This window comes from Nonomuraea sp. IBHARD001 (assembly GCF_056106265.1).
Genome location: NZ_JBWBBW010000002.1, coordinates 8,588,831 through 8,704,173 on the forward strand (window position 1 = coordinate 8,588,831; position 115,343 = coordinate 8,704,173).

Annotated in this window: 84 protein-coding genes (2 of these 84 running past the window's edge); 40 read left to right on the forward strand and 44 right to left on the reverse strand. The window is 71.2% G+C overall.

Annotated features, from left to right (window positions below; translation table 11 throughout):
- Window positions 1-428, forward strand: partial view of a glycosyltransferase gene (locus ACTWNK_RS40580; RefSeq protein WP_474310264.1) — the end only. The gene continues 952 nt to the left of window position 1, outside the view; only the last 428 of its 1,380 coding nucleotides appear in the window; the start codon falls outside the window, past its left edge; it ends in the stop codon at window positions 426-428.
- Between the two features lie 289 nt (window positions 429-717).
- On the opposite strand, the gene wecB is transcribed toward ACTWNK_RS40580, so the two are convergent.
- The gene (gene wecB / locus ACTWNK_RS40585) at window positions 718-1,866 is read right to left on the reverse strand and encodes a non-hydrolyzing UDP-N-acetylglucosamine 2-epimerase (protein ID WP_474310266.1); all 1,149 of its coding nucleotides are present in this window, start codon (window positions 1,864-1,866) and stop codon (window positions 718-720) included.
- A gap of 46 nt (window positions 1,867-1,912) precedes the next feature.
- Entirely contained in the window at window positions 1,913-2,548 is a 636-nt protein-coding gene (locus tag ACTWNK_RS40590; protein ID WP_474310267.1) for a LuxR C-terminal-related transcriptional regulator, read from the reverse strand.
- 290 nt (window positions 2,549-2,838) lie between these two features.
- On the opposite strand from ACTWNK_RS40590, the gene ACTWNK_RS40595 reads away from it, so the two are divergent.
- The 4 genes from ACTWNK_RS40595 to ACTWNK_RS40610 all read left to right on the forward strand — a co-directional run bounded on the left by ACTWNK_RS40595 (window position 2,839) and on the right by ACTWNK_RS40610 (window position 6,440).
- Complete coding sequence (locus ACTWNK_RS40595) at window positions 2,839-3,579, forward strand: choice-of-anchor P family protein (RefSeq protein WP_474310269.1); 741 nt, start codon at window positions 2,839-2,841, stop codon at window positions 3,577-3,579.
- A 99-nt stretch (window positions 3,580-3,678) separates the two neighbouring features.
- Window positions 3,679-5,121 carry an argininosuccinate synthase gene (gene argG, locus ACTWNK_RS40600; protein ID WP_474310271.1) on the forward strand — a complete coding sequence of 481 codons (1,443 nt, stop codon included), beginning with the start codon at window positions 3,679-3,681 and terminating at the stop codon, window positions 5,119-5,121.
- Between the two features lie 103 nt (window positions 5,122-5,224).
- A complete protein-coding gene (locus ACTWNK_RS40605; RefSeq protein WP_474310273.1) occupies window positions 5,225-5,845 on the forward strand; it encodes an RNA polymerase sigma factor in 621 nt (206 codons plus the stop codon).
- Between the two features lie 40 nt (window positions 5,846-5,885).
- Window positions 5,886-6,440 (forward strand): hypothetical protein, encoded by a 555-nt coding sequence (locus tag ACTWNK_RS40610; protein ID WP_474310276.1) that lies wholly within the window; start codon window positions 5,886-5,888, stop codon window positions 6,438-6,440.
- Window positions 6,441-6,447: 7 nt separating this feature from the next.
- On the opposite strand, the gene ACTWNK_RS40615 is transcribed toward ACTWNK_RS40610, so the two are convergent.
- From ACTWNK_RS40615 to ACTWNK_RS40635, 5 genes are all read right to left on the reverse strand, one after another.
- Entirely contained in the window at window positions 6,448-7,623 is a 1,176-nt protein-coding gene (locus ACTWNK_RS40615) for an ABC transporter permease (RefSeq protein WP_474310278.1), read from the reverse strand.
- A 4-nt stretch (window positions 7,624-7,627) separates the two neighbouring features.
- On the reverse strand, window positions 7,628-8,302 hold the full coding sequence (locus ACTWNK_RS40620) for an ABC transporter ATP-binding protein (RefSeq protein WP_474310279.1): 675 nt from the start codon (window positions 8,300-8,302) through the stop codon (window positions 7,628-7,630).
- Window positions 8,295-9,959, reverse strand: coding sequence for an efflux RND transporter periplasmic adaptor subunit (locus ACTWNK_RS40625; protein ID WP_474310280.1), 1,665 nt, complete (start codon window positions 9,957-9,959; stop codon window positions 8,295-8,297). Before ACTWNK_RS40625 ends, ACTWNK_RS40620 begins: the two co-directional genes overlap by 8 nt.
- Entirely contained in the window at window positions 9,956-10,753 is a 798-nt protein-coding gene (locus tag ACTWNK_RS40630; RefSeq protein ID WP_474310281.1) for a hypothetical protein, read from the reverse strand. Before ACTWNK_RS40630 ends, ACTWNK_RS40625 begins: the two co-directional genes overlap by 4 nt.
- Before the next feature lie 137 nt (window positions 10,754-10,890).
- Window positions 10,891-23,898: a hemopexin repeat-containing protein gene (locus ACTWNK_RS40635; RefSeq protein ID WP_474310283.1), complete on the reverse strand. Its 13,008-nt coding sequence runs from the start codon at window positions 23,896-23,898 to the stop codon at window positions 10,891-10,893.
- Window positions 23,899-24,089: 191 nt separating this feature from the next.
- Here ACTWNK_RS40635 and ACTWNK_RS40640 point away from each other — a divergent pair, with 191 nt between their 5' ends.
- The 3 genes from ACTWNK_RS40640 (at window position 24,090) to ACTWNK_RS40650 (ending at window position 27,515) form a co-directional block, all read left to right on the forward strand.
- Window positions 24,090-25,304 carry a hypothetical protein gene (locus ACTWNK_RS40640; RefSeq protein WP_474310284.1) on the forward strand — a complete coding sequence of 405 codons (1,215 nt, stop codon included), beginning with the start codon at window positions 24,090-24,092 and terminating at the stop codon, window positions 25,302-25,304.
- The gene (locus ACTWNK_RS40645) at window positions 25,304-26,797 is read left to right on the forward strand and encodes a hypothetical protein (protein ID WP_474310286.1); all 1,494 of its coding nucleotides are present in this window, start codon (window positions 25,304-25,306) and stop codon (window positions 26,795-26,797) included. Before ACTWNK_RS40640 ends, ACTWNK_RS40645 begins: the two co-directional genes overlap by 1 nt.
- Window positions 26,798-26,948: 151 nt before the next feature.
- Entirely contained in the window at window positions 26,949-27,515 is a 567-nt protein-coding gene (locus ACTWNK_RS40650) for a YbhB/YbcL family Raf kinase inhibitor-like protein (RefSeq protein WP_474310287.1), read from the forward strand.
- A 49-nt stretch (window positions 27,516-27,564) separates the two neighbouring features.
- Here the strand turns inward: ACTWNK_RS40650 and ACTWNK_RS40655 are convergent, their stop codons facing one another.
- Window positions 27,565-29,169: an amidase gene (locus ACTWNK_RS40655; RefSeq protein ID WP_474310288.1), complete on the reverse strand. Its 1,605-nt coding sequence runs from the start codon at window positions 29,167-29,169 to the stop codon at window positions 27,565-27,567.
- A gap of 133 nt (window positions 29,170-29,302) precedes the next feature.
- Between ACTWNK_RS40655 and ACTWNK_RS40660 the strand changes: the two genes are divergently transcribed.
- From ACTWNK_RS40660 to ACTWNK_RS40670, 3 genes are all read left to right on the forward strand, one after another.
- Window positions 29,303-29,812 carry an RNA polymerase sigma factor gene (locus ACTWNK_RS40660; protein WP_474310289.1) on the forward strand — a complete coding sequence of 170 codons (510 nt, stop codon included), beginning with the start codon at window positions 29,303-29,305 and terminating at the stop codon, window positions 29,810-29,812.
- Window positions 29,813-29,847: 35 nt separating this feature from the next.
- Window positions 29,848-30,897, forward strand: coding sequence for a hypothetical protein (locus ACTWNK_RS40665; protein ID WP_474310290.1), 1,050 nt, complete (start codon window positions 29,848-29,850; stop codon window positions 30,895-30,897).
- Window positions 30,898-31,046: 149 nt separating this feature from the next.
- A complete protein-coding gene (locus ACTWNK_RS40670; RefSeq protein WP_474310291.1) occupies window positions 31,047-33,266 on the forward strand; it encodes a tetratricopeptide repeat protein in 2,220 nt (739 codons plus the stop codon).
- 7 nt (window positions 33,267-33,273) lie between these two features.
- Here the strand turns inward: ACTWNK_RS40670 and ACTWNK_RS40675 are convergent, their stop codons facing one another.
- From ACTWNK_RS40675 to ACTWNK_RS40695, 5 genes are read right to left on the reverse strand one after another with little or no spacing between them, the layout of a single operon-like run.
- The gene (locus ACTWNK_RS40675) at window positions 33,274-34,173 is read right to left on the reverse strand and encodes a dimethylarginine dimethylaminohydrolase family protein (protein WP_474310292.1); all 900 of its coding nucleotides are present in this window, start codon (window positions 34,171-34,173) and stop codon (window positions 33,274-33,276) included.
- Window positions 34,166-35,056: a DUF1028 domain-containing protein gene (locus ACTWNK_RS40680; protein WP_474310293.1), complete on the reverse strand. Its 891-nt coding sequence runs from the start codon at window positions 35,054-35,056 to the stop codon at window positions 34,166-34,168. Before ACTWNK_RS40680 ends, ACTWNK_RS40675 begins: the two co-directional genes overlap by 8 nt.
- Window positions 35,053-37,107, reverse strand: a complete 2,055-nt coding sequence (locus tag ACTWNK_RS40685) for a hydantoinase/carbamoylase family amidase (RefSeq protein ID WP_474310295.1) — start codon at window positions 37,105-37,107, stop codon at window positions 35,053-35,055. The genes ACTWNK_RS40680 and ACTWNK_RS40685 overlap by 4 nt, the downstream gene beginning before the upstream one ends.
- Window position 37,108: 1 nt before the next feature.
- The gene (locus ACTWNK_RS40690; protein WP_474310297.1) at window positions 37,109-37,564 is read right to left on the reverse strand and encodes a YybH family protein; all 456 of its coding nucleotides are present in this window, start codon (window positions 37,562-37,564) and stop codon (window positions 37,109-37,111) included.
- 16 nt (window positions 37,565-37,580) lie between these two features.
- Entirely contained in the window at window positions 37,581-38,525 is a 945-nt protein-coding gene (locus ACTWNK_RS40695) for an LLM class flavin-dependent oxidoreductase (RefSeq protein ID WP_474310298.1), read from the reverse strand.
- Between the two features lie 101 nt (window positions 38,526-38,626).
- Between ACTWNK_RS40695 and ACTWNK_RS40700 the strand changes: the two genes are divergently transcribed.
- Window positions 38,627-39,253: a TetR/AcrR family transcriptional regulator gene (locus ACTWNK_RS40700; protein WP_474310299.1), complete on the forward strand. Its 627-nt coding sequence runs from the start codon at window positions 38,627-38,629 to the stop codon at window positions 39,251-39,253.
- Window positions 39,254-39,296: 43 nt separating this feature from the next.
- On the forward strand, window positions 39,297-40,550 hold the full coding sequence (locus tag ACTWNK_RS40705; protein WP_474310300.1) for an MFS transporter: 1,254 nt from the start codon (window positions 39,297-39,299) through the stop codon (window positions 40,548-40,550).
- A 13-nt stretch (window positions 40,551-40,563) separates the two neighbouring features.
- Here the strand turns inward: ACTWNK_RS40705 and ACTWNK_RS40710 are convergent, their stop codons facing one another.
- From ACTWNK_RS40710 to ACTWNK_RS40720, 3 genes are all read right to left on the reverse strand, one after another.
- Window positions 40,564-41,736, reverse strand: coding sequence for a 4-hydroxybenzoate 3-monooxygenase (locus ACTWNK_RS40710; protein WP_474310301.1), 1,173 nt, complete (start codon window positions 41,734-41,736; stop codon window positions 40,564-40,566).
- A gap of 61 nt (window positions 41,737-41,797) precedes the next feature.
- Window positions 41,798-43,390, reverse strand: a complete 1,593-nt coding sequence (locus tag ACTWNK_RS40715) for an outer membrane protein assembly factor BamB family protein (protein WP_474310302.1) — start codon at window positions 43,388-43,390, stop codon at window positions 41,798-41,800.
- Entirely contained in the window at window positions 43,387-44,994 is a 1,608-nt protein-coding gene (locus ACTWNK_RS40720) for a carboxylesterase/lipase family protein (protein ID WP_474310304.1), read from the reverse strand. The genes ACTWNK_RS40715 and ACTWNK_RS40720 overlap by 4 nt, the downstream gene beginning before the upstream one ends.
- Window positions 44,995-45,168: 174 nt before the next feature.
- Here ACTWNK_RS40720 and ACTWNK_RS40725 point away from each other — a divergent pair, with 174 nt between their 5' ends.
- From ACTWNK_RS40725 to ACTWNK_RS40745, 5 genes are all read left to right on the forward strand, one after another.
- Window positions 45,169-46,419, forward strand: coding sequence for an endonuclease Q family protein (locus ACTWNK_RS40725; RefSeq protein ID WP_474310306.1), 1,251 nt, complete (start codon window positions 45,169-45,171; stop codon window positions 46,417-46,419).
- Between the two features lie 114 nt (window positions 46,420-46,533).
- The gene (locus ACTWNK_RS40730; RefSeq protein ID WP_474310307.1) at window positions 46,534-47,706 is read left to right on the forward strand and encodes an alpha/beta hydrolase family protein; all 1,173 of its coding nucleotides are present in this window, start codon (window positions 46,534-46,536) and stop codon (window positions 47,704-47,706) included.
- An 82-nt stretch (window positions 47,707-47,788) separates the two neighbouring features.
- On the forward strand, window positions 47,789-48,979 hold the full coding sequence (locus tag ACTWNK_RS40735) for a sensor histidine kinase (RefSeq protein WP_474310308.1): 1,191 nt from the start codon (window positions 47,789-47,791) through the stop codon (window positions 48,977-48,979).
- Window positions 48,976-49,662 (forward strand): response regulator, encoded by a 687-nt coding sequence (locus ACTWNK_RS40740; RefSeq protein WP_474310310.1) that lies wholly within the window; start codon window positions 48,976-48,978, stop codon window positions 49,660-49,662. Before ACTWNK_RS40735 ends, ACTWNK_RS40740 begins: the two co-directional genes overlap by 4 nt.
- Window positions 49,663-49,760: 98 nt before the next feature.
- The gene (locus tag ACTWNK_RS40745; protein ID WP_474310311.1) at window positions 49,761-51,194 is read left to right on the forward strand and encodes a hypothetical protein; all 1,434 of its coding nucleotides are present in this window, start codon (window positions 49,761-49,763) and stop codon (window positions 51,192-51,194) included.
- Here ACTWNK_RS40745 and ACTWNK_RS40750 read toward each other — a convergent pair.
- Window positions 51,172-54,456, reverse strand: coding sequence for a tetratricopeptide repeat protein (locus ACTWNK_RS40750; RefSeq protein WP_474310312.1), 3,285 nt, complete (start codon window positions 54,454-54,456; stop codon window positions 51,172-51,174). The genes ACTWNK_RS40745 and ACTWNK_RS40750 overlap by 23 nt on opposite strands.
- Window positions 54,457-54,598: 142 nt before the next feature.
- Here ACTWNK_RS40750 and ACTWNK_RS40755 point away from each other — a divergent pair, with 142 nt between their 5' ends.
- Genes ACTWNK_RS40755 through ACTWNK_RS40775 form a run of 5 tightly spaced genes read left to right on the forward strand, consistent with a single transcriptional unit; the run spans window position 54,599 to window position 58,074 of the window.
- Window positions 54,599-55,102 (forward strand): MauE/DoxX family redox-associated membrane protein, encoded by a 504-nt coding sequence (locus ACTWNK_RS40755; protein WP_474310313.1) that lies wholly within the window; start codon window positions 54,599-54,601, stop codon window positions 55,100-55,102.
- Window positions 55,099-55,614 carry a thioredoxin domain-containing protein gene (locus ACTWNK_RS40760; RefSeq protein ID WP_474310315.1) on the forward strand — a complete coding sequence of 172 codons (516 nt, stop codon included), beginning with the start codon at window positions 55,099-55,101 and terminating at the stop codon, window positions 55,612-55,614. The genes ACTWNK_RS40755 and ACTWNK_RS40760 overlap by 4 nt, the downstream gene beginning before the upstream one ends.
- Complete coding sequence (locus tag ACTWNK_RS40765; protein WP_474310317.1) at window positions 55,611-57,446, forward strand: ABC transporter ATP-binding protein; 1,836 nt, start codon at window positions 55,611-55,613, stop codon at window positions 57,444-57,446. The genes ACTWNK_RS40760 and ACTWNK_RS40765 overlap by 4 nt, the downstream gene beginning before the upstream one ends.
- Window positions 57,443-57,889 (forward strand): S26 family signal peptidase, encoded by a 447-nt coding sequence (locus tag ACTWNK_RS40770; RefSeq protein ID WP_474310318.1) that lies wholly within the window; start codon window positions 57,443-57,445, stop codon window positions 57,887-57,889. The genes ACTWNK_RS40765 and ACTWNK_RS40770 overlap by 4 nt, the downstream gene beginning before the upstream one ends.
- An 11-nt stretch (window positions 57,890-57,900) precedes the next feature.
- The gene (locus ACTWNK_RS40775; RefSeq protein ID WP_474310319.1) at window positions 57,901-58,074 is read left to right on the forward strand and encodes a hypothetical protein; all 174 of its coding nucleotides are present in this window, start codon (window positions 57,901-57,903) and stop codon (window positions 58,072-58,074) included.
- Window positions 58,075-58,099: 25 nt separating this feature from the next.
- On the opposite strand, the gene ACTWNK_RS40780 is transcribed toward ACTWNK_RS40775, so the two are convergent.
- On the reverse strand, window positions 58,100-59,434 hold the full coding sequence (locus ACTWNK_RS40780) for an oxygenase MpaB family protein (RefSeq protein ID WP_474310321.1): 1,335 nt from the start codon (window positions 59,432-59,434) through the stop codon (window positions 58,100-58,102).
- Between the two features lie 198 nt (window positions 59,435-59,632).
- The gene (locus ACTWNK_RS40785) at window positions 59,633-60,757 is read right to left on the reverse strand and encodes a S1 family peptidase (protein ID WP_474310323.1); all 1,125 of its coding nucleotides are present in this window, start codon (window positions 60,755-60,757) and stop codon (window positions 59,633-59,635) included.
- A 582-nt stretch (window positions 60,758-61,339) separates the two neighbouring features.
- On the opposite strand from ACTWNK_RS40785, the gene ACTWNK_RS40790 reads away from it, so the two are divergent.
- The 6 genes from ACTWNK_RS40790 to ACTWNK_RS40815 all read left to right on the forward strand — a co-directional run bounded on the left by ACTWNK_RS40790 (window position 61,340) and on the right by ACTWNK_RS40815 (window position 70,588).
- The gene (locus ACTWNK_RS40790; RefSeq protein ID WP_474310324.1) at window positions 61,340-62,407 is read left to right on the forward strand and encodes a sensor histidine kinase; all 1,068 of its coding nucleotides are present in this window, start codon (window positions 61,340-61,342) and stop codon (window positions 62,405-62,407) included.
- Window positions 62,408-62,528: 121 nt separating this feature from the next.
- Window positions 62,529-65,063 (forward strand): class III lanthionine synthetase LanKC, encoded by a 2,535-nt coding sequence (gene lanKC, locus ACTWNK_RS40795; protein WP_474310326.1) that lies wholly within the window; start codon window positions 62,529-62,531, stop codon window positions 65,061-65,063.
- A 4-nt stretch (window positions 65,064-65,067) separates the two neighbouring features.
- Window positions 65,068-65,199 (forward strand): SapB/AmfS family lanthipeptide, encoded by a 132-nt coding sequence (locus ACTWNK_RS40800; RefSeq protein ID WP_474310327.1) that lies wholly within the window; start codon window positions 65,068-65,070, stop codon window positions 65,197-65,199.
- A 66-nt stretch (window positions 65,200-65,265) separates the two neighbouring features.
- Entirely contained in the window at window positions 65,266-66,915 is a 1,650-nt protein-coding gene (locus tag ACTWNK_RS40805) for an ATP-binding cassette domain-containing protein (protein ID WP_474310328.1), read from the forward strand.
- Window positions 66,912-68,597 carry an ATP-binding cassette domain-containing protein gene (locus tag ACTWNK_RS40810; protein WP_474310329.1) on the forward strand — a complete coding sequence of 562 codons (1,686 nt, stop codon included), beginning with the start codon at window positions 66,912-66,914 and terminating at the stop codon, window positions 68,595-68,597. The genes ACTWNK_RS40805 and ACTWNK_RS40810 overlap by 4 nt, the downstream gene beginning before the upstream one ends.
- A complete protein-coding gene (locus ACTWNK_RS40815; RefSeq protein ID WP_474310331.1) occupies window positions 68,594-70,588 on the forward strand; it encodes a prolyl oligopeptidase family serine peptidase in 1,995 nt (664 codons plus the stop codon). The genes ACTWNK_RS40810 and ACTWNK_RS40815 overlap by 4 nt, the downstream gene beginning before the upstream one ends.
- 4 nt (window positions 70,589-70,592) lie before the next feature.
- Here ACTWNK_RS40815 and ACTWNK_RS40820 read toward each other — a convergent pair whose 3' ends face one another.
- On the reverse strand, window positions 70,593-71,198 hold the full coding sequence (locus ACTWNK_RS40820) for a response regulator transcription factor (protein ID WP_474310333.1): 606 nt from the start codon (window positions 71,196-71,198) through the stop codon (window positions 70,593-70,595).
- A gap of 354 nt (window positions 71,199-71,552) precedes the next feature.
- Between ACTWNK_RS40820 and ACTWNK_RS40825 the strand changes: the two genes are divergently transcribed.
- Complete coding sequence (locus ACTWNK_RS40825) at window positions 71,553-72,116, forward strand: TetR/AcrR family transcriptional regulator (RefSeq protein ID WP_474310335.1); 564 nt, start codon at window positions 71,553-71,555, stop codon at window positions 72,114-72,116.
- Complete coding sequence (locus ACTWNK_RS40830; protein ID WP_474310336.1) at window positions 72,113-73,129, forward strand: hypothetical protein; 1,017 nt, start codon at window positions 72,113-72,115, stop codon at window positions 73,127-73,129. The genes ACTWNK_RS40825 and ACTWNK_RS40830 overlap by 4 nt, the downstream gene beginning before the upstream one ends.
- Before the next feature lie 7 nt (window positions 73,130-73,136).
- Here ACTWNK_RS40830 and ACTWNK_RS40835 read toward each other — a convergent pair whose 3' ends face one another.
- Entirely contained in the window at window positions 73,137-73,538 is a 402-nt protein-coding gene (locus ACTWNK_RS40835) for a DUF4345 domain-containing protein (RefSeq protein ID WP_474311132.1), read from the reverse strand.
- On the reverse strand, window positions 73,535-74,356 hold the full coding sequence (locus tag ACTWNK_RS40840; protein ID WP_474310337.1) for an NAD(P)H-binding protein: 822 nt from the start codon (window positions 74,354-74,356) through the stop codon (window positions 73,535-73,537). Before ACTWNK_RS40840 ends, ACTWNK_RS40835 begins: the two co-directional genes overlap by 4 nt.
- Window positions 74,357-74,468: 112 nt before the next feature.
- On the opposite strand from ACTWNK_RS40840, the gene ACTWNK_RS40845 reads away from it, so the two are divergent.
- The gene (locus tag ACTWNK_RS40845) at window positions 74,469-75,470 is read left to right on the forward strand and encodes an AraC family transcriptional regulator (RefSeq protein WP_474310339.1); all 1,002 of its coding nucleotides are present in this window, start codon (window positions 74,469-74,471) and stop codon (window positions 75,468-75,470) included.
- Here the strand turns inward: ACTWNK_RS40845 and ACTWNK_RS40850 are convergent.
- The 9 genes from ACTWNK_RS40850 to ACTWNK_RS40890 all read right to left on the reverse strand — a co-directional run bounded on the left by ACTWNK_RS40850 (window position 75,460) and on the right by ACTWNK_RS40890 (window position 85,881).
- Window positions 75,460-75,954, reverse strand: coding sequence for a beta-class carbonic anhydrase (locus ACTWNK_RS40850; RefSeq protein WP_474310340.1), 495 nt, complete (start codon window positions 75,952-75,954; stop codon window positions 75,460-75,462). The genes ACTWNK_RS40845 and ACTWNK_RS40850 overlap by 11 nt on opposite strands.
- 82 nt (window positions 75,955-76,036) lie before the next feature.
- Window positions 76,037-77,977, reverse strand: a complete 1,941-nt coding sequence (locus tag ACTWNK_RS40855) for a S9 family peptidase (RefSeq protein ID WP_474310341.1) — start codon at window positions 77,975-77,977, stop codon at window positions 76,037-76,039.
- A gap of 4 nt (window positions 77,978-77,981) precedes the next feature.
- Window positions 77,982-79,001: an ABC transporter ATP-binding protein gene (locus ACTWNK_RS40860; RefSeq protein WP_474310342.1), complete on the reverse strand. Its 1,020-nt coding sequence runs from the start codon at window positions 78,999-79,001 to the stop codon at window positions 77,982-77,984.
- Window positions 78,998-79,729: an ABC transporter ATP-binding protein gene (locus ACTWNK_RS40865; protein WP_474310343.1), complete on the reverse strand. Its 732-nt coding sequence runs from the start codon at window positions 79,727-79,729 to the stop codon at window positions 78,998-79,000. Before ACTWNK_RS40865 ends, ACTWNK_RS40860 begins: the two co-directional genes overlap by 4 nt.
- Window positions 79,726-80,604, reverse strand: coding sequence for an ABC transporter permease (locus tag ACTWNK_RS40870; protein WP_474310345.1), 879 nt, complete (start codon window positions 80,602-80,604; stop codon window positions 79,726-79,728). The genes ACTWNK_RS40865 and ACTWNK_RS40870 overlap by 4 nt, the downstream gene beginning before the upstream one ends.
- Window positions 80,601-81,569, reverse strand: a complete 969-nt coding sequence (locus ACTWNK_RS40875) for an ABC transporter permease (protein WP_474310346.1) — start codon at window positions 81,567-81,569, stop codon at window positions 80,601-80,603. The genes ACTWNK_RS40870 and ACTWNK_RS40875 overlap by 4 nt, the downstream gene beginning before the upstream one ends.
- A 2-nt stretch (window positions 81,570-81,571) precedes the next feature.
- Window positions 81,572-83,215 (reverse strand): ABC transporter substrate-binding protein, encoded by a 1,644-nt coding sequence (locus ACTWNK_RS40880; RefSeq protein ID WP_474310347.1) that lies wholly within the window; start codon window positions 83,213-83,215, stop codon window positions 81,572-81,574.
- A gap of 25 nt (window positions 83,216-83,240) precedes the next feature.
- The gene (locus ACTWNK_RS40885; protein ID WP_474310349.1) at window positions 83,241-84,821 is read right to left on the reverse strand and encodes a hydantoinase/oxoprolinase N-terminal domain-containing protein; all 1,581 of its coding nucleotides are present in this window, start codon (window positions 84,819-84,821) and stop codon (window positions 83,241-83,243) included.
- Complete coding sequence (locus tag ACTWNK_RS40890) at window positions 84,808-85,881, reverse strand: DUF917 domain-containing protein (RefSeq protein WP_474310351.1); 1,074 nt, start codon at window positions 85,879-85,881, stop codon at window positions 84,808-84,810. The genes ACTWNK_RS40885 and ACTWNK_RS40890 overlap by 14 nt, the downstream gene beginning before the upstream one ends.
- 75 nt (window positions 85,882-85,956) lie before the next feature.
- Here ACTWNK_RS40890 and ACTWNK_RS40895 point away from each other — a divergent pair, with 75 nt between their 5' ends.
- Entirely contained in the window at window positions 85,957-87,456 is a 1,500-nt protein-coding gene (locus ACTWNK_RS40895; RefSeq protein ID WP_474310352.1) for a PucR family transcriptional regulator, read from the forward strand.
- Between the two features lie 10 nt (window positions 87,457-87,466).
- Here the strand turns inward: ACTWNK_RS40895 and ACTWNK_RS40900 are convergent, their stop codons facing one another.
- The 3 genes from ACTWNK_RS40900 to ACTWNK_RS40910 all read right to left on the reverse strand — a co-directional run bounded on the left by ACTWNK_RS40900 (window position 87,467) and on the right by ACTWNK_RS40910 (window position 90,766).
- A complete protein-coding gene (locus tag ACTWNK_RS40900) occupies window positions 87,467-88,957 on the reverse strand; it encodes an amidohydrolase (RefSeq protein ID WP_474310354.1) in 1,491 nt (496 codons plus the stop codon).
- On the reverse strand, window positions 88,954-89,574 hold the full coding sequence (locus ACTWNK_RS40905; protein ID WP_474310355.1) for an FMN-binding negative transcriptional regulator: 621 nt from the start codon (window positions 89,572-89,574) through the stop codon (window positions 88,954-88,956). Before ACTWNK_RS40905 ends, ACTWNK_RS40900 begins: the two co-directional genes overlap by 4 nt.
- A 115-nt stretch (window positions 89,575-89,689) precedes the next feature.
- The gene (locus ACTWNK_RS40910) at window positions 89,690-90,766 is read right to left on the reverse strand and encodes an alpha/beta hydrolase family protein (RefSeq protein WP_474310356.1); all 1,077 of its coding nucleotides are present in this window, start codon (window positions 90,764-90,766) and stop codon (window positions 89,690-89,692) included.
- A gap of 241 nt (window positions 90,767-91,007) precedes the next feature.
- Here ACTWNK_RS40910 and ACTWNK_RS40915 point away from each other — a divergent pair, with 241 nt between their 5' ends.
- The 3 genes from ACTWNK_RS40915 (at window position 91,008) to ACTWNK_RS40925 (ending at window position 95,945) form a co-directional block, all read left to right on the forward strand.
- The gene (locus ACTWNK_RS40915; protein WP_474310359.1) at window positions 91,008-92,363 is read left to right on the forward strand and encodes a serine hydrolase domain-containing protein; all 1,356 of its coding nucleotides are present in this window, start codon (window positions 91,008-91,010) and stop codon (window positions 92,361-92,363) included.
- 89 nt (window positions 92,364-92,452) lie between these two features.
- A complete protein-coding gene (locus ACTWNK_RS40920) occupies window positions 92,453-93,532 on the forward strand; it encodes a helix-turn-helix transcriptional regulator (protein WP_474310361.1) in 1,080 nt (359 codons plus the stop codon).
- 172 nt (window positions 93,533-93,704) lie between these two features.
- Entirely contained in the window at window positions 93,705-95,945 is a 2,241-nt protein-coding gene (locus tag ACTWNK_RS40925) for a glycosyl hydrolase family 18 protein (protein WP_474310362.1), read from the forward strand.
- 208 nt (window positions 95,946-96,153) lie between these two features.
- Here ACTWNK_RS40925 and ACTWNK_RS40930 read toward each other — a convergent pair whose 3' ends face one another.
- The 6 genes from ACTWNK_RS40930 to ACTWNK_RS40955 are packed head-to-tail and all read right to left on the reverse strand — an operon-like array spanning window position 96,154 to window position 106,476.
- The gene (locus ACTWNK_RS40930) at window positions 96,154-97,173 is read right to left on the reverse strand and encodes a methyltransferase (protein ID WP_474310364.1); all 1,020 of its coding nucleotides are present in this window, start codon (window positions 97,171-97,173) and stop codon (window positions 96,154-96,156) included.
- A 24-nt stretch (window positions 97,174-97,197) separates the two neighbouring features.
- Window positions 97,198-98,586, reverse strand: a complete 1,389-nt coding sequence (locus tag ACTWNK_RS40935) for an MFS transporter (RefSeq protein WP_474310366.1) — start codon at window positions 98,584-98,586, stop codon at window positions 97,198-97,200.
- Window positions 98,583-100,721, reverse strand: coding sequence for a DUF6875 domain-containing protein (locus tag ACTWNK_RS40940; RefSeq protein ID WP_474310367.1), 2,139 nt, complete (start codon window positions 100,719-100,721; stop codon window positions 98,583-98,585). The genes ACTWNK_RS40935 and ACTWNK_RS40940 overlap by 4 nt, the downstream gene beginning before the upstream one ends.
- A gap of 4 nt (window positions 100,722-100,725) precedes the next feature.
- Complete coding sequence (locus ACTWNK_RS40945; protein ID WP_474310369.1) at window positions 100,726-102,045, reverse strand: FAD-dependent oxidoreductase; 1,320 nt, start codon at window positions 102,043-102,045, stop codon at window positions 100,726-100,728.
- Entirely contained in the window at window positions 102,042-102,167 is a 126-nt protein-coding gene (locus ACTWNK_RS40950; protein WP_474310370.1) for a hypothetical protein, read from the reverse strand. Before ACTWNK_RS40950 ends, ACTWNK_RS40945 begins: the two co-directional genes overlap by 4 nt.
- Window positions 102,160-106,476 (reverse strand): non-ribosomal peptide synthetase, encoded by a 4,317-nt coding sequence (locus ACTWNK_RS40955; protein ID WP_474310371.1) that lies wholly within the window; start codon window positions 106,474-106,476, stop codon window positions 102,160-102,162. The genes ACTWNK_RS40950 and ACTWNK_RS40955 overlap by 8 nt, the downstream gene beginning before the upstream one ends.
- Before the next feature lie 169 nt (window positions 106,477-106,645).
- On the opposite strand from ACTWNK_RS40955, the gene ACTWNK_RS40960 reads away from it, so the two are divergent.
- The 4 genes from ACTWNK_RS40960 to ACTWNK_RS40975 all read left to right on the forward strand — a co-directional run bounded on the left by ACTWNK_RS40960 (window position 106,646) and on the right by ACTWNK_RS40975 (window position 111,674).
- On the forward strand, window positions 106,646-108,169 hold the full coding sequence (locus tag ACTWNK_RS40960; protein WP_474310372.1) for a glycoside hydrolase family 3 protein: 1,524 nt from the start codon (window positions 106,646-106,648) through the stop codon (window positions 108,167-108,169).
- A gap of 253 nt (window positions 108,170-108,422) precedes the next feature.
- Window positions 108,423-110,063 (forward strand): condensation domain-containing protein, encoded by a 1,641-nt coding sequence (locus ACTWNK_RS40965; protein WP_474310373.1) that lies wholly within the window; start codon window positions 108,423-108,425, stop codon window positions 110,061-110,063.
- A 123-nt stretch (window positions 110,064-110,186) separates the two neighbouring features.
- The gene (locus tag ACTWNK_RS40970; protein ID WP_474310374.1) at window positions 110,187-110,444 is read left to right on the forward strand and encodes a hypothetical protein; all 258 of its coding nucleotides are present in this window, start codon (window positions 110,187-110,189) and stop codon (window positions 110,442-110,444) included.
- Between the two features lie 693 nt (window positions 110,445-111,137).
- Window positions 111,138-111,674, forward strand: coding sequence for an NUDIX hydrolase family protein (locus ACTWNK_RS40975; protein WP_474310375.1), 537 nt, complete (start codon window positions 111,138-111,140; stop codon window positions 111,672-111,674).
- Window positions 111,675-111,817: 143 nt separating this feature from the next.
- Here the strand turns inward: ACTWNK_RS40975 and ACTWNK_RS40980 are convergent, their stop codons facing one another.
- From ACTWNK_RS40980 to ACTWNK_RS40995, 4 genes are all read right to left on the reverse strand, one after another.
- Window positions 111,818-112,120, reverse strand: coding sequence for a hypothetical protein (locus tag ACTWNK_RS40980; RefSeq protein WP_474310376.1), 303 nt, complete (start codon window positions 112,118-112,120; stop codon window positions 111,818-111,820).
- A gap of 5 nt (window positions 112,121-112,125) precedes the next feature.
- On the reverse strand, window positions 112,126-112,614 hold the full coding sequence (locus ACTWNK_RS40985) for a hypothetical protein (RefSeq protein WP_474310377.1): 489 nt from the start codon (window positions 112,612-112,614) through the stop codon (window positions 112,126-112,128).
- Between the two features lie 77 nt (window positions 112,615-112,691).
- The gene (locus ACTWNK_RS40990; protein WP_474310378.1) at window positions 112,692-114,587 is read right to left on the reverse strand and encodes a hypothetical protein; all 1,896 of its coding nucleotides are present in this window, start codon (window positions 114,585-114,587) and stop codon (window positions 112,692-112,694) included.
- Between the two features lie 450 nt (window positions 114,588-115,037).
- On the reverse strand, window positions 115,038-115,343 hold the 3' end of the coding sequence (locus ACTWNK_RS40995; protein ID WP_474310380.1) for an LLM class F420-dependent oxidoreductase. 573 nt of this gene lie beyond the right edge of the window; the window shows 306 of its 879 coding nt (coding positions 574-879); its start codon lies beyond the right edge, outside the window — the gene reads right to left on this strand; its stop codon occupies window positions 115,038-115,040.

A 115,343-nucleotide genomic window follows, 5' to 3' on the forward strand; every position in this document is an offset into this window, starting at 1 on the left:
CCAAGCACTTCAGCGGGCTCGGCGCGCTGGAGGTGCTCTACTACCTGTCGCAGCCGTGGCTGCAGCTCATGGGCACGCTCATCTATCCGATCCCGCTGATCTACCTCGTGGTACGCGTCGTGGGCGATCCGTCGGGCATGGCGGGCTGGCTGGCGGGCGGCGGGTGGATCCTGTTCGCCACCTACGCCTCGTTCGGCATCGCGCCGTTCCTGGTGTGGGGGCCGTTGTACTGGTGGAAGTGCGAGCCGGAGACCGGCCTGGCGCGCAGCCTGGGGTACGGCCTCGCCTACTCGGTCTACATCTACAACTTCTATCTGACCTCGTGGCGTGCCGCCTTCCGCATCGTGCGCGGGCGCAGCGGGTGGGCCAAGACCCGGCGCAACAGCGAGATCCACCTGCCGGGACGCCCGGTGGCCAGGGAGTCCTGAGAAGCGCGAAAGTAATTCACCATTACTGAAGGGACCCGGGCCGAGTGCCCGGGTCCCTTCTTTGTCAGGAGCGTCGGAGTATTACGCCAACTTTCTGAGCCGCACCGTGCGGACTATGAGCATCCCGCCGATGATCAATGCCGCGGCCATCGCCACCAGCAGCATGACCGGCAATCCGGTGAGCGGGAGTTTGGAACTGCCTCCGTACATCAGCACCTCATCCAGTTGAACGTCATTTCCCGAGCGTCACACGCACGGGCCGATATCGGGGTGGCGCGACACCCTCACTTCACCCCGGCGGGTGAAAGTCACGCGGTCTGGCGTTGACGCCGAGCAGCCAGCCACAGGCCCGCGCGGTGCGCTCGGCCGCCCTGCCGTCGCCGAACACGCACGGCCGCGGCCGTCTGACCCTCGGGCCTCGGGCGTGGTCGAGGATGACGGAGGCGCTCTTGAAGATCAGCTCCTCGTCGGTACCGACCAGGTGGACGTGCGGGCTGTCGAGCGCCTCCGGCCGTTCGGTCGACTCGCGCATGACGAGCATCGGCAGGCCGAGGCTGGCCGCCTCCTCCTGGACGCCGCCCGAGTCGGTGATCACCAGCGTGGCCCGCATCAGCGCGTGCACGAACCGCGGGTAGGCCATCGGCGGTGCGCACTCGATGTTCTCCAGGCCCCGCGTGTGCTGCTCGAAGATCGCGCGCACGGCCGGGTTCATGTGCGTGGCCACCATGATGTCCACGCCGGGCCAGGCCTTGGCCAGCCGGGTCACGACGCGGGCGATGCGGTGCATGGGCTCGCCCCACGACTCGCGGCGGTGCGCGGTGACGACCACCAGGGGCCTGCCCCCGCTCCGTACGGCCCTGCCCTTGGCCGCTCTGCCCTTGGCGGCCATGCGCATCAGCGCGTCGACGACCGTGTTGCCGGTGAGTACCACCTTGCCCGGTGCGATCCGCTCGCCGAGAAGGTTGTCCCTGGCCTCCCGTGTGGGGGCCAGATGCAGGTCGGCGAGCGGTGCGATCAGGCGCCTGTTGGCCTCTTCGGGAAACGGATCGGCCCGGTAGCTGCGCAGGCCCGCCTCCAGGTGGGCCACCGGGATGTGCGCCAGGTGCCCGGCCATCGCGCCCGCCAGGGCCGAGGTGGTGTCGCCCTGGACGAGCACCAGGTCGGGCCCGAGGCGCTGCAACTGCTCCCCCATGCCGGTCAGCAGCGATCCGGCCAGTGCGGACAACGCCTGCGGGCGCTCCTGCCCGCCGCCGGGCACCCTGTGGTGCACGGCCGCCTCGAACAGCGCCAGCACCTCGTCGACGACCGTCCCGTGCTGGCCGGTGCCGAGCACCGTGACGTGCGCCCACGAGGTGGCGCGCAACGCCTCGACCACCACGCCGAGCTTGATCGCCTCGGGTCTGGTGCCCACCACCACAGCCACATGCTGTCGGGTCATCGTCACTTGCCCCCTTCTCCTGTTGTCGTCGCCCGGGTCCGGCCGCTCAGCGCGAACGGCGTGTCTGGGCCACACCCGCCTGGCTGCGGCCGAGCGCCACCGCGATGGCGTGCGCGCGGTCGCGGGCGCCGGTCTTACGCAAGATCGCTTTGACGTGGCTCTTGACGGTGTCGTTGGAGATGCACAGCCTGGCCGCGATCGAGCGGTTGTCCAGGCCGAGCAGGACCTCCTTGAGCACCTCGGACTCGCGGGGGCTGAGGCCGAAGCGCACTCCCGCGCTCTGGAAGCCGCTGTCGTTCCAGACCGCGGCCGAGACCCTCTCGTCGATCACCATCTGCCCCGCCAGCACGCCCTGCAGGTAGAACAGCAGGTCCTCGGGCGGCGAGATCTTGAGCAGGTACCCCGCGGCCCCGGCCCTGATGGCCGAAGCGGCGAGAATCTCGTTGTTGGTGGCGCTCAGCACCACGGGAACGGTCTCGGGGCTGAACAGCTTCACCCAGCCGCACAGCTCTAACCCGCTCTCGCCCGCGATGCTGGACTCGCACAGGAGCACGTCAGGACGCTGCTGGAGCACGGCGTTGCGCGCCTCGACCACCGATGTCGCCGAGGCGGCGACCTTGAAGTAGCCGTTCGTCTCGAAGATGGCTCGCAGGGCGATATGAGTAAGTTTGGATTCATCCACGATGACGACACGGCATTCCCTTGTTGTCACCTTTGCGCTGGAAAGCAAATGAATCTCCTTTCCGCCTATCCTGCCAAATCCGGCATTAGGCTCCGATCGCGTACGGCCCGCTCAACAATGTAGTCCTGTCAAATCCGCCGCTTCGAAATGACACTCACCCCCTGGAGTGATTAAGCAACTGTTAGTCACTCCAGGGGGTGAGTAACGCTTAAATATGCAGCGTTGTCAATCCCCTCCAGACATAACCTCGGCGATCGTCCGACATAACGTCTAAGCACGCTGGAGAATGGATGAGAATTCTGCCCAAGAGGGCGCTCACGCTGGCAGTGGTGAGCAGCGCCTGCCTGCTCATGATCACCGGGCGGGCCGCGGCCAGCACCGATGTGCGCGCCTTCGGCATTCAGGCCACGCTGGTGGGCGCGACGGTCGGTCCCACACCGGTCGCCACGCTCGCCGACCGCAACGCCACCGTGGCCAGCGTCTCGGGAGGCGGCGGCGCCAACACCGTGGGCGCGGGCGCCGTCACCGCGACCGTCACGCAGGACACCGCGGCCGGCACCGAGACCGCACGCGCCTCCGTGGCCGACCTCAACGCCGCCCTGCTCAGCATCGGCATCACCGCCGACAGTGTGGTGGCCACCTGCAGCGCCACCTCGGGCTCGGCGACCACCGGCTCGGCCACACTCGGCAACGCCCGCGCGGGCACCGTCACGCTGGCCGCCAACCCGGCGCCCAACACCACGGTCCGCATCCCGCCGTCACCGCTGCCGGCCGTGATCGAGATCATCCTGAACGAGCAGATCGTCTCGGCGGGCAAGCTCACCGTCAACGCCATCCACGTCAAGGCGCTCAGCGGCGTCGGCGACCTCATCGTCAGCTCCGCCCAGTGCGGCCCGGCCACGCTGGAGGAGCCGAACCCGATCCCGCTCGCCTCGGGAGCCGGGCTCTACCTCGGCCTCGGTCTCGCGGCCGTAGCCACCACCGGCCTGGTCACCGTCAGGGTGCGCAGGCGCGGCTCGGCGCTGAGCTGAACCGCCCATGGCCCGGCGGCACTCACCGCCGGGCCATCTCCTTGTCCAATTACTGAGAAGAGATGGCATGAACATGCGCTCTTGTGCAAATCTATACGCATGTCCAAGGTACTCACCTCCCTGCCTGTAGGTCAGCTCGTCGGAATCGCCTTCTCCGGAGGGCTCGACACCTCCGTGGCCGTCGCGTGGATGCGCGAGAAGGGGGCGGTGCCCTGCACCTACACCGCCGACATCGGGCAGTACGACGAGCCCGACATCGCCTCGGTGCCCGGACGGGCGTCGGCCTACGGCGCCGAGGTCGCCCGGCTGGTCGACTGCAAGGCGGCGCTCGTGGAGGAGGGCCTGGCCGCACTGGCCTGCGGCGCCTTCCACATCCGCTCGGGAGGCCGGGCCTACTTCAACACCACCCCGCTCGGCCGGGCCGTGACCGGCACCCTCCTGGTGCGCGCGATGCTCGACGACGGCGTGCAGATCTGGGGCGACGGCTCCACCTTCAAGGGCAACGACATCGAGCGGTTCTACCGCTACGGCCTGCTGGCCAACCCCTCCCTGCGCATCTACAAGCCGTGGCTCGACGCCGATTTCGTCAGCGAGCTCGGCGGGCGCAAGGAGATGTCGGAGTGGCTGCTCGCCCGCGACCTGCCCTACCGCGACAGCACCGAGAAGGCCTACTCCACCGACGCCAACATCTGGGGCGCCACCCACGAGGCCAAGGCCCTTGAGCACCTCGACGTCGGCATCGAGCTGGTCGAGCCGATCATGGGCGTGCGCTTCTGGGACCCGATCGTGGAGATCTCCCCCGAGGACGTCACGATCGGCTTCGAGCAGGGCAGGCCGGTCACCATCAACGGCAAGACCTTCTCCTCCGCCGTCGACCTGGTCCTCGAGGCCAACCACATCGGCGGCAGGCACGGCCTGGGCATGTCCGACCAGATCGAGAACCGCATCATCGAGGCCAAGAGCCGCGGCATCTACGAGGCGCCCGGCATGGCCCTGCTGCACGCCGCCTACGAGCGGCTGGTCAACGCCATCCACAACGAGGACACGGTCGCCAGCTACCACAACGAGGGCCGCCGCCTCGGCCGGTTGATGTACGAAGGCCGCTGGCTCGACCCGCAGGCGCTCATGCTGCGGGAGTCGCTGCAGCGCTGGGTCGGCACGGCCGTCACCGGCGAGGTGACGCTCAGGCTGCGGCGCGGCGAGGACTACTCCATCCTGGAGACGACCGGCCCGGCCTTCAGCTACCACCCGGACAAGCTGTCCATGGAGCGCACCGAGGACTCCGCGTTCGGCCCGGTCGACCGCATCGGCCAGCTGACCATGCGCAACCTCGACATCGCCGACTCCCGCGCCAAGCTGGAGCAGTACGTCGGCGTCGGCATGCTCGGCAGCCCGCAGCCGATGATCGGCGCGGCCCAGGCGGCGGCGACCGGCCTGATCGGCGCCATGCCCGAAGGCGGCGCCGAGGCCATCGCCTCCCGGGGCAAGCCGGACGACGACGAGCTGCTCGACCTGGCCGCCATGGAGTTCGGCACCGACTGACCTTCCTGACGCCGAGGCCTCCGTCCCCCCATCGGGCCGGAGGCCTTCGCATGCGCGGGCACGGACCCGGAACCCGGCCCCACGCCCCGGACAGGAGAAGGGTGTGGACACGACCCTGCGGACCCGGATACGGGACGGCGACGCCGACGCGTTCGCCCAGCTGTTCGACGCGTGCGCCCGAGCGGTCTGCAACCACGCCTTCCGCCTGACCGGCGACTGGGCGAACGCCGAAGACGTGATGTCGCTGACCTTCCTCGAAGCGTGGCGGCTGCGCGGACGCCTGGACCCGGAGGGCGGCTCGCTCAGACCCTGGCTGCTGGCCATCGCCACCCAGGTGGCACGCAACACGCGCAGGGCGGCCAGACGCTACGACAACGCCCTGGCCAGGATGCCGAAGGCCGAAGGCGTGCCGGACTTCGCCGACGAGGTGGCCGCCCGCCTCGACGACGCCGAACGGCTGGCCGCCCTGCGCACGGCCTACGGCTCGCTGCGCAGGCAGGAGCAGGACGTGTTCGCACTGTGCGTGCTGTCCGGCCTCGGCTACGCGGAGGCGGCCGAGGCCCTGGGCGTGCCCGTCGGCACCGTACGGTCCCGGTTGTCCAGGGCGCGAAGGAAGCTGGCGGCGGCGGAACCGGAGCGGACCGGCGGACAGGAAAGAGGTGACCGCGACCACGCGGCCCGGCCCGCGAAGGAGGACACCCGTGTACATCCCCGACGAACGTGATCTCCCGGCGGACCGGCATCGGCAACTCAGGGAGTTCGTGATGACCGAGATCCAACGCCCACCGAAGCGACGCCTGACCCGCACCGCCATCCTCGCGCCCGCACTGGGCCTGGCCGTGGCGGCGGCCGTGGCCCTGCCGATCCTGCTCGGCCCGGGCACACCCGCCTACGCCGTGGCCCGCAACCCCGACGGCACGATCGACATCACCTTCCACGACGCGAGGAACGCCGAAGGCCTGGAGCGCGACCTGCGCGCCATGGGCTACGCCATCGAGGTCGACTACGTCCCGTACGGCAAGCAGTGCAGCCCGAAGCCCCGCAGCGACGCCTGGGTGCCCAAGGAGCAGGCCCGCCTGTCCGTCTTCCCCGCCACGCCCGACATGACGGAGCCGTCCTTCAGGATCGACCCCTCGGTCATCGCACCCGGCCAGACGGGTGTGCTGATGTTCAGCATCGGCGCCTACAGGGGCGCGCCGAAGCAGGGCGACGGCCTGGAGCTGGTCGTGGGCGGCATCTGGGCCAGGGTCTCCGCCGGGCCTGTCGCCCCCTGCACGCTGGTCGACTCCGACGGCGCACCGCTGAGCGAGGACTACTGACCCACCCCTACCGGAGCGCGTCGACCGGCTCCATCCTGGCCGCGCGCAACGCCGGGTACAGTCCCGCGAGCAACCCCACCAGCGCCCCCGCGACCGGCGCGAGAACGGCCAGCCGTACGTCGAGCACGGGTGTCCACTGTTTGGCCGCGCAGACCCCGACGATCACCACGATGCCCGTGGAGGCGCCGATGACGCCGCCGGTCAGCCCGGTGAGCGTGGACTCCAGCAGGAACTGACCGGCGACGTGCCTGCGGGCGGCGCCCAGCGCACGGCGCAGGCCGATCTCGGCGACCCGCTCCATCACGGTCACCAGGGTGACGTTGGCGATCCCGACCGCCCCGACGACGAGCGAGACCAGCCCGAGTATCAGGAACAACGCGTTGACGTCGCCCTCGACGGCGTCACGCGCCCTGGTCGGACCGGCGGGCGAAAGCACCTGCAGCAGTCCCTCGTTGCCGGGGCTCAGCGCGGTCGGCGCCTGGCGTGCGACCAGGTCGGCCGCGCCGAGCCCGGTGCCGACCAGGACCCTGCTCACGGTGCTGAGCCCGTAGCGCCTGCCGACGCTCGGCGGCAGCAGGACGGCGCTGGCCAGGCTCTTCTCCCGCTGGAGGTCGCCGAGGACGCCGATCACGGTGTAGGCCTGTCCTTCGACGAACACGGCGGGCGCCCGCGCCACCCCGGTGACGCCCAGCATCTTGGCCGCGTGCCCGCCGAGCACGACGACCCGGTCGCCTCTGGTGATGTGACCGGCGTCGAAGTAGCGGCCCTCGACCATCCGGCCCCGTACGGCCGCGGGCAGGCCGGGACTGGTGGCGACCACGGTCAGGCTCTGGTCGGTGACCCTCGTGGGATCCACGACGTCGTTGGCGCGGACACTGAGGTTGGTGCTCTGCTCGGACTCCGCCAGCGCCGCCACCGCGACGACCCCGCGCAGCCTGCTCACGCGTTCCAGATCGCCCCAGCGCACCAGCGGTGAGGGGTGGTCGGGTACCTCGACGGTGACGGAGGTGGCGGTCAGCTCGTCGAAACGGCCGACGATCTGGTTCCCGGCCGTCGCGGCGACGCCCAGGGTGACCACGAGCGTCGTGATGCCGAGCACGGTGCCCAGCGTGGTCAGGGCCGAGCGGGCGGGTCTGGCCAGCAGCCCGGCCATCGCCTCGGTCAGCAGGTCGCGCGGATGCACCGCTTCACTCCTCAGCCAGGATGCCGTCGGTGATGCGCACCCGGCGTTCGGCCCGGTCGCTCACCTCGTTCTCGTGGGTGATGACCACGATGGTCATGCCCTGGGCGCGCAGCTCGTCCAGCAGGTCGAGCACGGCGTCGGTGTTCCTGCTGTCCAGGTTGCCCGTCGGTTCGTCGCACAGCAGCAGCGAGGGCTCGCCCATCAGCGCCCTGGCGATCGCCGCCCGCTGCCGCTCGCCGCCCGACAGCCGGCCCGGCGCGTAGTCCACGCGGTGGGCCAGCCGTACGCGTTCGAGTGCGGCCAGCGCGCGGTCGCGTCTGTGGGCGCGTGGCGCCGAGCCGTAGACCTCGGCCAGCATGACGTTCTCCAGCACGGTGCGATGCGGCAGCAGGTGGAAGGACTGGAAGACGAAGCCGATACGGCTGCCGCGCACGGCGGTCCTCGCGCCGTCCTTCAGCGTGGTGGTCTCGACGCCGTCGATCCGGTAGCTGCCTTCGCTCGGCCGGTCCAGCAGGCCGAGCATGTTCAGCAGGGTGGACTTGCCCGAGCCCGAAGGCCCGACGACGGCGACGTACCCCGACCGCTCCACCCGCAGGTCGACGGCGTCGAGCGCGACGAAGGGCGGGTCGCCGGGGAAGCGCTTGGTCAGGCCTTCGAGCACGATGACGGGCTCATCCACCGTTGACCACCACCCTGTCGCCCGGCTTCAGCGCGCCGCTCACCTCGACGGCTCCGTCCGCGGCCAGACCGGTGCGCACCTCGACCTCCTTGATCGTGTCGGGCGCGGTCTCCACCTGCACCCTGGCCCGGCCGTCGGCCGCCGTGACGATCGCGGCCGAGGGCACGACGAGCACGTCGCCACCGGTCGCGCCGATCGTCACCCGGACGGTGACGGGCGCTCCGGCCAGCTTCCTCAGGCCCTTCATCGACGACGGTGTGATCACGATCGGCACCGCGCCCTTGGCGTCTCGCCCGCCGAGCGCAGTGACCGTGCCCGGTACGGTCTGCCCCGCCTCGGTCTCGATGCTCGCCTCGAACCCGGCCTTCAACCGCCCCGCCTCCTCGGCGTCGACCGATCCCGAGACCACGAACGCCGAGCCGGTCACGGTGGCGACCGCCCTGTCGACCGGCTGCCCCGCCTTGACGCTCACCTTGTGCAGCCGCACCGGCAGCTTGGGCAGGAAGACGATCTCCCCCGGCGGGATGCTGGTGCCGTACGTCCGGGAGAACTCGGCCAGCAGCGCACGCGCGGCGGCCAGGTCGCTCTCGGCGCCCGCGACCTTCAGCCGGGTGGGCGACAGCTGTCTGGCCTGCCTGAGCGCCTGCTCCGCGGTGGCGACGGCCTCCTCGGCGACCCTGACCGCCTTCTTCAGCTCCTCCAGCCGTTTGACCCGCGCGGCCTCGGTCTCGCCGAGCACCCGGTCGAGTGCGTCGTGCGCGGCCTCCAGGTCGGCCCGGGCGTTGGCGATCCTGAGTTCGAGCAGCCGGGTGTCGACCGCCGACGGCGTGGGCGTGGGCGACGGGCCCGGGGTTGGCGTGGCCCTGGCCTGGGCGAGCTCCTGCTCGGCGGCGAGCAGCCGCTCCTCGGCCGCGCGGATCGCGGCGCGCGCGGCCTCGACCTCGGCCTCGCCGCCGCCGGTGCGGCCCTTGGCCAGGGCCTGGCGGGCCTGCTTCAGGTCCGCCTTGGCCCCGGCCAGTCTGAGCTTGAGCGGCAGGACGTCCATGCCCTGCTCCAGTGTCCTGCGTTCGGCGGCGAGCGTCTCGCGTGCCGTCTGCACGGCTCGGCGCAGGTCGTCGTACTGGCGGCGGGCCTCGATGCCGGGCCGCTGCGCCTCGTAGTCCCGCTTGGCGTAGAAGCGCGTCACCGCCTCGATCGTCGCCTTGTCGAACACCCGGGTGACGGGGGCGCGCAACGCCTTCTGCAGCTGCCCGACGTCCTCGCCCTTGGCGCCGGGCAGCAGGGTGCGATGCATGGGCACCTTGCCGGGGAAGACGAACACCGGCCGCCCGTTCACCTCCATCAGCACCGCACCGGACGCGAGCGTCCCCTTCTTCGGCGCCCGCGTGGCCCGCTGGACCGCCTCATCGCCGCCCACCACCCCGGCCAGCGTCACCGGGTACGGCGAGCCGTACTCCAGCGAACCGCTGACCACGACGGTGCTGACCAGTTCACGCCGCTCGACCGCGACCGTGACATGCGACGGCCTGGGCGGCTTGCGCGCGGCGGCCTCGTCGGCGGGCGAGCGCAGCTGCGTGCTGACCCCCCACCCGGCCCCCGCCACCACCAGGACCGCGGCCAGCACGAGCAGCAGCCTGCGCCGGGGAGAGCCGATCACTGTTCGCTGTACCCGAACTTCACCCTGGCCTCGTTGTTCAGCCGGGTGCTCAGCGGCAGGAAGGCGGCGTAGAAGTCCTTGCCGCACTCCAGGTCGGCCAGCGCCGAGGTGACCTCCTTGGCCAGGTACGGCCTGGCGACCGCGGCCGTGATCTTGCCGTTCTTGAGGAGCTTCTCCGCCTTGCCGCCCCAGATCGTCATGCCCCGGTAGCTCAGCCCCAGCGGTGTGGCCGACTGCACCTGCTCGCCCTTGGACTTCAGGCACTCGGCGAAAGGCCCGGCGAGCGCGACGAGGTCGCTGTGACCGTCGAGCTCCTTGTCGATGCCCTCGATGGCCTTGCTCATCTGGTCCTGGTAGTCCTCGACCGAGGTGACCTTCAGCCCGTTGACCTTGCGCAGGGCGTCGACCCGGCAGGTGTTCATCGTCTTGGTGTAGGCCAGCCGCTCGGCCTCGGGCAGAGCGTCGATCGTGGCCCGGTTGGGGTCTGGCGCCTGCGCCTGGCGCGGGGAGGGGTAGACGAACTCGGAGAAGACGCCGAAGCCGTACTTGGCCCTGGCCTCCTTCATCGCCGCGTAGTCGCCGGTGCCGCCCGGCGCCTTCTTCCTCGGGGCGGGGACCGAGGCGACGTAGGTGAAGCCCTTCTGTTTCATACAGGTGGCGATGACGCTTTCGCGCTCCCTGGTCTTGTCCATGGAGGCGCCCGTCCCCGCGGTGCTGCCAGGCGGCGCCGGTTCGGCACCGCATCCGGTCAGCACCGCCAGGCCGAGCAGGCCGAAACACACCAGCATTCGCATCCAGAACTCCTCAGTCAGTGGTGATGCGCCGCTTTCGCGGCGCCGTGGCCACTCTGGAGCTCTCGCTCAGCCGTCCTGCGTTGGCCGCATGTCGGCCCGCGCTCAGCCGTGTATCGGCTGGGCATCGGCCGCCGTGCTCACAACGCCCGGTACACCAGGACCAGCCCGACACCGTCGAGCTCCGCCGGATCGCCTTCGGCCACGAGCCGCAGCGGGCCCACCCTGAGGCCGGGCGTGCGCAGCAGCACCCCCTCCTCCAGGGCCGCACGCCGCTCGCCGTCGACCAGGAGCCTGCCCTCCCCTGCGTAGGTGGCCAGCAGGGCGACGATCTGACGCCCCTGGAGCCCGGGCAGCGTCCCCTCGGTGATCGGCAACACCAGCTCGGCGCCCTCGCCCGCGACGAAGCTCTCCCACTCCACCGGGAACTCGGCCGCGACATCGACGAACCTGGCCGCCTGGTACGGCTTGAGCATGCCCTCGACCGCGTTGGCGAAGACCGCGCCGCCCTGCTCGGCGACGTACTTGACCACGACCGTCACATCGACGACATCGCCCGCGGGCGGCTCGGCGCACTCCAGCCGCCAGGTGGAGACCGCGCCCGTGCCCTCGAACGGCAGGTAGCGGTCGTCGTCGTAACGCAGCTCGAACAGGCCGCTGTTGTCGCGGAACGGCTCCAGGTCCGACAGGGCGATCTGCTGCCCCGAGCGCCAGTCGGCGCGTACCGAGTCGGGCATGTCGCCCTTGCCGTCCAGCAGGAACCTGACCGCCTTCAGATCGGCGGCGAGTACCGTCCTGTGGCCGAGCTGGGTGAGTGTGGCGTTGACGGCGACGGGCTCGCTCCCACCCTCGAACGTCACCGAAACGGTCTTGATCCGCCGCCGGTAGTGCCCGGGGAAGTCCCGGTCGAACAGCGCCTGGGTCAGGGCGAACTCACACCGCCCCTCCGCCTTGAACCTGACCATGGCCAGCGGGTCGAGTCCCAGCAGCGACACCCGCTTGACGATCTCCAGCCCTCGCGAGTCCCCGTCGCTCCACGCCTTGGACAGGCGTTCCAGGTCGACGGCCAGGCTCTCGCCCGCCAGCACACCGGCACGCCTGCCCTCCCAGGAGCCGGGCTGGACGAAGGAGGAGGAGACGCCGCGTTCGTACTGGTAGGCGCGTTCGGCGGCCTTCGCCGTGTCGTGGGCCAGCGTGTAGGTCTGGAAGTACATGGCCGCGAGCCTGGCCGACATCCACTGGTACAGCTCGGCGTTGCTGAACTTGCCGGTGAGGAAGGTCGTCACGGCCTCGGCGTGCGCGATCTCCCGTTCGGCGGTCGCGAGCTCCTGCCTGGCGGCCGCGAGCTGGTGGCCGCTCGCCACGACCTGGTGGCCGATCTGCACGACGTCGGCCTTGGCCAGGGCCAGCTGGTAGCGCCAGTCGTCCTCCTGGCGTGCCTGGTCGGCGCGCACGCCGAAAAGCTCGCCCGTCACGCTGAAGCCCTCGCCCAGCGACTCGGCGATCTCGGCGCCCTTGTCGAGCACGGTGCCGACCTGCTTGCCGCCGTACTCCGAGCCGGTGATGAACGGGCCGACATACGCCTGCGGCACGGCGTAGGCGATGGCCGAGCCGATCTTCAGCCCGCTGGAGGTGAAGTGCGCGACGGCGGCGGCCGTCATCGAGCCGATCTGGGCCAGCTGCAACGGCGTGAGCCCGGCGTCGATGAGGTCCTGGTAGTAGGCGGCACGCGCCCGCGCGGCCTCCAGTGCGGCCTGCGCCTCCCGCAGTCCCGCGCCCGCGACCTCGACCTGCGTGCGCCGCACCTCGCCGACCAGCGCCTGGATCTCGCCGTCCTGCCTGGCCCGCAGCAGGGCCAGCTCCTCGCCGTCGCGCCGCTCCAGCACGCTGAGCAGGTCGCCGCCGAACTGCCGCAGCCTGTCCACGAGCTCCTGCGCCCTGCGGCAGACGACGGCGAACCGCTGGTGCGGCACCACGCCACCGGCCGTCGCGACCGCCTGGCCGGGCGTGAGCCCCGAGGCGACCCCGCGTACCAGCGCCATCACATCGGCGGGCGGCTCGAACAGCGGCAGCGGCCTGCTGACGCCCATGATGTCGAGCGAGGCCCTGATCTTGCGCAGCCTGTCCTCGACCCGAGTCCAGTAGTCGCCGAGCACGTCGTTGCCCGGGATGTAGAAGTACGCGTGCGCGACGCCGCCGTGCACGGCGCCCATGCCGTCGAGCATGCGCCCGCCCGCCGTGATCTTCGCCGCCTCCGGGTTCTCGGCCTCGCGCAGTTCGCCGTAGGACAGGGCAGGCGGCAGTGTCCGGTCGCCGACGCTGTCGGGACGCCGTCCCAGCAGGTCGTAGGCCAGGACGTAGAGCATCCTGGCCTCGTCGAGGCTCTCCATCGTGTACTGCCTGAACAGCAGGTCGCCCCAGTCGAGCAGGTTGTCGACATAGGCCATCACGACCGCGCGCCGGTAGGCGGTCGGCCGCAGCCCGGCGATGGCGTGCGGGTCGAAGGGGTCGTCCAGGTAGGCCCTGAGCAGGGCGCCGTGATCACCCATCAGGTCGTACTGGCGGCGCAGCCTGGCGATCATCCCGACCTTCTCCCGCAGCGGGCCGCCCGCTTCGAGGCCGGCGAGCTCGTCGTCGATCGCCCGCAGCCCGCCGGAGGCCAGCTCCTGCAGCAGGCCGAGCTCCTGCGGTGTGGCCTGGCGTGCCTGCTCGAACACCTCGGCGACGGCCTCGACCCGGACCAGGATCGGTTCGAGCGCCTCCCGCACGCTCGCCGAGCCGAGCACGTCGAGATCGGCCGCACAGGCGGCGACCAGCGCCCTGACGTCGATGGCGAGGAAGGGCAGGAACCGCCAGTACCTGTCGCCTTCGGTCGGGTCGAAGACGTACTCGTACCAGCGTTTGGCGTCCTCGAAGCGCTGGGCGGTGTTGAGCGCCTGGGCGATCAGCAGGGGCGCGTGGAAGAAGATCTCCCAGTAGTAGCGGCCGTTGGCGCTCTGGAAGTCCAGGTGCGAGCTGACCGGGATGCCGGTGACCTCGGGCCTGACCCGGATCGTGGCCGGTCCCGACCCGACAGGGCTGAACATGGGCAGCTCGTCGACCTCCTGCGTGCGAGGCGAGAGCAATGCGGGCACGCCCCCGACGAGCAGCCGCCTGTTCAGCTCGTAGGCCGTGCTCGACGTGAGCCTGACGATCTCGTGCGGCAGCGAGGCGAACTCGTAGGGCCGCACGACGGCCGCGTCCTTGGCATAGACGACGTATCTCGCCCCGAGGAAGAACACCAGCTGCCCGGGTGTGTCCAGCGCCCCCGTCAGGGCTTGGCCGAACCCGGCGGGCAGCGCGCGCCAGTTGCGTGCGATGTCGTGGAAGTCCTCCGCCCTGAGCGTGTCGAGCTCCTGCCCCTCCTCCAGGACGGCATAGCGCCCGCCGCCGAACACGTAGCGGTTGCCGCCCCTGCTGAACACGGCCTGTACGCGTTGCCGCATGGGCTTGGGGTAGCCCTCGTCGACGAAGTCGGGCACGGCGCCGTCGGCGGTGAGCGTGTAGCGCACGTACTCGGCGCCGCTGGTGAGGTGGAGCCTGCCGTCGGCGACGTAGGCGGCGTCGACCACACCGGTCCTGGTGATCGCGGTGGGGACGCGGCCGAGGTCGGCGCTCGGCTGCGGCGCGGCGGCGGCCTGGGCGGTCGCGGCGCCCTGCCAGATGTAGGTGTGGGCGGTGTTGTCGAAGAAGTAGGCGCCGTCCGCGTAGCCGAAGGCCGCGCCCAGCACCGGCCAGCGCGGCAGGTCGTCGCCGTTGGCCGCCAGCGGCCTGGGGTATCCGGCGTCGGGCCCGTCCGGTCCCGAGTAACGCAGGTAGTGCTCGCCGTAGAAGACGAACAGCCTGCCCTGACGCAGCAGGAAGGCGTCGATCACGGCGCCTGCCGGAACCGCCCACCGCTCGCTCACCGGCCTGGGCGTGCCGAGCGCGCCGGAGACGACATAGCCGCGCTCGGCGGCGTAGAAGTACTCCTTGCCGTCCGCGGCGGTGAATGCGGCGTCGATCCTGGACCAGCGCGGCAGCCCTTCGTCGTTGGTGGCGATCGGCCTGGGATAGCCGGGGTCGACGGGCCCGAACGGCCTGCCGGTGAGGCGGAGGTACTCGGCGCCGGAGAAGACGAAGATGTGCTCGCCCCTGACCAGCACGGCGTCGACCACGCCCGTCCTGGCCAGTGCGGTGCCGACCCGGCCCCACCTGGCGGGCGTGCTCTCGTTGCCCGCGCGCAGCCTGCCCCTGGTCCGCACCTCCAGGTACTCGGCCGCGGCGCTGTCGAAGAAGTATCGGGTGCCGTCCGGCAGTTCGAAGGCGGCGTCGATCCTGTCCCATTCGGGCAGCCTGGCGGTGTTGCCCTTCAGGTCGAGCACCGCGGGGTCGTCGGCCGCCGCGACGGCGATCGGCCGGCACAGGAAGCTGCCGCCCTTGTGGTCGACGCTGAACCAGGGACCGTCCTGCGAGGTGACCGGGCTGTTGAACGGCACGACGGCCGAAGGGCGTATCCGCTCGTCGAAGATCTTCGACAGCTCGACCATCCGGGCGGGCTCGGCCACGGCACCGACCGGCACGGCATAGAGCTCGGGCGTGAGGGCGTAGGCGTAGGACACCTTCTGCACGACCGTCTGCGTGGCGACCTGCGCCGTCTTCGTCACGTCGTAGGAGCAGGAGACGACGATCGAGTCGTGCGGCACGACGGGCTCGGCCGCGAGCGGCGCGCCGCCGATCGGCTCGCCGGGCAGCACGTCCGAGGCCTGGACGAACAGCCGCACATCGGTGATCGGCCCCTCCTCCAGCCGGCCAGGCGGCAGCTCCTGTGCGGGCACCCACTCCTTGGTGAGGTTGCAGAAGGAGTAGAAGACGCGCACCCGGTGCTTGGGCGGCGGCGCGGCGACGCTTCGCCGGTCGCCCTCCTCGTGGGTGACGAGCGTGGTGACACCGGTGTCCTCGGGCGGCACGGTCTCCACGACCGACCAGAAGACGAAGACGCGGCCGAAGGCGTGCACGGGGTCGACGCGGTCGGCGTCGATCTGGATGCCGACCTTGACCCACGGCTCCCAGGCGGCCGACAGCTTCTCCCCGTCGCGGAACTCGGCGCTGCGGTAGTAGTGCCTGCGCGGGCTGGTCCTGGTCCGGCCGAACAGCACCAGCCGCCTGGCGTCGTCGGCCTCGCCCGGGTAGACGTAGGCCCCGGCGATCGCCAGCCTGGACACCTCGGTGTACTCGTCGAGGTAGCGCTTGTAGACGCTCTGCACACGGTCGGCGGTGATCTCGCCCTGCAGCAGGTCGTTCTCCAGCTCGCGGAAGGCCGGGGTCTTGGTGTCGCGCAGCTCGGGCCTGATGTAGTTCTCCGGGTAGAGGAAGACCTTCCTGTTGGCCTCCCAGATCCGGTAGTTCTTCAGCCACGACCACCAGGTCCTGACCTTGGCCCTGACCTCCTCCTCGTCCACGCCGTCCGGCGGCGTCAGCCGTTCCAGGTCGAGCAGGTAGCGGTGCAGGTACAGCTGGGCCGCCGCGATCGCCTCACGCACGGGCGACGTCTCGGCATCGGCTCCCATCTCGACGTCGATCAGCATGCGCTCGTACAGGCCGCGCACGTCGTCGAGGTCGGGGTCCCGGTCGAGTACGGCGGGCAGCAGCGCGTCGCGTCTGAGGACGTTGAGCTCGTTGTGCACGACCCTGGACAGGCTCTTCCACTCCTCGGGGCCGTGCCTGCGCTCCAGCATGAGCGCCAGCGCGTCGGCGGGGTCCTCCTTGGTCCACGCCTCGGCGTACAGCCGCGAAGGCCCGACGCCGAACAGGCGTGTCACCTCGAAGAGCCGGATCAGGCCGAGCACGAACTCGATCTCGAACCGCTCCTCCTGCACCGGGAACTCGGTGATCAGCCCGGCGTTGCGCTTGACCCAGCGCAGCTCGTCCACGTCCCACCCGAACAGCAGCGCCAGCTCCTCGTACGGCTCGGCCGCGCCCTTCCCGAGCAGGTCGACGAGCGCGGGACGCAGCCTGGCGGGCTCGGCGAACCTGGTGATCGTGTGCACGTCGGTGAGCCGGTAGTCGGCCGAGCCCGTCCAGCGGTGCCGGAAGGCCTGAGGGAATGTGCGGTCTACTTGGTCGTATCCATCGGTATAGCGTACGTATTGGTCGGCCCGGACAAGATAGGTACGTCCGGCCAGGACGAAGGCCCCGGTGATGCCCGCCTCGAACCCGGCGGGCAGGTCGCCCCAGTCGTCGTCGATCGTGCGGGGGAAGCCCACGTCGACGACGTCGAGCGCGCCGCGGCGGTAGCGGATGTACTGGTCGGCGCGGAAGACGTACAGCGAGCCGTCGTCCGCGACGAATGCCGCGTCGACCGGGCCGCCCGAGGCGAACTCGTCGCGGATCCTGCCCCACTGCCCGGCCAGCGGCCTGACCGTGTCGCCGACCAGGAAGTGCCTGCCCTTGAACAGGTACACCCGGCCGTCCGGCATGCGGAAGGCGGCGTCGAGGGCGTGCTCGAACTCCTCCGGCAGGGCGGGCAGGCCCAGTTCGGCGGGCAGCCAGGCGGCGATCGAACGCGGGTAGCCGTCGTCGACCCGGTCGTAGTCGCCGCCCGTGTAGCGCACGTACTGGTCGCCCGCGAGGAGGAAGGTGTGCCGGTCGCGCACCAGGGCGGCGTCGACCCTCCCGGTGTCGGCGATCACATTGCGCACCCTGCCGAGCGCGGCGATGCCGTACGTGGCGGTGGGGGTGCGCGAGACGACGTGCAGGACGCCGCCGACGACCAGATAGGCGGTGCGCCGATCGGCCACGGCGGCGTCCAGCACGCGTCCGCTCCCCCGGTCGGCCACCGCGTCCTCGAACGACTCGGCCAGGTTCGCGAACGCCGGTTCGGCACGCAGGTTGACCGCGATCGGCTTGGGATAGCCGGGGTCCACATAGCGGTAGGCCGATCCGGTGTACCTGACGTACTGGGTGCCGGAGAACAGATAGGTCGTGTCGTCGCCGAACACGATCGCCGCGTCGACCGTCCCGGTGCCGTCGTCCGGCAGGAACGGATTGACCGATCGGCCCCACCTTTCGTTGATCGGCGCGGGCGGCCCGAGCACCCGGTCGGCGTAGCGGGCGTAGTGCTCGGTGAAGAAGAAGTACGTGACGCCGTCGGCGGCGGTGAAGGCGGTGCGCAGCGTGTCGCCCGGTTCGAGCCCGGCGCCGAAACCCCGCCAGATCCGCTCGATCGGCCTCGGGTAGGCCCACCGCCCGGTCCTCTCGTTGTACTGCACGCAGTGCTCGCCGTGCAGCAGCAGCATCGTGTCGCCCTCGAACAGGACGGCCGCCGGGATCGGGAAGCCGTCAGGCGCCTGCCAGAAGCTCGCATCGGCCGGGGCCGGGTAGCCGGGATCGGGCTCCAGGTAGGGGCCGTACTCGCCGGTGTAGAGCAGGTGGCGCATCCGGCCGTGCTCGTCCGGCCGTTCGAACAGGTGGGTGACGCCGTGCCTGACGTAGGCCAGCGCGACGCTCGTCAGTCCGGCCCAGTGCTCGGCGATCGGCCTGGCCTCGCCCTCGATCGTGTCGAGGGAGTCGCCGTAGACGACGAACTGGTCGCCGCTGAACAGATACGTCCTGCCGTCCCTGCCGACGAAGGCGGCGTCGACCGTGTTGTCCTGGTAGATCGTGTTGCGCGGCCTGCCCCACTCCTGGGTGTGCGGGTAGTCGTGGCCGATCGCCGTGTTGTAGCAGTCGGGCCCCTTGAACAGGTACGTCGTGCCGTCGGCTCCGGTCAGGACGGCGTCGAGCCCACTGCGATACCTCTCGGGAACCGTACGCAGGGTGAGCGGCCTGACCGGCGTCGAGCCCGGCGGCCCTTCGAGCGCCGTGCGCCGCAGCCACCTGCCGCCCTGCTCGACGAGCACCGAGCCGTTCTCGACATAGGCGCACGACAGACCGCCGAGGTCCAGGCCGTCGTCCTTGCGGTAGAGGACGTCCGAGACGACATGCCACTGCCCGCCCCTGAACAGATACACGTTGCGCCGATCGGCGAAGGCGGCGTCGACGCCGTCCAGCGACACCGGCAGCGCGGCCATCCTGGGCTCGGTCCGCAGGGCGGAGAGCGGGCGCGGGTAGCCGTCCTGCACGGTCGTGTAGTCGTGATCGGCGTAGCGGACGTACTGCTCGCCGGCGAACAGATAGGTGTAGGTACGCGGCGCCTCGACGCCGTCGACGGTCTCGATCACATCGAGCACGAGCGTCGCGTCCACCCGGCCGGTGCGGGCGATCGTGTTGGCGACATGGCCCCAGAACCCGCCGACGCTCGCCGGGAAGCGGTCGTCCACCTGCGTGTAGTCGCCCGTGGAGTAGCGGACGTAGGCGTCGCCGCCGAAGACGTAGGTCTTGCCGTCCCTGCCGACGAAGGCGGCGTCGACCCGGTCGAAGGGGATGCTGTCCCAGTGCTCGCGCAACGAGCGCGGCTCGGACCACCAGCGCCGCCTGGAGTCGAAGACGACGAAGCGCTCACCCGAGAACAGGTACGTCTGCGCGTCCCTGCCGGTGAAGACGGCGTCGATCCTGGTGAAGGCCGGATCGGCGACCAGCGTCGCGGGCAGGTTCCACCAGTTGTCGGCCAGTGGCCTGGGGTACCCGGCGTCCGGGACGGTGTAGTCCCTGGTGGAGTAGCGCACGTGGAAGGCGGTGTCGTCGCCCGAGACCCTGATGCGCTCGCCCGCCCGGCGGATGGTCAGCACGATGGCGTGCTCGGCCGTGACCTGCCACTGCGGCGCGACGCCGGTGACGGGCGCGTCGGCCGCCACGCTCACACCGTGCTCGCGCAGCCTGCGGCGCAACGCCGTCGACAGCCAGCCCTGCGCCAGCTCGGCCTCGTAGTCGGCGGGCAGGTCGAGGATCTGCCCGACCGGGCCGAACAGATGCGTGGCACCGTCCAGCACGAAGGCCGCGTCCACCCGGTCGAGGCCGCCCCAGTCGCCCGCTACGGCACGCGGGAAACCGGGATCCACGACGGAGTAGTCGGCCGTCGAGTAGCGCAGGTAGCGTTCGCCGCTGAACAGATACGTCCTGCCGTCGAGCCCGGTGAACGCGGCGTCCACCCGGCCGGACGGCAGCACGGGGGCCAGGCGTCCCCACCGCTCGGCCGTCGGCGTCACCGGGCCGGGCCCGCCGGGGCCGAGCGCCACGGTCCTGCCGTCCTTGAACAGGTGCACGGTGCCGGAGCCGTCCTCGAAGGCGGCCTCGATCGAGCCCTCGAACTCGGCGGGCACATCGGCACGCCACGCCTCGATCGTGCGCGGGTAGCCGTCCGCCGCCCTGACGCCGTCGCTCTCCAGGCCGTCGGTGTGACGCACGACCTGGTTGCCCGCGAACAGCAGACAGCCCTGGCCGTCGGCGTACGCGGCGTCGATGCGCTCGGCCCCGTCGAAGGTGTTGCGCACCCTGCCCCAGCGTCCCGCCGCGGGTCCGGTCGTCGTGCCGTCGTGCCACTGCTCGCCCGTGAAGACGTGGGTACGGCCGTCGAGCCCGTGGAAGGCCGCGCCCACCGCACGGCCGAACACCTCGGGCAGCGGCGTGTCCCGCCCTTCGCCCGTCCACCAGTCGTCGATCGAACGCGGGTAGCCCTCGTCTGCCAGCGTGAGATCGTTTCCCGAGTAGCGGACGTACTGGTCGCCGCAGAACAGGTACGTCCGGCCGTCCACGTCGGCGAAGGCGCCGTCGATGCGCTCGGGGTCGGCGAAGTTGTTCCTGACCTTCCCCCAGACCTGCTCCTTCGCACCCCATCTGGTGCCGCCCGGCACCCGGGTGAAAGCGAGCGAGGCACCGCCCGCCCCCCTGCCCACGATCCACTCGGTCCCGTCGGCCTGGACGAAGGCCGCGTCCACCCCCGTGAGTACGGCCAGGCGCGGCGACAGCTCGCTCAGCGGCTTGGCCCTGGGATCGGCCAGGGTGTGGTCGGCGGCCGAGTACACCCAGTAGCTGGTGCCGAGGAACAGGTAGATCCTGCCGTCGCCTCCGCTCAGCAGGGCGTCGAACCGGTCGACGCCCGGCGGCAGCGTCAGCGGCTCGGGGAACTTGCCCGCCAGATCCTGGTCGCGGAAGACCAGGTCGACCGCCGCCGCGTCCAGGCCGAGCTTGGCCGCCAGCCTGGCGAACCGCCTGATCCGCCGGTAGACCCGCACGTCGACGGGCGCCACGCCCAGTGCGGGCAGGACCAGCAGGTCGAACGCGTCGGGCGCGACCGCCTCGCAGAGCACATCCACCACGTCGGCAGGCACGCCGAACCCGTCCTGCAGGACGGTCAGCACGGTCTCGCGCTGGTCGGCGGCCAGGCGTTCCAGCCGCTCCACGATCCACCCGACGGCGGCCGACGTCTGCCCGGCCACCTCGTGCAGCAGGAAGAACACATCCATGGTGTAGTCGGCGAAACCGGGCAGCGTCAGGTCCAAGGCGTTGCCGACGGTGGTGAAGTAGGCCAGCCGATCGCCCGGCACGCCGTACGCCTCGTCGAGGTGTCCCGCCTCGACGAGTGCGGTGAGCAGGCGCTCGCGCTCCTCGTCGTCGAGGCCGAGGTCGCTCAGCGCCTCCGGGTCGAGCCGGTAGGGCCGCTGCGCCTCCAGGATGGTGGCGATCCTCCGGCGTACCAGCTCGGCGTCGGCCTCGGTGAAGCCGTCGCCGAGGTCGAGTTCGCCCGCCGGGTCGGTGAACAGCGCCCTGGCCTCCTGCCTGACCCGGCCCGCCTCGGTGACCTCGCCTTCGAGCCGCTCGGCCACCCGGCCGGCCATCGCCTCGTCGGCGATCGGGACGAAGTCGTCGGTCCTGAAGGCGTAGAGCTCGGCGCGTGCCTGCTCCAGTTGGCCGCGTATCGCCTCCAGGATCGCCACGCGCACCGGGTACAGGTCCAGCGGCAGGCCGAGCGCGTCGACCGTGAGCTCGGCCGAGGGGTCGGCGAAGGCGTCGTCGGCGGTCAGGACGCCGTTGAAACGCAGGCTGTCGGTGAGCGCGGCCAGGTGTTCCTCGCTCAGCCGCAGGTCGTCGAAGACCCCGAGGTCGATGGTGATCTCCGCCGTACGGAAGCGCTCGACGCGCTCGCGCAGCGCGGCCAGCACGCCTTCGGCGACCTCGTCGAGATCGGCCGAGGCGGTGAACAGCTCGGCGTTGGCCGGTTCGGCGAAGAACTCGGGCGCGAGCAGCATGCCCTCCTCGTCGACCCAGCCGTTGTAGAGCAGGTTGTCGTACACCTCCGCCTGCTCGGCGGCCGTCAGATCGGGGAAGAGCTCGGCCAGGTCCGAGGGGTAGAAGGCGCCTTCGCCCGCGGCGACCGCCTCGAACAGCCCGGCCGACAGGTCGGTGTAGTCGCCCGCCACGGGCTGCCCGTCGGGCAGGTCCTCGGTGGTGAGCAGGCCGTCGGGGTCGAGCAGGCCGGTCAGGACCAGGTTCGTGAAGACCTTCTCGGCGACCGGCCCCTCCAGGCCGAGCCCGAGGAAGTCCTCCAGGGCCAGCACGCCGAGCTCCGACACCGCGTTGCGGGCCGCCTCGTGCGCCGTTGCCAGGTCGAGGCGCAGCAGCCGGGGGTCGCTCGGCGAGACCACGCCCGCGTCGTAGGCGACGAGCACGTCGTGCACGACCGTGGCGCCGCGCTCGTCGAACAGGTCGGACACCATCGTCTGCCCGGTCAGGGCGACGGCCTCGAACCTGTCCCTGATGCCGGTGAGCACGCCGACGAGTTCCTCGTCCGACTCGGCCGTGGCGGGCCCGCCCAGGATCTCCGACAGCTCCTCCACGCCGAAGCCCGCCTGCGTCGCCCAGGCGTTGACCGCGAACAGCGTCTGGGCCAGCCACAACGCGGCCTGCGGATCGTCGCCCGCCAGGATGCGGAAGCAGTCGCCCTCGCCCGCGTCGAGCACGGGAAGCACGGGAAAGGTGGAGTACCCGCGCAGGGCCGGGTCGGCCTCCAGCGCCGTCAGCAGCCCGAACAGCTCCGCCACCGACACGCCGAGCGTCGCCGTCAGCCGACCGGCGCGATGCAGCAGCGACAGGGCGGGCAGACCGGTGCCACGGTCGAAGGGGCTGTCCTCGAGCGGCCCGTCGTAGCGGTCGCGGTAGCCCTGGACGACCTCGGCGATGTCGCTCTGCGTCATGTCGAGGGCGAGCGACAGATGCAGGCGGTAGTCGCGGTTCTGCGGGGCGAGAAGGTCGCCGGGCGGCGGCGGCACGTCGTCCACGCTCACCGGAAGCGTGCGTGCGGTCAGCGCCGCGAGCACGTCGAACGGCACGTCGTGCTCCCGGTGCAGGTGCAGCGCCGCCGCGAGGACCCGCAGCGCCGCGACGTCGAGCCTGCCGGAGCAGCAGGTGGTCAGCACCAGGTCGAGATCGGTGAACGACACTCCCGTGCGCCGCGCCAGCCTGACGAACCTGTCGGCACGGTCGAACCACTCCACGGGGATCGCCCCCTGGCCGTCGGCCCGTACCAGGGTGCGGTCGTCAGGTCCCACCCGGACGACCGGGCCGCCCGCGTGCACGAAGAACGCCTGTGGGGAACGTTCCAACGCCGGGTCCTGGTAGAGCAGCTCGCGCAACTCCTCGCCCGTCATCGAGGCCGCGTCGAGGAACACCTCCACCCGGACCAGCTCGGCGAGCGTCCTGCCGTAGGCCGCCTCGACCGCGCCCGCGTCGCCGCGCGCGGTCGTCACGATCTCCACCTCGTGCGCCGTCAGCGTCAGGTGGTCGCGGGCGATCCTGTCGCGATCGGCACGCGCCGCGAACAGCCTGCCGTACTCGACCGGGTCGACCCCCAGATGCCGCAGGTACGTCGCCACCCGCGCGTCCTTCAGCGAGAACGGCCGCCTGGCCGTCTTCAACGTCTCGTACGGCTCGGCCCCGAGCAGGCCTTCGAGGACCCGGACGACGACGTCGAGGTAGGGCATCGGGGTGAAGGTGTGGGCGGTGTCGAGCGGGATGGCGGCGAGGTCCGGTCTGCGGCCGAGTATCGAGGCGTCCTCGAAGGAGTCCTGCAGCAGTTTCAGCAGGTCGCTCAGATAGGCGGCAGGCGAACAGACGGACCTGGCCTCCTCGCCCTTACGCAGGTCCAGTGTTCCGAAGAGTCGTTCATAACTGGGCAACCACGTTTCACCGCGCACGATTGCCGTCCCCTTCCGCCATTTCCGACCCGGGCTGCCCCATGGTCCCTTACGCCTTGGAAAGGACCACGACGCAGGAAGGTGACAACTACGTCGTGTAGGAGATCTAACTCCGCAACGCCACCGCACATTGACCCACCTGCGACGATCACGTAGCGTGACGGGTCGCATGCCCTCAGAAAGGCATTCCGATGAGCGAGAACGACCTGAATTCGCCGCCTCGAAATCGACCGGGCAAAAGGCCTGCGGAAAGCTCCCGCACCACTCGTCTCAGGAACACTCCACCCTCGACTCCTCCGGCGATCGCCTCGGCCGAACTCGTCACCGGCCGGGGCGGCAAACGGAGACGCCCGTCGCCCGAGGCCGAGCGCAACGACCAGGAGGGGGATGACGGCGCCCCGATCATCATCGAACCGGGAGACGGCCGGCCGGGCATCGCCCTGCTGACGGCCCAGCCCTCGATCGAAGCGCGGAACGGCGACCTCTTCCAGGTGCTGACGAAGATCTGCACCAATCCGCTCTTCGACGAGCTGATGCTGGCCGTACGCGAATCCAGGGGTGGAAGCTGGGCCGAACTCGTCGATGCATTTCGCGCGCTCCCCGAAAACCGGCGCGGCAATGACGCGACACTCCACATCCTGGAGAAGCTGGACGACAGCGTCGCCGTCGCGGTCGTCGACGCCGGTAGTTACGGGAGCACCGGGCCTCTGATCAGCTTGGGACGTTTCACTCCCGGCCTGCATCAGATCGACCTCTATCCAACGGACAATTCAGCGACCAGCCCCTACTGGCAGTACTTTCACAGCGCCCTCTTCGAACTCGGAAACGCCGTTTTCGCCCCGGTCACCAAGAAGGTCGACGCCGAAGCCGCGGCCGGGCGGGTCGACCCCGTCAGCTTCGTCCTCGCCATCGAGGCGCTGGAGGCCGCCAACTCCCAGCGGTATCACACCGTGCTCTGGCGTCAGGTGCTCGCGGATCCGGACCTCCGAACCGTCTATCGGCCGGGAGCACACGAGCCTGTCGTTCTCGAACCTCCGACCGGACTTCTCGCCCAGTCCTATCCGAGCTTCGAGCAGCAGTTGGACGTGGCCGCTGGGACCGCGCACCCGTCGCATTACCTCCAGTTCTGGCAGGCCAACTACGCGATGGCGTACGAGCGGGAGAACCCGCGAGCCCACGGGCGGCTGCTGCACTGGCTCCACACGAACGCGAACCCGGAGTTCGACGTCGAACAGCAGGTCATGAACCTCACGGGCCTCGCGGTGACTCCTGCGGCCAAAGAGCAGTTCCAGTCCTATGTCTGGACGAGGTACGACCGCCAGCCTCCCCCTCCTCCACCAGGACTCTTCGTGCAGCCCCGGAAACCCCGCAAAGGCAGGACCAAACACCATCGAAAGGCGGGCTGATGAGCGAGAAGCAGGTAGAGACCGATCCTCCTGCGACGTCGAAGCCGTCCGGCAAGCCGCCGCCCAAGCGGAGCTCGCGCAGTAAGCGGGTCGGCAACGAGGTCCGGGCGAAGCGTGCGGCGCCGCCGCCCAAGCGGGCTCCCGTCGTCCAGCACGACGAGGAGTTGGAGAGCTCGGAATCGGAAGAGGAAAGTCAGGGTACGAAGCGCAAGGCCCCTCCCTCTTCCTCCTCCAGCAGCAGTAGCGCCCAGGCGCTCAAGCGAGCACGCTCCAGCACGCCGAAGCCTCCACCGAAGGACGAGAAGGAGGCGGAGGAGGAAGAGGAGGACAGCGACGGCGACGGCGACAGCGGGCCCAAGGTGGGCGGGGAGCGGCCAGTGATCATTTCCAGTGCGGATCGCCGGCTCAACGTCGCCCTGCTCACCTCCGAGGAGCAGAGCATGAAGGACATGCAGGGCGACTACCTCTACCAGGTGCTCGCGAAGATCGTCAGCAATCCGATCTTCGCCGACCTGATGGCGGCCGTGGCCAAGGCCAGGACCGAGCCTTGGGCCGATCTGCTCGCCCGGCAGCGTGCCGAGGAATACCGCTACCCCGACGAGGTGCTGGCCATCATGGACCATGTGCCGGAGGAGGTCGCCGTCACGGTGATCGACCGTGTCGGCTTCGCGCTGGACGACGGGCCACGCGATCCCGCCGCCAACTACAGCACCGGTCTGCACACCATCGAGGTCGGGCAGGTACGCACGGCCAAGATGGCGGTCAGCGCGAACGAGACGGGCCGCTACTGGACCTACTTCAAGAACACGCTGTTCGAACTCTGCAACGCCAGCCAGCGCCAGGCCATGCAGGCGGTCCACGACGGGGCGGCGAGCGGCCGGGTGGATCCGGCCACGTTCGCCCTCGCCGTGGAGACGCTGGAGGACAGGAGCGGCGCCCTCTTCGACCACCTCTGGCCCATCCTGATCGCCGACCCGGACTGCCTCAAGATCATCGACGAGGACTCGGGCAAGCCGAAGAACCTGGTCGCCTCCCGACGACTCCAGGAGACGCTCTTCCTGAAGGAGCACCCTCGGCGCATCGATCGCCTGCGCAAGCAGATCGGCGACCAGCACGCGCAGTTCTACCTGGACATGTGGAAGGAGCTCTACGCGGCGAAGTACGCCGAGCAGAACCCCGAGGCCCAGCCGAAACTCACCGCCTGGCTGGAGGGCAAGACCCCGATCCCCTTCGACCTGAAGGCGAACGTCCAGGCGCTCACCAATATCGAGGTGGGCGCGGACGAGGCGAAGATGTTCGCCAGGTACGCCCCCAGCGGCTATCAGGGGATAATCCCGGCCGAGTTCGAGCAAGAGGAGAGCGAGAGCGACGACGACGGCGACTTCGACCCGTCGAACAAGCAGAAGGCGAAGACCACCTCGACGAAGCGCGGCTCCACCACGCAGAAGGGCAAGAAGAAGCCCGCAGGCCGAGGCCGGACCGGAAGCAAGTAGCGGTCGGGCGAGACGCTATACCGCACATCATTTGGATAGAAAAGAGGTGTTACCCGACCGAGACAATGATGCCTACGCTGGTCCCAGAGCGCCCAACCGCACAGGCACGACGTACGGATCAAAGGACCACGAGCATCCTCGGGAGCCTCCAGTGACACGCGCGAGAACAGCCTTATATGCCCTTCTCATCGCCTGGGTCTTCATTCCCTCCTCCCCTGCCGCCGCCGGTCAGGCGGTGTTCGCCCTGTCCAGCGCCGCCTTCGTCAACGGCGGCGTCATTCCCAAGGTGCACGAGTGCACCAGCGGCGGCAGCGACCCCCGCCAGCGCAACGAGTCGCCGCCCCTGGCCTGGTCCGGCGGTCCGGCAGCGGCCAGGAGCTATGCGATCGTCATGCGCGATCTCGACAACTTCAACCTCATCCACTGGGTCATCTACGACATCCCGGTCAGCACGACCTCGCTCCCCCAGAACGTCGAGCACGCCTATCGGCCCGCCGTACCTTCGGGGGCCAGGCAGATCTACTACCGGGGAAGCGCCAGCCTGTACGGGTACCAGGGGCCGTGCTCGCCCTCGACGGTCAACACCTACGAGTTCGTCGTGTACGCGCTCAACCGGGCGTCGCTGACCACGCTGACCTCGAGTTCGTCCACGCAGACCGCAGCCAGAGCGATCACCGCGGCCTCGATCGGCTCGGCCAGGATCAGCGGCGAGTCCTGACCGCGCCACGTCGCCCCGCCGGTCGCGGCGGGGCGACGCGACGAGGCGGTTACGGCAGGGTGCGCAGGTAGGTCGGCGGCTTGCGGACCTGGCCCGCCTGCTCGAACGCGTAGCCGATGGCGATGAGCGTCGGCTCGGAGTACTTTCCGGCGAAGAACGTCACGCCGAGCGGCAGCACGCCCCTGGCATAGCCGCCGGGCACGGTCACGGCCGGGTAGCCGGACACCGCCGACGGGGTGGAGGAGGCGACGAAGCCGGTGAAGTCGTCGCCCTTGACCAGGTCGGTCTTCCAGGCGCCGTTGTTGGTCGGCGCGAGCACGGCGTCCAGCCTGTTGGCCGCGACGACCGAGTCGATGGCCTTGCGGGCCAGCGAGGTCGCCTTGTCCCTCAGTGCGCGGTACTCGGGGTCGTTCAGGTCGCCGGTGGTGGCCTGGGAGGCCTCGAAGAGCTCCTGGCCGAAGTAACGCAGTTCGGTCGAGGCGTTGCGCTTGTTGAACTCGATCAGGGCGGCCAGGTCACGCGGGTGCCGTCCGGGCGTGGCGGCCAGGTAGGCGTTCAGGTCGTGCTTGAACTCCGTCATCAGCGCGGGGAACTCCGCCTCGCCGACCTGGTCCAGGCCTTCCAGTTCGAGGTTGTCGACCACCGTGGCGCCGCGTGCGCGCAGGGTGGCGACGGCGGCGTCGAGCGTGGCCAGCACCGCGGGCTGTCCCGAGGCGGCCGAGCGCCACACGCCGATGCGCTTGCCGGTGAGCGCGCCCGGCTTCAGCGCCTTGAGGTAGTCGCGCTCGCCGCCCGGCTCGGTCGCGGGGTCGCGCGGGTCGACGCCCTGGATGACGGAGAGCACGGCGGCGGCGTCGGTGACATTCCTGGTGATCGGCCCGGCGGTGTCCTGCGCGAGCGAGAGCGGTACCACGCCGCCCCTGCTGACCAGGCCGATCGTGGGCTTGATGCCGACGACGCCGTTGGCCGCGGCGGGGCAGACGATGGAGCCGTCGGTCTCGGTGCCGATGGTGACGGCGGCCAGGCTCGCGGCGACGGCGACGGCCGAACCGCTGCTCGACCCGCAGGGATTGCGGTCCAGGACGTACGGGTTGGCGACCTGGCCGCCCACCGCGCTCCAGCCGCTGGAGGAGGGGCTCGAGCGGAAGTTGGCCCACTCCGACAGGTTCGCCTTGCCGAGGATGACCGCTCCCGCCGCCCGCAGCCGCTGGACCAGGAAGGCGTCGCGCGAGGGGCGCGATGCGGCCAGCGCCAGCGACCCCGCGGTCGTACGCAGCGGGCCTGTGGTGTCGATGTTGTCCTTGAGCAGGACCGGCACGCCTTCGAGCGGGCCGCGTGCGCCGTGGCGGCGGCGCTGGTCGCTGCGCGCGGCCTCGCTCAGCGCGGCGGGGTTGGTCTGGATGACGGCGTGCAGCACCGGGTCGATCTTGCGAATGCGTTCGAGGTAGAAGCCGGTGAGCCTGACCGAGTCGAAGCGGCCCTTGTCCATGGCGCGCTGCAGGTCGAGCACGGTCGCGCGGTCGAGGTCCAGTCCGCGCAGCAGGGTGTCCGAAGGCCGCGTGACCGCCTCGTGGGCTTGTGCCGGCGCGGCCACGGATAAGCCGGCGACGAGGGTGAACGCCGCCAGCCAGCGTGCGGGATGCATGGAAGTCATGGGTGATCAGCGTAGCGACAATGCTTCATGATGAAAATGTTCCAAATTCAGGCATTAGTGCAGGACAGGAGCCCCTCGCCGACAAAGCCATGATGGAACGGTAATCGGCGGCACCTCACAGGGATTTCTGGTTGTGAACGATCCCCGGCAACGCTTCATCGCACTCTACGACCGGCACTACCGCAGCGTCCTCGGGTACTCGTTGCTGCGTGCCGAGCGGCAGTCCGCCGAAGACGTGGCGGGAGAGACCTTTCTCATCGCCTGGCGGCGACTGCGCGAGGTCCCCGAGCCCGCACTGCCGTGGCTGCTCGGCGTGGCAAGGAACCTGCTGCGCAAACAGCACGCCTCCGGGCTGCGCGGCCAGGCGCTGGCCATGCGGCTGGCCGAACTGAGCCCGCACGGCGAAGGCGACGTCGCCGAACACGTGGCCGAACGCCATGCGGCGATCACCGCACTGGCCGGACTCGGCGAACTCGACGTCGAGGCGCTGATCCTGACCAGCTGGCACGGCCTGGCGCCGGCCGAGGCTGCCAAGGTGGCCGGCTGCAGCACCAAGGCCTTCGCCGTACGCCTGCACCGGGCCCGTCGCAGGCTCGCCGAGGCGTTGAACGACACCGTGTCCACGCTGGAGGAGCGGCGATGAGCCCCTCTCCCTCACCCATCCCTGGAGGAACACCGATGACACCCGACGACGTCATGCGCGCTCTTCGGCCCGACGACCTGCTGGAGGAGTCCTACCGGCGACGCCGTGAGGTCGACCTCGCCGCCGCCTTCGCCGCCGCACGCCGTCCGCGGCCACGGCCTCGCCTGCTCGTGGCCGTGGCCGGGCTGGCCGTCGCCGCCGCCGCCGTACCGGTGGCCATGTCGGGTACGGCGCCGCCGGCCTCGCCGTCCGGTGAGCGGGTGGTCGCCGTCGTGCCCGCCAACCCGGTGCCCGTCGTCACGCTGGACGCGCGGTCGCTGCTGCTGGCCGGGGCGGAGAGCATCGCGGAGGCGCCCGTTCCCGGGGCGAACGTCTGGTACTCCAGCACGCGCACGTTCGAGCCGGTCGCGGGAGGCGGCGTGCTGGCCACGACCAGCGAGACGTGGAGCGGCGACAAGGGCGTACGCCTGATCACCGGCAAGGACGCCGCCATCACGTTCGCCGAGGTCGACGACCAGAACACCTGGCGTTCGCAGGGCGGCAGGCTGCCCACGCAGGAGACGCGGGACGGCGTCCCGATCACCCTGAGGACCGCCATCGGCGGACGCAGTGTCGGTGACGCCGAGGTGATGGCGCTGCCGGGCGACGCGCGCTCCCTTGAGCTCTGGCTGCGCGACGCCCAGCGCACACCCCAGCGCGACCTGCCGAAGGAGGCGGCCGAGGCGATCAGGACACAGCCGTTCCCGGTCTTCGTCTTCGACACGGCCGCGTACCTGCTGAGCTCGCCGGCCAAGGCGTCCACCCGGGCGGCGACGCTCCGCCTGCTGGCCGCACAGCCCGGCCTGACCATGACCGGCGCTATCACCGACCCACTGGGCCGGGAAGGCGTCGAGCTCAGGATGAAGGGCAGCCACGTCCGCCTCGTCGTCGACCGGAGCGGAGCCAGGCTGCTCGCCTCGGCCTACGACGGCCCCGACCTGGCCGAACACCGCGAGGGCAACGCGGTCAGAGCCGCCGAGGTCAAGGGCCGCCTCGTCGCCTACCTGGCAGCCACCTGGGTCGACAGCATCGGCACCCGCCCCTGACCCCGATGCCGCACGCCTCCAGCACCCGGCGTGCGGCAGGTGTGGGCATCACGTCGACAAGAGATGGAGTGGTATGGAAAGGGGGCTTTGACGGGTTTGGTGGGGCGGATAGCGTGAAGATCATGGGAAATCTGTCAGGGGTGTGACAGGTGGAGCCGCGGCATCTGGTTCGCCTGTGGACGGGCGGCGGTGAGGCGGTCGCGAGGGGTGGGGCCGGGTATCGGATCGGTCCCACGCTGGTCCTGACGGCACGCAGCACGCTGCTCGGCAGGGAGCCGGACGCGCTCGGGGTGACGCTGGCCGGGCGGCGGGTGCGGGGGGTACGGCCGGTCTGGGTGTCGGACGGGGAGATCGACGCGGCCCTGGTACGGATCGGGGATGCTCCGGCGTTCGGGGGCGGCGCGGTGCGATGGGGTGAGCTGGACGGCGGGGCGGTGGCGCTGGCGGGGGACGGGTTCCGCTGTTTCCCGGTCCCTGCCGCCCTTCCGCTCGCGCTGAGCGGGACGCCGCTCTCCGGTGCGGCTCTGTTCAGCGACGGTCCACAGGCTGTGGACGAACGCCTGCTGGTCGCCGTGGTGAGCTGGGCCGGCGGCGAGCCCTCGGCCCAGCCCGTGGCGGCCCTGCTCGATGATGCGGGATTCGCCGATGTGCTCGGCGACGACCTGGGCGGCGCTCTGCCCGTGGTCGAGTCGGTGCGGCTGCATCGGCTGCTCGCGCCGGTCCGCGTGCGGGAGGCGCAGGGCGGGTGCGACGACGTCGTCGCCGAGGTGCTGCGCTGGTGCGGAAGCCCGGAACGCCTGTCGGTACGGGCGATGACGGGCGCGGCCGGACGGCACAAGAGCCGGGCGGCCCGCGAGGTGCTCGGCCGGGCCCCTCGGGGCTGGACGGCCGGGTTCCTGCGCACGGGCGACCCCCGTGACGCCGATCTGCCGGAGTTGGTGCGGCGCTTGCGCACGGGCCCGAGGCCGGTGCTGCTCGTCGCCGACCAGACGCGGGTGCCCGAGTGCCGGGTACGCGCGGTCGTCGAGGCGCTGCTCGACGCCGAGGTACGGCCGACCGTGCGGGTGCTGGTGCTGACCGGCGACGACCAGGACTGGTGGGAGCGGCTGGCCGCGTCGGCGCCGTCGGGCGAAGGGCTGTTCGCGCCCGCGCTGCGCACGTCGCTGGAGCCGGACCGCTCCGGCACTCCGGAGGCGGGCGCGCTGGCCGTGGCGGCGCTGGGCCGTGCGGCCTGCCTGGAGGACGAGGACAGGATCGAACGGGCGTCCGCCGCTTCGGCCGAGGCGGTGGCGTTGCTGCGCGGAGCGCTCTCGCGCGAGGGCGATCTGACGGGCCTGCTCGGCACGGCCCTTCGCGCGCACGCGAGGCTCCTGGAGCGGCGCGAACGCCAGGACGAGGCCATCGGCTGCCTGCGCGAGGCCGTCGCCCTGCTGCGCGCGGCGCCGGGCACGGACGCCGCCGAGCTGGCCGGAGCGCTCGGCGAGCACGCCCTGCTGCTGGCCGCGTCCGGACGCGGCGCCGAGGCCGTGCCCCCGCAACGCGAGGCCACGCGACTGGCCAGGCGGCTGGCCGAGGCGCACCCGGCACGCCACAGCGAGGCGGCGGCCGCCACGCTCGGCCACCACCTGGAGATCGTCACGAGGTACGGCACGCACGAGGAGGTCATGCGGGTCGCGGGCGAGACGGTGGCCTTCCTCCAGGGCTGGGCCGAGCACGACCCGCGACGCGCCGGGCCGTACCTGGCCCGTGCCCTGAACAGATATGTCGGACTCAGGACCGCCGATCCGCCGGACGCCGCCCTGCTGGCCCTGTCCGCCGAGGCCGTGCACCTGCACCAGCGCATCGGCGCCGCCGATGGCCTGGCCACCGCGCTCGGGCACCACGCGGCGCTGCTGTCGGCTTCGGGCAGGTACGGCCAGGCGATGGTGTTCTGGGAGCGCGCGACCCGGGTGCTGCGGGCCGACGACGAGCATGCCGTCGCCTGCAACCGGATGCTCAGCGCCTACGCCGAGGCGGAGGTCGCCGAGCGGGGCCGCCGGGTGCTGCGGCCGCTGCGCAGGGCCAGGGCCGCGGCCGAGTTCTTCGCCGGGCGGCACGCGCAGGACGAGAAGGCGTACGCGCTCGACTACGCGCGTGCGCTCTCCTCCTACGGGTTCGTGCTGCTGATGACGCGCAGGGTGGTGCCGTCGGTGCGGCCTCTGCTGCTGGCCGCGGCGCTCTGCCCGGCGTTGCCCGACGGCGGCCCGGCGGTGTCGGCCGAGGTGCGCGAGCGGTTGCGCGCGGCCTACCGGGCCAGACCGCGCGCGGTGGCCGACCGCTACGAGGAGCTGACCGGCACGCCGATCCCCCGCCACCTCACGGTCAGGTAGGCGTCGTTCACTCCCGTACGAGCGGAAGCGTCGAGCAGTGCAGCCCGCCGGGAAAGCGGGTGATCTCCGAGTAGTCGATCAGGACGGGCGTGATCCCCCTGGCTTCGAGCTCGGCCGCGATGTCGGCATCGGTGTCCTGGAGCAGGAGCCTGTCGGGAGCGAGCGCCACCGTGTTGACCGCGAGCGAGCGCACCTTCTGCTCGTCGACCACGATCAGGTCGTAACGCGACTCCAGATAGGCCCGGCTGCGCGCGGTGAACGCGGCCGGGTTGTAGAGCCCGACCCCGGGCCCGGCCAGTGTGAAGTGCACGTCGAGGTGGACGACGCCGGGGTGCGCGAACTCCATCTCGACCACACGCCTGTCGATCCCGGCCGAGGCCAGCGCCTCGCGGAAGGCGGCCACGCCCGCGGCGTCGGTGCTGTCGCCGACGCCGACCAGCACGTCGTCGTCGGTGACCAGCACGTCGCCGCCCTCGATGTGACCGGCCGCGAGCTCGCTCACCTTCGACAGCCGGGGCAGCAGGTGGGACAGGCCGAGCTGCTCCCTGCGCCTGATCGGATTGGCGGGCCTGGCCAGGAAGAACACATCGTCGACCACGAACCCCATGTCACGCGTGTAGAGCTGGATCAGCGAGTCGGCCAACCGCACCCAGTGAATGACGACGCCGTGCTCCTCCAGCACGGACACGAGCCGGGCGTGCTGCTCGGCGGCGACGGCCGGATCGGGCGCCTCGACCGGGAACCTGGCCAGCACGGCGAGCGTGGCCTCCTCCCCCTCGGGGTCGGGCGTGGCCGCCGACTCCACGAGCAGGTCGTCGAGCGTGAACGGCTTGACCGGGCCCAGCACGACCTCGCGCAGCCGTCCGATGTCGCTGGTGACGCTGACGTCGATGGTGGTCTCACTCATGTGTCTCTCCTTGATGACTCGGCGCGCTGGGTGCGGGGACGAGCCCGCTGTCGGTGAGCCGGTGGAAGAGGTCCTTCCAGCCGGGATGCTCCCTGGTGATCCCGGCCAGCCCGACCAGGTACGGCCGGTCGGCCCTGGCCAGGGCGACGCAGGTCCAGAACGTCGGCTCGCGGTTGCCCGGTCCGAACGCCTGCTGGACGGCGTGCAGCCGGGCCGTCAGCTCCTCGACGCCCGCCTCGCCCGCCAGGCATCGCCTGATCGCCTCGCGCATGTCCTGGTCGGCGCGGCGCAGGGCGAGCAGGCGGCGTAGTTCGCCCAGCGGGTCGGCGTGGTCGTCGACGCGGACGTCGACCAGGACGCCGTCGGAGTGCTCCGCGCCGACGACCAGCACGGCCGCCGCCTGGCGTCCGCGCACGTCGCCGCCGAGGTCGTCGGCCGCGCGCAGGGCGAGGGTCAGCCGGTCGGCCAGCTCGCCGGGCGTCGCGAGGAACGTCTCGGCCATGGCGTCGACGACGTGCCCGCCCGCGAGCATGTTGCCCTGCGCGGCGAAGCCGGGCCCGGTGCGCTGGGCGGCGTGGCCGACGCACCCGGCGCCGGTGTGCGCGGCGGACCCGCCCAGCGCGTCGACGACGCCGACCTGCCGTACGGCCGACCACGCGTCGCCCGCCAGCACCTGGGTCAGGGCCGCGCCCGGCCGGACGCCTCCGGCGAGCAGGCGGGGCAGGTCGGCCGCGTAGAGCGGGCTGTGGATCGACTGGGTGGCTCCCGCGCCGACCCCGGCCACGGCCCACGGCACCACGGCGCCCACGCCGAACGCGTGGGAGGCGACCGCCGCCCCGAGCGCGCCGGTCTCGGCGCAGCGAGCCACGATGGAGTACGTCACGACGCCTCCTCGCGCACCGCACGGCGGCCGATCACACGGTGGGCCAGGTCGGCCAGGGCGCGTACGCCGAGCTCCAGGTGGTCGGCCCTGGTGTCCTCCTGTTTCGTGTGGCTCAGTCCGGCGAGGCTCTGGGTGAAGATCATCGTGGTGGGCACGCCCGACCTGGCGATCTCGACGGCGTCGTGCAGCGGGCCGCTCGGCATGGCGTGCGCGACGCCGGTGAGGTCGGCGACCGTCTCGGCTGCCAGGGCGGTGAGCTCGGCGTCGAACCTGGCCGGTGCGATGCTCCACAGCGGTTCCCAGGTGATCTCGACCCTCTCGCGTTCGGCGATCCGCCTGGCCGCCGCCCGGGTGCGCAGCAGCAGGCCCGCCAGTTCGACGGCGTCGTGGTGGCGCAGGTCGAGGGTGAGGTCGACCTCGCGGGGCACGGCCGTGGCCACGCCTGGCGTCGCCGTGAGCGAGCCGCACGTGGCCAGGCCGGAGCAGGCGAGGGCCAGCTCACGTGTCTCCAGGACCAGAGCGGCCGCGGCGGCCATCGGGTCGCGGCGCTGCCGTAGCGGCGTCGCCCCGGCGTGCGCCGACTGGCCGCGCAGCCGCAGCCGGTGGCGTTGCACGCCGAGTGTGCCGGTGACCGCGGCCAGCGCCAGGTCCGCCGCCTCCAGCACGGGGCCCTGCTCGATGTGCAGCTCCAGATAGGCGACCGCGCCGCGCAGCCGTTCGAGCGGGCGGCCGAGTGCGGCCAGGTCGACGCCGTGTGCGGCGAGCACGGTGGCGGCGTCCTGGCCTTGGGCGTCGCGCAGCCGGCCGAGTGCGGTCACGTCGAGTGCGCCCGTCGCCGCCGCGGAGCCGTACAGGCTGCGGCCGAAGCGGGCGCCCTCCTCGTCGGCCCAGTCGACGAGTCTGACGGTGAGCGGCTGCGGTCCGGCGTTCGCACAGGTACGCAGGACCTCCAGACCGGCGAGCACGCCGTAGCAGCCGTCGAGGCTGCCGCCGTCCGGCACCGAGTCGAGATGGCTGCCGATCACCACGGCCTCGGCGCCGCGGCCGGGCAGGCTCGCCCAGAGGTTTCCCGCCTGGTCGCGTTCGATCTCGACGCCGGGTATGGCCTCGAGCTTGGCCGTGAGCCATTCGCGTGCCGTGACCCAGGTGTCGCTCCAGGCGAGTCGCTGTGCGCCCGAGTCGTCGGCGGTCAGCGTGTCGAGTTCGACCAGCTCGGCCAGCGTGCGCCCCGGCGCGACCGGCAGCCTGGTGGCCTCGTGGGCACGCGCGTGCCCTTCGAGGAGGGCTTCGAGCGGCCGGTGGCCTTCGACATGGGCCAGGTGCCCGGCGCCTGGCAGCACGGTCAGCGGCACGCCGAGCGCGTCGGCGAGCGGCCGTACGGCGGTCGGCGGGCAGGTCAGGTCGTCGGCGCCGGTCGCCACCAGCACGGGCCGCCACACCCGCGCGGCCAGCGGCAGCACGTCGGCCCCGAACGCCTGCCGCAGTACGGCGAGCACGGTGGCCGCGTCGTTGCGCGAGGCCCGCTCGACCGCCGCGGCGACGACGCCGGGATCGGCCTCGCGCCCGTAGCCGTGCGAGGCGAGCGCCCAGGCGAAGAAGGCGCGCACGCCGACCGAGGCGATCTGCTCCTCGATCGTGCGCACCGTGTGCGAGTCCCCGCCCGCGGCCGTGCCGAAGGTGGCGACCGTACGGACACGGGCCGGGTGCTCGGCGGCCAGCGCGAGTGCGGCGGCGCCGCCGAACGACGTGCCCGCGACGTGCGCCTCGGCCAGGTCGCATGCGTCGAGCACGGCGAGCGCGTCCATGGCGTAGTCCTCGGCCGAGTACCCGGGCCCCTGGGCCGAGCCGCCGTGCGCGCGCAGGTCGAAGGCGACGACCCTGCGGTGCGCGGCCAGCGCGGCGGCGACGCCGAGCCAGTCGTCGGCGGCGCCGTTGACGCCGTGCACGAGCAGCAGGGGCAGCCGGTCCGGCCGTGCGGCGGCGCCGATGCGCCAGCCGGTGAGAGGGCCTGCCGGGCCTTCGATCGTGAAGCGTTCGAGCCTGGCGTCCATGTCACCGGCCGCCCATGAGGCCGGGGGTGTGCGGGGAGCCGTGGTAGTGGGTCATCTTCCAGTCCTCGCCCCTGCGCTGCCAGACCTCGGTGCCGCGGAAGACCTGGTCGAGCTTGCCACCCGCCGCCTCGCCGTTCGGGCCGAAGTCGACGACGAGCCTGGTGAGGTAGCTGACGACGGCCAGGTCGCCGCTGAGCTGGACGCGTTCGTCCCACGACGTCGAGACGATCTCCTGCGCCGCCGCCTCCCCGGCCATGGCGACCAGCTGCTCCCACAGGGCGACGATGCCGTCGAGGCCGAAGAAGTTGCTGCCCATCGTGTTCCACATGACGAAGTCCTCGCGGCCCGACGGCGCGATGTGGGCGCGCAGCCAGTCGATGTCGCCGGTGCCGTTGGCGCGTACCCAGCCGTGGTGCAGGTCGGATACGCGCTGGATGTCGGTCTCGGTGGCGCTCATGGGCGGGGTCCTCTCATCAAGGCCGGGCGGCGGCGAGCAGGGGCAGCAGCTCGGGCAGCTCGGAGGGTGGGTTGATCAGGTTGATCGACAGCTCGTCGATGCCGGTGGCCGCGTAGGCGGCGAGAGCGTCGGGCAGGGTGTCGGGCGTGGCCGCGAGGCCGAGTCGTGTGACGACGCCGGGGGTGAGCAGCGGCCCCTGCTCCCCCGGCGTCGCCACGGCCTCGAACACGTCGGGCGCCAGCACACCGAGCGCGGCGGGCGAGAACAGCCCCAGCGCCTCGGTGAGCATGGCGACCGCGCTCTCCTGCCTGGGCGCGACGGCCCCGAGCGCCATCGCGGTGATCCGGAAGTCGGACCGCTCCCTGCCGCTGTGGGCGAGCACCCGCTCTACGTCGCGCACGGCCTGGGTGAGATAGCCGAGCGAGGCGCCGGACGACAGCGAGACGCCGTCGCCGACGCGTGCGGCCAGGGCCAGCATCTTGGGCCGCAGCGCCATGACGTCGACGGCGGGCGCGGGGTCGACGGGCGCGATCCGGTAGGCGTCGAAGCGGTGCCCGCAGTACGTGCCGGTGACCTGCTCGCCCGCGAACAGCTCACGCAGCACGCCGACGAACTCCTCGACCTGGCGCAGCCCTTCGGTGAAGGAGCCGCCGATCATGCCGACGAGGAACCTGTCGCCGAGTCCCACCTGGACCCTGACCCGGCCGGGCCCGAGCTCGGCCAGCGACGCGAGCTCCATCGCGAGCAGGCCGGGATGCCTGCCGACCGGCGCGAGGCCGACGATCCCGGCCTCCAGGCGCTCGGTCGCACCCAGGAAGCAGGCGCTGGGCACGACGGCGTCGTGGAAGCCGACGTGCTCGGCCGCCCAGACCCCGTCCAGCCCGGCGCGCTCGGCCGCGCGCACCGCGTCGACCATCGGCGCGACGGGACCGAAGCCGCTGTAGGAAATGCTCAACCGCATGTCAACGCCCCTTTTATCTCGGACATCTGTCCAGTTATAACCCTTCGATCGACCATCGGTCAACGTCGACGACATCGGAGGCAGCCATTAGGCTGGCCGGTATGCCGAAGATCGTCGACCACGAGGCGCGCCGGGCCGAACTGGTCGACGCGTGCTGGCGCGTCATCTCCGGCAAGGGCATCGCGAGCGCCACCACCAGGGAGATCGCCAAGGAGGCGGGCGTCGCGCACGGCATACTCGCCCACTACTTCAGCGACAAGGACGAGATCCTGCACGCGGCCCTGCGCCGGGCCTTCGAGCGGCTGGCCGAGCACATCGAGAGCCGCATCGCCCGGCTCTCGGGAGCCGCCGCCCTGCGCACCGCCCTGGTCGAGGCGCTGCCCATCGACGACGACCGCCTGGTGAGCGCCCAGGTCCAGCTCGCCTTCTGGGGCCGGGCCGTGGGCGATCCCGTCATCACGGCCGAGCGGCACTCCGGCTACGAGCTGTGGCGGGGCACGCTGCTGAGCCTGGTGACGGCGGCGCACGAGGCGGGCGAGATGCCGGGCGCCGAGGACGCCTCGGTCGTCGCCGACGTTCTGGTGGCGGTCGTCGACGGGGTGGTCGCCGAGGGGGCGCTGTACCCGGAGAAGTTCTCCGCGCGCCGTCAGAGCAGGATCGTCGACAACGTCCTGCGGGCGTACGGCGTGGACGTCGCCGCTGCCCGCAAGGCCGCCTCGCGCCGCTAGCAGGGCCTTGACATGGGACGACGCTTGGCCTGACATTGGACAAATGGCCAATGAAAACCCGGTCTTCACCACCGCATCCCCCCATGCGGCCGCACCGGCCCCGCGCTACTACCTGTCGCTGACCACGGCCAGCACGGCGGTGTGGACCGCCCTGCTCGGCCCCCTCCTGGTGCTGCTGCCCGACCAGACCGCGACGCTGGCCGGGACGGGCAAGGAGGAGAGCTACGCGTTCGTCGCGGGAGTCGCGGGACTGCTCGCCATCGTGACCAATCCGGTGCTCGGCCGCATCTCCGACCGGACCAGGTCGCGTTTCGGCCGTCGCAGGCCGTGGATCCTGGCCGGAGGCGCGGGCACGGCCGCCGCCCTGCTCTACACCGGGCAGGCCGGAGGCGTCGCCGAGCTGCTGGCCGGGTGGACCGCCGTGCAGATCTTCGCCAACCTCGTCGTCGCCGGACTGTCGGCGACCATTCCCGACCAGGTGCCCGAGAGCAGGCGCGGCACGGCTTCGGCCTGCGTCGGCGTCTCGTGGGCGGTCGCGCCGGTGCTCGGCTCGGCGATCGCGGCCTCGCTCGACGACCCGTTCGCCGCCTACGGCGTGCTCGGGGGGCTGGTGCTGGTGGCGTGCGCCGTCTTCGTGGTGCTGGTCGCCGATCCGCCGCCCGCCTCGGGAGGCGATGCGCCCTCCTCGCTGCTCGGGATGTTCTGGGTCGACCCCCGGCGTCATCCGGACTTCGCCTATGCCTGGCTCACCCGGTTCTGTGTGGCGCTCGGGCAGAACATGGCGATCGCCCTGATGTTCTTCTACCTCACCGACGTCATCAGATACGAGGACCACCATCCCGGGCAGACCGCCGCCGACGGCATGGTGATCACTACCCTGCTCTACGCCGTCACCGTGTCGGTCGCCGCCGTCGCGGGCGGGCTGCTGTCCGACCGGATCGGCAGGCGCAAGATCTTCGTCACCGTCGCGACCGTCGTCTTCGCCGTCGGCACCGCGCTCAGCGCCGTGAACCCGACCTGGACCGGCGTGCTCGTCCTCGCCGCGATCACCGGTCTCGGCTTCGGCGTGTACGAGGCCGTCGACATGGCGCTCGTCACCCAGGTGCTGCCCTCGCAGCAGGATCGGGCCAAGGACCTGAGCCTGATCAACATGGCCACGTCGCTCGGCATCACACTCGGGCCGATCGCCGCCATCCCCGTGCTGAACGCGGGCGGCTATCCCGCCGTGTACCTGGTCTCGGGACTCGTCGTGCTGCTCGGGGCGCTCTTCGTACGGCCGATCAAGGGGGTGCGCTGACCGCTCGGGGCGTTCAGCCTCCCGCGATCATGTCGCCGAACGCACGGGCCGCCGTCGGCGAGGTGAGCAGCCGGTCGAGGCGGGCGCGGGCCAGCCTCCGGCGGAACGGACCGGCCAGGGTGGCGTCGCCCGCCTCGTGGGTCAGCTCGGTCAGCCAGCGCGAGAACTCCTGGTGCTGCCACACCCGCCGCAGACACGTGCGCGAGTACGCCTCCAGCCCAGCCTCGTCCCCGTCGCGTACGGCGGCGCGCAACGCCTGGGCCAGGACGTCGGCGTCGGCTATGGCGAGGTTCATGCCCTTGCCGCCCATGGGCGTGATGATGTGCGCGGCGTCGCCCACCAGGAACAGCCTGCCGTACGCCATGGGTTCGGTGACGTGGCTGCGCATCTCCACGACCGAGCGCTCGGTGATCGGGCCTTCGGGCAGGCCGGGTTCGGCCAGGCGCAGGCGTAGCTGCGACCAGACGCGCTCGTCCGGCCAGGCGTCGGGCTCGGCGTCCGGCGCGCACTCCAGGTAGAAACGGCTGGCCATCGGCCCCCGGGGGAAGTGCGCGGCGAAGCCGTACGGGCTGATCGCCAGCAGGGGATGGCGTGGCGGCTCGACGTCGGCCAGCACGGTGAGCCAGCCGATGCCGTGGTCGTAGGTGTAAGCGGTCACGGCCCCCGGCGGCATGCTCGCCCTGCTGACACCGTGGAAGCCGTCGCACCCGGCGACGTAGTCGCAGGCGATCTCGTGCCGGACGCCGTCCCCGTCGCGGTAGGACACGACGGGCTCCCGGCCGGCCACGTCGTGCGGCAGCACCTCGGCCGCGTCGAAGCGCAGGTCGGCGCCGCACTCGTCGAGGTGGGCGAGCAGGCGGCCGACCAGGACCTGCTGCGGGACCAGCCTGCCCCTGCGACCGCCGGTCAGCGTGGCCACGTCGAGCACATGGGGCTCGCCGTCCACGCGGATCTCCAGCGTGGCGTCGTAGGGCATGCCGGCCAGGACCTCGTCGGCCAGTCCCCACCGCTCGAACACGCGGGCGCCGTCGTACTCCAGCACGCCGGCGCGCTGGCGTCGTAGCAGGTAGGCACGGCTCTGGCGCTCCAGCAGGACGAAGGCGACGCCTGCCCTGCCGAGCAGGCCGGCCAGGGTGAGCCCGGCCGGGCCTGCTCCGACGATGACGACCGTGGTGCGCTCCGGCATGGGCGCTTCCTCTCCGGGTCGGTGCGCGTGCGGCCCGCTCATCGTCGTTCGGGACGGCGCCTCACTTCAAGCCGTAGGCCAGCAGAACCGAGCCGTGCGGATTGGGATACGGCGTGAAGTTGTAACCCGACTGGATGTAGAGCATGCCGTGCGCGACCACCGCACCGCCTCCGCCGGACACCGCACCGCCCCTGCCGGGCAGGCCGTTGACGCCCTGCACGACCTGCATGGTGTCGTGTGTCCACACCACCTTGCCGGTCTCGGCCGAGTACGCCCGCATCTTGCCGTCCATGCTGCCCTCCCAGACCAGTCCCGGTGTGGTGGACACCGCCGGGGTGTGGCCGAGCTGGCAGACCGCCGGGTACTGCGCGGCGCCGCCGGTGGTGCAGCCGTCGGCCGGGTTGGGTGTCTGCCAGAGCAGATGCCCGGTCGCGGGCTCGAAGGCGAACAGCGTGCCGGGATTGGCCATGTACGTCGCGACGTACAGCCGCTCGCCGTCGAAGCTGGTGCCCCACTGCACGCCGGACAGGCCGCCGCCTGGCATGGGCGTGGACAGCTGCCGCTGCCAGACGATCTTCCCGGTCCTGGCGTCGAGCACATGGAAGACGCCCGACTTCTGGCCGATGCCGACCAGGCTGCGGCCCTTCGCCCTGAACAGGTTCGGCGAGGCGCCGAGGTCGAAGTCCAGTGCGGTGCCGTCGGGCAGGTTGGGGCAGAACTCGCGGTCCTGCGGCGTGGGCAGCGAGCACTCCAGACGCCAGGTGTCGACGTCGGTCATCTTGCGCGTCCAGCGCGGCCTGCCGGTGTCGGCGTTCAGCGCCAGGACCGAGTCGAAGTGCCCGGCGCTGCCGGTGTAGTTCTGGCCGGTGCCCACATAGATCGTGCGGGTGGCCGGGTCGATGGCGGGCGAGCCCCACACGCCGCCGCCCGAAGGGGCGAACCTCTTGCGGCCGTTGGGCCAGGTGCCGTCCTCGCGGGACTCGGGCACGGTGTAGAAGCGCCAGATCTGCCGCCCGGTGTCGGCGTCCAGGGCGTTCAGATGGCCGCGGAAGGTGCAGCACTCGTGCTCCCTGCCCATGATGTTCTCGCCGCTGGAGACCCCGACGTAGACGCGGTCGCCGAACACCAGTGGGGAGCTGGTCACGATCGCCGTCGGCTTGGTGTCGAGCCTGCGGCTCCAGACCAGCCTGCCGGTGCGCTGGTCGACGGCGTAGAAGTAGCCGCGCACGTCGCCGAAGTACACCTTGCCCCTGGCCACGGCGGGGCCGTCCTGGACCTGGGTGAAGCCTTCGCCGACCGTGGTCAGGTCGAACTCCCACCGGGCCGCGCCGGTAACGGCGTCCCTGGCGTAGAGCTTGCCTTCGGGCGAGCCGAAGTACACGACGCCGCCGACCACAGCGGGCTGGCTGCGCGGGGTGCCGGCCTGCTTGGGGTAGGCGAAGGCCCACTTCAGCTCCAGGTCGCCCACCGTGCGCGGGGTGATCTTCCGCTCGGCCGCGTTGTGGCGCAGCCCTTCGGTGCTCTGCTGCCACATCGGCCAGTCGCCGCGGCGCGGTTGCCCGCCGCCTGACGCCTCGACGGCCGGGGCGCCGAACACCGCCAGGCACAACGCGCCGAGTGCTGCCGCCACCCGGACGAGCCTTCTGCCGATCATGTTCCCTCCTCGTCAGCGTAGGGGGTGTGCCGTTGCCAGAAGTCGCAGTGGTGCTGCCTGGCGATCTCCCGGGTCGTCGTGCTGTCACCCGCCGGGGCCAGCGACATGACGGCCGGGTCCGACCTGGTGTACTTCGGCCACAGCGGCGTGCCGTCCACGGCCGGGTCGCCGGTGCGGGCGAATCCCGTCCACTGGGCGACGAGCTGGGCGCCGAACGTGCGCTGGTTGGGGCTCGCGTCGGCGACGTCGGAGTAGAGGAAGGGCGCCTCGCTGATGTGGAAGGCGCCGTTGGGCTTGGTCTGGTCGAGGAAGAACATCGGCGGGGCGTCGGTGTTGTCCACCTGGAAGGCGAACACCGGGATGCGGCCCGCCAGCCGCCTGTCGTTGAGCAGGGCCGGGCACACCGAGTTGCTGTCGGCCATGATCGTGCGGGAGGCGATGAAAGCGGCCGGCTCGGGGAACCTCTTCAGCGGGTAGCGGGCCAGCACCTGCTCGGCCAGGTCGCCGTACTGGCTGCGGACCAGCGCGTCGAACTCGGCGGGCGTCGTGGCGGGCGCGAGTTGCACCTCGTCACGGCCCACCCCGTGCATCAGGGCGACCTTGTTCACCCTGCCCTTGGCGAAAGCCTGGCCGGGCGACATGGTCAGGATGCGGCCGTCGACGACGGGGGCGATCGTGCCCTTGTCCGGGCCGAGGCCGTCGCCCGACTGGTCGAGCAGCGCCTTGACCGGCAGGCCTCTCAGACAGGCGGCGGCGTCGCCCTTGCCACAGCCGAGCGCCTCGGCGAAACGGGCGCCCGTCTGCTGGGCCTGCGTCTGGGTGGGCAGTTCGGCCGCGCAGTCCTGCGGCTGCCAGAAGGTGTTGACGCCGCGCAGGGAGTTGTACTCGCCGCTCTGCACGATGCCCTTGTGGAACAGGCCCTTGGCCGTGGGCGAGACCGTGTGCGCGCAGACGCTCGATCCGCCCGCGCTGGCGCCGAAGATCGTCACATTGTCCGGGTCGCCGCCGAACCTGGCGATGTTGCGCCGCACCCAGCGCAGCGCCTCCTGCTGGTCGCTCAGCGCGTAGTTGCCCGAGTGACGGCCGAACGCCCGGTGCGAGAGGAAGCCGAATACGCCGAGCCGGTACCCGACTCCGACGTGCACCACGCCACCCCGCTGGGCCAGGTACGACCCGTCGGCGGGCGCGCCGTACCTGAAGCCGCCGCCGTGCAGGTCCACCATGACGGGCAGCCTGCCGACCGGAGGCCCGGCGGGCACGACGACGTTGAGCTTCAGGCAGTCCTCGTTCTCCGAGGCCGAGCCGAGCAGTGCCGCCTGCGGGCACGGGCTGCCCCGCTCGGTGGCCTGGCGTACCTCGCTCCAGGAGGAGTGCGGGCGCGCCGGGGTCCAGCGCAGGTCGCCCAGGGGCGGCGCGGCATACGGGATGCCGAGCCAGGAACGGGTGCCGCCGCTCGCGAGTCCGCACACCGGTCCGGTGTCGGTGGCGACGGTGGAGGTAGGGGCGCAGGCGGGGGCGAGGGCGGGAGCCGACGCCTGCGACGGGGTCATCATGCCGAGCAACGCGATCACAACAAGCGCGCCCGGCCCTTTTCCAGGCCACATCGTGCGCTTCCCTTGGTCGATCGATCGGGGACTTTACGCACGGTTTCACTTTGAGTCAGCCCGATCAATGGGACAACCTCATATCGACAGGTCATCACACGCCCGCCGGGGTTTCGGCGGCCCGCTCCGGGCAACCCCGGTGGGTGCGGACACGGAGCGACAGAGGGAGCCACGGTGCGTTTCCACGCCGACCTGCACATGCATTCCAGGTACGCCTACGCGTGCAGCAAGAACAGCGACCTCGCGCACCTGACCTGGTGGGCCAAGCGCAAGGGCGTCACGCTGATGGGCACGGGCGACTTCACGCACCCGGCCTGGCTGGAACGGCTGCGCGCCGATCTCCTGCCCGCCGAGCCCGGCCTGCTACGGCTGCGCGAGGAGGTGGAGCGGGAGATCTCGGCCACGCTGCCCGCCAGTGTGTCCGCCGCGCCGGTCAGGTACATGCTCACCGTCGAGGTCTCCACCGTGTACCGGCAGGACGGCAGATCGCGCAAGATCCATCACTTGGTGCACCTGCCCGGCTTCGAGCAGGTCGAGGCGTTCAACCGGGCGCTGGGCAAGCACGCCGACCTCGGCGTCGACGGCAGGCCGACCGTGGCGATGAGCTCACGCGACCTGCTGGAGCTCACGCTGGGCTGCGGCGAGGGCGCCTACCTGGTGCCCGCCCACGTCTGGACGCCGTGGTTCGGCGTTTTCGGCTCCAGGTCGGGCTTCGACACGCTGGAGGAGTGCTTCGGCGATCTCACCCCTCACGTCTTCGCCCTGGAGACCGGCCTGTCCAGCGACCCGGCGATGAACTGGCGCGTCTCGCGCCTGGACGGGTATCGGCTGGTCAGCTACTCCGACGCGCACTCGCCGCCGATCGTCGGCAGGGAGAGCACGGTGTTCGACACCGACCTCGACTACTACGCGCTCCTGCGGGCGCAACGCACGGGCGAGGGGCTGGCCTCGACCGTCGAGTTCTTCCCCGAAGAGGGCAAGTACCACGTCGACGGCCACCGCAGATGCGGAGTACGGCTGCAGCCCGCCCGCACGCGTGAGCTCGGCGGCGTCTGCCCGATGTGCGGCAAGCAGGTCACGGTCGGCGTGCTGAGCCGGGTGGACGACCTGGCCGACCGGCCCGCGGGCGTGCGGCCCGAAGGCGCGGCCGACTACCGCAACGTGGTGCCGCTGCCCGAGGTCGTGGGCCAACTGCTCGGCGTCGGACCGAAGAGCAAGAGGGTGGCCGCCGAGGTCGACCGGCTGGTCGCGGCGCTCGGCTCGGAGATCGCCATCCTGGACGAGCTGCCCGAGAGCGCCATCGCGGCCGAGGCGCCCGCGCTCGCCGAGGCGATCGGCAGGCTGCGCAGGGGCGAGGTGACGGCGGCGCCCGGCTACGACGGCGAGTTCGGCGTGATCAGGGTCAGGGCGCTCCCTCCGGCCTAGGTCCGAGCACGTCAACCCTGGGGTGGATGATCGCCGGGAGTGCGTCGTGCGGCTCATCGCCGGGTCGTCCCGAGGGACGAGTCGCCGCGATCGGGGCGCTGGAAGCCTTGAGGCATGAGGAAGACAACGGCGGCTTCGGCCGTACTCGCCCTGACTGTGTTGATCGCTCCGGCCGTGCCCGCGAGTGCCGATCCGCCGCCGCGCGGGCTGAGGGTGTCGCTTCCGGCTCCGGGCGGGCCGTACCCGGTCGGGACGGCGGAGGTGCGGCTGGTCGACGCCTCGCGCGGCGATCCGCTGGTGCCGTCGAAGGACTACCGGGAGCTCATGGTGAGCGTGTGGTACCCGGCGGCCAGGGCGTTGCCGCCTGTCGCGCAGATGCCGCCGCTGACGGCCGCCGACTTCGACGCGAACACCGCGCCCGACCTGGGCATCAGGCCCGGCGCCGTGGACTGGGCGGCGACCAGGACGCATGCCGGGAGGGGCGCGCGGGTCGAGGTGCGGGCCGGGCGGCTGCCCGTGGTGCTGTTCTCGCCGGGGTTCGAGGCGTCCCGCACGCTCAGCACCGTGCTGGTCGAGGACCTGGCCTCGCGCGGATACGTCGTCGTGAGCGTCGATCACACCTACGAGGCCGAGCAGGTGCAGTTCCCCGGCGGGCGGCTCGAACGTTCGAAGCTGCCGCCCGTCACCACCGAGGAGGAGCAGGCGAGGCTGTTCGACGTCCTGGTCCCGGCCAGGGTGGCCGATCTCCGGTTCGTCCTGGACCGGCTCGGCCGCATGCCGCTGCCCGCCGGGCTGCGCGAGCGGCTCGACCTGTCCCGCGTGGGCGTGTTCGGCCACTCGATGGGCGGCAGCACCGCCGCGCACCTGCTGCGCGACGACCGGCGCGTCGACGCGGCCGCCAATCTCGACGGCAGGTACATCGGGTCGATCGGGCGCACCGGCGTCGCCAAGCCGTTCCTCCAGGTGGCGGGCGGGAGCACCACACGGCAGAGCGAGCCGACGTGGCAGTCGTTCTGGGCCGCCTCCAGCGGGTGGAAGCGCGAGGCCAGGGTCGCGGGCACGCAGCACTTCTCCTTCTTCGACCTGCAGGCGATCCTGCCGCAGGCGGCACCGGTCGTGCAGGGGGTGCCCGTCGCCGAGCTGATCGGCACCATCGACCCCGGGCGCTCGGTCGCGGTCCAGCGCGCCTATCTGGCCGCCTTCTTCGACCTGCATCTGAAGGGCGCCCGCACGCCGCTGTTCGACGGACCGGCCAGGGCCTATCCCGAGGTCAGGCTCATCCCGTAGCCGGATCTGCAACCAGGGTCGTAGGGCGATCTCGGTCGCAGGGCGGAGCCCCGCCGTGCGCCCGCTGCCTATCGTGGAAGGCGTGTCAGGCACCTCGCGCAGGCGCACGGCGCCCCCTCCCGCCGCCAGGGAAGCCCTCGTCCTCGCCCCTTTGGTGATGTTCTCGGTGGTCCAGGTGGTGGGCTTCCGCGACCCGGGGGCGAGCGCGCTGCCCGTCAAGCTGGCCCTGACGGCGGCGCTGCTGCTCCCGCTGCACTGGCGGGCCAGGCTGCCGGTCCCGGTGTTCGCCCTCACCGCGCTGGTGAGCTTCGCGCAGTGGACGGCCGGGGTCGAACTCATCGGCGCCAACCTCGCCGTGCTCGTCGCCATGTACGGCGTCGCCGCCCGCCGTACGCCGCGCTGGGCGGTCGCCGCGGGTGCGGTCGCCGAGCTCGGCGTCCTGCTGCTGGTGCTGCGGCCCGGCACGCCGCCCGCGGTGCTGGCCAAGGAGTACGCCTCCTTCTCGGTCTTCGTGGTGGCCGTGCTGCTGGCCGGGCTGTACTCCGCCACCAAACGCCGCTATGTCGCCGCCCTGGTCGAGCGGGCCGAGCAGGCCGAACGTGAGCGCGACCAGCAGGCCGTCATCACGGCCGCGACCGAGCGCGCCCGCATCGCACGCGAGCTGCACGACGTGGTGGCGCACAACGTCAGCGTCATGGTCATCCACGCCAACGGCGCACGCTACGCCCTCGACGACGAACCGGACGAGGCCCGCCGCTCGCTGTCGACGATCTCGGCGACCGGCAGCCGCGCCCTGGCCGAGATGCGCAGGCTCGTGGGCGTGCTGCGCGACGACGGCGCCGAAGGCCAGGACGCGCCCGAACCCGGCCTGGCCGAGCTGGACGAGCTCGTCGAACAGGCCAGGGCCTCCGGCCTGCCGACCGCGTTCGCGGTGCGCGGCACGCCGCCCGCCGATCTGCCCGAGGGCGAGGAGCTGGTCATCTACCGGATCCTGCAGGAGGCGCTGACCAACAGCCGCAGGCACGGCGGGCCCGGCACCAGCGCCGCGGTCGAGATCGGCTTCGGCCGCGAGGAGATCGAACTGCTGGTCCTCGACGACGGCGGGGGCGCGGCCGCCGCGCCGGGCGACGGCGGCGGGCACGGCCTGGTCGGCATGCGCGAGCGGGTGGCGCTCTACGGCGGCAGCGTGCGGGCCGCGCCGAGGGCCGACGGGCCCGGCTTCCGGGTGCACGCCCGGCTGCCCGTGCACCCGTCGCCGGACGGTGCGCGGTGATCAGGATCGTCCTGGTCGACGACCAGGAGCTGGTCAGGGTGGGCTTCCGGCTGGTCCTGCGCTCGCAGCCCGACATGGTGCTGGTCGGCGAGGCCGCCGACGGGATCGCCGCCGTCGAGACGGCACGCGCGGTCGAGGCCGACGTCGTGCTCATGGACGTGCGCATGCCCAGGATGGGCGGCGTCGAGGCCACCCGGCTGATCCGCGCCCTGCCCGCTCCCGGCCCGCCGAACGTGCTGGTGCTGACCACCTTCGACCTGGACACGTATGCCTTCGCCGCGATCAGGGCGGGCGCGTCCGGCTTCGTACTGAAGGACGCGCCTCCCGAGGACCTGTTCAGTGCGATCAGGTCGGTGCACGCGGGCCGTGCCGTCGTCGCGCCGAGCACCACGCGACGCCTGCTCGACCGGCTCGCCGTGCACCTGCCGACCGGCGAGAGGCAGCCGGGCGCCGCGGACGTGCTGACCGCCAGGGAGCGCGAGGTGCTGCTGCACGTGGCCAGGGGGCTGTCCAACACCGAGATCGCCGATGGGCTCGGCCTCGCGGGCGCGACGGTGAAGACACACATCAACCGCATCCTGGCCAAACTCGGCCTGCGCGACCGGGCCCAGGCCGTGGTCTACGCCTACGAAAGCGGTCTGGTCCGGGTCGAAGGCAGCAAAGATCGGCAAGGCATGGCATAACGCGTGGGAGCCGCATACGCTCCGCTGGTCGAGATCGGGGTCAGCAGAGTGGAGCGTGTGCGATGTCCATGCATTTCGAGCAGGCGAAGTTAGGCCCGTTGCCCATTGCGACCGTGCACAAGGCCCTGGAGCCCGCCGATGCCGCCCAGCTGTACACGTCGCTGACGAAGGACACCACGCCGATCTGGCCGAAGTTCGCCGCGCTGGACGACGAGCCCAGGACGTGGGCGCTGCACGCCCTGAGCCTGTACGCGGGCAACGCCGCCGCACTGCCCGGCGGGTTCGACCATGCCGCCGCCGTCGCACGCCTGCTCGCCCATGCGCCCGGCCACGTCTCGTCGCCGCAGCAGGCCACCGGCAGCCGCCGGTTCGAGCACGAGGTGCTGCGGGTCACCGGCTGGCTGGCCGCCCTGCTGCCCGGGGCGCTGGCCGTACCCGAAGAGGGGCCGCTCAAGGCGGTGCGCGCGCTCTACGACCCTCCTGTGCTGGAGGAGAAGGGGCAGGCGCACGCGCAGGAGGGCGGGGCCACGACGACGAGCGCGGGCGAGCAGCGGCCGGCCGAGTGGCGCGACCCGCTGGCGCCCGGCCTGGTCGGCGCCGGGAAGGTGAGCACGACCGGCTCACCCGAAGGGCCGGGCGGATCGGGCAGGCCGAAGGCGGCCGTCCTCGATCAGCTGCGCGAGCCTCTGGCCGCGCTGATCGCGCAGGAGGCGGCGCACTGGCGCTCCGACACGCCGCCGCGCCCTGCGGCCATCGAACCGGTCAGGACGGTCGCCGACTTCGTGCAGAGCTGCGTGCCCGTCGTCTTCGCCCCGTACGGCGACGCCCGGCTGGACGGGCCATACGGGCAGGGCTTCCGCTACGCCGACCGGCTGCGCAGCACCTACGACATCGAGGTGACCGCGCAGGAGCGCATCGGCCATCTGTTCAACCGGGTGCAGGTCGTCGGCTGGGCGGCTGAGCACGGGAGGCTGCTGGCCAAGGCAGGGTACAGCGACGCCAGGTCCGGCGACGCCCAGACGCTCGTCGACCTGGTCACCCTGTGGGACGAGCAGTACCCGGCGCTCTCGGCCGACGTCAAGCTGCTCGTGCAGCACACACCGCAGCACGCGGGCGCCAAGGGCCTCATCTACGTGCCGCCCGTGCTGCCCGGACAGGCGTGGGGAGGCGCGCTCGAATGGCGCTGGCGCACGGTGCGCTCGCTCGCACACGAGCTGATGCACCAACTCGCGCACCCGGCCTTCACCGCCAAGGCCTCCGGCATCGCCAAGGGCCAGATCGTCAAGGAGGGCTTCGTCGACCTGCTGGCCGTCGATCTGTTCGCCAGCCTCGCGGCCAAGGCGCAGGCGAGCGAGGCCATGCGGCTGAGGCTGTTCGAAGGCCTCGAAGGCTATGTCGAGCCCGCCGCCGACCTGTCCACGATCGGGTACGGCGACGCGGGCCGTGCCGCGGCCGAGATCCGCGACGCCGTCGGCGACGACCGGGTGCGCGCCGCCTTCTTCCTCGGCCTCACGTCGCTCGTGGGACTGTGAGACCGAGCTCCCTGGCCGCCGCCGGGAGGTGATCCAGCTCCTCGAAGATCGCCAGCGCCGCGGCCACGTCCTCCCGCCGCCCGTCCTCGGTGCGGGCGCGGGAGCGGGCCAGCAGGGCCAGGCCCTCGTGCAGCCGGTAGCCGTGCGTCCTGGCCTCGGCCAGCGCCAGCTCGGCATGACGCAGGGCGGAGCGGTGGTCGCCCGCGGCGGTCGCGGCCTCCGACAGCCCGATGGTCGCCTTCACCTCGGGGAACCTGCTGCCCGCCGCCTTGGCCGTGCGCAGGGCCAGCAGGAAGTGCTCGGTCGCACCGGCGGTGTCGCCCCTGCGCAGGTGGATGCGGCCGAGGGTGAAGCAGGCGTCGGCGATCAGGCGCCGGTGGCCGGTCTGCCGTGCGCCGGTCATCGCCTGGCCCGCCAGGTCGAGCGCCTGCTCCAGGCCGCCGGTGTCGCGTTCCACGGCGGCCAGGTTGCGCAGGGTGTCGGCCTCGTTGCCCCGGTTGCCGACGTCCCGGTGCACGGCGAGCGCCGTGAGCAGCGTCGCACGTGCCTCGTCGTGGCGGCCGAGGCCGTGCAGCACCTCGCCGAGCAGGGCCAGCGTGTTGGCCTCGCTCGCCCGCTGGGCCAGGCCCCTGGACAGCTCCAGCGCCTCCCGCAGCCGGTGCTCGGCGTCGTGCAGCCTGCCCATCTCGACATAGGCGCAGCCCAGATTGCCGAGGTTGACCGACATCGACGCCACCCTGCCGAGCTCCCTGTTCAGGCGCAGCGCCCGCTCGAAGCAGTCGACGGCCTCGGCCAGTCTGCCGCTGTCTGCGTAGGAGACGCCGAGATTGCCCAGCGAGGAGACACGGCCCTCTGGCCAGCCGGTGCGCTCGCAGAGATCGGCCGCGAGGAGGTACTGCTCGATGGCCTGGCGCTGGCGGCCCTGGAAGCCGTGCAGCCCGGCCACACTGACCCGCAGGATCGCCTGGGCGCGCTCGTGCCCGGCCTCGACCGCTGCGCCGAGCGCGGCCTGGGTGATCGTCCACCAGTCGGCGGCGTTGTGGCGCATCATGAAGTAGCCGCGCAGCGTGTCGGCCAGCCGCCAGGCCAGCTCGGCCGGGCCGTTGCCCGCGGCGTGCACGACGGCGGCCACCAGGTTGGGCAGCTCGCCGTCGAGCCAGGCCAGCGCCGACGCGTGATCGGCGAACTCCTCGGCCGAGCCCGGCGGCTCAAGACGCAGGTACTGCGGATACAGCACGCGTGCGGCGGCGTCGGCACGCTCCAGGTAGTGCGTCAGCAGTCCGGCCAGCGCGCCGCCCTCGCGCTCGGCCACGGCGTACTCGGCCGCGCACAGCCGCAGCAGGTCGTGCTGGGTGAACCTGCCGGGCACCGGCTCCTCCAGCAGGTGCGAGGAGCGCAGCACCCTGGCCATGGCGGCGGAGTCGGCCCCGGCGAGCGCCGTCATCGCCGCCGTCGAGATGTCGGGCCCCGGCACCAGCCCGAGCAGCCGGAACAGTCGCCTGGCCGGAGCGGGAAGCGCCGTGTAGGACAGCTGGAAGGCCGTCCTGACGGCGGACTCGGCGTCGCCGGGCACCTGAAGGGCGTTGAGCCTGTCGCCCGCGCGCAGCTCCTCGGTGTAGGCGCGCACACCGGTGAACGTGCCTCCGGTCAGATTGGCCGCCGCGATGCGCAGGGCGAGCGGGAGGTGGGCGCACAGCTCGGCGAGTTCGGCCGTGGCCTCCGGCTCGGCGACGACCGCGCCCCTGCCGAGCAGGCGGGTGAGCAGGGCGCGCGACTCCTTGCCGGTCAGCGCGTCGAGCGGCATGACCTGGGCGCCGTCGCGCACGACCAGGCCGCTCAGCGTGTCCCTGCTGGTGATCAGTGCGAGCGAGCCGGGACTGCCGGGCAGCAGCGGCCTGACCTGTCCGGGTTCGGCGGCGTTGTCGAGCACGACGAGCACGCGCCTGCCCGACAGCAGGGTCCGGTAGAGCGCCGCCGCCTCCTCCGGGTCGGTCGGCACCCGCTCGGGCGCGACGCCCAGGGCGTGCAGGAACCTGGCCAGCGCGTCGATCGGCCGCAACGGCTGCTCGACGGCGTAGCCGCGCAGGTTCACGTGCAGCTGGCCGTCGGGGAACAGGCGTCTGGCACTGTGCGCCCAGTGCACGGCCAGCGCCGACTTGCCGACGCCCGCCGTACCGGTGATCACCGCGATGGCCGGGGCGTCGCGTCTGGCCGCGGTGGCCAGCATCCGGTCCAGCCGTCTGAGCGGCGCGCTCCTGCCGGTGAAGGTGGGCATGCCAGCGGGCAGCTGAGCGGGTACGGCGATCGCACGCGCGGCGGGCGGCGGGCCTGACGGCGGGCTCAGCGGCTCGGCCAGGCCCGTCACGATGCGCTGGTGCGCCTGGCGCAGCTCGGAGCCGGGCTCGACGCCCAGGTCGTCGTCGAGCCTGGCGCGCATCTCGGCGAACAGCCTGAGCGCCTCCGCCTGCTCGCCCTGCTCGGCCAGGGCCAGCATCAGCCGGGCGGTGAGGCCTTCGTGCAGCGGCTCGTCGTGCACGATCGGCCACAGCACGGCCGTCGGCCGCTCGGCGCACTCGGCGTGGGCGAGTGCGGTCTCCACACGGCGGCGGGCGGCGGCGACGGCGACGGGATGGCCGCGCAGACGGCTGGGCGAGCCTTCGAGCACCGGGCCGCGCCAGCACGCCAGCGCCGCGCCGAGCAGGTCCTGGCTGCCGCTGAGCTCGTCGAACCTGGCCAGGTCGAGCGAGCCCGCAGGCAGGTCGAGCACATAGCCCGCGGCCGACCTGCGGATGCACGGATCGCCGAGCCGGGCGCGCAGCCTGGCGACATAGACCTGGATGAGGTTCGCGCACGTGCGGGGCGGGCGGTCCTCCCAGAGCACGTCGACGATCTCCGCACCGGAGACGGGATGCCCGGCCCGCAGGGCGAGCAGGCCGAGCAGGGCCCTCGGCATGGCGCCGCCGACCGCGATCTCCGCATCGCCCCTGCGCACCGACAGCGGCCCGAGCACACCGACCCACACACCGGTCGGCGGCTCGGCGTCGAACCCGGCCAGCAGCGCGGCGCGTTCGGCGCCGGTCAGCGGCAGAGCGGCGGCCAGCCGTTCGAGTGAGGCCCGGTGCGGGCGGCGTACCCTGCCGTGCTCGATGTCGCGGATGGTGCGGACGGCGACCCCGGCCCTGGCGGCCAGGTCCTGCTGGCTCCAGCCCGCCGCCGATCGTCGCCGCCTGAGCGCTTCGCCCCCCGAACTCTGCCCTGTCATCCGCCGTTCCTGCCGGTGTTTTCTGCCGGTCCGATGGCCTCGCATGGGCGTTTCGCCAGTTCGGTCCCCGTTCGATCATCCTCGCAAAAGGGTTAACAACCTTTCCAGAGAATGCGCGAACCCGATTCCTAGCCTCCTGGACATGGAGTATGTGGCGATCGCCTGCGGGGTCATCCACGTGGTGGTGTACACGGCCGCCGTCGTCGGCAAGGTCCGCGACCTGCCGGGCTTCGCCAGGTCGCTGACCGGGACGCGGCTGGTGCCCGCCAGGTGGCGTACTGGGGCCGCCGCGGGGGTGCTGGCCGCCGAGGCAGCGGTCGTGGTGCTGCTGCTCGTGCCAGGCACGGTCAGGCTCGGCTTCGCCTCGGCCGCCGCGCTGAGCGCGGTCCTGGCCGGTGTGGTCGGCCTGACGCTGGCCCGCGGGAAGGAGGCCTCCTGCCTGTGCTTCGGCGGTACGGCCAGGCCGATGGGCGCACAGCACCTGATCCGCAATGTGATCTTGACGCTCGCGGGACTGCTCGGCCTGGCGGCGGCCGGAGGGGGCGGCTCGCCCGGCCTCGAAGCCGGGGTGGCGGCCGGGCTCGCGGGCGCGGTGTCGGCGCTGCTGCTCATCAGAATCGACGACCTCGGGAGCGTGTTGCGATGACCTACCTGGTGATCTTCTGTACGGCGCTGACACTGGTGAACCTGCTGCTCCTGCTCGGCGTCATCGCCAGGCTGCGGGCCAGGGCCGAGGACCCGCCGCCCGGCGACGTGCCGAGGCCGGTGCTGCCCGCGGGGTCGAGCCCGGCGCCGTTCCGGGCGACGACGCTGGACGGCGACGAGGTCGACGCGCTCAGCGCCAGGCTGGTCGGCTTCTTCAGCCCCGGCTGCTCGGTCTGCCACGAACGGCTGCCGCAGGTGCTCGACTACGTCGCCGCCAACCGGCTCGGCCGCGGCGACGTGCTCGCCGTGGTGGCCGGCTCGCCCGGCGAGGTGGAGGAGCTGGTCGAGGCGCTGAGCCCGGTCGCCCGCGTGGTGGTCGAGGAGCCGCTCGGGCCCGTCTACACGGCGTTCGGGCTCAAGGGACTGCCCGCCCTGCACCTGTTCGACGGCAAGGGCGTCGTGCGCGCGTCGGGGACCACGATGAGCGGCTTCCCGGCCGTGGAGCCGGTATGAGCGGGCGCGCACGCCGGGAAGGCGGATTCGACCGGTCGGTGCTGACGGCCGCCGTCGCCCTGGTCTGGCGGGGCGGCAGGGGCGCACTCGTCCTGCAAGTGGTGCTGACGGTGGTGGCGGGTGTGACGCCCGTGCTGGCCGCCTGGTGCACCAAGGTCGTCCTCGACCGGCTGTCCGGGCCGGGCGCCGCCATGGACGCGCTGGCGCCGGTCGTGGTCGCCCTGCTCGTCCTGGGGGCGTTCGGCGGGGCCGTGCCGCACGTGATGCGTTTCGTCCAGGCGGAGCTGGAGCGCCGGGTCGGGCTGGCGGCGCGTGACGAGCTGTACACCGCGGTCAACGGGCTGCCGGGGCTGGCCAGGCTGGAGGATCCCGCGTTCCAGGATCGGCTGCACCTGGCCGAGCAGGCGGGCAGGTCGGGACCCGGCCGTCTGGTCTCCAGCGCGCTCGGGTTCGGCCAGGCGGGCGTGATGATCGCCGCGTTCCTGGTGACGCTGCTGCACGTGAGCCCGGTCGTGGCCTGGCTGGTGACGCTGGCGGCGCTGCCCATGGTGGTGGTGCACCTGCGGCTGAGCCGGGCGCAGTCGCGGCTGCTGCTGAGCACCGGGCACGGCAGGCGCAGAGAGGACTTCTTCGGGCGGCTGCTCACCATGCCGCACGTCGCCAAGGAGATCAGGCTCTTCGGCCTCGGCCCGTACTTCCGCGACCGCATGCTGGCCGAACTGCGCGCGGTCAACGCCGAGGAGCGCGTGGTCGGGCTGCGCCAGGCCAGGGGGCAGAGCCTGCTGGCCCTGCTGACCGCGCTCATCGCGGGCGCCGGGCTGGTCTGGGTCGTCGGCGAGGTCGTCGCGGGCCGTGCCGGGGTGGGCGACCTGTCGGTGTTCGTCGCCGCCGTCGCCGGAACCCAGGCGGGCCTGGCCACCGCCGTCGAACACCTCGCCTGGGCCCACCAGGCCATGCTGATCTTCCAACACCACCAGAACGTACGGCGAGCCGAACCCGACCTGCCGATCGGCGTCCTGCCCGCCCCCGAACTCACCCTCGGGCTCGAACTGCGCGACGTGTGGTTCCGCTACGACGACTCCCAGCCCTGGGTGCTGCGCGGCGTCGACCTCACGATCGGGCACGGCCGCTCGCTGGCCCTGGTCGGGCTCAACGGGGCGGGCAAGAGCACGCTGGTCAAGCTGCTGTGCAGGCTCTACGACCCGACACGGGGCCGCATCCTGTGGGACGGCGTCGACCTGCGCGACATCGACCCGGCCTCGCTGCGCGCCAGGATCGGCGCGGTGTTCCAGGACTTCGCCGCCTACGACCTCACGGCCGCCGAGAACATCGGCGTCGGCGACCTGTCGGCCGGCCAGGACGGCATAGAGGCGGCGGCACGGCGTGCGGGGGCGCACGAGATGGTCGAAGGACTGCCGCTCGGCTACACGACCCTGCTCACCAAGATCTTCTTCAGGGGCGCCAGCGGCGAGGACGACCAGGTCGGCGTCTCGCTGTCCGGCGGGCAGTGGCAGCGGCTCGCCCTCGCCAGGGGCCTGCTGCGCGACCGGGCCGACCTGATGATCCTGGACGAGCCGAGCGCCGGGCTCGATCCGTCGGCCGAGCAGGAGGTGCACACGGCCCTGCGCGCACACCGCCGTGGCCGTACCACGCTGCTCATCTCGCATCGGCTGAACGCCGTGCGCGAGGCGGACACGATCGCGGTGCTGGCCGAAGGACGTATCACCGAGATCGGCTGCCACGACGAGCTGCTGGCGCTGGCCGGGGGCGGTTACGCCGGGCTGTTCACCGCTCAGGCCAGGGGCTACGCGCACGCCGGGGACGCGGCGTGAGCGCCGTGCTGGCCGTGGCCACGGTGCTGGCGCTGGCCGGGCTGGTCGTGGCACTGCGGCACCGCTACCTGGCGGTGACCGTACGCGGCCGGAGCATGGAGCCCGCGTTCGGCCACGGCGACAGGCTGCTGGTGCGCCGGGCCGGGCTCGGGGCCGTGCGGGCCGGGCAGGCGGTCATCGTCGCCTCGCCCGAGGCCGGATCCGGGCTGCTGGTCAAGCGGGCGCTCGCCGTACCTGGGGATCCGGTGCCTCGTGCGCAGGTTCCCGTGCTGCCTCCAGGGGTCGTCGTGCCCGCCGGCCGACTGGTCGTGCTCGCCGACAACCCCGTGGACGGCCTCGATTCCCGCACGTTCGGCTATGTCGCCGCCGCCCAGATGCTCGGCGTGGTGGTCGGCCGGCTGCACAAAAGCTCCGCCCGGCAGGTCGCCGGGCGGTTGAGATGAAGGAGACACTCATGTTCAAGCTGGGTGAGAAGGTCCTGGCCGCCGTGCTTCCGCAGGCCACGGCCGAAGCGGCGGCCGGCTGTCAGCCGGAGACGTGGTGCGAGTGGTGCGGCACCAGCTTCTACAAGCGCTACTGGCTGCGCTCCAACTGCACCGTGACGTACGGCGACTGCACCAGCTGCTAGTCCATGCGTATGGCGGGCCGACCCCTCACCACTTCCCCGTGGCCAGGCCCGCCATGCGATAACCGGAGTACTTCGTGGCGAATCCCGAGGCGGGGATCAGCGCCAGGAAGGCCAGCACCACGGCGAGGCCGGCCTCACGCTGGGCCTCCCAGGCGAAGGGCACGGCACGGGCGAGCGCCCGTGCCGTGCTCGTCGCGACGACGGCGCCGGGCGTGAGCGCCTCGGCCGCCACCGGTCCCACGCCGTAGAAGTCCGACAGGGCCGCTCCGTTGACGTGTCTGAACGTCGCGTGCACGATCTCCCTGCTGACCGGCCGCAGCAGTCCGGCTGGCGAGAACAGCTCGACCGTGGCCGCGACCGTCGAGGTCACCAGCGCCTTGGAGTTGACGTCGGGCGCCTCGTTGGTGGCGTCGATGACGTCCTGGATCCTGGAGCGTGCGGTGTCGTGGTCGATGATGCCGAGGAAGAAGGCCGGGTCCAGGCCGAGCAGGTAGCCGATGTACCACCAGGTCCGGTACAGGTCGGCGATCTCGCTCGCGGTGAGGTCGTGGCCGAGCGCCTCAAGGGCGCGGTAGGAGACGGGCAGGAAGTCCAGCCAGGTGCGGGCGATCTCCACCTGGCCGATCGGCATCCCGAGCGCCGAGGTGTCCCATCCGGCACGCAGCGCCCGCGCCCTCGCCTGGGCGTGCAGCAGCCGTACCTGGAGGGTGGCCACATAGCCCTTGCCGCCGGGTCGCAGGCTCTGCGGGAGCATGCAGCGCAGGACCCAGTCGGTGGTCTCGATCAGACGGCGTCTGGTCGACTGGATCAGCTCGCCCGTCCCCACGAGCACCTTGGCGATCGCGGGCGAGCCATAGGTGTGCGTCAGGGCGGCCAGGCCGAGCGCCTGGGCGTGCGAGGGCAGCGGGATCGACATGAAGGTGTGCGAGCCGCCGATGTAGGTACGGGGCGTCACCCACGGCGGCACGGTCTCGGCCGCGCGTAGGAAGGCGGCGACGGCGGGCGGCGGGTCGTTCAGCGAGCGCAGGCCGCGCTCGATGCCCTGGCGCAGGGCGACGCGTGCCTTGGGCCCGACGGCTTCGAGCTCGGCGACGACCGCGTCGGCCAGGGGGTCGCCGACGTGCAGCCGGTCGCCGACGAGTCTGCCGCGCTCGCCGAACCTCCGCACGACGGCCTCGCCGTCTCCTCGCCTGCTCGGCCACGCGGGCGGCGCCTGGCCGCCCGCCGTACCCGGTGGTGCGGGTCTGAGGGGGGTGCGGGCGGCTGCGGGCGGCGGCGAGGCGATGCCCCAGCCTGCCCCGATGGCCGCTCCTGTCGTGAGGACGATCGCTCTACGCCTGCTCAGCGCTTCGTCGCGCATGGCACCACACCCCGTTGCTCGGATTTACCCGGTGGGGATACCCGGGTGATCGCCAAGCGTGTGATCGCTGCGGGACAAGAGAAGGGCAGGACATACGGCAGCGTGCCCGGCACGGGGGTGTGCCGGGCACGCTGTGGGGGGACCCCGGGTGGACGGTGGGTCACACCCGGGGGGCTTGGTCGGCCGGGTCGGCCTCGGTCAGCCGACCGTGAGGGTCAGGCCGTAGACCGAGAGGATCTCGTTGACCGGCTGGTGGTAGGTCGTGCCGCCGGAGCTGCAGTTGCCGGAGCCGCCCGAGGTCACGCCCTGGGCCTGGCTGCCGGAGATGAACGAGCCGCCGGAGTCGCCCGGCTGGGCGCACGCGCTGGTGCGGGTCAGGCCGCTCACGGTGCCCTGCGGGTAGGTCACGCTGGAGTTGTGCTGCTGGATGGTGCCGCAGCGCCAGCCGGTCGTGGAGCCCGAGCGGCAGATCGAGGCGCCGACGGAGGCCTGGGTGGAGCCTCGGACGATGACGTTCTGGCCGCCGGAGCCGCGTACCCACGGCCTGGGGGTGTTGCCGGGAGCCGCGACCCAGGCGTAGTCGTTGCCCGGGAAGGAGGAGCCCTGGAAGGTGCCGGTGGGGCTGGTCGTCCTGGTGCCGGTCCTGCCGCAGTGGCCCGCGGTGACGAAGCCGGGGGTGCTGCCGCGGGTGACGGCGAAACCGACGCTGCATCGGCTGGAGCCCGCGTAGTAGGCCGCGCCGCCGATGATGTCGATGAACGGCTGGGGACGCTCGGCCGAAGGCGTCACCTTGACGACGCTCTTGTCGGCGCCGGAGGCGGCCACGAGGGCCTCGGCCGCGCGCCTGTCGGCGGCCAGGACGGTGACGCTGTTGGTGGTGACGTCGACGTACCAGACGGCCGCACCGGTGCGCACGCGCGTGGAGGCCCGGTCGAGCTGGTCCTTGACGGCGGTGAGCTGGGCCAGCGAACGGGCGACGACCACGGCCTGCGCGCCCTGCGCCTCGATGGAGGCGACGGCTGCCCGGTCGGTGGTGGCGACCTGCAGCTTGGAGGCGTCGGCGTTCAGCCAGGAGCCGCCGTAGGAGGCGCCCAGCGTGGTGGTGAGCCCGGCCTCGACGACCGCGGCCCGCTGCTCGTTGGCCAGGCGGGTGATGGCCTGCTGCTCGGTGAGGCCGAGGTCGCGCTCCATCGCGTCGATCATCGCGGGCGGAGCGGACTCGGGGGCGACGGGAGTGGGTTCTGCGTTGGCGGGGGTCAGCGGAGCCGCTAGACAGAGCGCGAGGATCGCTGCGCCGATGAGAGCGGTACGTTGACTCGACATGTGCACTCCTTTGTGGGGGGTCATGTCAAATTAACGGCTGAGCCACCGTGAGCCTCATACCAGCTGGCCCACTATTACCGCGTTATGGATGCTCTGACGTGCAATTTCCTGCCAAGAGGCCATCCATGTTGAAATTTCACCTCGATTCGGTCATGGGGCGATCTTCGTCAGACTTCCTGTCATATCGTCGCGGCCACCTTGGGCTCCCGGCGTCGCCGTACGACCGTCGCCCGAAAGATAGCCGGAGCTCCAATGACAGCGAACCCGTAGCGGCACACCGCCCCCACCTGCGGTTTCCCGATCGGCATGGGACAGATGCCGCATTTCGCTTACTAGCGCGCTCGGTACATCGCCATTTGCGGCTAGAGGGACGAACGCCAGCTGTAGCACGATGAATCCAGCCAGTAGTCGGAACGTGGCTGATTCGGGTGGCATGGGTTAGAACATGTGGATTGGAGGCAGGGGAACGCCGCGCGAAGAGGCCCCTCCGGTCTCCGCGCGAGCGAGGCCGGCGGCACGCGAAGGGAACCAATGGACGGATCATCCCCGCTCCGCCCAGTGGGGATAGCAGCGCTATCGCCGATGTGGCTGTGCGGGCTCACGCTGGGAGCGGGAATCGCGAGCCTGTCCGGACTGACCGTGGTCAAGGTCGCGGGCGGCGGGTGGAGCACCGTGCTCGCCGCGGCCGCGATCGTGGCCGCCGTGGTCGTCCTGCACGTGCGGATCCTGGTCGTCGTCATCAAGCGCAGGCGCACACCGTGGTGGATGACCAGTGCCAACACGGTCGCCACCTGGGCCCCCATCACCGTGTTCGGTATGGGCTGGGCGCCTGTCCTCTGCCTGTTCGCCGGCGGCCTCTTCGTGCTGGCCGACCGGCTGCGCTCGTGGGCGTTGCTGCTGGCCGCCCTGGCCTGCGGGCCGCTGCTGCTGCTCATCCCGACCTCGGGCGCGGGTCCCGGCCTGTGGGTCGTGGGCGTGCCGCTGGTCGGGCTGGTGGAGTACTCGCTGATCATCATGACCGTGCGCACCCACTGCCTGGGCGCGGTGCGCGGCCAGCAGGTCGGCCAGGCCGTACGGCAGGAGCGGCGCAGGCTCACGCGGGATCTGCACGACCTGGTCGGGCATCGGCTCACCGTGCTGAGCCTGAAGATCGAGCTGCTGCAGAAGCTGCTGGAGACCGGCGACCGCAAGGCCCTTGAGGCCGTGGGCGAGACGCTCGACCTGGTCAGGTCGGTCACCGGCGACGTGCGCTCAGTCGCGCACGGGCTGCCGCTGCCCTCGCTGGCCTCCGAACTGGACTCGGCGCGTGCGGTGCTGGAGTCGGCCGACGTGCGATGTCAGGTGGAGGTGAGCTGCCCGGACGTGCCCAAGGCCGCGGCCGAGGTCCTCGTGCACATCCTGCGCGAAGGCACCACGAACATCCTCAGGCACGCCGCCGCCGGCCACTGCTCGATCCGTCTCACGACCCGCGACGGAATGGTGCGCCTGTCGATGCTGAACGACGGGATCAATGACGACGGCACCGCGCCCGGCCAGGGGTTACGCAATCTCAGGGAGAAGGTGACCGAGCGCGGCGGCCATTTCGAGGTGTCCGTTCTGAATGACCGCCTATTTCAAATCTCAGCCCTTATCCCGGTATCACACAAATGAATTGTGCAGACCACACAATAGGCTGTGAAGAACGCCCGGTCAGGATGTGCTCCATGTGACTAGACGCCACCACTCCGTATTCGCCATTCTTATGGAGCAAGCGAGACGGAGGTGGCAAAACATGGAGCAGTACGAACTTTATTGCCTGGCCGACCAGCACTTCTACGACACTCTTGACGGCACACTTGACGGCGAGAAGACGCAGGAGGCATTGTTCGAGGCGGCCCGCAGGCCGGTGCCCGACAATTGGTCGCACCACGCCAGCGACACCTGGTTCTACTATGCGCCGAAGAATGTGCCGCCGCTCCCCGAGCAGGGTTGGAAAATCCACGTGTCGGCCCGGGTCGACGACGCCGAGCGGGCTGTGGCCGCCGTCTGGGACTATTGCGTCTCGCGGAACATCGCCTTCAAATTCCTCCGCGGCCTCCCCGTGCTCGTCATGCTCAACTCCAAGGCCGCCTCGCGTGCCTCCAGCGGCAAGCTGGTCACCATCTACCCTCGTGACGAGGCGCAGCTCGAACTGGTGCTGAAGGATCTGCACGAGCTGCTGCACGGCGTCGAAGGCCCCTACATCCTGAGCGACCTGCGCTTCGGCGAAGGCCCGCTGTTCGTCAGGTACGGCGGGTTCGCCGAGCGGCACTGCCTGTCCGACAGCGGCGAGCGGGTGCTCGCGGTGCACGACGCCGAAGGCAATCTGGTGCCGGACGTCAGGCACGCCGTCTTCTCCGTGCCGCCCTGGACCACACTGCCCGCCTTCCTCGAGCCCCATCTGAAGGCCCGCGAGTCCGTGCGCATGGACGACGTGCCGTACCAGGTCGAGAGTGTGCTGCACTTCTCCAACGGCGGCGGCGTCTACCTGGCTCGCGACAAGCGCAGCGGCGAGCGGGTGGTGCTGAAGGAGGCCAGGCCCTACGCCGGGCTCGACGCGGCCGGTCGTGACGCCGTGGCCAGGCTCACCCATGAGCGCGACATCCTGCAGCGCCTGGCCGGACTGGACTCGGCGCCCGCCCTGCTCGACCACTTCGTGGTGGGCGAGCACCACTTCATCGTCGAGGAGTTCGTCGACGCCACCACGCTGCAACGCCGGCTGGTGCGCCGCTACCCGATGACGAGTGCGACGTGCGGGCCCGACGACATGGCCGAGTACACCCGCTGGGCGCTGGACACCCTCGACCAGGTGGAGGCGGCGCTGGCCGCACTGCACGGGCGTGGCGTGGTCTTCGGGGACCTGCATCCCGACAACATCCTGCTGACCGAGGACGGGCGCGTGGTCCTCATCGACTTCGAGGTCGCCACGCTGGTCGACGACCAGGGGCGCTCGGCGCTGGCCCACCCGGCCTTCGCCGCACCGGCCGACAGGCACGGCACCGAGGTCGACGACTACGCCATGGCCTGCCTGCGGATGGGGATGTTCGCCCCGCAGTGCACGATCATGCTGCCGCTGCACCGGGCCAAGATCCGGCACATCGGCGAGATCGCCTCCGACCTCTTCCCCATGCCGCCCGACGGCATAGCGCCCGCCGTCGAGACCATCTCCGACGGCAGCGTCTGGCCCGCCGACCTGCCGATGCCGGGCACCTCGCCCTGGCCCGAGGTACGCGAGGCGATGCGCAAGGCCATCGAGGCGAGCGCCACCCCGCACCGCGACGACCGGCTCTTCCCCGGCGACATCGCCCAGTTCAAGCCGGGCGGCGGGCTGAACATCGCCAACGGCGCGGCGGGTGTGTTCTACGCCCTGCACGCCTCCGGCTGCCCGACGCCACACGTGGACTGGCTGCTGGCCAGGGCCAAGTCGCCCGCGCCCGGATCGGGACTCGGCCTCTATGACGGGCTGAGCGGCCTGGCCTACGTGCTCGACCTGCTCGGGCATCGGCAGGACGCACAGGACGTGCTGGAGATCGGCCTGCGCGAGCGGTGGCAGGAGCTGGAGTCGGCCATGTACTCCGGGCTGTCGGGCATCGGCCTGACGCTGCTGCACTTCGGTCGGGACGAGGCCGCGCTGAAGGCGGTCGACATCTGCGCCGACCGGCTCGGCGGCCCCCTGGACGTGCCTGAACTCAGCGGCGGCAGCAATCCGCGCGCCGGACTGCTGCACGGCTCGTCCGGACCGGCCCTGCTCTTCCTGCACGCCTACGAGCGCACCGGCGACAGTGCCCTGCTCGACCTGGCCGAGACGGCGCTGCGGCAGGACCTTCGCCGCTGCAAGACGTCCGACGACGGCTCGCTGCAGGTCAACCAGGGCTGGCGGCTGCTGCCCTACCTCGACGAGGGGTCGGCCGGCATCGCGATGGTGCTGGCGCGCTACCTGGCGCACCGGCCGCAGGCCGAGCTCATGGCCACCCTGTCCGACCTCTCCCTGGTCGCACGCTCCGGCTACTTCGTCCAGTCCGGGCTCTTCACCGGCAGGGCGGGCATCGTCGCCGCGTTCGGCGCCGGCGCCGACCCGGGCGGCCTTCGCTGGCACGCCCTTCCCCACGGCGGCGGTCTCGCCTTCCCCGGCGACCAACTGCTCCGCCTGTCCATGGATTTCTCGACTGGTTCGGCCGGTGTCCTGCTCGCCCTGGCGTCACTTCAGCCGGGCTCCGCGGCGCACCTGCCGTTCCTCAAGCCGCTCACAAGGCGGACAAGCAATAACGAACCCACAAAGGAGGTGTAGACAAATGTCCCTTTTCGACCTGCAGGGCCTGGAGGCTCCCGCGAGCGCCGACGTCGCCAGTGGCGGCAGCACTCTCACGGTACTCACGTGCCACTCCGGCAAGCCGAGCAACCTGAGCGTCGCTCTTTGCCACTGATCGGATGACCAGGTCCCGGGGGGCGTTCACCGTCCCCCGGGACCTTTCCCGACTCTGGAGGAGTCCATGCGAACGGCGGACCGGCTGATCACCAAGGCCGTGCGCGGCAGCGCGCCGTGGCCCGTCGTCCTGGCGTTCGCCGCGACCACGGGCGCGGTGGCCGAGCTCGCCCTGCCCTTCCTCATCGGCGCCGCCATCGACGACTTCGTCCGCAAGGGCTCAGGCGTCACGGTCTGGTACGCGGTGGCAGCCGTGGCCGTGGCCGTCGTCTGCGAGAGCCTCACCGTGTGGGCCCGAGGCATGAACGGCGCACGCGCCGCCGCCTGGGTACGGCACGCGGTCCTGAGCCGGGTGCTCGGCGCCGGGCCCGCGATGACACGCGCCCACTCGCCCGGCGACCTGGTCACCCGAGCCGGGCTCAACGCCGAGGAACTCGGCAGGGCGCCCGAGGCCGCGATCAGCGCCGTCTCGCTGCTGGTCCCGACGGCCGGTGCGCTCGTCGCGCTCACCCTCATCCATCCGCTGCTCACCCTCACGCTGGGGGTGGGCATCGTGCTCATCGTGCTCGTCCTGCGGGCCTTCCTACGCGTGAGCGGCGCCATCTCGGGGGCCTACCAGCAGGCACAGGGCGAGATCGCGGCCCGCATGATCGACGCGCTGGAGGGCGCCAGGACGATCGCCGCCGCCGCGACCACCGAGCGCGAGGCGCGCAGGGTGCTCGGCCCGCTGCCCGACGTGCGCGCGCACGGTCTGCAGCTGTGGCGGGCCACCGCGTCCGCCGGTGTGCAGGCCGGGGTCATGGTGCCGGTCCTGGAGATCGCCGTGCTGATCGCGGGCGGGTTCCTGCTGGCCGCCGGGCAGCTGACCGTGGGCGAGCTCTACGCCTCCGCCAGGTACGCCGTGCTCGGGGCCTCGCTGAGCGGGGCGCTCGGCTTCGTCGGGCAGCTGGCCAGGGCGCGGTCGGCCGCGGCGCGTGTGGAGGAACTGCTGGCCGTACCCGTCACCGAGCACGGGACGTCGGCCGCGGCGCAGGGGCCCGGCACCGTGGTCTTCAGCGACGTGGTCAGCGGTGAACTGCGGCTGCCGCATCTGGTCGTGCCAGGCGGGTCGCTCACCGCGGTCGTCGGGCGGTCCGGGTCGGGCAAGTCGTTGCTCGCGGCCCTGGCGGGGCGGCTGCTGGATCCCGAGCAGGGCCGTGTGCTCCTGGACGGGGTCGCGCTGCCCGCGTTGTCGCATGCCGAGCTCAGGCGGGCGGTCGGCTACGCGTTCGAGCGGCCCGTGCTCGTCGGGGCGACCGTGGCCGAGGCGATCGGGCCACCGGGCGCCGACGTGACCGGCGCGGCCGTCGCCGCACGCGCCGACGCCTTCATCAGACGCCTGCCCGACGGGTACGGCACCGCGCTCGACCAGGCGCCCCTGTCCGGAGGCGAACGCCAGCGCATCGGCCTGGCCAGAGCCTTCGCCCAGGCCGAACGCCTGCTCGTGCTCGACGACGCCACATCCAGCCTGGACACGATGACCGAACGCCTGGTCGCCGAGGCGCTCACCGGCGAACACGGCGGACGTACCCGGCTGATCACCGCACACCGGCAGGCGACCGCCGCACGCGCCGACCTCGTCGTCTGGCTGGAGGACGGCACGCTGCGCGGTCAGGGCACGCACGACGAGCTGTGGCGCGAGCCCGGCTACCGCGCCGTCTTCAGGCAGGACACGTGAGCGGGCCCGGCGCGGTGCTGCGCCACACGCTGGCGAGCAGGCCCAGGGCGCTGGTCAGGATCGGCCTGTGGTCGGTGGCCGAGGTGCTGCCCGCCTTCCTCATCGGGCACGCCATCGCCCGTGCCATCGACGACGGTTTCGCCGCGGGCCGCCCGCTGACCGGGCTGGGCTGGCTGGCGCTGCTCGGCGCCGCCTGGCTGCTGGCGGCGGGGGCCGCGCGGCAGGTCATCCTGGCCGTGGCCTCGATCGCCGAGCCGTTCCGTGACGAGTTGTTGCAGCGGGTCGTGCACACCACCCTGCACGACGTCACCGCCTCCTTCCGTGCGCCTCCTCCCGCGAGCGCGTCCGTCACCCGGATCACCCTGCAGGTGGAGCTGGCGCGTGACGCCTTCGCCGCGCTGGTCACCGTCGTGCGCGGCTTCGCCTTCACCCTCGTCAGCGCCGGGCTCGGCGTGCTCACGCTCGCGCCGGAGGCCGCGCTGCTGGTGCTGCCGCCGTTCGCGGTGGGCGTGGCGCTTTTCCTGCTGTCGCTGCCCGCGCTGGTGCGCAGGCAGCGGGCCTTCCTGCTCGCCGACGAGGCCACCACCCAGGCGATGACCACCGCCTCCTCCGCGCTGCGCGACATCGCCGCGTGCGGGGCCGAGGAGCGGGTCGGCGCCGGGCTCGGCCGGCAGGTCGACGCCCAGGCCGCCGCCGCGCGCAAGCTGGCCGGGGTCACCGCCGCGCGGACGACGGCACTGGCGATCGGCGGGTGGCTGCCCGTGGTGCTGGTGCTGCTCTGGACGCCCTATCTGCTGGAGCGCGGGCTGGCCGTCGGGGCGATCATCGGCGTGCTCGCCTATGTCACCCAGTCGCTGTCGCCCGCGCTCGGCGGCCTGGTCGAGGGCCTCGGCGTGAGCGGTGTACGGCTGTTCGCCGCGCTCGAACGCATCCTGCGCCCCGCGAGCGCCACCCCGCAGGCGCGCGAGGCCGAGCCGGACGGCGTCACGGTCGAGGCGTCAGGCCTCACCTTCGCCTACGGCGAGCACGCCGAACCCGTGCTCGACGGCCTGGACCTGCGTATCCCCGAAGGCGAGCACCTGGCGATCGTCGGACCGAGCGGCACCGGCAAGTCCACACTCGCCGCGCTCATGGCCGGCACCCTCACGCCCGGCTCCGGCGCGATCCTGCTGGGCGGCGTGCCCGCCGAACACGCGCGGCCGGACACACGCGTGCTGATCCCGCAGGAGGCCTACGTCTTCCGCGGCACACTGCTGGACAACCTGACCTACCTGGCCGACGCCGCACTGCCCGAGGTGGAGGCGGCGGTCGCGGAGCTGGGCATGGGCGAGCTCGTCGCCAGGTGCGGCGGCTACGACGCCGTCCTCGACCCCGGCGTCCTCTCGGCGGGCGAACGCCAGCTCCTCGCCCTGGCCAGGGCCTACCTCACCACCGCCCGGCTGATCATCCTCGACGAGGCCACCTGCCATCTCGACCCCGCGGCCGAGGCCAGGGCCGAAGAGGTGTTCGCCCGCAGGCCGGGCACGCTGATCGTGGTCGCGCACCGGGTCACATCGGCACTGCGCGCCCGCCGGGTGCTCGTGCTCGACGGAGCCGCCGCGAGCCTCGGCAGCCACGAGGCCCTTCTCACGACCGTGCCGCTATATGCCGAGCTTGTCGCCGGCAAGGAGCTGATCCCATGAGATACCCGGACGCCCATCGCCTGCCGCTCGTCGATCGCCCGCACGGCAGGGCCGTACCCGATCCCTATCGCTGGCTCGAGGACGCCTCCGACCCGGCGACCGTGGCCTGGCTGGCCGGGCAGGAGGCCCTGTGGCAGGAGCGTGCGACCGGGCTGCCGTGGCGTGAGGAGTGGCGTGGGCGGCTGGCCGAGCTGAGCGACGCCGGTGTGGTGACCCCGCCGGTCTGGCGCGGCGAACGGCACTTCCACGTACGCCGCTCCGCCGGGCAGGAGCACCCGGTGCTGCTGCTCGACGACGAGGTGCTGCTCGACCCCATGCGGCTGGACCCCTCCGGACTGACCACGCTCGACGACTGGCAGCCGGACCCGAAGGGCGGCCTGCTGGCCTACCAGGTGTCGCGGCGCGGCGACGAGCGCTCGGAGCTCTACGTCCTCGACACCGCGACCGGGCAGAACGTGGAGGGCCCCATCCACGGGTGCAGGTACTCCCCCATCGCCTGGGCGGCGGGCAGCGAGTCCTTCTGTTACGTGCGCTTCCGCGAGGGCGTCTACCGGCACGTGCTGGGCACACCCGCCGAGCAGGACACGCTGGTGTTCCGCACCGGCCACGAGTCCACCTACGGGCTCGGTGTCAGCGCCGACGGCCGCTGGCTCACCCTGTCGGCGGCGCCCGGCCCTTCGGCGCCGAACGAGCTGTGGCTGGCCGACCTGGCCGAGGACGACCTGCGCGAGATCCAGCCCGCAGGCCTCGCGCACAGCGCCGCCGCCGTGGGACCGGACGGACGCCTCTACGTGCTGACCGATCTCGACGCCCCCAGGGGCAGGCTGTGTGTGGCCGATCCCCGCACACCGGGCGAGTGGCAGGAGCTCGTGCCCGAGGACCCGCAGGCGGTGATGGGCGCCTTCACCATCCTGGAGGGCGGCGTGCTGCTGCTGTCGAAGGTCAGACACGCGATCACCCAGCTGGACCGGCACGACCTGGCGACGGGCGAGCGCACCGGCGCGGTGGAACTGCCGGGCGACGGCACGGTCGCCTCGCTCACCGGCAGGCCGGACGGCGGGCACGAGGCGTGGTTCCTCTACACCGACGCCGTCACGCCCGCATCGGTGTGGCGCTACGACGCCCGTGCGCACAGCACGACGCCGTGGGCCCTGGCGCCCGGTGGCGTCGCCGTACCTGGGGTGGAGAGCAGGCAGGTGACGTGCGTGTCGGCCGACGGGACCACGATCAGGGTGGTCGTGGTCGCCAGGACCGACGGGCAGGCGGGGCCGAGGCCGACGATCCTGGTCGGGTACGGCGGCTTCGGGGTGCCTCTGGTGCCCGGCTACGCGGCCGACTCGCTGGCCTGGGTCGAGGCGGGTGGCGTGCTGGCGGTCGCCGGGCTGCGTGGCGGCGGCGAGGAGGGCGAGGCCTGGCACCGGGCCGGGATGCGGGCCAACAAGCAGAACGTGTTCGACGACTTCGCCGCCGTGGCCGAGACGTTGATCGCCGACGGCCTGACGACGCGGGAGCAGCTCGGCATCTGGGGCGAGTCGAACGGCGGGCTGCTCGTCGGGGCGATGCTCACCCAGCGGCCCGACCTGTTCGGCTCGGCGGTGTGCTCGGCGCCGCTGCTCGACATGGTCCGCTACGAGGGCTCGGGGCTGGGCGCGGGATGGCGCAACGAGTACGGCTCGGCCGCGGTGCCCGCGGAGCTGGACTGGCTGCTGTCGTATTCGCCCTATCACCGGGTACGCGCCGGGGAGTGCTATCCGGCCACCCTGTTCACGGTGGCCGCCGGTGACACACGGGTCGATCCGATGCACGCGCGCAAGATGTGCGCGGCGATGCAGTGGGCCGACGCTGGCGAGGAGCCGATCCTGCTGCGTCACGAACCCGACGTCGGGCACGGCGCACGCGCCGTCAGCCGGTCGATCGCGCTGACGGCCGACGCGCTGGCGTTCCTCGCGGCCAGGACCGGGCTTTCGGACCGTGCCAAAGGATCACCGTGAGGCGTCAGATCCAGCCGGACTCACGCGCGATGCGGATCGCGTCGATGCTGCTTCGCGCGCCCAGCTTCGAGCGGGTGCGCCCGAGGTAGTTGCGCACGGTGCCCTCCGCCAGGAAGAGCGAGGCGGCGATCTCGGGGATGGAGGAGCCTTCGGCCGCCGCCTCCAGCACGTTCAGCTCGCGGGCGGTGAGCGGGGCGTCGTCGGTCGTCATCGCGGCGATGGCGAGCGCGGAGTCGACGACGGTGCCGCCGCTCGCGATCTTCCTGATGGCGTCGGCGAGCTGGTGCGAGGGTGAGGCCTTGGCGAGGAACCCGCGCACGTGGGCGTCGATGGCCCGTTTGAGCGAGCCGGGCGTGCCGACGGCGGTCAGGATGAGCACCTTGCACGAGGGCAGGTGGTCGTGCAGCTCCTGCGCCGCCGTGAGGCCGTCCTGACCGGGCATGGCCAGGTCGAGCACCGCGACGTCCGGCTTGGAGGCGCGGGCCGCGGCCAGGATGTTGTCGCCCCTGTCCACCTCCGCCACCACCTCGATGTCCGGCTCCATGGCCAGCAGCGCCGCGATCGCCCCTCGGATGAGGTCCATGTCCTCAGCGAGCAAAGTACGGATCACTGTCGTCCTCTCGCCTCAACTGGAAAGGTGTTGACCCTCATCCTGACCAAAGCGTCAGATTCTGAAAAGTCGAGCGATCGAGATGTATGACCAATAAGTGACAAAGGCGCGACTTTCGGCGGTGCCAGCTGATTTTCGGTACCGCAATCTCCGCAAATCGCAGCAATATTCGACTGCCCCAATTCACTGTCCGTCCGTACATCTTGCTGGAATATCATTCGGTTATTTGGGGCCCCTGACGGGGTGGCGCACGCCTGACGGCAGGCTTCCGGCCTGAGGTCTTCGCGAGGACGACGTGGCACGCTGGGAGACGGCCAGCATCACCCCGTCACCCGATGCCCATGGAGTCAGCCCGTGCCAGGCCCCACCCGCTTCCGGCCTCCCGATGTGCGGCGCAGGCAGATCCTCGACGCCACGACCGAGGGCCTGCTGCTCGACGGTTACGACCATCTCACGGTGAGTAGGGTCGCGGCCAGGGCCGGAATCGCCAAGGGCACGGTGTACCTCTACTTCGCCGCCAAGCACGACCTGATCCGCGCCCTGCGGGCCGATCTGTGGCAGGAGATGTGCCGCGGGCCCGCACACCTGCTCGACCGGCCGGGCCTGAGCTGGGCCGATCGGCTCGACGCCCTGGTGGCGGGATGGGTCGCCGGTGCGCGGGAGCGGCCCGCGCTGCACCATCTGCTCGTGCACGAGCGCGGTGCGAGCGGTGAGGGGGCGGACGTCGCACGCGACCTGCTGGCGGCCGTGCTCGCCGAAGGCACGGCCGCGGGCGAGTTCGACGTCGCCGATCCGGCCTTCGCATCGGCCTTCCTCCTGCACGCCTATGCCGGGCACTGCCACCATGGCGACGAGCGTGACGTCACCGCCTCCGTACAGGCGCTGTTTCGCCGGGTGGCGGGAGGCGGGGCCCGGTGAGGGCGGGCCTGTGCCTGCTGGTCGTGCTGGTGGGGTGTTCGCCCGCGCCCGCGGCTCCGACGGCTCGGCCTTCGCCGTCGGCGTCCTCGCTCTGGAGCAGTGTCAAGCCCGGTGGGCTGTCGTCCGCCGTGACCGATGTCGTGGTGACCGGGCCGAGGCAGGCCTGGGCCTCCGGGTACCGCGACGACGGCGGGCTGCTCATGCGCTGGGACGGCACGAGCTGGAGCTCCTTTCGCGGTCCCCGGCCCGGCCTCACCCACCAGGCGCTGACCGCGACGGGCCCGGCCGACGTGTGGACGTTCGACAACCACTCGGCCTGGCGCTGGAACGGCGAGCGCTGGTCGCGTGCCGAGCCGATCGGCGCCGACCACGTCACGACCGCACTGGCCGTCGGCTCGGGTGAGGTCTGGGTGTCGGGCCTGCGGGGCGAACGGCCCTTCATGTTCCACCGGACCGCCCGCGGCTGGCGCGCGACGCCGTCGCCCGAGGGGCTGCACATCGACGAGCTGGTCGCGGCCGGGCCTTCGGTGCTCTACGCGATCGGCGGGGCGGACGGCCGCGAGGAGCTGCTGCGCCTGGACGAGGGCGGGTGGCAGGTCGTGGACCTGCCCGGACAGGCGCAGAGGCTGGGTGACGTCGCCGCGCGCTCGGCCGACGACGTGTGGGTCGTGGGCAACGTGGTGGGCCAGGGGTGGACGCGTGCCGTGGCCCACCACTGGGACGGCGTGCGATGGCAGGCTGTCGAGTGTCCGGCCGAGTACATGTATCTCACCGCGGTGACCCCCGACGGCAAGGGCGGCATCTGGGCGGGCGCCCAGCCGTGGGAGTCGACCCGCAGGCTGCTGTGGCACTACGACGGCGTCCGATGGAGCTGGGAGCGGGCCCCGAAGGCGTCGGCGCCCGCCGTGTTCGACCTGGCCGCGACCCCGGACGGCACGACGGTCTTCGCCGTGGGCGGCAGCCCTTCACACGACGAGGACTCCAGCGCCTGGATCTGGACCCGCGAGCGGTGAGCGACGCTCAGGCGGGAGCCGTGGCCCGCATCCGGGTGAGGACGAGGACACACGCCAGGCCGAGGGCCAGCTCCACTCCGGCGGCGATGACGAGACCACTCACCGGAGCCCCGTCGACGACCATGCTCAGCCCCCTGGACAGCGCGTAGGCCAGGTAGAACGCCGCCCCGGTCGCCGCCGCCGCGAAGCGTAGCCGAGGCACGAACGCCCCGGCGAGCATGACCAGCCCGGCGACCAGCACGCCACTCCCGGCCGCCCGGACTTCGCTGAACATACTGGGATTAGTCCCCAGATTGATACCATTAGTCGCATAAAAGGCGACCGGTAGGAAAAGCGACGCTATCCCGATGGCTATACCGACAAGGCCAGAGATAAGTAGTATGCCGATCCGCAGTTTGGAATTGTTCATCGCGTCCACACCCCCGACGCCGCAGTAGCCGTACAGAATCCGGTGAAATCGCGCGGTTGCCTGTCGAGCGCCTCCTGCACGCCCTCGGCGAGCACGGCATTGCGGCCGTCGAACACCTCCCGGCACAGCTCGGTGAGCAGATCGGCGTAGGCCGGTCCCATGCTCGCGGTGATCCCGGCGTGGAACTGCTCGGACGTGAGGGCCGCGTAGCTCACCGGCAGGCCGGACGCCCGGGAGATCTCGGCCGCGGCGTCGTGGAAGGTGAGCAGGCGCGGGCCGGTGAGTTCGTACAGCCGGCCCGAGTGGCGGTCGTCGGTGAGCGCGGCCACCGCGACGTCGGCGATGTCGTCGACGTCGACGAACGGCTCGGCCACCTCGCCCGCCGGAAGCGCGATCACACCGTCGAGCACGGAGCCGAGCAGATGGCCTTCGGAGAAGTTCTGCGCGAACCAGCTCGTCCTGACGATCGTGTGGTCGAGACCCGAGACGCGCACGATGTCCTCGCACCGCTGGGCGTTGGCCTCGCCACGGCCCGACAGCAGCACCAGGCGCCTGACGCCCGCGTCCGCCGCACAGTTCACCAGCGTCTCGATGGCCTGCGGCGCGGCGGGCGAGGCGAGGTCGGGCACGTAGGAGACGTAGACCGACCCGACACCCGCGAGGGCTTCGGGCCAGGTGGAGGGGTCCTCCCAGTCGAAGGGCGGGTCCGACTTCCTCGACACGCCTCTGACGGCATGGCCGCGCGCCGTCAGCAGGGCGGCCACGCGCCTGCCCGTCTTACCCGTTGAACCGATGACAAGAGTGGAAGCTTTTCGCATGTCGTCCATGCTGCTCAGCCGGAGCTGGACGCACCATCACCCACAGTCCGGCCTTCTTTGCCCATCGTCCACAGCTGTGGATGACCGGTGGACGACATGCGACGATGGGAGCATGCCGAGCACTGCCCGCCGCCACCCGCCGCCGACCGACCTGCTCGGCGAGGCGCTGCACCTGCTCAGACTGACCGGCACGCTGTACTGCAGGGCCGAGCTCACCGCGCCGTGGGGCGTGGACGTGCCCAGGCTCGACGACGTGATGACCTTCCAGGTCGTGACGTCGGGCGCGTGCTGGCTCGAGGTCGAGGGCGACGAGCCGAGGTTCCTGCGCCAGGGCAGCCTCACACTGATCCCGCACGGCACCCCGCACCGCATCCGCAGCGACCTCACCGCCCAGGCCAGGCCGCTGTTCGACCTGCCCGTCGAGCCGATCAGCGAGCGCTACGAGATCATGCGGCACGGCGGGGGCGGCGAGCTCACCCACGTGACCTACGGCGTCATGGACTTCGACCACGTGGTGGCCAGGCGGCTGATCGCCCAGCTCCCCCGCGTGCTGCACATCGACAGCTGGGACGACGACGACGCGAGCTGGCTGCACAGCACGCTGCGCTTCATCTCGCGTGAGGCGCTCGCCCTGCGGCCCGGCGGCGAGACCGTCATCACCAGGCTCGCCGACGTCCTCGTCGTGCAGGCCATACGCTCCTGGCTCGACTCGGCGCCCGAGGCCAACCAGGGCTGGCTCGCCGCGCTGCGCGACGAGTACATGGGAAGGGCGCTGGTGCTGATCCACCGCTCGCCCGAACGCGAGTGGACGCTGGCCGAGCTCGCCGCCGCGGCCGGGATGTCGCGTTCGGCGTTCTCCGCACGCTTCACCGAGCTCGTGGGCGAGCCCGCCATGCACTACCTGGCCCAGTGGCGCATGCAGCTGGCCCACACGCATCTGCGCCAGAGCGACGAGCCGATGTCGCTGGTGGCCAGGCGATTCGGCTACCAGTCCGAGGCGGCCTTCTCGCGGGCGTTCAAGCGCACGTTCGGCACGCCGCCCGGTGCGGTCAGGGCGGCGGGCGCGACGGGTGCGGGCCACGGCGTGCCGCGTCAGCAGGCCGTCACGGCTTGACCTCGCGCAGCCGCCCGGTCTCGACCTCGTAGACGAAGCCGCGCACGGAGTCCTTGACCGGGATGAACGGATCGGCCTTGATCCGGGCGATCGACTGCCTGACATCGGTGTCGAGGTCGTCGAACGCCTCGGCCGACCAGTCGGGCTTGATGCCGACCTCCTCGCGGATGCCCTCCTTGAAGGCGTCGTCGGTGAAGGTCAGCATGCCGCAGTCGGTGTGGTGGATGAGGATGATCTCGCGGGTGCCGAGCAGGCGCTGGCTGATGGCCAGGCTGCGGCGCTCGTCGGCGGTGACGACGCCGCCCGCGTTGCGGATGACGTGCGCGTCGCCCTCGTTCAGGCCGAGCACGCCGTAGACGTTGAGCCTAGCGTCCATGCAGGCCAGGACGGCCACCTGCTTGGCCGGAGGCAGCGGCAGGTGGCCCTTGTCGAAGGCGGCGGCATAGCGGTCGGCATTGGCGAGCAGCTCGTCGGTGACGCTCATGAGATCCCCTCACTACGAATGGTGAACGCCACCACTTTTTCCAAGAATCCCTACATAGTCAATAGGTAATTACCTTGGGTAATCAGCCCTTGATGTGCTCACTCACCCAGTCGACGATCCTGGTGCTGTAGTCGGCACGGAAGGACGGCTTGCCGTCGACGATGAACTGGTGCGACGAGTCCGGGTACAACACCATCCTGGCCGGGACACCGCGCACCCGCAGCGCGGAGAACCACGCCTCCGACTGGCCGACCGGGCAGCGCTCGTCGTTGACCGCGTGCAGCAGCAGCGTGGGCGTGCCGACGTGCTCGACCCGCTCAAGAGGCGACTGCGCCCGCACCAGCTCGCGGTCGTCGTGCGGATGCGCGCCGAACTCGAGGCTGGCGAACACGTGGTTGAGGTCCGACGTGCCCGCCGCACTGACCAGGTCCGCCATCGGCCCCGCCACCACGGCCGCGGCGAACACGTCCGTACGCGTGGTGAGATGCGCGGTCATGAACCCGCCGTAGGAGTAGCCGCACACGGCCAGCCGCGCCGGATCGGCCACTCCCTCGATCACCAGCTGCTCGATCGGATCGAGGAAGTCACGCTCGTCGCCGTGCCCCCACGCGCTCAGATTGGCCCGGTAGAACTCCTCGCCGTAGCCGTCGCTGCCCCGGGGATTGAGCAGCAGCACCGACCACCCCCGGGCGACCAGCAACTGGTGGTAGGGATTGGCCAGCTCGACGTTCGGACCCCACGCCAGGTGCGGCCCCCCGTGCACGTCCACGAGCAACGGCCCCGGCCCGCTCACCCCGGGATCACGCAACAACCACCCGTGTACGGCGACGCCCTCCGCCGTGTTGAACTCCCGCTCCTGCGCGACGACCAGCTCCACACCGGGCAGCGCCGACGCCGTGTGCGAGGTCAGCACGCGCGGCGCGCCTCCCGCCAGGTTCAGCACCGCGATCTCGCCGTAGGACTCGGGAGTGATGAGCATCGCCGCCGCCCTGTCGACGTTCGCGGCCAGCGAGACGCCCGACACGACGAGATCGGCCGAGGCCAGCAGCGGCCTGGGGTCGCCGTCGTGCAGGTCGGCGGTGTAGACGTGCGTGCGCCCCTGGTCGGCCACGCCGAACACGACCGTCCTGCCGTCCAGCGTGACCTGGGGGAAGGCGCCGTACCAGCCGCCGACGCCCGGCCGTACGTTGCGGTCCAGGCCCGCCGTCAGCTCCACGGCCGCGCCGCCGTCGAGCGGCACCCGCGACAACGACAGATGCCCGATGCGTACGGCGGGCGCGCCCACGACGAGCAGGGCCGAGCCGTCGGGGTCCCAGGTGACGCCGTCGACGATGCCGTCGGCCGATCCCACCATCCTGGGCCCCTGGCCGCCCTCCTTCGCCTCGACCACGAAGGCGGCCGATGCCAGCGTGAGGTCGGAGGAGGTGCCGCAGGCCGAGGGATAGGCCAGCAGGGAGCCGTCGGGCGACCAGGCGGGCGTGCCGGCGTCCCGCTCGCCGTCCGTCAGCCTGCGCAGGCCGCCGGAGGCCAGGTCGAGCACGTGCACGTGCATGCGTACCGAGCCTCGGTAGCCGACGCCGTCGGCCTTGAAGCCGAGCCTGTCGATCACGAGCGGCCCGGCCTGGCCGGCCGCCGCGTCGACGGGCGCGCTGAAGGCGACGGCCTCGCCGTCCGGGCTCCACACCGGGCGGCCCGCGCCCAGCGGAAGCGTGGTGTGCTGCTCGGGGTCGCCGCCCGCCATCGGCAGCGTCCAGATCTGCGGCGGGCCCTCCCCCGCCCGCAGGAACGCCAGCCGCCTGCCGTCGGGCGACCAGGCGGGCGCGGAGTCGGCCGGGCCCGAGGTCAGGCGGCGCGGTGGCACCCCGCCGTCGGTCGGGACCAGCCAGATGGAGTAGCGGTCGGCGTCGGCGTCCCTGTCGGTGGTGCGCAGCACATAGGCGACCAGGTCGCCGTCAGGGGAGATGGCGGGCTCACGCGGCACCTCGAAGGCATAGAGGTCGTCGATGCTCAGGGGGCGGGCCATGTCCTCACCCTTTCTGTAGGTCGGTCACGATCGGCGGACGGTCTGCGGCCAGGGTGCAGGCCGCCCAGTGGGAAGGGGTCTGCAGGAGGACGAGCGGCTCCTGCTCCGCACACGAGGACAGGCGCACCGGACATCGCGGATGGAAGCGGCAGCCGCTCGGCACGGCCGTCGGGTCGGGCGGCTCGCCCTGCCGGATCTCCGGCCGCCTGCGCAACCGGGGATCGGCCTGCGGGATGGCCGAGACGAGCGCCCGCGTGTAGGGGTGCACGGGATCGGCCACGACGTCCTTGGCCGGGCCCTGCTCGACGATCCGGCCGAGATACATGACCGCGATCCGGTCGGCGTGCTGCGCGGCGACCGACAGGTCGTGCGTGATCATGAGGATGCCGAGACCGGAGCGGCGCAGCTCGTCCAGCAGGGCCAGCACACCGTCGCGCACGGCGACGTCGAGCATCGAGACCGGCTCGTCCGCGATCAGCAGGTCGGGTTCGAGTGCGAGCGCGGTGGCGATGGCCACCCGCTGACGCTGCCCGCCGGACAGCTGGTGCGGGAACCTGTCGAGGAAGGACTCGGCCGGGGTGAGCCCGGCCCGCTCCAGCGCGGCGACGACCCTGGCGTGCCGGTCGGCCGCGTCGGCGCCGATCCCGTGCACGACCAGCGGCTCGGCGACCGTGCGCCTGATTCGGAAGCGCGGGTCGAGCGACTCGTAGGGGTCCTGGTAGATCATCTGCATCCGGCGCCTGACCGGCTTCAGCGCCCTGCGGCCCAGATGCGTGATGTCCTGGCCCCGGAAGGTGATGCTGCCCGCCGTCGGCTCGACCATCCGCATCAGGGCCTGGGCCGTCGTGGTCTTGCCCGAGCCCGACTCGCCGACCAGGGCGACGAGTTCGCCCTCGCCGACGTCGAAGGAGACGCCGTCGACGGCGTGCACGACCCGCCTCGGCTCCCTGCGCACGGCCGCGACCAGCCCCCTGGCCAGAGGGAACCTGGTGACCAGGCCCTCGACTTCCAGCAACGCCGTCATACCAGTACCTCTTCCACACGGCCCGACCGCACGATGCGCCCGCCGCCCATGACGGCGATCCGCGTGCAGACCTGGGCCACGACGGGCAGGTCGTGCGAGACGAACACGACCGCGAGCCCGAGTTCGTCGCGCAGCCTCTCGATCAGTTCGAGCACCTGCGCCTGGACGATCACGTCGAGCGCGGTGGTCGGCTCGTCGGCGAGCAGCACCTTGGGGTCGCAGGCCAGCGCCATGGCGATGGCCGCGCGCTGGCGCATGCCGCCGGAGAACTCGTGCGGGTACTTGCCCGCGCGTCCCGGCGCGATGCCGACCAGCTCCAGCAGTTCGCCGACCTTGCGTGCCGCCTGCTTGCGCGTCATGCCGCAGTGCATCTCCATCGGCTCGGCGATCTGCCTGCCGATGGTGGCGACCGGGCTGAAGGCGTTCATCGCGCCCTGGAAGACCATGGCGATGTCCTTCCAGCGATGCGGCCGCAGTCCGGCCTCGCCCTGGGCCAAAAGGCTCTCGCCCGCCAGCCGTACCTCTCCCGAGACGGTGGCCGAGGGCGGCAGCAGGCCCATGAGGGCGAGGATCGCGGTGGTCTTGCCGCATCCGGAGTCGCCGACGAGACCGAGGCCCTCGCCCCGCTCGACGGTGAAGTCGACCCCGCGCAGGGCGTGCATCTGGGTGCCGTCGTCCAGGTCGAACCTGACCTGCAGACCGGCCACCTCCAGCAAGGGCCCGCTCATCGCTCGACCCGGAACGTACGCACCGACAGATGACCGCCGCGCAGCCGTGGATTGAGCCGTTCCTCCAGCGCCCTGCCGATCAGCGTGCACGAGACGATGAGCACACCCACGGCCAGTCCGGGCGGCACGATGGCCCACCAGGCGCCTCTGGACAGCGCCTGGCCGTCGAAGGCGTTCTGGATCAGCCGTCCCCACGAGACCGCCGAGGGGTCGCCGAGACCGAGGAAGGCCAGTGCGGTCTCGGTGAGGATCGCGTTGCCGACCGCGAAGATCGTCAGGGTGGACAGCAGCGGCACCGTCTGCGGCAGCACGTGGTGCAGGACGACCCGCAGGTCGCCGACGCCGATCGACTGGGCCCGCTTGACATAGACCCGTTCCCTGACCGTCATCGCCTGGGCGCGTACGACACGGGCCGTCCTGGTCCACGACAGCAGACCGATGATCAGGATCACACTCGTCAGGCTCCTCCCCCACACGGTGGCCACGATCAGCAGCAGCGGGATGTCGGGGATCACCAGCATGTAGTCGGTGACCCGCATGGCGACGGCGTCGACGCGCCCGCCGAAGTACCCGGCCAGCAGGCCGATCGCCCCGCCGACCACCATCGCGATGGCCGCGGCGGCGAACCCCACGAGCAGCGAGGTACGCGCGCCCCACAGCAGCAGCGTCGTCATGTCGATCCCCGCGTCGTCGAGGCCGAGCGGATGGGCCGACGACGGCGGCGCGTAGACCGCGCCCACCTTCTCCCCCACGTCGTAGGGCGAGATCACCGGAGCGAGCAGGCCGAGCAGCACGATGGCGCCGAGTACGGCCAGCCCGAGCGCACCGCCCGGTTGCCTGCGCGCCGCTCGCAGCGCCACGGTCGCGGTGCTCATGTCGTCACCCTCGGGTCGAGCCGCCGATGCAGGACATCGGAGGCGAGATTGGCCAGCACGATCGTGACCGTGAGCAGCAGGAACCCGCCCTGGAGCACCGGGTAGTCCCGGTTGCGCACGGCCTGGTAGAGCTCAAGCCCGATGCCCGGATAGGAGAAGACGGTCTCCACCAGCAGCGCACCGGCCACCAGGTACCCGGCGTTCAGGAAGATCATCGTGACGATCGGCGGAAGGGAGTTGCGCAGCGCGTAGCGGCGCATGATCTGCCAGCTCGACAGCCCCTTGGCACGGGCGGTGAGAATGTAGTCCTCGCCCAGCGACTCCAGCAGCGACGAGCGCACGATCAGCGCCCAGATGCCGCACCAGACCAGCCCGATGGCCGCCGCCGGGAGAATCATGTGCTCGGCCCTGTCGGTCAGCACGTCCCACCAGGAGGGGTCGCGGAACCTCAGATACGGATCGGAGACGCCCGCCGCGGGAAGCAGATCGCCGAACAGCAGCAGGAGCACCAGGCTCACCCACTGCACCGGCAGCGCGGAGAGGAACAGCGAGACCGAGACCGGCGCCCAGTCGGCCACCGTGCCCCTGCGCCAGGCCGAGACGATCCCGGCGACCATGCCGAGCGCGAGCCCGAGCGTCATACCGAGCACCAGCATGGGCAGGGTGTTCAGCAGCGGGCCCGCCAGCTCCTCCCAGACCGGCTGACGGGTCTGGAAGGAGGTGCCGAGATCGCCTCGCACGAGGTCCTGCAGGTACAGCAGGTACTGCTCGGGCAGCGACCGGTTCAGCCCGAGCTCCTGCCTGAGGTGCTCGCGGAAGGTCGCACTGCACGTGCTGCACGCTTCGTACTGCGACGACGCGTCACCCGGCGCCGCCCGGAAGATGATGAAGTTGATCGTCGCCGCGATCCACACCGTCACCAGGGCGAACACCAGTCGTCTGGCAAGGTGTTCGCTGCGGCTCATCGTCAGCCCTCGTTCCTGTGCGCCTGGGTCCAGAGGTCGGTGCCGTAGCGCTGCGGCTCGATGCCGGTCCACGACTTGGACACGATGTGCACACTGTCGGGGTGGTAGAGCGGCAGGGTGGCGCGGGCGTCACGGACCACCATCTGCTGCATCCGCTCGACGATCGCCTTGCGCGCGGCCACGTCGACGGTGACGCGCTGCTTGGCGTAGAGCTCGTCGTAGGTCTTGTCGCAGTATCCGGCGAAGTTGGAGTCGTTCCAGGCGTCGCAGGTGTAGATGCGCAGCGGCAGGTTCGGGTCCGGGTCGAGATAGCTCCAGAAGGAGAAGGCGAAGTCGAAGTCGAGGTACTTGCCGTCGGGCGCCGTGACCGTCTTGGTGTACTCCTCGGTGATCTCCGGCTTCAGCGTGACGCCGATGGCCTTGAAGTTCTTGGTCAGGATCTCGGCGACCCGGCCGAGCTCCCAGACCACGAGGGAGTACTCCATCTTCTTGCCCTCGGGCGTACGGCGGACGCCGTCGGCGCCTCGCTCGTAGCCGAGGTCGTCCAGCGCCTTGTTGGCACGTTCCGGGTCGTAGGCGTCGGCGGCCAGGGCGCTCGGGATCCAGGCCTCCTGGGAGGGCACCACGATACTGCGGCCGGGCTTGCCGAAGCCGCTGAGCTCGACCTCGATCAGCTCGGGCCGGTCGATGCCGAGCGAGAGCGCCTCGCGTACCTTGACGTCCTTCAGCTCGGGGTGGTCCGGCTTGGCCGGGTTGGAGTTGATGTTGAGCATCGCCACCGCCGTCGACGGCGCCCGCAGCACGGACACACCGGGCGCGCCCTCGACCGACTTGGCGATCGTCGGGCCGTCGGAGTAGCCCCAGGCGAGGGTGTTGCCCGACTTGAGCGCGCGGGCCAGGCCCTCCTCGTTCTCGTAGACCTCGAGGCCGACCGCGTCGACCTTGGCCGGCTCGCCGTAGTACCCGGGGTTGCGCTCGAAGATCGTCGCGCCGGTGCCGTTGAACTCCGTCACCGTGAACGGGCCGCCCGCCACCATCGGCAGCTTGTCCTCGGGATGGAAGGCCATCAGGTCCTTGCCGTCGTTGCCCGCGTGCGCCGACCACACGTGCTGGGGCAGCACGCTGAAGTAGGCCAGCGAGCTGAGCGAGCCCGCCGCGAGCGGATCGGCGTAGGTGACCACGAACGTCTGCGGATCGGGCGCGGCCACCGACTTCACACCGTCGAGGGCGAAGGCCACCAGCCCGGCGGCGCCGTCGGCGTACTTCAGGATGGTCTCGGCCGTCCACACGGCGTCGGCCGAGGTGAGCGGCTTGCCGTCGGACCAGGAGCCCTTGCGGAGCTTGAAGGTGTAGACCCGGCCGTCGGGCGAGGCGCTCCAGCTCTCGGCCCAGGCGGGCTTCACCTCCGAACCGTTGAGCTGGATCAGCGAGGGGTAGATCATCTGGCGGGCCAGCCACGAACCGAACAGCGTGCCCGTCATCGGGTTGAGCGATTCCAGCCTGCCGAGCTCGGCCGTGACGCCGACCCTCAGCACTCCGCCGGTGACGACCTCGCTCTGCGCGGCCGGTTTCGGCGCGCTCGAACATCCGACGGTGAGCACGGCCGCGACGGCGAGCGCTCCGATCGGCCTGAGCCATGTGGACATGACATTCCTCCTTTCCCGCCGGCCGTTACCACGCGGCCAGCGGTCCTGCAGCCTTGACGTTGATCCGGATCATCGGTTCGAGCAGGTAGGACAGCGGGGTCTCGGTGATCTCCACCACCCGCACGGAGTCGGGGTCTGCCCCCGCCTGTACGGCTCTGCGCACGGCCATGTCGCCTGCCTCCTCGACGGCGGCACGCCTGCCGTCGCCCGCGGGCGTGAGCGTCTCCCATCGGCCGCTGGCCAGGGCGATCGCCGCACCGACCGCGTTGGCCACCTCGCCGCGTTCGGGCCTGAGCACCTTGGAGGCGCCGGGCACACTGTCGGGGATGAGGAAGGAGCCGCCGCCGACCGCGACCAGAGGCCGGTCGGTACGGCCCAGCGACATCCGCTCGACCGCCGAGCCGATCATCTCGTCCGAGACGCCGAGCGCGGCCTGCAGCAGCGCCCTCGTCTTGGCCGAGCGCTGCGCCGGAGCCGTCCTGCCGACCGCGCCCCGGCCGCTCAGCACGGCCGCGTCGGTCAGCGTCGGGGTGGCGCCGCCGAACACCAGGCCCTCGGTCGCGATGCGGTAGCCGACGGACGACGGGCCGACGGCGGGGGCCTGCGGGGAGCCGCCGAGCACGGTGCCGCCGCCGACGGCCAGGCTCAGGATGTCGGGCATCCTGAAGTTCGTGGTGATGCCGCCGATGTCGACGGCCAGCGCCGACTCCCGGGGGAAGCCCCTGACCAGGACGCCGAAGTCGGTGGAGGTGCCGCCCACGTCGGCGACGATGGCCTCCTCGACGCCCGCCAGGAAGGCGGCGCCCCTGATGGAGTTGGCGGGGCCGGAGCCGATGGTGAGCACCGGGTAGCGTGCGGCGTAGTCGAGCGACATCAGCGTGCCGTCGTTCTGGGCGAAGAACGCGGCGGCTTCCAGGCCTCTGTCGTCGAGGACCGTGGTGAGCGCGTTGGTGACGTCGCCGGCCGCGCCGTACAGGGCGGCGTTGAGGACGGTGGCGTTCTCGCGCTCCATCAGGCCGAGTGCGCCGATCTCGTGGCTCATCGAGACGGGCAGGTCGGGGCCGAGTTCCTCCGCGACGATCGCGGCGACCCTGAGCTCCTGGTCTGCCACGGCGGGGCTGAACACCCCGGTGACCGCGATCGCCTCGACCCGGCCCGCGAGCGAGCCGAGGAAGCGGCGCACGTGCGACTCGTCCAGGGGGGCGATCGGCCAGCCGTCGACGAAGTGGCCGCCCTCGACGATCACCGATCCGGCGACGACGGTCTCGGCCAGGTCGGCGGGCCAGGTGGTGAGCGGGGGCACCGCGGTCGTCGCCGGGGCCCCGATCCTGATGACACCGACCCGGCCGAGGCCGCGCCGCTGCAGGATGGCGTTGGTGGCGTGCGTGGTGCCGAGCATGACCCGGCCGACCCTGGCGCTGTCGGCGCCGAGTTGGCCGAGCACCTCCGACAGTGCGGCACGCATGCCGCCTGCCACGTCGGCCGTCGTCGCCTGCTTGGTCCACGCGATGATCGAGTCGGACCTGTCGAGGACGACGGCGTCGGTGTTGGTGCCCCCGACGTCGACCCCGACCTTCAGGTCGCGGGCGGAATCAGATGCCGGCATGCTGGAGCTCCTCCACGGGGCGGTAGGCGATGTCGTAGCCGAACGCGGCGGGTCCGGCGATCTCCAGGCCCTTCGGCGTACGCCAGAGGGGGTCGCACGGCCAGGCCAGCACGCTGACCCGCTGGCCGTACCTCAACATCTCGGTGGAGATCGCCGTCGCGGTCTGGGTGTCGACGATGGTGATCAGGTCGGGCACGCTGGCGAGGACCTCGCCGTCTTCCAGTGCGACCAGGTTCTCGTTCTGCAGTTCGACGCGGAGCATGCGGCCCCTTGAGCCGTCGGTGCCCTCGATCACGACAGAGCCGTGCACGAAGCCGCCGCCGGTACGCCGCTCGACGTCGCAAATCTTGCCTTCGATCAGGTGGTGCGCGCCCAGCTGGGCGCGGAGTGCGGCGAGCGGGTCCGTGGCGCCCTCGACGCTGCGGCCGATCGCCATGGCGGCCGAGACGCTGCCCTCGATCACGGCGCCCCTGGCCTGCGCCGCGGTCATGATGTAGCTGGCCATCAACGACGTCGCGCCGCTGGCCACACACAGGGCGCGGGCCTGGCGCTCGGCCCACACCGCGTTCCTCGGGCGGAGGGTGGCGACATTGCCCACCACGTCCGACATGACGACTACCTCGATGACCCGGCCCGCGACGTTCATCGAGACCATCTGGACCTCGGGGAAGGCCCGGCCCATCCCGTCGGCGTCGAGCAGCGGCAGGCCGACCTGCGCCGCCCACGCGACCGGCTCGACGCCGTTGCTCCCGCCGATCTCGGCCGACATGACGGCGGCGACCTTGCGGCCGAGCACACGCTCGACCTCCTCGCACAGCCGTTGCGGCTGCTCAAGACTGCCGAGCATCTCGTGGCTCACGGTCGGAGCGCCGATGCCGGACAGCGGCACGATCAGGTCGTCGTCGGCCAGGTCGTCCAGACCGATCACCTGGACCGGCCCGTAGCGCCTGATGGCCTGCAGCGCACTGGGCACCGCGGTCTCGACGGCTCCTCCGCCGCCCGTTCCCAGCACTGCGCATCCGCGAGCGAGTGCCGGCAGTTCTGCCTCGTTCAGCTGCATGTCGACGACTATCCGCCTACCGGCAACCAGAACCAATATGCTCTGGCCCCAATGGTTACCGGTCATACTGTGGCCATGACACAGTCATCGCCGCCCACGGTGGCTCACCTTCTCGCCCATCCGGTGCGATTCGGACTCACGCTGCTGGCCGGTCCCGGCACCGGAAGGCCGATCGAGAAGGTCACCGCGGTCGGGTCGCTGCCCGGCGTCGCGCGTGCGGCCGAAGGCAGTCTCGTGGTCATCCTCGAACCGCCGGGCGCCGCACCGACCGGCTACGAGGCGGACGTGGCGATCAGGCACGCCGCCGACAGGGGCCTGGCGGGCATCGTGCTGGCCGCGCCCGTACGGCTGCCGGTGACCTCGCAACATCTGGCCAAGCGCGCCGAGATACCGGTGCTCGGCTCACAGGTCGCCCAGGACGGCGCCGAGCTCCTCCTGCAGATCGACCGGTATGTGCGCGGCGGCGCCTCCGACACGCTGGCGCGGGCCGCCGCCGCCATCAAGGCGGGCCAGGACGCCGCCGCGGGCGACTACGCCGACCCGGTCGCGGCCGTGCTCGCGGCGGCGGGCGACGCGCTCGGCTGCACGGTCGAGCTGCGCGAGAGCCCGCCCGACGACCCGCGTGCGCCGGGCGCGGTCGTGATCGGCGAGCAGACGGTCGCCGAAATCGTCGCCGAGACACACGACGAGGCGGCCAAGGTGGCGCTGCCCGCGCTCGCCGCCCTGATCGCCAGGGTCAGGCAGAACGAGCTCAACAGGCGGTTCGCCGCGACGATGACGAGAGCCGAGCTCATCGTGCAGATCGTCATGGCCGAGCGCGCCCAGCTCCCCCAGCTCAGCGCGCAGGCGCAACGCTCGGGCCTGCCGGTGCAGCAGACGCACGTCGCGGCCTGGATCAGGATCGAGACGGCCGACGGCAACGCGGTCGGCCCGTTCAGGCAGCGTCAGCTCATCGGCGCGCTGGAACTGCTCGCCCTGCAGGCGCTGGACGCCAGGCCCGGACTGTGGCACGTGGCGAGCTTCAGCGGCGACCTAGTCGTGGTCTGCACCGACGCCTCGGGCGGCGCCGCCATGTACGGCAGGGTGCGCCAGGAGATGCGCACGCTGCTCGCCGCGCTGATGGAGCGGGGCGACGCGCTGATCACCGTGGGCATGGGCACGCCGCAGACCGGGCCCGAAGGGCTGCGCCAGTCGGCGGCCGAGGCCAGGGTCGCCGCCGACTCGGCCGCGGTGGCGGGCAGGCGCGGCACGATCGCCGACACCGACGCAAGCGGCCTGCGGCGCATCCTGGCCGACCTCTACTCCTCGCCGCTGTCACGCGGCCTGCTGACCGAACTGCTCGCGCCGCTCGACGCGCTCGGGCCCGAGCGGTCGCTGATCGGTGTGGTGACGCTGTCGGCCTTCCTCGACGCGCAGGGCTCGCCCACCAAGACGGGCCGAGCCCTGCATCTGCATGCCAACGCCGTGGCCTACCGGCTGCGCTGGATCGTCGAGGCGCTCGACGCCGACCTCGACGACCCCGATGTGAGATTCGCCCTGCAGATGGCCTGCAGGGTCAGGCTGCTGGGAACGTGAACGGCGTGGCTCACACGCCCTTGCGCCAGCTCCAGCCGCCCGCCAGCATCGTGGCCGAGACCACCGTCGCGCGCAGGGCGGCTCCCGAGGCCGTGTAGGGGTCGGTGTCGGCCACGACCAGGTCGGCGACGTCGCCCTCGGCGAGCACCGCCCGGCCGGTCCTGGTGGAGGCGGCCAGCGCCGCCGCGATCGGCATCTGCTGCTCGGGATGCCACGGCTCGCGCTCGTCCCTGCTCCGGTCGACGGCCGCGGCCAGCGACACCCACGGGTCGAGCGGCGCGACGGGCGCGTCCGAGCCCAGTGCCAGCGGCGCTCCGGCCTCGTACAGGGCGCCGTAGGGGAAAGCCCTGTCGGTGCGACCGGCCCAGTGGTGGTCGGCCACGTCCCGGTCGTCCATGGCGTGCTCGGGCTGCACACTGGCCACCACGCCGAGCTCGGCGAACCTGTCCAGGTCCGAGCCGCTCAGCAGCTGGGCGTGCTCGATGCTGCCGTGCGCCCCGACGAGTTCGAAGGCGTCGAGCGCCAGCGTGTTGGCCTTGTCGCCGATCGCGTGCACGGCCGGGCGCAGGCCGTGCGACCAGGCCCTGCGCATGAGCGGGACCAGCTCGTGCGGCGGGACGACGAGCATGCCGTAGGGGTGTTCGTGGCCCTCCCTGCCCGGATACGGGTCGTGGCAGTAGGCCGTGCGGGTGTTGAGCGAACCGTCGGTGATCACCTTGAACGGGCCCATCTCCACCAGTCCCGACGTGCCGGGCAGGACGTCGCCCGTGCGCAGGCCCCTGGCGATGGCCTCCTCCAGCCTGGCCGGCCACACGCCGCACGACACGCGCAGCGACCTGTTGCCCGCCCTGACCCTGCGTACCCAGGAGTCCAGGTGCCAGGGCGCCTCCAGCTCGACCACGCCCACGACACCTCTGGCGGCGGCCGCCGCACTCGCGTCCAGCGCCCAGGCGTCGAGCACCGAGGCGGGCAGATCGGCGATGTCCTGCGAGACGGCCTGCCATTCGGTCTCGCGCAGGATGCCGGTCGGGTGCTCGCCGTGGCCGTAGTGCCCGGCGGCCGCCGAGTTCAGCCAGCAGCAGTGCAGGTCGCCGCTGACCAGGACGATCGGCACGTCGGAGGAGACGGCGTCCAGCATGTCGCGGTGCGGCTCGTCGCCCCACAACGCGTCCCTGAACCCGTAGCCGACCAGTGCGAGCCCCGCCTCCGGCGGCTTGACGGCCAGCCGTTCGGCCACCAGTCGCACGGCGTGCGCGGCCGACTCGGCTGCCGACAGGTCGAGCCGTTCCCTGGCCAGCGTCCACTGGTCGAAGTGCACGTGGAAGTCCCACAGGCCGGGAAGCACCGTGCGCCCGTCGACGTCGACGACCTCCCAGCCGGGCTCGGGCGTGATGCCGGGTGCGATGAGCGCGACGCGCCCGTCCGACACCAGCACGTCGGCGAGCGCGTCGCCGGGGCCGAGCCTGGCCGAGCGCAGCAGGGTCTTGGTGTCGTCGTTCATCGGCTCTGCCCCTTCGTCCACACCTTGCGCATCTCGTCGGCGAGTGCCGGATTGCGGTAGTGCTCGTCGGTCTCCAGCGCCTCGATGACGCGCCGGGCGGTCTGCTCTGGCTTGTCCTGGCTCAGCTTGGCCTTGCCCAGCACCCGGCCCGGCCGCAGCCTGAACCCGGCCACCCCCTTGGCGACGGGCCCCGCGTAACCGTCGTCGAGGTGGTACGGCTCGGGCCGCACGTGTTCGAAGCGGTCGACGGTGTCGGTGAGCACCTGGTAGGTCTCGTCGGCGTCGAGCAGCTCCGGCGTGCCGTACAGGTGGACGGCCAGGTAGTTCCAGGTCGGTACGGCGGGAGCGCTCCAGCCGTACCAGCCGGGCGACACGTAGCCGTACGGGCCGGTGACGACGAGCAGCACCTCGTGCCTGCCGAGTTCGTGCTGCGCGTCGTCGGGCCTGCCGAGGTGGCCGACGACCGACAGGCCGGGCCCCTCCTCCAGCAGGACGGGCAGGTGCGAGACGACGGGACCGCTCGTGGTCGCGCTGACGAGCATCGCCCAGGGGTTGGCCGCGATGAGCTCCCGGATGCGCCGGTCGTCGTCGAGCAGGTAGTCAGGGTTGTGTCGCACGGCGATGTCCGTGGCTCTGGGTGCACATGCCCACGACTATCCCCCGCCTGTGCGCGGGGCGGCCAGATGGCCTCGCCACAGTGCGACCCGGCATTGTTGTGCTCAGGCCACAAGGTCAGGGGATGAGTTTCACCTCGGGATACCTCGCGCTCGGCCCTTCGAACAGCGGTGTCCTGCGCCCCTTGAGATGCAGGTCGAAGAAGGCGGTCAGATAGGCCCGCTGGGCGGCGACGGCCCTGGCCGGGTCGATCGCGCCGATCGCCGCGGCGGGCGGCCTGACGGCGACGGCGTCGGTGAAGGCGTAGTGCGCGGCGCCGGTGAAGCGCAGCTCACGCTTCCATCCGGTCGAACGCTCCCAGAAGGTACGCCAGCTCGGGTCGCTGTCGCGGGTGTGCGCCTCGGCCGCCATCTGCAGGAACGGCTTGGCCACCCCGGTGCCCGCCACCGCTCCCCTGTGCCCACCGTCGAGGTTGACCCCCGCGTCGACCCTGGCGTCGTCGTGCAGGAGCTCGGCCGCGGCCGATCCGCCCATCGAGTGGCCGAACACGCCGACCCTGCTCATGTCGAGGTCGAGCCCGGCCTTGCGCGCACGGGCGCCGAGCCGGTCGAGCACGAACCTGAGGTCGGCGACCCGTACGGCGAGCGCCTTGGCCATGTCGTCCTGGGTCGGCCTGGCCGGGACCCTGGCCCGCTCCAGCCTGCCGCCGGGGAACTCCACCTGCGCCGCCTCGTAGGTGTGGTCGACGCTCACCACGGCGTAGCCGCGTGCGGCGAGGTCCTCGACCAGGGCCGTGCCGAGCGTCCTCGGTCCGCCGAAGCCGGGCGAGAACAGCACCACGGGCAGCCCCCTGCCGCTCCCGGCCGCGGGCGCGCCCACCCGGGCATGGGTCCTGGTCGCCGCCCAGTCCACCTCACCCGGTGTGGTGCCGAGCAGCGCGGGCGCGAGCGTGCGGTCGAAGTCGGCCGCGGCCGGCGGCGTCATGTGCGGCGCGAGAGGCCGCCCGTGCGAACGCCTCGCCGGGTACCAGACGCTCACCATCAGCTCGCGGTAGGGCCGATCGGCCACCCAGGGGTCGGGTCTCGACGCGTCGACCAGGTGCACGGCCACTGTGCCGATCGGTTGCGGGAGGGTCGGTCTCGGCAGCGCGACGGTCGTGGCCGCCATGATCAGACTGAGGACGACGCCAGGCATGAATCGCTCCTTCGTTGGGTTCTCCAGGAGCCTTTCAGCCGGTGATCGGCCTGCCTTCGTGCCTGCGGACGACCTGGGCGTGCGACTTCCGTAGCCCGCGAAGATGATCATCATCCGGGAGCGGCACTTGTCCGTCAGCCCCAACGGGCCGCCCGCGCTTGGCCGATCGTCCATGGTCACGGCCGTCGGCGCGTACCTAACGTGGAGCACACGTTGTCGACGGCACGAAGGGCTGCACCGCATGAGCGTTCTCGACACCCTGGACGAGCTGCTGGCCAAGGCCGCGCAGGAGGCGGGCGCGCCGGGTGCGGCCTTCGCGGTGAGTGCGGGCGGACGGCTGTACGAGGCCGCGACCGGCGTGCTGAACCTGGAGACCGGCGTGCCCGCCACGACGGCCGCGCTGTTCCAGGTCGGCTCGACGACCAAGGTGTGGACGGCGGCGCTGGTCATGCAGCTCGTCGACGAGGGGCTGGTCCGGCTCGACAGCCCGCTGCGCGACCACCTGCCCGGCTTCGCGCTCGCCGACGAGGAGGCCGCGGCGCGCGTCACCATCAGGCAGCTGCTCACCCACACCGGCGGCTTCGAGGGCGACGTCTTCACCGACACCGGCCGGGGCGACGACTGCCTGGCCGAGTACGTCGCCCTGATGCGCACCGCCGGGCAGATCGACGCGCCCGGCCGGAGCTTCTCCTACTGCAACGCCGGGTTCAACCTGCTCGGCCATCTCGTCGCCACCCTGCGCGGCACCACCTGGGAGCAGGCGATGCGCGATCGCCTGTTCACCCCGCTCGGCGTACGGCACGGCGCGCTCATGCCCGAGGAGGCGATCCTGTTCGCCACCTCGGCCGGGCACCTGCCGGACCCGGAGACCGGCGAGCCGGTCGTGGCCCGCCCGTGGAGCATGCCGAGGGCGACCGGCCCGGCGGGAAGCGTGCTGTGCCTGGCGCCGAGCGAGCTCGTCCGCTTCGGTCTGATGATCCTCAACGACGGTGTGTGCGAGGACGGCACGAGGATCCTGTCGAGCGAGTCCGTGCGGGCGATGACCGGCCCGCAGTTCGCACTGCCGCCCTTCCCGGGGGTCGGCTCGCACTGGGGGCTCGGCTTCCAGCTGCCCGACTGGGGCGGCAGGCTCTACGCCCACAGCGGCGGCACCTTCGGCCAGTACACCCACTGGTGGACCGTGCCCGGGCACGACGTGGTCGTCGCCCTGTCGATCAACGGCGGCGACATGGGCCCGCTCGCCGATCTGGCCGCCTCGCTCATCGCCGAGCTGACCGGCCTTCGCCGCCCGGACCTGCCCGTGCCGCCGGACTCGCCCGAGCCGGTCGACCTGTCCCCGTACCTGGGCAGGTATGTCACCACCGTGATGGACAACGAGGTCACCGAGGCCGACGGCCGCCTGCGTCTGACCAGTGTGCCCAAGGGGCTGTTCGCCGAGCTCGACCCAGCGACCAAGGTCACCGACTTCGTCCCCTACCGCGAGCACGGCTTCATCGCGCCCGACGCCGTGCACGGCGCGCACCGCGTCATCACGTTCGTGGTCGAGGACGGCACGGCCACCCATCTGTTCGAGGGCAGGGCCGCCCCTCGCGCCTGAACCGCCGTCCCCGCCGCATCGTTTCCGTGGTCGTGCCCTGAGATCCTCTGACGCTGGGAGGATCGGCGACGATCGGCGGGAGAGAGCGCATGCACGAGTCCAGGCTCAGACGGCTGCTGAGCGAACTGCGCGCGTGCGAGCCCGCGACGCCGGGCGAGGACGTGCTGCCGCGCATGCTGACCGCGCTCGCGGCGGTGGTCAGCGCCGACGTGGTCGCCTACAAGTCGGTCGACCTCAGGATCGGCGAGGTCGAGCAGCACCCGTGGCCGCCGGTGGGGCTCAGCGAGACCCTTGAGCGGACCTTCGTCAGGCTGCTGCCCGAACATCCCCTGCTCGGCCCGCTGGGACGGGCGGGCGCCGCCGTCGGCCCGCTGCGGGTGAGCGACGTGGTGACACCCCGCCAGTGGCACGGCCTCGACCTCTACCACGAGTTCTACCGGCCGCTCGGCATCGAGTACCAGATGGCCGGGGTGCTGAGCGCACGGCAGAGCGTGCTGTCGATCATCGCGCTCAACCGGGTCGACGCCGACTTCAGCGACGCCGATCGGCAGCTCGTCGAGGTCGTGCAGCCCTACCTCGCCGCCCTGGTGCGCGCGGCGCATGCCACCACGTGGCTGGAGTCGGCCCTGGTCGCACTCGACGCGCTCGACGACTCCAGCCACGGCGTGCTGCTGCTCGGCCCGCACGCCACGGCCAGGTCGGTCAACCGTACGGCCCGCGTGCTGATGGCGGCGCACTTCACCAGGCGGGCCAGGGACGGCGGCCCGCTGCCCGATGAGCTCACCGGCTGGCTGGCCGCGCACCGCGGGGCGGCGGCGCCCGGCGGGCCCGTGCCCGATCTCGTGCTGCAGCACGGCGACAGGCGGCTGACGGTCAGGCTGATCCCCTACGGCTCGCACGGCGCGCTGCTGCTGTCGGAGACGACGACCAGACAGGCGAGCGCCGGCCCCCTGTCGGCAGCGCTGTCGGCGACACTGTCGGCGCGGGAGTGTGACGTGCTGCGGCTGGTGGCGCTCGGCCGGACGAACGAGCAGATCGCCAGGGCGCTCGGGATCAGTCCGCGCACGGTGGAGAAGCATCTGGCCAACGTCTATCCGAAGCTCGGCGTGACCAACCGCACCGAGGCGGCGATGCGCGTCTTCGGTGGCGGCGAGCGCGCCTTACCATGATCGCTTTCATTCGACGACATCCCACCTGACCCCACCACGAACATTATGTATTGACGCTCCCGCAGCTTGCGGTTAACGTCATCTCAAAATTAAAAGGAAACCTTACTATTAGTTTCCTGATGACGTTCTCCCATCCCACCCCCACAACCCCCCAATCGGATGTCGGAGCATCATGAAAAACAGCGTCCTCAGTAAGTTCCTCGTCGGTGTGGCCGTATTAGCCATGCCGCTGACCGCCGCGGTCGTCGTGCCGACCGGGGCTTACGGCTCCACGTCGTCCTCGTCCGTGGCCGCCTTCGCCGCCTGGGCTCCGTACACCGCCTACGCGACGGGTGCCCGGGTCACCTACAACGGGACCGAGTACGAGTGCCGTCAGGGGCACACCTCGCTGCCCGGCTGGGAGCCGTCGAACGTCCCCGCTCTGTGGAAGGTCGCGACCGGCGGCGGTGACACCCAGGCCCCCACGGTCCCGGGCAACCTGCGCTCGACCGGCGCCACCAACACCAGCATCACGCTGGCGTGGAACGCCTCCACCGACAACGTCGGGGTCACCGGCTACGACCTGTACCGCGGCGGCACGCTGGTCACCACGGTCACCGGCACCACGTACACCAACACCGGCCTGACCGCCGGCACCGCCTACAGCTTCACCGTCCGCGCCAAGGACGCCGCGGGCAACGCCTCGGCCCAGAGCGCCGCGGTCAGCGCCTCCACCACGGGTGGCGGCGGCGACCTCGAGGCTCCCTCGGTGCCGGGCAACCTGCGCTCCACCGGCGTCACCGCCGCCAGCGTCTCGCTGGCGTGGAACGCCTCCACCGACAACGTCGGCGTGACCGGCTACGACCTGTACCGCGGCGGCACGCTGGTCACCACGGTCACCGGCACCACGCACGTCGACAGCGGCCTGACCGCGAACACGGCCTACACCTACACGGTGCGCGCCAAGGACGCGGCCGGCAACGTGTCGGCGCACAGCAGCTCCGTCACCGCGACCACCACGGGCGGCGGCGGCGACCTCGATGCCCCCTCGGTGCCGGGCAACCTGCGCTCGACGGCCGTCGGCTCCAGCAGCGTCTCGCTGGCCTGGAACGCCTCCACCGACAACGTCGGGGTCACCGGCTACGACCTGTACCGCGGCGGCACCTTCGTGCTGACCGTCACCGGCACCACCCACACCGACAGCGGCCTCAACCCGAGCACGGCCTACACCTACACGGTGCGCGCCCGTGACGCGGCCGGCAACCTGTCGGCGCACAGCAGCTCCGTGACCGCGACCACCACCCCCGGTGGCGGCGGCGGCAACAAGGTGCTCGGCTACTTCGTGCAGTGGGGCGTCTACCAGCGCGCCTACCACGTGAAGAACATCGACACCAGCGGCTCGGCCGCCAAGCTGACGCACATCAACTACGCGTTCGGCAACGTCCAGGGTGGCCGTTGCACCATCGGTGACTCCTACGCCGACTACGACCGCTTCTACCAGGCCGGCGAGAGCGTCGACGGCAAGGCCGACACGTGGGACGCCGGCGCCCTGCGCGGCAACTTCAACCAGCTGCGCAAGCTCAAGGCGAAGTACCCGCACATCAAGATCCTCTTCTCCTTCGGCGGCTGGACCTGGTCCGGCGGCTTCGGCCAGGCCGCGCAGAACCCGACCGCCTTCGCCGACTCCTGCTACAACCTGGTCGAGGACCCGCGTTGGGCCGACGTCTTCGACGGCATCGACATCGACTGGGAGTACCCGAACGCCTGTGGTCTGAGCTGTGACACCAGCGGCTTCGCGGCCTTCAAGACCCTCTCGCAGGCTCTGCGCACCCGCTTCGGCAACAACAACCTCGTCACCGCGGCCATCACCGCCGACGGCACCAGCGGCGGCAAGATCGACGCTGCCGACTACGGAGGCGCGGCGCAGTACCTCGACTGGTACAACGTCATGACCTACGACTTCTTCGGCGCCTGGGCGAACACCGGCCCGACGGCCCCGCACTCCCCGCTGACCAACTACACCGGCATCCCCACCCCCGGCTTCTACACCGACAACGCCATCCAGAAGCTGAAGAGCAAGGGCGTCCCCGCCAGCAAGCTGCTCCTCGGCATCGGCTTCTACGGCCGAGGCTGGACCGGCGTCACGCAGGCCGCTCCCGGCGGCACCGCGACCGGTGCGGCTCCCGGCACCTACGAGGCGGGCAACGAGGACTACAAGATCCTCAAGACCCGCTGCCCCTCCAACGGCACCATCGCGGGCACCGCATACGCCCACTGTGGCAACCAGTGGTGGAGCTACGACACACCGAGCACCATCGGCGGCAAGATGACCTACTCGAAGAACGAGGGCCTCGGCGGCGCGTTCTTCTGGGAGCTCAGTGGTGACACCACCAACGCCGAACTGCTCACGGCCATGAAGAACGGCCTGAACTGACACCGAGCGCACCACACTTGGTTCCTTAGGCACTCAGGCGTGTAGCACCTAAGAACCGAGCCAGGGCCGGCCCCCCGCGATCCGGGGCCGGCCCTTCTCGTTGCCTCACCAACATTTACAGATATGTACGGAAATCACGCCTAACCCGCGTCAACATCACTGATATCGCAGCAAAAGCGGAAATCGACGATGAAGGACGCGGCGAAAGTCAGCGAATGGCGGTGAACAGCGTGTGCGTCGCCGATCTGGTCAGGTCGTGCCGCTTCACCTGGCCCAGGCCGGCCCCGGTCAGCCAGCCCTCCACGGTCGCCGACGACGACACGCCGCCGCCCTGCGTGTGCCACAGGTTCAGCGCGAACCCGGCCGTGAAGGCCGCCTCGGCGGCTCCCGCCCGGTGCTCGGCGACGGTCTCCAGGATCAGCACCTGACCGCCCTGCCTGGTCGCCGCCACGGCCTTGGCCACGATGGCGGCGGCCTGCTCGGCGGAGAAGCTGTGCAGCACGTTGCACATCAGCACGACGTCGTACTCGCCCTCGACGGGATCGGCGGTGAGGTCGCCCTCCTGCCAGCCGATCCGCTCGTGCCCGCTCCTGCCGAGCGCGCCGGGCAGGTCGAACACGGTGGCGTTCAGCAGCGGCGAGGCCTCGCAGAACGCCGCACTGTAGGCGCCGTGCCCGCCACCCAGGTCGAGCAGCGACAGCGGCACCCCTTCGGGCAGGGTGACGAGCTGCGTCACCTCACCGGCCAGCCAACCGGCCAGCCCGCCCTGCAGCGACTGGAACCGCTCTGAGAGCGCCGGCCTGCTCTCCAGCCACGCGTAGAAGTCGCCCCTCGGCTTGCCCGTCTGCACGGCGGGCGCCAGGTCGGTCCACAGATCGGCGAGTATGGTCTGCCAGATGAGCAGCACCTGGCCGTACTGGGAGGGCGACGACGCGCACAGCCAGGCCGTGGCCACGCCGGAGTTGGCGTAGCGGTCGCCGGTGCGCTCCACATAGCCGGTGGCCTGCAGCAGGCCCAGGAGGTTGCCGAGACCCTCGGCTCCGGCGCCGACGGCCTCGGCCAGGTCGGGGAGCGTACGGGGTCCTTCGGCCAGCGCGTCGAAGACGCCGAGCCGCAGGCCGGTGGCGACGGCATGGGTCGCCATCGCACCGACCAGGTCGAGCAGGGGCGCCGGAGCCTGCCCCTCGGTGAAAGCGACGGCCTCGTCGGGGGGCAGGTTGAGCGGCATGCGATGTCCTTCTCGTGTCGGGTGTCACCCTGAGGCGACGGGATCCGGCTTCTCGTTCTTCTCTTCGACGGCCTCGTCGTCGGCGACCGTGTCGGGCAGTGTGGCCTCCAGCGTGCGCAGGCCACGGGTGAAGGCGGTGATCGCGGCGAGCGCGGCCAGCAGGACGGCGTCGAGCAGCAGCACGAACGCGATGCCCCGCCCCTCGCCGACGCCCACGACACGCCCGACACTGTCGGCGAGAGCGCCTCCGGGCAGCAGCAGCGGCCCCGTGACGAACTCGGCGACCGGCGCGGCCAGCAGATAGGCGATCGGTGTGGCCGCCGTGCCGAGCGAGTGCGCGGTGCCGAGCACCCTGCCCAGCACGCCGGGCTCGACCTTCGTCTGCAGCACGGCCTGCGAGGAGCCGCCCACCACCGGCAGCGTGAACAGGAACGCGGCGGCAGCCGCGCCGACCAGCCAGGGCGAAGGCTGCAGCGTGTGCAGGAACAACGCCACGGCGCCGATCGCCATGAACAGCGCGATGCCCTTGATCCTGGCCTTCGGCCCGCCCCACAGGCCCATGACCAGGCTGCCGCAGAACATGCCCGCGCCTCCGGCCAGCATGAGCACGCCGAGCACGTCGGCCGTCGCGAACGACAGGATCAGCGGCTGGACGAGCACACCGGCGGTGGCGAAGACGAAGTTGAAGCCGGTCTGCACGAACACCAGATTGAGCAGCTGCGGCTTGGTCCGCAGATGCCGCCACCCGGCGACCACGTCGGCGCGCAGCGTCGGCGCCTGCGCGTCGCCCGCCGGGCGCAGCACGGAGGCGGGCAGCCTGACCACCAGCAGCGTCAGCACCGCGACGGCGAAGGTCGCCAGGTCGATGAGCAGCACACCGGCCATGCCCACCGCGACCATGAGCGTCCCGGCCAGCACGGGCGCGGCGATCTGGGTGGCCCACGAGATCTGCATGATCCCGTTGGCCCGGCCCAGGTGCCGCTTGGGGATGAGCAGCGGCGTCATGGCCTGGTACGTCGTGGCGTGGAAGGTGCCGCACGCCGCGCCGATCGCCGAGGCCACGTACAGGTGCCAGATCGCGAGCGAGTCCTCCCTGATCAGGAAGAAGATGGCGATCGTCGGCAGGGCGGCCAGGCAGTCGGTGACGACGAGCACCCAGCGCCTGTTGAACCTGTCGACCACGACCCCGGCGAAAGGCCCGATGAGGATGCCGGGCAGCAGCCCGCACAGCATGACGAGTGCGAACTGCGTGGGCGACCCGGTGGTCTGGTAGGCCCACACGCCCAGGACGAAGCCGGTGAGGCTGGAGCCGACGCCCGACAGCAGCGAGGTGATCCAGACGACGGCGAACCTGAGCACGTCGCCCGCTCCCTTGGCGGGTGCGGGCGCCACGTCCTCTTCCACTGTGCTCATGAGCGGATCACCTCTACTACGCCGGAGATCGTGGGGTTGTCGAAGAAGTCGTCGAGCGGCACCTCGACGCCGAGGCGCTTGCGCATGCGCGCGATGATCTGGGTGATCGTCAGCGAGTGGCCGCCCAGGTCGAAGATGTCGTCGTCGAGCTCGATCGGCGACATCTCGAGCACCTCCTCCCAGATCTCCCTGATCTGGAAGGACAGCGGGTCGCCGTCAGCGGCGGGAGCCTCGGTCCTGACCTCGGGCGCGACGACCGGCGCGGCGGAGGCGGCGGGCAGGTTGGGCAGGTCGAGCACGACCGGCGGCGCGATCTCGGTCAGCAGGCCGAGCGGCGCCAGCGGGTCCGTGGACACGGCCGCGAGCAGCGCACGAAGATCTTCGGCGAATCTGCCCACGTCGATCCCTTCCGCGGGGTCATGGCGCACACTGGCAGTGACGCTCTCCGCCCCCGCGACGAACTGCAGCTGCAGCGACCCCCTGACCGCGTGGTTGAACGTCAGCCAGTCCACCGCGCCCAGCCGCGACTCGCCCGCCAGCCGCCGATAGCTGATCGAGACCGGCGTGAGCGCCGCGTACGGCTTCAGCCCCGAGACCGCCCTGGCCATCGGCACCTCACGGAAGCGGTAGACCTGCCTGAGCTCGGCCCGCACCTCGGCCGCGAACGCGGCGAACGGCGTCTCGGCCGAAGGGCTGGTGAACAGCGGCAGCTCGTTGACGTACGGTCCGACGAGCCCCTCCTCGCCCTGCTGCCTGGTCGACAGGTCGAGCGCGGTGACGACGTCGGCGTTGCCGTAGGCGCGCAGCAGCGTGTGCACGGCCGCGACCAGCACCTCGAACCTGGTCAGGCCCTCCAGCGAAGGCACGGTGCACGCGAACGTCAGCTCCGCGCCGTCGGAGGCGTGCCGCGAGCTCAGCACGGCTCCCGGCACCACGGTCGAGCCGGGCTCGCGCCAGCGCGACTTCCAGAACGCGCCCGCCTCCTCCAGCAGCGCCTCGACGCGTCCGCGCTGGGCGGCGGCGTTGTGCGCGAAGTCGGTGCGGTCGAGAGCGGCGGGCGTGCCGCCCTCGTACAGGGTGGCGAGGTCGGCGACCAGCACGTCCTTGGACAGGCCGTCGAAGACCGCGTGGTGGGCCACGACCAGCAGCGACCGCCCGGCCAGCGCGAACCTGACGAGCGGGCCGCTCTCCAGGTCGAACGGCCGGGTGATCTCCGCCTGGAGGAGCTCGCGGTCCTCGTGCAGCACGACGAGTTCGGGCGCCGTGGCCGCGGGGACCAGGTGCAGGACGCCGTCGCGGTCCTGCAGCGCCTGGCCGAGCAGCGGATGCCGCTCCACCAGCGCCTGACACGCCCGGCGCAGCGCCTGCTCGTCCGCCTCGCCGTCCAGCTCGATCAGGATCGGCATGTGGTGCACCGATCCAGCCCCGGTCAGCTCGGTGATCCACATGCCGTGCTGGGCGAAGGAGACCTGGCTCATCTGCGGCGAACGCTTGGCCTCCTCGATCGCGCCGCGCAGCGACGAGGGCGCCCGGTCGCCGAAGCGCTCCAGGTAGACCCGCATGTGGTCGGGCGCGTCGGTGAGGAAGGGGAAGTCGCTGGCGACCATGTGCCTGATGCCGAGCAGCGGCACCGGGCTGCCCAGCGGCAGGAAGTCCGGGTTCCACAGCCCGCTCTTGGGCGGCGGTCCCGGGTAGAACTCGCCGACCATGAGCCCGGCCGTCACATAGTCGGACTTGAGCTCGACCTGCGCCTTGTCGATGACGTCCGCGGCCTTGTCGTCGGGCAGGTCGGGGAAGAGCACCAGGATCGTGCGGTACTGCGGCGAGACGCCGGGCGGGGCCACCAGGCGCTGGAACCAGTCGCGGTAGCCGCCGAGCGTCTTGACCATCTCGGCGGGGGTCGGCTCGCCCTCGAAGACCGCCATGTAGAAGGTGCCCTTGTCCAGCGCGGTCTGCGCGTACGGACAGACCGGGCCCTTCCTGCCGAGGTCGGGGTGGGGGTTGCAGAGGTACTCGCGGGCCCAGGACACGATGCGGGTGAGCGGCTCGCGGTAGCGGACGACGACGTCGTGCTCGCCGTCGAGGTCGCTCTGCTCGATCAGCAGGCGGGAGGGGTGGGTGGGATCGGTGAGCATGGTGTCAGTGCCCCTTCCTGACGAGCTTCCTCAGTGCGGCGACCGCGGTGAGACCCGCGAGCGCGGCTGCGCTCCAGCGCAACGCCCTGTCCTGCCGCCTGGCCTTCGCGAGCGCGTCGCCGTACGGCATCGTGGTGTGGGAGATCATCGTGTACAGCGGGATCCAGCGGCCGGGCAGCACCCTCGACATGAGCAGGTCGGCCTGCCTGCGCGCCTTGTGCAGGGGGGAGCGCACGCCTTCGCGCAGCTCGATGAAGTTCGCCCGCGACAGGTCGTCGAGTACCTCGGTGTGCGGCTTGCGGCGGCTCTGGAACGCGGCGAACGCCAGGTCGGGATCGTCGCCGTGCTCGTCGAGGCACTGGTCGAGGATCAGGCAGTCCTCAAGGGAGGAGTTCATGCCCTGGCCGTAGAAGGGGTAGACGGCATGACAGGCGTCGCCGATCAGCACGACCTTGCCCTCGTGCTGCCACGGCGAGGTACGGATCGACACCAGATGGGCGATCGGATGGTCCTCGTACTCCTTGGCGAGGTACGGCATGACGCCGAGCGCATCGGGGAAGCGCTCGGCGAAGAAGGCCTCGACGTCGGTGACCTCGGCGAAGCTGCCCGGCCCTTCGTAGGGCAGGAAGAGGGTGGCGGTGAGGGAGTTGTCCCTGTTGGGATGGGCGACGATGAGGCCGTCGCCGCCCGGCCACACGTGCAGCGCGTCCAGGCGCACCCTGGCCGAGCCGTCGTCGGCCGCCGGGATCGACAGCTCCTTGTAGCCCCAGTCGAGGAAGTCCTGGTGGTGGTCGGCGCGCAGGCCCTTGTGCAGGTTGGTGCGCACGGCGCTGAACGCGCCGTCCGCCCCGACGACGACGTCGGCGCCGACCCGCCTGCTCTCGCCGCTCTCCTCGTCGACCACCTCGACGGCGGGCGCCTGGCGGTCCAGTTCGACGACGCGCTGGCCGAAGTGGAAGCTCACGCCCGGCTGCGCCGCCGCGTGGTCGATGAGCAGGGCGACGAGGTCCCGGCGGAAGACCGAGTGCAGGATCTCGTCCTCGCGGCTGCCGTAGGCGTGGAAGATCGGCTCTGCGGCTCCCCTGTGGATGACCCGGCCGCGCATGGGGACGGTGAGCGGCCAGATGCGGTCCATCAGGCCGATGCCGGTCAGGGCGCGTACTCCCCTGGCCGACAGGCCGAGGTTGATCGACCTGCCTTCGGACTCGAAGTGGCCGCGCGGGTCCTGGCGGCGCTCGTACACCGCGACCTCGTGACCTCGTCTGGCCAGGTAGCAGGCCAGCAGGGTGCCCGCGGGCCCCGCGCCCGCGATCAGGTATTTCATCGCCACTCCTGGGTGGTCCACGCGGTCGGCAACATCGCGCGCGGAGGCGCTGGTTCTGGGCGGGTCTCCAGCGAGTCGCCGTCGTCCTGCCGGGGGGCGAGTGACTGCGGGACTTCAGCCATGTCTCTCCTTGGAATCGGCGGTCCCTGCCAGGACGCCGGTGGCGATGAGATGGGCGAGATGGCCTTCGAGCAGGGTGGATGCGGGCGGACACACCAGTCCTGCCGAGGCCAGCGTGCGTTCGGTGAGCGTGCAGTCGAAGGTCGGGCCCTGGGCGCCGCCGTACTCGGCGAAGAAGCGCGGGAAGGCGGCGACGGGCAGGGGCTCGCCCGCCGCCAGGCGCTCGCGTACCTCGGCACGCCAGGTCGCGCCCGGCACGAGGGTCACCGGGAAGCCGTGCGCCCGCAGTCCGTCGGCGAGTTCGGCCGAGCCGAGTGTGAGCTGGTTGTAGTGGTGGAACTCGCCCTGTACTCCGGCCCTGGCCAGACGGCCGATGGCGGCGGAGATGTGGTCGACGGGCGACATGTCGAGGTTCTCGCCGTCGGGCACACTGCCCATGAGCACACAGGTGGCGAAGAACCTGCCGAGGAAGTCGCCGGGCGGGCACGCGCCGGTGTCGGTCGCGCCCGCGATCCTGGCCGGCCTGTGCACGGTGACCGGCAGGCCGGTCTCCCTGGCCACCTGGGCCAGCCGGTCGCCCACCCACTTGCTCTGGTCGTAGCCCGGGTGCAGCCGCTCGGGGTCGGGCAGCGGGTGCGACTCGAACACCACACGCGCCCCCGGCGTCAGATGCACGCCGAGCGTCGAGACGACATGCAAAGGCGTCGTGACCGCGCCACGGCAGGCCAGCCTGATGACCTCCAGCGTGCCCAGGACGTTCGCCGGACGCAGCCGCTCGTACGGCCTGACGAAGTCGACGAGGCCGCCGCTGTGCACGATGAGGTCGAGTTCGTCGGCCAGGGTGTCGAGCCGCGCGGGCGTGAGGCCGAGCCCCGGCAGGGCAAGGTCGCCCTGCTCTGCGACGATCCTGGCCTCGTACTCGTCGCGCCAGAGCCCGTATCGTTCCAGGTTGAGGCGCACGCGCTTGACGGGCGCCTCGCCGCGCACGAGGCAGTGCACGGTGGCCTCGCCGTCGCTCAGCAGGTCGGCCAGCAGGTAGGCGCCGAGGAACCCGGTCGCCCCCGTCAGCAGCACCCGGCGCGGCGGCCCCACGGGCACCGGCCCGCCCGACACCACCAGATCGGCGGGCAGCGTGGCGTCGCCGTACAGGTCGGGCGCGGGCGCCTGTACGGCGACGCCGTCGATGCGGGCGGCGAGGTCGGCCAGGTCGGTGGCGGCGAAGAAGACGCCGAGTTCGACCGTGACACCGGTGCTCGCGGCCAGGCGGTTGACGGCCTTCGGGGTGAGCAGCGAGTGCCCGCCGAGGTCGAAGAAGTTGTCCCTGCGTCCCGCCCTGACCCCGAGCGCCTCCTCCCACACGGCGGCCACCGCGCGCTCGGTCGGCGTGCGCGGGCTCTCGTAGGGCACGCTCTCGGCCTCGGGCTCGGGAAGCGCACGGTAGTCGATCTTGCTGTGGGCGGTCAGCGGCAGCGCGTCCAGCATGACGACGGACTGCGGCACCATCGCGGCCGGAAGCCGGTCGGCCAGGTAGGCGCGTAGTTCGGCCCTGGCGACCGGCTCGCCGACCAGGTAGGCGACGAGCCTGCCCGCGACGGCGGTGACGACGGCCTCGCGCACGCCCGGGTGGGTCAGGCAGGCCGCCTCGACCTCGGCGGGCTCGATCCGGACCGCGTTGATCTTGAGTTGCCTGTCGACGCGGCCGAGGAAGTCGATCTGGCCGTCGGCCCTGCGCCTGGCCAGGTCGCCGGTCGCGTACATGGTCGCGCCGGGCTCGCCGGAGAACGGGTCGGTGACGAACTTCTCCGCCGTCTGCTCGGGCAGCCCGAGATAGCCGAGCGCCAGGCACGGCCCGCCGAGGAAGAGCTGCCCCGGCACGCCGATCGGCGCCAGGGCCCCGGCGGCGTCGAGCACGTAGGCCCGGACGTGCGGCAGCGGCGTGCCGATCGGCAGGTGGGTACGTCCGGCCAGCTCGGATGCGTCGACCGTTCGGTAGACGGTGGCGCACACGGTGGCCTCGGTGGGGCCGTAGTGGTTGAAGAAGGCGAGCCTGCCACCGGTCAGCCCGGCCCACGTGCGTACCCGCTCGACTGGAACGCTCTCACCGCCGACCATGACGGTGGACAGGGGGCCGGGGTCGACGCGTCCCCGGTCGGAGAGGTCGTCGACCCACTGCTGCCAGAGCGCGGAGGGCACGTCGACCATCGTGATCGTGTGCTCGGCGCACAGGGCGAGCAGCTCGGGGCCGCCGAGCGCGACCGGGTCGGGGTGCAGCACGATGGCCGCGCCCCTGATGAACGCCGGGTACAGGTCGCCCGCCGAGGCGTCGAAGCTCAGCGGCGGCACCATCAGCACCCGCTGTCCCGGCGCGAACCCGTGCAGGTCGGCGAAGGCGTTCGCCAGCCTGACCACCGTGTCGTGCCCGACCACCACCCCCTTGGGCGTGCCGGTGGAGCCCGATGTGTAGATCACGTACGCGGGGACGTCGCCTTCGCGCGGCGGGCGCTCGGTCGCGGGCTCGGCGCACAGCTCGGTCACCGTGACGACCGGTGTGCTCAGGCCGAGGTCGTCGGCCACGGTCACGACGGCGAGCGGCGCGCCGCAGTCGGCCAGCAGCGCGGCCAGCCGTTCGACCGGCTGCGTCGGGTCGAGCGGCACGTAGGTGGCGCCCGCCTTGAGCACGCCGAGCAGGGCGGCGATCGCGTCGGGACCGGCCTTGGCGATCAGTGCGACGGCCTGGCCCGGCCGTACCCCGCGAGCCGCGAGGCCGTTCGCGACCGCTTCGGCGCGGGCGTCGAGCTCGCGGTAGGTGGTGGTGCCCGCGAGGGTGACGACGGCGGCGGCGTCGGGTGTGCGGGCGGCCTGCTCGGCGAACAGCGCCTCCAGCCTCGGCTGCGGCTCGGCCGCGATCGGCCTGGCGCCGTCGAGCAGCACCCCGCGCTCCTGCTCGGGGAGCATCTCCAGCTCACTCAGCCTGGCCTCCGGCCTGGCCGCCATCTGGCCGAGCAGGCGCTCCAGGTGCCCGCTGATGCGTTCGATCGTGGCACGTTCGAAAACCTCGGCGCTGTAGGAGAACATGAACTGCAGCGCGTCCGGATAGACGACGACATCGAGCGCCAGGTCGAACTTGTTCGAGGCCAGCCCCGACTCCACCGCCTCGCCGCGCAGCTCGCCCAGCTTCAGCGGCTCGCCGTCGGGATTGCCGAGCATGACCATGGTCTGGAAGACCGGCGGGATCGCGGGATCACGCTCGACGCCGAGCTCGCCGACCACCCGCTCGAACGGCACCGCGGCCTTGCCGAAGCCGCGTAACAGGCTCTTGCGTACCTTCTTGAACAGATCCCTGACAACCGGGTCGCCCGAGAGGTCAGCCCGGACGGCGAGTGTGTTGATGAAGAGGCCGAACACCCCTTCGAGCTCCTCCTCGTCGCGCCCGGCGATCGGCGTTCCGACGCAGAAGTCGTCCTGGCCGCTGTGACGCCGCAACAGCACCTGGTAGGCGGCCATCAACACCATGAACGGCGTGCACCGCTCGGCCCTCGCCACCCGCGAGACGTCCTCCCACAGGGCGATCGGCATCCGGTGGATCACCATGCCGCCCTCACCACCGCGTACGGCCGGGCGGGGGCGGTCGATCGGCAGCTCCAGGATCGGCACGCCGGTCAGTTCGGCCCGCCAGAAGGCGAGCTGCTCACTGTGATCCCGGTCACGCTGAGCGGCCGCGTAGTGGCGGTACGGCGGGCCCGGCGGCGTGTCGATCGGCTGTCCGGTCGAGTACGCGCTGTAGAGGCGGTCCAGTTCGGGGAACATGACCCGTTCCACGGACCAGGCGTCACCGATGATGTGGTGCATCACGATGACCAGGACGTGCTCGTCGGCCGCGACGCGGATCAGGCTCACCCTGACCAGTGGGCCCTCGGCCAGGTCGAGTGAGGCGTTGGTGCGTTCGGCCACGAGGGCGGCCAGCGCCTGCTCCCCCGCGCCACCGAGGTCGACCATCTCGATCACGACCGGCTCCGGCGGCCTGACGACGGCCACGGGGGCGCCGTCGACCTCGGGAAAGACCGTTCGCATCGACTCGTGTGCGGCACTGAAGTCGCTCAGCGCCCTGGCCAGCGCGCTTTCGTCCAGTGGGCCGCGTAGCCGTACCGAGACGACCATGTTGTAGCTGGAGTCGCCTCCGGCCAGTTTGTCCAGGAACCACATGCGTTCCTGGCCGTGGGACAGGACGGAGGTGACCAGGTCACGGGGGATCTGGTCGCGCGCCGCGGGCGGGTGTTCGGCGGCAAGGGACATCCTGACCGTCTCCCTCATGGGTGGATCTGTCAGCGGGGTGTCACAGGGATTTCTGACTGGAGACTTGACAAACCATCTCTTAGGAAAGTTTCCTATCAGTTAATCGGCCTGATGGTACACACTGAGGTCGAAGGCGGACAAGCGCCTTCGGCCGACCGACCATGCCACCGCCACAATGGAGGAAACAATGGCAAGCCGGGGTGCCGGGAGAGTCGAGAGCTCCGACCTGGCCGCGCTTGCCGACGCCGTGCTTCAGCCGGGATTCGTCGGCACCACCCTGCCCGAATGGGTTCGACGCCGCCTTTCAGGTGGTTTAGGGGGCATCGCCCTTTACTCGCGCAACATCGTGTCAAAAGACCAGGTGAAGGCCCTTACTGCTGCCATCAGGGCGGAGAACCCCGACGTCGTCATCGCCACCGACGAGGAGGGCGGCGACGTCACCCGCATCGAGGCGAGGACCGGCAGCTCCCGCCCCGGAAACCTGGCGCTCGGCGCCGCCGACGACCCCAAGCTCACCGGGCACGTCGCCAGGGGCATCGGGCTCGAGCTGGCCGAGGTCGGGGTGAACCTCACCTACGCCCCCGTGGTCGACATCGAGGGCGACCTGGACAATCCGGTCGTCGGCACCCGTGCGTTCGGCGCCGATCCGGACCTGGTGGCCAGGCATGCCGCCGCCTGGGTACGCGGCGTGCAGTCGGCCGGGGTCGCGGCCTGCGCCAAGCACTTCCCCGGGCACGGCGCCACCTCGACCGACTCGCACGACGACCTGCCGAGCGTCACCTACAGCCTGGACGAACTCGGCCGCCTCGCGCTGCCGCCGTTCAGGGCCGCCGTCGAGGCCGGGGCGAAGGCGGTCATGACGGGGCATCTGCTGGTACACGCCTACGACAGGGAGTCGCCCGCCACGGTGAGCGGGCGGCTGCTGCAGGAGCTGCTCAGGCAGGAGCTCGGCTTCGACGGGCTGATCGTCACCGACGGCATCGAGATGGCCCCCATCTCCGGGCGCTACGGGCTCGGCGGCGCCGCGGTCAAGGCGCTGGCCGCCGGGGCCGACGCCATCTGCATCGGCGGCGAGAACGCGTCCGCCGGAGCCGTCGGACTGATCCGCAACACCATCCTGGCCGCGGTCGCCGACGGGCTGCTGTCCGAAGAACGCCTCGCCGATGCCGCCGAACGCAACCGCCGTACGGCCGAGTGGGCACGCGAGCACCAGGGGCACGACGGCGAGGGGCTCGCCTCGGCCGGGGCCGCCGAGCTCGCGGTCGCCCGCCGCGCGTTGCGCCTGACCGTCAACGAGCAGCCCACCCCCGGCACGGCCGGTCCGCCGCACGTCGTCGAACTCCTCGCGCCGACGAACCTGGCTATCGACCCCATCACGCCCTGGGGGGTCGCCACCCAGCTGGCCGCGTTCGCACCCGCGACCACCGTGGACAGGTTGACCGAGCCCGACACCGAGACGCTGCTCGCAGCGGTCAAGACGGCCGACGACCGGCTGCTCGTCATCACCGTGCGCACCGCGCACCGGCACGCGTGGGTGGCGGCGGCGCTGGAGACGATGCTGGCCAGGAGGCCGGACGCGGTGGTCGTCGAGATGGGCACACCCACCGACGCGACGCCCGGCGCGGTGCACATCGCCACCTACGGCGCGACCCGGGTATGCGGCCAGGCCGCCGCCGAAGTGATCACCGACCTGGGACTGCTGGGCGACTAGACCGCTCTCCGCCGTGTGAGCCGGGGTGAGCGGGTGTGGGTGGGTGTGAGGACGCGTGCGGGGGGACCTGTCCTCGCGCGGGGCCGCGGGGACGCGCGGCCTCGTGCGAGAGGCGTGCGGGGGGACCTTGCCTCGCGCGGGGACGTGTGCGGGGGACCTTGCCTCTCGCACGGGGCTTGTGGTTCCCTGCGACATAGCTGTAAAGGTTCTTTCCCGTTTTCTCCGATACCCCCGGCGGCCGCCCCGCCGTGGGGTGAGACCTGGCGAGGACATCATCACCGAGCTCACTGTGCGCTTCCAGGGACACACCGAACGTCAAGGCCCGCTGACCATGGGCCAGGCCAACATGGCCCGCTGTGTGCGCAGGGATCCCCCCGCGCACATGAACTTCCTGGTGATCAAGCGGCTGCCCAGGCGGGCGACCATGGCAGGCGTCGAGAGTGCCACCGCGACGCTCCTGGCCAGGCACGAGGGCCTGCGCACCACCATCGACGGCGACCGCCAGCACGTGCACGGCGAAGGCGCGATCGCGGTGGAGGTGATCAACCCGCAGGGCGAGCCCAGGGCATCGGCCGAGGAGGCGGGCGCACGACTGCAGGCCGAACGCTTCGACCTCGCGAGCGAGCTGCCCGTCAGGGCCGCCGTCGTACTCGAAGACGGCGTACCCCGATTCTTCGTCTTCGTCACCACGCATACCGTCGTCGACGCCATCAGCCTGGCCCAGGCCATGCGCGAGTGGGACCGCCTGCTGCTCGGCGGGTCGCCGACCGGTCCCGAGCCGGTGCAGCCCGTCGATCTGGCCGAGACCGAGCACACACCGCAGGCCCAGCGCAGGGCCGAGGCCACCTTGCGGCACTGGCGCTCCGGGCTCGGGCGCGGGCCACAGTCGATGTTCCCGCTCACGTTCGACACCGAGCACGCCATGCTGCCCCGGCTCCGTATCCGCTCGGCCGCCGTCGCCGAACCTCTGGAACGTGCTAGTCGGCGCACCGGGGCCAGCGCCTCCGTACTCGTCATGGCGGCGTTCGGCCTGCTGCTCGGGCACCGCACCGGACAGCCGACCTGCCTGCTGACCTCGCTGTCGAGCAACAGGACGCATCCCAGGCTGCGCGCGCACATCGGGCCGCTCGCCCAGGACGCGCTGATCGTGGCCGACCTGACGGCGAACACGTTCGACGAGGTCGTGGCCAGGTTCAGGGTCGCCTCGCTCAGCGGGTACCAGCACAGCAGGTTCGACTCCGAACAGCTCTGGGAGACCATCCACGCCGTCGACGCCGAACGCGGCACCCGCTTCGCCAGAGACTGCGTGTTCAACGACATGAGCCTGCAAGGCTCGGCCGGAGGCGAACCCGCTCCCGGCTCCGACGTCGAACTGACCTGGCTGCCCGCCGCCTCGCTCCCGGCCAACCTCTCGCTGTGGGTGCAGCGCCTCGACGACGAACTCGACCTGGTCCTCTGGACCAACCCCGAGGCCCTGCCTCGCGAGGACGCCGAACGCTTCGGCGCCGGCCTGGTGCACCTGCTCGTCCGGGCTGGCGACGACGCCGTACACCTGAGCGAACTGGAGAAGATCACCTCGATCGCCCCTCCCGCCTACGGCCCCGAGTGGGTACGCGCCTCCGGCTCCTGGGTCAGGCTCGACGCCGTACGCCACCTGGTGGAGCAGGCCGCTCCCGGCCACGTCGCCCGCATCGCCGTCGCGCCCGACTCCTCCCTGACCTGTCACCTCACCACGCCCACGAACGACGCGCCCGACCTGGAACGCATCACCAGGGCCTGCCTCGACCTGCTGCCCGCACACGCCGACGCCGTCGCCCCGAAACGCTATGTCGTGCACACCGACGACGAAAGCGCACAACGCGTTCTGCTGCAACCGAGCGGCCCATATTCATAAGCCGCTGGCAATGGCCGTGTCCGCATGCGGCCAATCATTCTCCCGGGGTTGACTGTGCGTCGCCGGTCAATAGCCTTGAGATCGACTTTCCGGATTCCCAGAAAGTGTGGCAGAGGGAGAAGCATGGCCAAGTACAAGACCGAGATCCAGTGGGGCGGCCGCAACGCCGAATGGCATGCGGACTCCGACCTGAACATCTCCATCAGCAACCGGGCCGAAGTCGTGCCTGGTAGCGGCCAGATTCCCACCGGGACAACCGTGTCCTGGTCCGGCCCTCGCGGCAACGGCACCGTCACCTTCTTCGACGACGGCGCGTCGTTCCAGGGGACGGCGCAATTCGCTGGCGAAGGTCCGGTGGGGTATCGGGGGGTCCGGGCCTGATATTGGGCTGATAATCCAAGAAGAGCGCGTCGCCGTTGGGGGGCGCGCTTTTTTGGGCGCTTTTTGGGGGACGTTTTGTGGTCGTCTTTTGGGGTGTCTTTTTTTGGGGCGTTTTTGTGTGGGGGGTAGGTGTGGAGGGTTGTTGGGGGTGGGGTGGTTGGTTGGGAGTGGGGTGGGTGGTTGGGGTGGTTGGTTGGGGGTGGATCGGCTGGGGGGCGGGTGGAGTGGTCTGGTGATGTGGCTTGGCGAGTAGTCGACATCCACTTCTCGGGCCTTTCCGGCGCTACGCTCGCGACGCCTGGGGCGGGCCTGGGGTACTGACCTTGAGGTCCCAGCAGGGGCGCCCCTCTGGCGACACCTTCACTCAGCGTCCCCTCACACGGCCTGTACGAACGCAACGCCTTGACCGACGCCCACCCCCGCACTGGTTGAGCGCTCTTGGGGCTCCAGCACAATGAGCTGCCCTTCAGGGACACCACACACATCCTGCACGTCCTGCACAGCGTGCACAGCGTGCACGTCCTGCCTTGCGTAGCCTGCACGTCCTGCCTCGACTTACCCTTGGCCGCCCGCCCCGCCCCGCCCCACCATCAGCCGCCCCGCCCCGCGAGGCCCCGCGACGCGACGCGACGCCACGACACGAGGACGGCGACACTCCCCACCCAGCCGGTATCCCCCGAGTAGGATCGGCCAATGACCGAAATGACCGAAACCACGCCGGGCTGGCTCGCTCCAGAAGAGCTGGAGGCGGCGCGCGCTCGGATGCCGATCCTCTACGTCGACGCCGTACCCGTACGAGTGGACGACGCCGGGGTGGTCACACATGTCGGACTACTGCTGCGCATCAGCGCGGACGGCACGGTCAGCCGTGCCCTGGTCTCCGGCCGCGTCCTGCACCACGAACGCGTCCGCGACGCCCTCATCCGCCACCTGGAAAAGGACCTCGGCCCCGTAGCCCTCCCCCGGGTCCCCACCTCGCCAACCCCCTTCACCATCGCCGAGTACTTCCCCACCCAAGGCGTCACCCCGTACCACGACCCCCGCCAACACGCCGTCTCCCTCGCCTACGTAGTCCCCGTAGCCGGCGACTGCCGCCCCCGCCAGGACGCACTCGACCTGGTCTGGTTCACCCCGGAGGAAGCCTCCTCCCCCATGGTCCAACAGGAAATGACCGGCGGCCAGGGCGTCCTCCTGAAGCAGGCACTAGCCCACGTGGGCTGCCTGTCCTAGGTCCCCCAGGGGACGCGGCACTGGGGACCTGCTCGCGAGGGCTGGTTGATTGTCGACGACTCCAGACAGAAGAAAACCCAGCCGCTCACACCTCGGCAACCACCAGCAGAATCGTCACCCGAAGCACGTCCGCGTACGCCCCGTCAGGCAAAGCCGTACTTCCGTCGAATCAAGGCAGCCTCGTCCTCCGCGACCTCAACCGGCGTGCGACTCAACGCCTGACGAAGCTCGTCCATGACCGCCTGCCCGGAGGTACGAGCCCGCGTGCCGTACTGGGTGAGCTGTGCGTCGAACTGCTTGGCGGTCGGCCCGGTCCAGACCTTGCCGGTGCGAAACATCAGGCAGGGCTGCTCGATATCGGCGTCGATCTTCTCGACCATCGGGCCGACCACGCGGATGGCCTCCTGAAGCGCCTCGTACAGAGGGTTGCGAACCATCGCCGCCATCGGGCTCAGCCTCCCGTCTTCGCCGGGGACGGGCTCGTCCCAAGAATCAGCTTCGGCGCGATCAACTTCATCAACGCCACCACGTCAGCAGCGTTGTCCCGCCCTTTGACGCCTTGTATCAACTCGACGATCAGAAGGTTTTCCCCGAGCACGAGTATCGCTGAGGCCCGACTGTCAGTGTTGTCATCCTCGCCGTAGTAGCCGACCGAGCCTGGAACGACTTCCGGAAGACGCCGGGCCCCCTGACTGATCTGGAAATCCACCTCCTTTTGCGATCCACCCGGGGAAAGGGTAACGTTCAGAACCTTCGCCTTGTTGCCGGTCGGCTGGTAGACGAAACACCCTCCATAACCCCAGTCTTCCTCTCCTGAAAGACTGAAGCGTCCCCTGACGATGGGATCGTGTACTCCGGTCATCAGTCGCACGGCGTCCAGCGGCACAAGATCACAGATATAGGGGGAAGTCGCAACTGAAGGTAGCGACGCCTTGTTCACTGGAGGCTCCTCTTGCTGGCATGCGGTTACCAGCACCAGTGCACTCAGTAGCGCACCTCCCCACGCAAGAACTGGCCTCATGACGGCTTGTACTCCGCGAACGCACTTTCGAACCCTATGTTCAGGTTGGCCGCGACCTTCTCCCAGGAATTTCCAGGCACACCGTCGTAGAGCCACCGTTGATAGGCCTGGAGCCGAGGGTGGACATCACTCTGGTACGGAGCCATCTCATGCATCGTCATCAGCGATCTGCCATCATCCTTCAGGAAGTTTCTGGGTGACATCCGAGGATCCTCGCCTTTGTCCAGTCCTTTCAAAGAACCCCATGGGTGCGTGGCCGCTACAGGAGTTGCCTTGCCGAACAACTCGTGTTTGAGCATGGCATCGACAGCTATTTGATCGAGCAGGAATCGCGCCTTCTCCTTCGCGGCGTTGGCGTCAAACGTCGCCTTGCCCGCATTCTTTTCGGATTTGGCGGAGTCCTCGATCATGCCGCTCCAAGCACCCACGATCCCGGCGGTCATCGCCCAGGGGGCTGTCTGCGGAATCGCCAGCCCAGTGTTGACCACCGCCAAAAGAATCTTCATGTTCCGTTCCTGCGCCTCATCCAGCTCCTTCCCTCGTTGGATCGTGGCGAGCCCACTGGCGTCGGTGATCAGACCGAATCCCGCACCGGCTTCCTGTGCGTTGATACTCAGAGCTTTGACGCCCTTACCTGCCGCGGCCTGCTCCGCTCCGTAGTCCAGCAGCTTTCTGGACCATGCGGTCTCGGCGGCCAAGATCGTGGTCAAGGCCTTGGCGTCATGCTTGAACGCGTCTTCCATGACCTTTCGCAATTCCTCCTTGTCGAACTGCGCACCCCAGACCTGATCCTCTTCTGGTTGATACGCGCGATCAGGTTCATAGACTCGCGAGTCACGAGCATCAGGGATCCTGGCCGAGCGGTTGACATCGTTGATGTACGCAGCCAGGAGGCGGGCCGTCGTACCCGTGGTCGCGAAAGAAGTGCCTTCGAGGCCGGCCAGGACTCGTTGGGCTTCCCAATGGATGAAATCTGAGGCGATCTTGGCCGACGTGAGGCCGGGCGACGGGTTCTGGATGGTGCCGTCCCCGTCGCGATAGGTCATGGTGGCGGCTTCCACGGCCTTGCCGAAGGATGCCCCGTCGTCCATGTGGCGCTCGGTCAGGTATCGCTTCAGCACGCTGGGGTCGCCGATGAAGAAGTCCTGTGCCGCTTTCGGGTGGTTGGCCAGTGCCTTCATCACGCCGATCATCGGATCGTGCAGGCTGTTGGCCGAGAAAGCGTCTCGCGCGGTCTTCCGATCCAGTGTCTCCAGTGTCTTGGCCGTTGTGACCAGGAAATCGCGGGTGAATGTGCCGTGGGGGAGCAGGGCGGCCAGGGCGTGTTGGTCGACGGGTGCTCTGAGGTTGTCGAGGAGTTCTTTCCGCCATGCGGGGCTCAGTTTTGGGCTGGCCGCGCCGAGGGCCTTGCCCAGGGCTGTCTGGGCGCGTTGTTTCTTGGAGTCGTCCTGGTAGACGAGGGCTGCCATGAGGTGGCGAAAGCGGGTGGTGCCGAGGGTGTTCATCAGCGATGTGGCGAAGTCTGCGTCGCCGGCGCGCTTCTCCAGTTGGGCGACGGTCTTCTCGTCCAGCTCGCCGGAAGGGGTGAGTGCGCTGAGGGTGGCTGCGGCGGCGTAGACGTCGGTGTCGCCTGCGGCGGCGCGGTAGAGGGATTCGTCGAAGGGTTTCATGCTGCCGGGTGTCGCCGGACCCCATTCCTTGCCCACGGCCTGGATGGTGTCGTTGCGGCGGCGCAGATCTGGACGGGTGACGCCGATCCAGTTGCCCAGTTCGCGTATCGCGGTCAATCGTGAGGTGTCGAGGTCGAGGTTCTGCAGGGTACGGCGGATCAGCGGTTCGTTCTTGTCGATGGTGTCTTTCGCCCGGCCGAGGTCACGTTCGAAGTCGCCCATCAGATGAGGATCGATCCCCACGTATCCCCAGTCGGGTGATATCCCGCCCGGAGGGGAAGTCGGAGAGGGAGGAGTCCCCGGGGTAATCGCGGCGCGATTCGGCGGATCGCTCGGAGGATGCGCCGAAGGTGGCTCGGGAGGCGGCTGAGGAGCCGGTGAAGGCGTCGTCATGGCGGATCTCCAGCATGCTCGACAACAGGTGGAACTCCCACGGCCAAAGCGCACGAAGTGACGGCATGCTCCCCCGCCTGCCCATTCGGCCTACTGCGGAATCTCGCCTCATCGCGAATTGCGTCACCCCGTACAAATCTCGGCATTTTCGGGCACAGGCTTAGGCCCCCATCCATGGATGCCGCGCACGAACCCATCCTCGCATGATCCTTCTCCGTTGATTAGACCGTTTCCTGAATGGCGATTGTGAGTGGCGGCTACTGGTGGCGGCCGATCGGCTCAGCGTCCGGCCGGTACGACTGCCGCGAGCTGTGATGCCGCTGAAGCCAGGCGGGCCAAGGAGGTCTCGTTCGAGGCGTCGGGGAGGGCGACGATGATGTGGTCGATGCCTTGTGCGGCGAACTCGGCGCAGCGTTCGACGGTTTCGTCGGTGCCGGCCGTGGCGGGGACGCGCATGTGGAGGGTTTTCTCGATTGCGCTGAACGGCCGGCCCAGGCGTTCGCAGTGGGCTCGCAGTACGGCGAGTTTGCGGGGGACGTCGGCGCTGAACAGGAGGTTGCTCGCGTCGGCGTACTGGGCGACCAG

Coding starts and splice junctions, on each gene's coding strand:
- ACTWNK_RS40955 (WP_474310371.1), bottom strand. CDS start 106,476: ATGAGGGAGACGGTCAGGATGTCCCTTGCCGCCGAACACCCGCCCGCG.
- ACTWNK_RS40970 (WP_474310374.1), top strand. CDS start 110,187: ATGGCCAAGTACAAGACCGAGATCCAGTGGGGCGGCCGCAACGCCGAA.
- ACTWNK_RS40705 (WP_474310300.1), top strand. CDS start 39,297: ATGGCCAATGAAAACCCGGTCTTCACCACCGCATCCCCCCATGCGGCC.
- ACTWNK_RS40960 (WP_474310372.1), top strand. CDS start 106,646: ATGGCAAGCCGGGGTGCCGGGAGAGTCGAGAGCTCCGACCTGGCCGCG.
- ACTWNK_RS40860 (WP_474310342.1), bottom strand. CDS start 79,001: ATGACGGCGTTGCTGGAAGTCGAGGGCCTGGTCACCAGGTTCCCTCTG.
- ACTWNK_RS40855 (WP_474310341.1), bottom strand. CDS start 77,977: ATGGCCCGCCCCCTGAGCATCGACGACCTCTATGCCTTCGAGGTGCCG.
- ACTWNK_RS40785 (WP_474310323.1), bottom strand. CDS start 60,757: ATGTCGAGTCAACGTACCGCTCTCATCGGCGCAGCGATCCTCGCGCTC.
- ACTWNK_RS40835 (WP_474311132.1), bottom strand. CDS start 73,538: ATGAACAATTCCAAACTGCGGATCGGCATACTACTTATCTCTGGCCTT.
- ACTWNK_RS40950 (WP_474310370.1), bottom strand. CDS start 102,167: ATGGCTGAAGTCCCGCAGTCACTCGCCCCCCGGCAGGACGACGGCGAC.
- ACTWNK_RS40865 (WP_474310343.1), bottom strand. CDS start 79,729: ATGAGCGGGCCCTTGCTGGAGGTGGCCGGTCTGCAGGTCAGGTTCGAC.
- ACTWNK_RS40805 (WP_474310328.1), top strand. CDS start 65,266: ATGCGAACGGCGGACCGGCTGATCACCAAGGCCGTGCGCGGCAGCGCG.
- ACTWNK_RS40645 (WP_474310286.1), top strand. CDS start 25,304: ATGAGCGAGAAGCAGGTAGAGACCGATCCTCCTGCGACGTCGAAGCCG.
- ACTWNK_RS40845 (WP_474310339.1), top strand. CDS start 74,469: ATGCCGAGCACTGCCCGCCGCCACCCGCCGCCGACCGACCTGCTCGGC.
- lanKC (WP_474310326.1), top strand. CDS start 62,529: ATGGAGCAGTACGAACTTTATTGCCTGGCCGACCAGCACTTCTACGAC.
- ACTWNK_RS40690 (WP_474310297.1), bottom strand. CDS start 37,564: ATGAGCGCCACCGAGACCGACATCCAGCGCGTATCCGACCTGCACCAC.
- ACTWNK_RS40595 (WP_474310269.1), top strand. CDS start 2,839: ATGAGAATTCTGCCCAAGAGGGCGCTCACGCTGGCAGTGGTGAGCAGC.
- ACTWNK_RS40610 (WP_474310276.1), top strand. CDS start 5,886: ATGACCGAGATCCAACGCCCACCGAAGCGACGCCTGACCCGCACCGCC.
- ACTWNK_RS40990 (WP_474310378.1), bottom strand. CDS start 114,587: ATGGGCGACTTCGAACGTGACCTCGGCCGGGCGAAAGACACCATCGAC.
- ACTWNK_RS40915 (WP_474310359.1), top strand. CDS start 91,008: ATGAGCGTTCTCGACACCCTGGACGAGCTGCTGGCCAAGGCCGCGCAG.
- ACTWNK_RS40870 (WP_474310345.1), bottom strand. CDS start 80,604: ATGAGCACCGCGACCGTGGCGCTGCGAGCGGCGCGCAGGCAACCGGGC.
- ACTWNK_RS40815 (WP_474310331.1), top strand. CDS start 68,594: ATGAGATACCCGGACGCCCATCGCCTGCCGCTCGTCGATCGCCCGCAC.
- ACTWNK_RS40880 (WP_474310347.1), bottom strand. CDS start 83,215: ATGTCCACATGGCTCAGGCCGATCGGAGCGCTCGCCGTCGCGGCCGTG.
- ACTWNK_RS40875 (WP_474310346.1), bottom strand. CDS start 81,569: ATGAGCCGCAGCGAACACCTTGCCAGACGACTGGTGTTCGCCCTGGTG.
- ACTWNK_RS40775 (WP_474310319.1), top strand. CDS start 57,901: ATGTTCAAGCTGGGTGAGAAGGTCCTGGCCGCCGTGCTTCCGCAGGCC.
- ACTWNK_RS40790 (WP_474310324.1), top strand. CDS start 61,340: ATGTGGCTGTGCGGGCTCACGCTGGGAGCGGGAATCGCGAGCCTGTCC.
- ACTWNK_RS40900 (WP_474310354.1), bottom strand. CDS start 88,957: ATGAACGACGACACCAAGACCCTGCTGCGCTCGGCCAGGCTCGGCCCC.
- argG (WP_474310271.1), top strand. CDS start 3,679: ATGTCCAAGGTACTCACCTCCCTGCCTGTAGGTCAGCTCGTCGGAATC.
- ACTWNK_RS40700 (WP_474310299.1), top strand. CDS start 38,627: ATGCCGAAGATCGTCGACCACGAGGCGCGCCGGGCCGAACTGGTCGAC.
- ACTWNK_RS40675 (WP_474310292.1), bottom strand. CDS start 34,173: ATGAGTGAGACCACCATCGACGTCAGCGTCACCAGCGACATCGGACGG.
- ACTWNK_RS40940 (WP_474310367.1), bottom strand. CDS start 100,721: ATGCTCACCGATCCCACCCACCCCTCCCGCCTGCTGATCGAGCAGAGC.
- ACTWNK_RS40695 (WP_474310298.1), bottom strand. CDS start 38,525: ATGCGGTTGAGCATTTCCTACAGCGGCTTCGGTCCCGTCGCGCCGATG.
- ACTWNK_RS40885 (WP_474310349.1), bottom strand. CDS start 84,821: ATGCCGGCATCTGATTCCGCCCGCGACCTGAAGGTCGGGGTCGACGTC.
- ACTWNK_RS40980 (WP_474310376.1), bottom strand. CDS start 112,120: ATGGCGGCGATGGTTCGCAACCCTCTGTACGAGGCGCTTCAGGAGGCC.
- ACTWNK_RS40665 (WP_474310290.1), top strand. CDS start 29,848: ATGACACCCGACGACGTCATGCGCGCTCTTCGGCCCGACGACCTGCTG.
- ACTWNK_RS40730 (WP_474310307.1), top strand. CDS start 46,534: ATGAGGAAGACAACGGCGGCTTCGGCCGTACTCGCCCTGACTGTGTTG.
- ACTWNK_RS40685 (WP_474310295.1), bottom strand. CDS start 37,107: ATGGACGCCAGGCTCGAACGCTTCACGATCGAAGGCCCGGCAGGCCCT.
- ACTWNK_RS40800 (WP_474310327.1), top strand. CDS start 65,068: ATGTCCCTTTTCGACCTGCAGGGCCTGGAGGCTCCCGCGAGCGCCGAC.
- ACTWNK_RS40780 (WP_474310321.1), bottom strand. CDS start 59,434: ATGCGCGACGAAGCGCTGAGCAGGCGTAGAGCGATCGTCCTCACGACA.
- ACTWNK_RS40890 (WP_474310351.1), bottom strand. CDS start 85,881: ATGCAGCTGAACGAGGCAGAACTGCCGGCACTCGCTCGCGGATGCGCA.
- ACTWNK_RS40925 (WP_474310362.1), top strand. CDS start 93,705: ATGAAAAACAGCGTCCTCAGTAAGTTCCTCGTCGGTGTGGCCGTATTA.
- ACTWNK_RS40765 (WP_474310317.1), top strand. CDS start 55,611: ATGAGCGGGCGCGCACGCCGGGAAGGCGGATTCGACCGGTCGGTGCTG.
- ACTWNK_RS40920 (WP_474310361.1), top strand. CDS start 92,453: ATGCACGAGTCCAGGCTCAGACGGCTGCTGAGCGAACTGCGCGCGTGC.
- ACTWNK_RS40760 (WP_474310315.1), top strand. CDS start 55,099: ATGACCTACCTGGTGATCTTCTGTACGGCGCTGACACTGGTGAACCTG.
- ACTWNK_RS40630 (WP_474310281.1), bottom strand. CDS start 10,753: ATGCGAATGCTGGTGTGTTTCGGCCTGCTCGGCCTGGCGGTGCTGACC.
- ACTWNK_RS40975 (WP_474310375.1), top strand. CDS start 111,138: ATGACCGAAATGACCGAAACCACGCCGGGCTGGCTCGCTCCAGAAGAG.
- ACTWNK_RS40710 (WP_474310301.1), bottom strand. CDS start 41,736: ATGCCGGAGCGCACCACGGTCGTCATCGTCGGAGCAGGCCCGGCCGGG.
- ACTWNK_RS40910 (WP_474310356.1), bottom strand. CDS start 90,766: ATGCCTGGCGTCGTCCTCAGTCTGATCATGGCGGCCACGACCGTCGCG.
- ACTWNK_RS40895 (WP_474310352.1), top strand. CDS start 85,957: ATGACACAGTCATCGCCGCCCACGGTGGCTCACCTTCTCGCCCATCCG.
- ACTWNK_RS40750 (WP_474310312.1), bottom strand. CDS start 54,456: ATGACAGGGCAGAGTTCGGGGGGCGAAGCGCTCAGGCGGCGACGATCG.
- wecB (WP_474310266.1), bottom strand. CDS start 1,866: ATGACCCGACAGCATGTGGCTGTGGTGGTGGGCACCAGACCCGAGGCG.
- ACTWNK_RS40655 (WP_474310288.1), bottom strand. CDS start 29,169: ATGACTTCCATGCATCCCGCACGCTGGCTGGCGGCGTTCACCCTCGTC.
- ACTWNK_RS40930 (WP_474310364.1), bottom strand. CDS start 97,173: ATGCCGCTCAACCTGCCCCCCGACGAGGCCGTCGCTTTCACCGAGGGG.
- ACTWNK_RS40755 (WP_474310313.1), top strand. CDS start 54,599: ATGGAGTATGTGGCGATCGCCTGCGGGGTCATCCACGTGGTGGTGTAC.
- ACTWNK_RS40715 (WP_474310302.1), bottom strand. CDS start 43,390: ATGATCGGCAGAAGGCTCGTCCGGGTGGCGGCAGCACTCGGCGCGTTG.
- ACTWNK_RS40945 (WP_474310369.1), bottom strand. CDS start 102,045: ATGAAATACCTGATCGCGGGCGCGGGGCCCGCGGGCACCCTGCTGGCC.
- ACTWNK_RS40720 (WP_474310304.1), bottom strand. CDS start 44,994: ATGTGGCCTGGAAAAGGGCCGGGCGCGCTTGTTGTGATCGCGTTGCTC.
- ACTWNK_RS40850 (WP_474310340.1), bottom strand. CDS start 75,954: ATGAGCGTCACCGACGAGCTGCTCGCCAATGCCGACCGCTATGCCGCC.
- ACTWNK_RS40640 (WP_474310284.1), top strand. CDS start 24,090: ATGAGCGAGAACGACCTGAATTCGCCGCCTCGAAATCGACCGGGCAAA.
- ACTWNK_RS40935 (WP_474310366.1), bottom strand. CDS start 98,586: ATGAGCACAGTGGAAGAGGACGTGGCGCCCGCACCCGCCAAGGGAGCG.
- ACTWNK_RS40840 (WP_474310337.1), bottom strand. CDS start 74,356: ATGCGAAAAGCTTCCACTCTTGTCATCGGTTCAACGGGTAAGACGGGC.